97 protein-coding genes and 4 pseudogenes (2 of these 101 running past the window's edge) are annotated in these 115343 nt (G+C 50.1%); 73 read left to right on the top strand and 28 right to left on the bottom strand.

What is annotated here, in order from left to right; translation table 11 throughout:
• Window positions 1-442: the final stretch of a DUF6575 domain-containing protein gene (locus B1748_RS13625; protein WP_087568464.1), read on the top strand. The gene continues 749 nt to the left of window position 1, outside the view; the window shows 442 of its 1191 coding nt (coding positions 750-1191); its start codon lies off the left edge, out of view; it ends in the stop codon at window positions 440-442.
• Between the two features lie 411 nt (window positions 443-853).
• Window positions 854-1486: a DUF4145 domain-containing protein gene (locus B1748_RS13620; RefSeq protein ID WP_087568463.1), complete on the top strand. Its 633-nt coding sequence runs from the start codon at window positions 854-856 to the stop codon at window positions 1484-1486.
• Window positions 1487-1652: 166 nt separating this feature from the next.
• Here the strand turns inward: B1748_RS13620 and B1748_RS13615 are convergent, their stop codons facing one another.
• Window positions 1653-2708 (bottom strand): stalk domain-containing protein, encoded by a 1056-nt coding sequence (locus tag B1748_RS13615; RefSeq protein WP_087568462.1) that lies wholly within the window; start codon window positions 2706-2708, stop codon window positions 1653-1655.
• 499 nt (window positions 2709-3207) lie between these two features.
• On the opposite strand from B1748_RS13615, the gene B1748_RS13610 reads away from it, so the two are divergent.
• Window positions 3208-3468: a hypothetical protein gene (locus B1748_RS13610; RefSeq protein ID WP_087568461.1), complete on the top strand. Its 261-nt coding sequence runs from the start codon at window positions 3208-3210 to the stop codon at window positions 3466-3468.
• Between the two features lie 81 nt (window positions 3469-3549).
• On the opposite strand, the gene B1748_RS13605 is transcribed toward B1748_RS13610, so the two are convergent.
• Together B1748_RS13605 and B1748_RS13600 are read right to left on the bottom strand one after the other, a co-directional pair.
• Window positions 3550-4242, bottom strand: coding sequence for a VanZ family protein (locus B1748_RS13605; RefSeq protein WP_087568460.1), 693 nt, complete (start codon window positions 4240-4242; stop codon window positions 3550-3552).
• Window positions 4239-4568 carry a PadR family transcriptional regulator gene (locus tag B1748_RS13600; RefSeq protein ID WP_087568459.1) on the bottom strand — a complete coding sequence of 110 codons (330 nt, stop codon included), beginning with the start codon at window positions 4566-4568 and terminating at the stop codon, window positions 4239-4241. The genes B1748_RS13605 and B1748_RS13600 overlap by 4 nt, the downstream gene beginning before the upstream one ends.
• Before the next feature lie 363 nt (window positions 4569-4931).
• Between B1748_RS13600 and B1748_RS13595 the strand changes: the two genes are divergently transcribed.
• The 5 genes from B1748_RS13595 (at window position 4932) to B1748_RS13570 (ending at window position 9463) form a co-directional block, all read left to right on the top strand.
• Window positions 4932-5663, top strand: a complete 732-nt coding sequence (locus tag B1748_RS13595; protein ID WP_087568511.1) for an ABC transporter ATP-binding protein — start codon at window positions 4932-4934, stop codon at window positions 5661-5663.
• 12 nt (window positions 5664-5675) lie between these two features.
• Entirely contained in the window at window positions 5676-6953 is a 1278-nt protein-coding gene (locus B1748_RS13590) for an ABC transporter permease (protein ID WP_179215576.1), read from the top strand.
• A 283-nt stretch (window positions 6954-7236) separates the two neighbouring features.
• Complete coding sequence (locus B1748_RS13585; protein ID WP_087568457.1) at window positions 7237-7623, top strand: VOC family protein; 387 nt, start codon at window positions 7237-7239, stop codon at window positions 7621-7623.
• Between the two features lie 673 nt (window positions 7624-8296).
• Window positions 8297-8863: a hypothetical protein gene (locus B1748_RS13580; protein ID WP_087568456.1), complete on the top strand. Its 567-nt coding sequence runs from the start codon at window positions 8297-8299 to the stop codon at window positions 8861-8863.
• Between the two features lie 276 nt (window positions 8864-9139).
• On the top strand, window positions 9140-9463 hold the full coding sequence (locus tag B1748_RS13570) for a DUF2834 domain-containing protein (protein WP_087568454.1): 324 nt from the start codon (window positions 9140-9142) through the stop codon (window positions 9461-9463).
• A 214-nt stretch (window positions 9464-9677) separates the two neighbouring features.
• Here B1748_RS13570 and B1748_RS13565 read toward each other — a convergent pair whose 3' ends face one another.
• On the bottom strand, window positions 9678-10568 hold the full coding sequence (locus tag B1748_RS13565; RefSeq protein WP_087568453.1) for a hypothetical protein: 891 nt from the start codon (window positions 10566-10568) through the stop codon (window positions 9678-9680).
• Between the two features lie 243 nt (window positions 10569-10811).
• Here B1748_RS13565 and B1748_RS13560 point away from each other — a divergent pair, with 243 nt between their 5' ends.
• Entirely contained in the window at window positions 10812-11606 is a 795-nt protein-coding gene (locus tag B1748_RS13560) for a Cof-type HAD-IIB family hydrolase (RefSeq protein WP_179215575.1), read from the top strand.
• Between the two features lie 52 nt (window positions 11607-11658).
• Here the strand turns inward: B1748_RS13560 and B1748_RS38170 are convergent.
• The 6 genes and pseudogenes from B1748_RS38170 to B1748_RS37470 all read right to left on the bottom strand — a co-directional run.
• A pseudogene (locus tag B1748_RS38170) lies at window positions 11659-11914 on the bottom strand (DJ-1/PfpI family protein); the annotation flags it as partial.
• A gap of 289 nt (window positions 11915-12203) precedes the next feature.
• A complete protein-coding gene (locus B1748_RS13550) occupies window positions 12204-12500 on the bottom strand; it encodes a spore coat protein (protein WP_087568451.1) in 297 nt (98 codons plus the stop codon).
• 15 nt (window positions 12501-12515) lie between these two features.
• Entirely contained in the window at window positions 12516-12719 is a 204-nt protein-coding gene (locus tag B1748_RS13545; RefSeq protein ID WP_087568450.1) for a hypothetical protein, read from the bottom strand.
• Window positions 12720-12750: 31 nt separating this feature from the next.
• A complete protein-coding gene (locus B1748_RS13540) occupies window positions 12751-13887 on the bottom strand; it encodes a zinc-dependent alcohol dehydrogenase (protein ID WP_087568449.1) in 1137 nt (378 codons plus the stop codon).
• Entirely contained in the window at window positions 13884-14270 is a 387-nt protein-coding gene (locus B1748_RS13535) for a spore coat protein (protein WP_087568448.1), read from the bottom strand. Before B1748_RS13535 ends, B1748_RS13540 begins: the two co-directional genes overlap by 4 nt.
• 12 nt (window positions 14271-14282) lie before the next feature.
• On the bottom strand, window positions 14283-14525 hold the full coding sequence (locus B1748_RS37470; RefSeq protein ID WP_087568447.1) for a spore gernimation protein GerQ: 243 nt from the start codon (window positions 14523-14525) through the stop codon (window positions 14283-14285).
• A gap of 191 nt (window positions 14526-14716) precedes the next feature.
• Here B1748_RS37470 and B1748_RS13525 point away from each other — a divergent pair, with 191 nt between their 5' ends.
• The 9 genes from B1748_RS13525 to B1748_RS13480 all read left to right on the top strand — a co-directional run bounded on the left by B1748_RS13525 (window position 14717) and on the right by B1748_RS13480 (window position 26906).
• On the top strand, window positions 14717-14998 hold the full coding sequence (locus tag B1748_RS13525; RefSeq protein ID WP_087568446.1) for a hypothetical protein: 282 nt from the start codon (window positions 14717-14719) through the stop codon (window positions 14996-14998).
• Window positions 14999-15308: 310 nt separating this feature from the next.
• Window positions 15309-16406, top strand: coding sequence for an L-dopachrome tautomerase-related protein (locus B1748_RS13515; RefSeq protein ID WP_373271275.1), 1098 nt, complete (start codon window positions 15309-15311; stop codon window positions 16404-16406).
• Between the two features lie 302 nt (window positions 16407-16708).
• Window positions 16709-19432 (top strand): winged helix-turn-helix domain-containing protein, encoded by a 2724-nt coding sequence (locus tag B1748_RS13510; RefSeq protein ID WP_218781629.1) that lies wholly within the window; start codon window positions 16709-16711, stop codon window positions 19430-19432.
• Between the two features lie 214 nt (window positions 19433-19646).
• Entirely contained in the window at window positions 19647-19961 is a 315-nt protein-coding gene (locus tag B1748_RS13505) for a hypothetical protein (RefSeq protein WP_087568442.1), read from the top strand.
• On the top strand, window positions 19958-20695 hold the full coding sequence (locus tag B1748_RS13500) for a hypothetical protein (RefSeq protein ID WP_256975652.1): 738 nt from the start codon (window positions 19958-19960) through the stop codon (window positions 20693-20695). Before B1748_RS13505 ends, B1748_RS13500 begins: the two co-directional genes overlap by 4 nt.
• Before the next feature lie 2 nt (window positions 20696-20697).
• The gene (locus B1748_RS13495) at window positions 20698-21681 is read left to right on the top strand and encodes an NAD(P)-dependent alcohol dehydrogenase (protein ID WP_087568441.1); all 984 of its coding nucleotides are present in this window, start codon (window positions 20698-20700) and stop codon (window positions 21679-21681) included.
• A gap of 191 nt (window positions 21682-21872) precedes the next feature.
• Entirely contained in the window at window positions 21873-22484 is a 612-nt protein-coding gene (locus tag B1748_RS13490) for a DUF2239 family protein (protein WP_087568440.1), read from the top strand.
• Window positions 22485-22561: 77 nt separating this feature from the next.
• Entirely contained in the window at window positions 22562-23452 is an 891-nt protein-coding gene (locus tag B1748_RS13485) for an alpha/beta fold hydrolase (RefSeq protein WP_087568439.1), read from the top strand.
• Between the two features lie 403 nt (window positions 23453-23855).
• Entirely contained in the window at window positions 23856-26906 is a 3051-nt protein-coding gene (locus tag B1748_RS13480; RefSeq protein WP_179215573.1) for an S-layer homology domain-containing protein, read from the top strand.
• A gap of 138 nt (window positions 26907-27044) precedes the next feature.
• On the opposite strand, the gene B1748_RS13475 is transcribed toward B1748_RS13480, so the two are convergent.
• On the bottom strand, window positions 27045-27926 hold the full coding sequence (locus tag B1748_RS13475; RefSeq protein WP_087568437.1) for a LysR family transcriptional regulator: 882 nt from the start codon (window positions 27924-27926) through the stop codon (window positions 27045-27047).
• A gap of 233 nt (window positions 27927-28159) precedes the next feature.
• Here B1748_RS13475 and B1748_RS13470 point away from each other — a divergent pair, with 233 nt between their 5' ends.
• The 7 genes from B1748_RS13470 (at window position 28160) to B1748_RS13440 (ending at window position 34517) form a co-directional block, all read left to right on the top strand.
• On the top strand, window positions 28160-29074 hold the full coding sequence (locus tag B1748_RS13470) for an NADP-dependent oxidoreductase (RefSeq protein ID WP_087568436.1): 915 nt from the start codon (window positions 28160-28162) through the stop codon (window positions 29072-29074).
• A gap of 130 nt (window positions 29075-29204) precedes the next feature.
• Entirely contained in the window at window positions 29205-30173 is a 969-nt protein-coding gene (locus B1748_RS13465) for a hypothetical protein (RefSeq protein WP_087568435.1), read from the top strand.
• A gap of 30 nt (window positions 30174-30203) precedes the next feature.
• On the top strand, window positions 30204-30926 hold the full coding sequence (locus B1748_RS13460) for an ABC transporter ATP-binding protein (RefSeq protein WP_087568434.1): 723 nt from the start codon (window positions 30204-30206) through the stop codon (window positions 30924-30926).
• Window positions 30923-31645 carry an ABC transporter permease gene (locus B1748_RS13455; RefSeq protein ID WP_087568433.1) on the top strand — a complete coding sequence of 241 codons (723 nt, stop codon included), beginning with the start codon at window positions 30923-30925 and terminating at the stop codon, window positions 31643-31645. The genes B1748_RS13460 and B1748_RS13455 overlap by 4 nt, the downstream gene beginning before the upstream one ends.
• A 3-nt stretch (window positions 31646-31648) precedes the next feature.
• Complete coding sequence (locus B1748_RS13450) at window positions 31649-33130, top strand: sensor histidine kinase (RefSeq protein WP_087568432.1); 1482 nt, start codon at window positions 31649-31651, stop codon at window positions 33128-33130.
• Window position 33131: 1 nt separating this feature from the next.
• Window positions 33132-33848, top strand: a complete 717-nt coding sequence (locus B1748_RS13445) for a response regulator transcription factor (protein ID WP_087568431.1) — start codon at window positions 33132-33134, stop codon at window positions 33846-33848.
• 27 nt (window positions 33849-33875) lie between these two features.
• Window positions 33876-34517, top strand: coding sequence for a hypothetical protein (locus tag B1748_RS13440; RefSeq protein WP_087568430.1), 642 nt, complete (start codon window positions 33876-33878; stop codon window positions 34515-34517).
• Window positions 34518-34530: 13 nt separating this feature from the next.
• On the opposite strand, the gene B1748_RS13435 is transcribed toward B1748_RS13440, so the two are convergent.
• Together B1748_RS13435 and B1748_RS13430 are read right to left on the bottom strand one after the other, a co-directional pair.
• A complete protein-coding gene (locus tag B1748_RS13435; RefSeq protein WP_087568509.1) occupies window positions 34531-35163 on the bottom strand; it encodes a pentapeptide repeat-containing protein in 633 nt (210 codons plus the stop codon).
• A 172-nt stretch (window positions 35164-35335) separates the two neighbouring features.
• Complete coding sequence (locus B1748_RS13430) at window positions 35336-35575, bottom strand: hypothetical protein (RefSeq protein ID WP_087568429.1); 240 nt, start codon at window positions 35573-35575, stop codon at window positions 35336-35338.
• Window positions 35576-35873: 298 nt separating this feature from the next.
• Here B1748_RS13430 and B1748_RS13425 point away from each other — a divergent pair, with 298 nt between their 5' ends.
• From B1748_RS13425 to B1748_RS13390, 8 genes and pseudogenes are all read left to right on the top strand, one after another.
• Complete coding sequence (locus B1748_RS13425; RefSeq protein ID WP_087568428.1) at window positions 35874-37541, top strand: DUF6138 family protein; 1668 nt, start codon at window positions 35874-35876, stop codon at window positions 37539-37541.
• 213 nt (window positions 37542-37754) lie between these two features.
• Window positions 37755-39593: a sensor histidine kinase gene (locus B1748_RS13420; RefSeq protein ID WP_087568427.1), complete on the top strand. Its 1839-nt coding sequence runs from the start codon at window positions 37755-37757 to the stop codon at window positions 39591-39593.
• Entirely contained in the window at window positions 39586-41232 is a 1647-nt protein-coding gene (locus tag B1748_RS13415; protein ID WP_179215572.1) for a response regulator, read from the top strand. Before B1748_RS13420 ends, B1748_RS13415 begins: the two co-directional genes overlap by 8 nt.
• A gap of 218 nt (window positions 41233-41450) precedes the next feature.
• Window positions 41451-42842, top strand: coding sequence for an ABC transporter substrate-binding protein (locus tag B1748_RS13410; RefSeq protein ID WP_087568425.1), 1392 nt, complete (start codon window positions 41451-41453; stop codon window positions 42840-42842).
• 71 nt (window positions 42843-42913) lie between these two features.
• Window positions 42914-43837 (top strand): carbohydrate ABC transporter permease, encoded by a 924-nt coding sequence (locus tag B1748_RS13405; RefSeq protein WP_087568424.1) that lies wholly within the window; start codon window positions 42914-42916, stop codon window positions 43835-43837.
• An 11-nt stretch (window positions 43838-43848) separates the two neighbouring features.
• Window positions 43849-44661, top strand: coding sequence for a carbohydrate ABC transporter permease (locus B1748_RS13400; protein ID WP_087568423.1), 813 nt, complete (start codon window positions 43849-43851; stop codon window positions 44659-44661).
• Between the two features lie 52 nt (window positions 44662-44713).
• Window positions 44714-48211, top strand: a complete 3498-nt coding sequence (locus B1748_RS13395; RefSeq protein ID WP_179215570.1) for an S-layer homology domain-containing protein — start codon at window positions 44714-44716, stop codon at window positions 48209-48211.
• Between the two features lie 110 nt (window positions 48212-48321).
• Window positions 48322-48888: pseudogene (locus B1748_RS13390) on the top strand (DUF4832 domain-containing protein); the annotation flags it as partial.
• A gap of 176 nt (window positions 48889-49064) precedes the next feature.
• Here the strand turns inward: B1748_RS13390 and B1748_RS13385 are convergent.
• Window positions 49065-49631 (bottom strand): hypothetical protein, encoded by a 567-nt coding sequence (locus B1748_RS13385; RefSeq protein WP_087568420.1) that lies wholly within the window; start codon window positions 49629-49631, stop codon window positions 49065-49067.
• A gap of 112 nt (window positions 49632-49743) precedes the next feature.
• Between B1748_RS13385 and B1748_RS13380 the strand changes: the two genes are divergently transcribed.
• The 10 genes from B1748_RS13380 (at window position 49744) to B1748_RS13335 (ending at window position 56558) form a co-directional block, all read left to right on the top strand.
• Entirely contained in the window at window positions 49744-50961 is a 1218-nt protein-coding gene (locus B1748_RS13380) for a pectin acetylesterase-family hydrolase (RefSeq protein WP_087568419.1), read from the top strand.
• Window positions 50962-51187: 226 nt separating this feature from the next.
• Complete coding sequence (locus B1748_RS13375) at window positions 51188-51754, top strand: hypothetical protein (RefSeq protein ID WP_087568418.1); 567 nt, start codon at window positions 51188-51190, stop codon at window positions 51752-51754.
• A 58-nt stretch (window positions 51755-51812) separates the two neighbouring features.
• On the top strand, window positions 51813-52358 hold the full coding sequence (locus B1748_RS13370) for a hypothetical protein (RefSeq protein WP_256975650.1): 546 nt from the start codon (window positions 51813-51815) through the stop codon (window positions 52356-52358).
• 11 nt (window positions 52359-52369) lie between these two features.
• A complete protein-coding gene (locus tag B1748_RS13365) occupies window positions 52370-53386 on the top strand; it encodes a leucine-rich repeat domain-containing protein (RefSeq protein WP_087568416.1) in 1017 nt (338 codons plus the stop codon).
• A gap of 41 nt (window positions 53387-53427) precedes the next feature.
• Window positions 53428-53703 (top strand): hypothetical protein, encoded by a 276-nt coding sequence (locus B1748_RS13360; protein ID WP_087568415.1) that lies wholly within the window; start codon window positions 53428-53430, stop codon window positions 53701-53703.
• A 43-nt stretch (window positions 53704-53746) separates the two neighbouring features.
• Window positions 53747-54205: an SMI1/KNR4 family protein gene (locus B1748_RS13355; protein WP_087568414.1), complete on the top strand. Its 459-nt coding sequence runs from the start codon at window positions 53747-53749 to the stop codon at window positions 54203-54205.
• A 42-nt stretch (window positions 54206-54247) separates the two neighbouring features.
• Complete coding sequence (locus tag B1748_RS13350) at window positions 54248-55456, top strand: hypothetical protein (RefSeq protein ID WP_087568413.1); 1209 nt, start codon at window positions 54248-54250, stop codon at window positions 55454-55456.
• Window positions 55457-55473: 17 nt separating this feature from the next.
• On the top strand, window positions 55474-55860 hold the full coding sequence (locus tag B1748_RS13345) for a hypothetical protein (protein WP_087568412.1): 387 nt from the start codon (window positions 55474-55476) through the stop codon (window positions 55858-55860).
• A 115-nt stretch (window positions 55861-55975) separates the two neighbouring features.
• Entirely contained in the window at window positions 55976-56248 is a 273-nt protein-coding gene (locus tag B1748_RS13340; RefSeq protein ID WP_087568411.1) for a type II toxin-antitoxin system Phd/YefM family antitoxin, read from the top strand.
• Window positions 56232-56558, top strand: a complete 327-nt coding sequence (locus tag B1748_RS13335) for a type II toxin-antitoxin system RelE/ParE family toxin (RefSeq protein WP_087568410.1) — start codon at window positions 56232-56234, stop codon at window positions 56556-56558. Before B1748_RS13340 ends, B1748_RS13335 begins: the two co-directional genes overlap by 17 nt.
• An 83-nt stretch (window positions 56559-56641) precedes the next feature.
• Here the strand turns inward: B1748_RS13335 and B1748_RS13330 are convergent, their stop codons facing one another.
• Entirely contained in the window at window positions 56642-57277 is a 636-nt protein-coding gene (locus tag B1748_RS13330; protein ID WP_087568409.1) for an FMN-dependent NADH-azoreductase, read from the bottom strand.
• Window positions 57278-57427: 150 nt separating this feature from the next.
• Between B1748_RS13330 and B1748_RS13325 the strand changes: the two genes are divergently transcribed.
• From B1748_RS13325 to B1748_RS13300, 6 genes and pseudogenes are all read left to right on the top strand, one after another.
• The gene (locus B1748_RS13325; protein WP_087568408.1) at window positions 57428-58309 is read left to right on the top strand and encodes a helix-turn-helix transcriptional regulator; all 882 of its coding nucleotides are present in this window, start codon (window positions 57428-57430) and stop codon (window positions 58307-58309) included.
• Between the two features lie 144 nt (window positions 58310-58453).
• Complete coding sequence (locus B1748_RS13320; RefSeq protein WP_087568508.1) at window positions 58454-59557, top strand: serine hydrolase domain-containing protein; 1104 nt, start codon at window positions 58454-58456, stop codon at window positions 59555-59557.
• 228 nt (window positions 59558-59785) lie between these two features.
• Window positions 59786-60994 (top strand): FAD-dependent oxidoreductase, encoded by a 1209-nt coding sequence (locus B1748_RS13315; RefSeq protein WP_087568407.1) that lies wholly within the window; start codon window positions 59786-59788, stop codon window positions 60992-60994.
• Window positions 60995-61080: 86 nt separating this feature from the next.
• On the top strand, window positions 61081-61692 hold the full coding sequence (locus B1748_RS13310; RefSeq protein ID WP_179215569.1) for a PadR family transcriptional regulator: 612 nt from the start codon (window positions 61081-61083) through the stop codon (window positions 61690-61692).
• A gap of 68 nt (window positions 61693-61760) precedes the next feature.
• Window positions 61761-62234 (top strand): GNAT family N-acetyltransferase, encoded by a 474-nt coding sequence (locus B1748_RS13305; RefSeq protein WP_087568405.1) that lies wholly within the window; start codon window positions 61761-61763, stop codon window positions 62232-62234.
• Between the two features lie 136 nt (window positions 62235-62370).
• A pseudogene (locus tag B1748_RS13300) lies at window positions 62371-63063 on the top strand (formylglycine-generating enzyme family protein); the annotation flags it as partial.
• Window positions 63064-63138: 75 nt separating this feature from the next.
• On the opposite strand, the gene B1748_RS13295 reads toward B1748_RS13300, so the two are convergent.
• The 3 genes from B1748_RS13295 to B1748_RS13285 form a co-directional block, all read right to left on the bottom strand.
• Complete coding sequence (locus B1748_RS13295; protein WP_306299325.1) at window positions 63139-65325, bottom strand: YhgE/Pip domain-containing protein; 2187 nt, start codon at window positions 65323-65325, stop codon at window positions 63139-63141.
• Window positions 65326-65444: 119 nt separating this feature from the next.
• Window positions 65445-68450 carry a DEAD/DEAH box helicase gene (locus B1748_RS13290; RefSeq protein WP_087568404.1) on the bottom strand — a complete coding sequence of 1002 codons (3006 nt, stop codon included), beginning with the start codon at window positions 68448-68450 and terminating at the stop codon, window positions 65445-65447.
• Window positions 68447-69718: a cytochrome P450 family protein gene (locus tag B1748_RS13285; RefSeq protein WP_087568403.1), complete on the bottom strand. Its 1272-nt coding sequence runs from the start codon at window positions 69716-69718 to the stop codon at window positions 68447-68449. The genes B1748_RS13290 and B1748_RS13285 overlap by 4 nt, the downstream gene beginning before the upstream one ends.
• 151 nt (window positions 69719-69869) lie before the next feature.
• On the opposite strand from B1748_RS13285, the gene B1748_RS13280 reads away from it, so the two are divergent.
• The 10 genes from B1748_RS13280 to B1748_RS13235 all read left to right on the top strand — a co-directional run bounded on the left by B1748_RS13280 (window position 69870) and on the right by B1748_RS13235 (window position 87595).
• Complete coding sequence (locus B1748_RS13280) at window positions 69870-70946, top strand: ankyrin repeat domain-containing protein (RefSeq protein ID WP_087568402.1); 1077 nt, start codon at window positions 69870-69872, stop codon at window positions 70944-70946.
• Window positions 70947-71219: 273 nt separating this feature from the next.
• A complete protein-coding gene (ppsA, locus tag B1748_RS13275; protein WP_087568401.1) occupies window positions 71220-73832 on the top strand; it encodes a phosphoenolpyruvate synthase in 2613 nt (870 codons plus the stop codon).
• A gap of 40 nt (window positions 73833-73872) precedes the next feature.
• The gene (locus B1748_RS13270; protein WP_087568400.1) at window positions 73873-74442 is read left to right on the top strand and encodes a delta-aminolevulinic acid dehydratase; all 570 of its coding nucleotides are present in this window, start codon (window positions 73873-73875) and stop codon (window positions 74440-74442) included.
• 346 nt (window positions 74443-74788) lie between these two features.
• Complete coding sequence (locus tag B1748_RS13265) at window positions 74789-77128, top strand: AraC family transcriptional regulator (RefSeq protein ID WP_179215568.1); 2340 nt, start codon at window positions 74789-74791, stop codon at window positions 77126-77128.
• A gap of 436 nt (window positions 77129-77564) precedes the next feature.
• Window positions 77565-78539: an ABC transporter permease gene (locus B1748_RS13260; RefSeq protein ID WP_087568398.1), complete on the top strand. Its 975-nt coding sequence runs from the start codon at window positions 77565-77567 to the stop codon at window positions 78537-78539.
• 12 nt (window positions 78540-78551) lie between these two features.
• Window positions 78552-79445, top strand: coding sequence for a carbohydrate ABC transporter permease (locus tag B1748_RS13255; RefSeq protein WP_087568397.1), 894 nt, complete (start codon window positions 78552-78554; stop codon window positions 79443-79445).
• A 151-nt stretch (window positions 79446-79596) separates the two neighbouring features.
• The gene (locus B1748_RS13250; protein WP_087568396.1) at window positions 79597-81282 is read left to right on the top strand and encodes an extracellular solute-binding protein; all 1686 of its coding nucleotides are present in this window, start codon (window positions 79597-79599) and stop codon (window positions 81280-81282) included.
• An 18-nt stretch (window positions 81283-81300) separates the two neighbouring features.
• Window positions 81301-82653: an alpha-L-fucosidase gene (locus B1748_RS13245; protein ID WP_087568395.1), complete on the top strand. Its 1353-nt coding sequence runs from the start codon at window positions 81301-81303 to the stop codon at window positions 82651-82653.
• Window positions 82654-82822: 169 nt separating this feature from the next.
• Complete coding sequence (locus B1748_RS13240; RefSeq protein WP_179215567.1) at window positions 82823-85495, top strand: GxGYxYP domain-containing protein; 2673 nt, start codon at window positions 82823-82825, stop codon at window positions 85493-85495.
• 27 nt (window positions 85496-85522) lie between these two features.
• Window positions 85523-87595 carry an alpha-amylase family protein gene (locus B1748_RS13235; protein WP_087568393.1) on the top strand — a complete coding sequence of 691 codons (2073 nt, stop codon included), beginning with the start codon at window positions 85523-85525 and terminating at the stop codon, window positions 87593-87595.
• Window positions 87596-87924: 329 nt separating this feature from the next.
• On the opposite strand, the gene B1748_RS13230 is transcribed toward B1748_RS13235, so the two are convergent.
• Together B1748_RS13230 and B1748_RS13225 are read right to left on the bottom strand one after the other, a co-directional pair.
• Window positions 87925-88389 (bottom strand): phage tail protein, encoded by a 465-nt coding sequence (locus B1748_RS13230; RefSeq protein ID WP_087568392.1) that lies wholly within the window; start codon window positions 88387-88389, stop codon window positions 87925-87927.
• Window positions 88390-88412: 23 nt separating this feature from the next.
• Window positions 88413-88892: a GyrI-like domain-containing protein gene (locus tag B1748_RS13225; protein ID WP_087568391.1), complete on the bottom strand. Its 480-nt coding sequence runs from the start codon at window positions 88890-88892 to the stop codon at window positions 88413-88415.
• A 103-nt stretch (window positions 88893-88995) separates the two neighbouring features.
• Between B1748_RS13225 and B1748_RS13220 the strand changes: the two genes are divergently transcribed.
• Window positions 88996-89958 (top strand): helix-turn-helix transcriptional regulator, encoded by a 963-nt coding sequence (locus B1748_RS13220; protein ID WP_087568390.1) that lies wholly within the window; start codon window positions 88996-88998, stop codon window positions 89956-89958.
• A gap of 118 nt (window positions 89959-90076) precedes the next feature.
• Here the strand turns inward: B1748_RS13220 and B1748_RS13215 are convergent, their stop codons facing one another.
• The 8 genes from B1748_RS13215 to B1748_RS13180 form a co-directional block, all read right to left on the bottom strand.
• Window positions 90077-92161: an alpha-L-rhamnosidase-related protein gene (locus B1748_RS13215; protein ID WP_143810293.1), complete on the bottom strand. Its 2085-nt coding sequence runs from the start codon at window positions 92159-92161 to the stop codon at window positions 90077-90079.
• A gap of 78 nt (window positions 92162-92239) precedes the next feature.
• Window positions 92240-95755, bottom strand: coding sequence for a DUF4838 domain-containing protein (locus tag B1748_RS13210; protein WP_087568388.1), 3516 nt, complete (start codon window positions 95753-95755; stop codon window positions 92240-92242).
• Window positions 95756-95791: 36 nt separating this feature from the next.
• Complete coding sequence (locus B1748_RS13205) at window positions 95792-97090, bottom strand: Gfo/Idh/MocA family protein (RefSeq protein ID WP_087568387.1); 1299 nt, start codon at window positions 97088-97090, stop codon at window positions 95792-95794.
• Window positions 97091-97128: 38 nt separating this feature from the next.
• Window positions 97129-97965, bottom strand: a complete 837-nt coding sequence (locus B1748_RS13200; protein WP_087568386.1) for a carbohydrate ABC transporter permease — start codon at window positions 97963-97965, stop codon at window positions 97129-97131.
• Between the two features lie 21 nt (window positions 97966-97986).
• Window positions 97987-98925 carry a carbohydrate ABC transporter permease gene (locus B1748_RS13195; RefSeq protein WP_087568506.1) on the bottom strand — a complete coding sequence of 313 codons (939 nt, stop codon included), beginning with the start codon at window positions 98923-98925 and terminating at the stop codon, window positions 97987-97989.
• A gap of 86 nt (window positions 98926-99011) precedes the next feature.
• Entirely contained in the window at window positions 99012-100496 is a 1485-nt protein-coding gene (locus tag B1748_RS13190) for an ABC transporter substrate-binding protein (RefSeq protein ID WP_256975649.1), read from the bottom strand.
• A gap of 186 nt (window positions 100497-100682) precedes the next feature.
• Complete coding sequence (locus B1748_RS13185; RefSeq protein ID WP_179215566.1) at window positions 100683-102920, bottom strand: AraC family transcriptional regulator; 2238 nt, start codon at window positions 102918-102920, stop codon at window positions 100683-100685.
• Window positions 102921-102933: 13 nt separating this feature from the next.
• Window positions 102934-104514: a type 2 periplasmic-binding domain-containing protein gene (locus B1748_RS13180; RefSeq protein ID WP_087568384.1), complete on the bottom strand. Its 1581-nt coding sequence runs from the start codon at window positions 104512-104514 to the stop codon at window positions 102934-102936.
• A 491-nt stretch (window positions 104515-105005) separates the two neighbouring features.
• Here B1748_RS13180 and B1748_RS13175 point away from each other — a divergent pair, with 491 nt between their 5' ends.
• From B1748_RS13175 to B1748_RS13120, 13 genes and pseudogenes are all read left to right on the top strand, one after another.
• Complete coding sequence (locus B1748_RS13175; protein ID WP_179215565.1) at window positions 105006-106418, top strand: extracellular solute-binding protein; 1413 nt, start codon at window positions 105006-105008, stop codon at window positions 106416-106418.
• 353 nt (window positions 106419-106771) lie between these two features.
• Window positions 106772-106879, top strand: a pseudogene (locus tag B1748_RS36835) (phosphoribosylaminoimidazolesuccinocarboxamide synthase); the annotation flags it as partial.
• Window positions 106876-107022: a helix-turn-helix transcriptional regulator gene (locus B1748_RS38025; RefSeq protein ID WP_108991136.1), complete on the top strand. Its 147-nt coding sequence runs from the start codon at window positions 106876-106878 to the stop codon at window positions 107020-107022. The pseudogene B1748_RS36835 and the gene B1748_RS38025, both read left to right, overlap by 4 nt.
• Window positions 107023-107713: 691 nt before the next feature.
• On the top strand, window positions 107714-108157 hold the full coding sequence (locus B1748_RS13165; protein ID WP_087568504.1) for an SMI1/KNR4 family protein: 444 nt from the start codon (window positions 107714-107716) through the stop codon (window positions 108155-108157).
• Window positions 108151-108435, top strand: coding sequence for an ATP-binding protein (locus tag B1748_RS13160; protein WP_087568382.1), 285 nt, complete (start codon window positions 108151-108153; stop codon window positions 108433-108435). The genes B1748_RS13165 and B1748_RS13160 overlap by 7 nt, the downstream gene beginning before the upstream one ends.
• 100 nt (window positions 108436-108535) lie before the next feature.
• On the top strand, window positions 108536-108994 hold the full coding sequence (locus B1748_RS13155) for a VOC family protein (protein ID WP_087568381.1): 459 nt from the start codon (window positions 108536-108538) through the stop codon (window positions 108992-108994).
• A gap of 109 nt (window positions 108995-109103) precedes the next feature.
• The gene (locus tag B1748_RS13150; protein WP_087568380.1) at window positions 109104-109793 is read left to right on the top strand and encodes a phosphoribosylaminoimidazolesuccinocarboxamide synthase; all 690 of its coding nucleotides are present in this window, start codon (window positions 109104-109106) and stop codon (window positions 109791-109793) included.
• 232 nt (window positions 109794-110025) lie between these two features.
• Window positions 110026-110511 (top strand): nucleoside deaminase, encoded by a 486-nt coding sequence (locus tag B1748_RS13145; RefSeq protein WP_087568379.1) that lies wholly within the window; start codon window positions 110026-110028, stop codon window positions 110509-110511.
• Between the two features lie 74 nt (window positions 110512-110585).
• A complete protein-coding gene (locus tag B1748_RS13140) occupies window positions 110586-110993 on the top strand; it encodes a DUF6855 family protein (protein WP_087568378.1) in 408 nt (135 codons plus the stop codon).
• 31 nt (window positions 110994-111024) lie between these two features.
• A complete protein-coding gene (locus B1748_RS13135; protein WP_087568377.1) occupies window positions 111025-111483 on the top strand; it encodes an SRPBCC family protein in 459 nt (152 codons plus the stop codon).
• Window positions 111484-111721: 238 nt separating this feature from the next.
• The gene (locus B1748_RS13130; protein ID WP_087568376.1) at window positions 111722-113086 is read left to right on the top strand and encodes a TQXA domain-containing protein; all 1365 of its coding nucleotides are present in this window, start codon (window positions 111722-111724) and stop codon (window positions 113084-113086) included.
• An 89-nt stretch (window positions 113087-113175) separates the two neighbouring features.
• Window positions 113176-114174 (top strand): DUF1835 domain-containing protein, encoded by a 999-nt coding sequence (locus B1748_RS13125; RefSeq protein WP_087568375.1) that lies wholly within the window; start codon window positions 113176-113178, stop codon window positions 114172-114174.
• Between the two features lie 290 nt (window positions 114175-114464).
• Window positions 114465-115343, top strand: partial view of a GH116 family glycosyl-hydrolase gene (locus tag B1748_RS13120; protein WP_087568374.1) — the start only. The gene runs 1584 nt beyond the window's last position; the window shows 879 of its 2463 coding nt (coding positions 1-879); it begins with the start codon at window positions 114465-114467; its stop codon lies beyond the right edge, outside the window.

Below are 115343 nucleotides of genomic sequence, written 5' to 3'. Positions count from 1 at the left end.
TCGATCCATCGCACGATACCGTTTTTTTCTACAAGCGCTTGAACAAGCAAACATCTCTTTCAAAGCAGAGTGGGGTTCACCATTCAGGGAGAAAAGGGTAGCGAGCTTGTCAATACAGGATATTCGTTCTGCAATAGGGATTATGGATTTAGAGGGAGAGGACACTGTTCAAAAGTTAGAATTGATGGGCGATTTACGCTTAATAGGTGTTCAGATTAATAAAAATAAGAAGCGTTCCAGTTTTGAATTCGTATCAATTGAAGGAGAGACTTACAAAGGTACTTTATCTGATGATTTGTTAGGTCAAGTGGACAGTGGTGTCTTCTTTAAAGTTCCTACTTATAATGTTATTGCAGAAATTGAGGAAACTTTAGAGATAAATCCAACAACAAGTGAAGAAAAAGTTACTTATTCACTGCTAAATATTAAAGAAAATAAATAAGAAAACTAGATCACTCAAATGTGGTCTAGTTTGCGTTTTCTAGGTTCGAGAGAACGGGGAAGCAGATTCAGCGGATAACCTTACATATCCTAAGAACATCGCGACCGAGCGCTCCTTTCGGTCACATGACTTATTACATGTGCTCTGCTGGGGCACGTGTATCGGGCGCTTAGATTAATCTGGGAATAGTGCCTGTGAAGGCGAAAAACTGGGGGAGAAAAGATTATCTCGCCATATATTCGCCCTGTTCCTATCCATTGATATGGAAGATAATTCTCATATAGAGAAAAGGCTAAAAGGGAGGCTATATCATAGTAAACATGATGATAAGCGAAATTACCTAGAGTAATACAACGACTGTAATGTGATTTTAATATTTGTTTTTCATTTTTCATTTTAAGGAGCTTGTAGATGACCACACAGAAAAGTCCAATTATTGCATATTGTTCAAAGTGTCAAGACAAAAAACTGTTTTCTATACATGGCGAATACTTATATAAAGGGACAAAAAAGAATGAAAATGATAAGGAATATGCGTTAGTGTCTTGTACTAATTGTAATAATCCTTCACTTTATTATCGTGAAGATTTTTTTGGGCTGGGAACGGAAATTTGGGATTATGATATGTGTGTATTTCCTAAAGATGAGAGAATACTAACATATGACGTACCAATTATTGTGAAAGAATCGTATGAAGAGGCATTGAAATGTGAAAAAGCAAAAGCTGCAATTGCAACTGTTGTAATGGTTAGAAGGGCTCTGGAAGCAGTATGTAAAGACTTTGTTCCAGGAACGAAAACGGTATTTGATGGATTAAAACAAATGAAGGAAAATGGTTTTATTAGTGATGATTTGCTTGATTGGTCTGAAGAACTTAGATTTCTAGGAAATAAAGGCGCACATGCAACTGAAGAAAAGATAACTATTAATGAAGCCCACGACTCACTAGATTTTCTACAATCTATAATGGAAATTTTATACCATCTTAGACCAAGATTTAAAGACCTAAAAGCTCGACGAGAAAATATGGGGGTAACAAACTAACATAAAGCTTTCGATATGTATGTAGTTACATCAATGAAGAGGTAACTTCGCTAAACATCATATTCTCAGAGAGCCAATGCAGCTATAGACTTATTTTCTCCGTCTAGTAAAGCTTCATCATTTCCTTTTAAAAAGCCCCTTGACAGGGGGCAAAATTACGCGCCCCTCATCCTTTGATTTCAAGCGAAAACAAGGATCCGTACTGGAATTTTAGCTGGGAGCTCTCTTTTGTTTTCGTTTTTTCATTTGAATAGCTGATCTTCTCTGGAATTTCGACTCCGGCCAAATATTTTCCAGCTACAACAGGTTTGCCGTCATTCGTTGTTTGGTTCCACATCAGCGTTGCTTGGTAACCTTCGCCTTGCAGTAGCTTTCCTTGTAGATCAGTAATTTTTTCTTTGTAAACGAGCTTTCCTTTTCCTACACCTTCTTTTTCCTCATAGACAACAAAGTATAACGGGGCAGGATCGACTACAACAGTGTTGCCACTCGTATTATAGAAATCTAACGAATAGGCGATGATCTTGCCTTTTATAAAGGGACCACTATCATTTGCCGGTACCAATCTACCGAAGAACGGTTTAGTATTAAAATCGATTGGCAATGGATCAGAGCGGAACTTGTTCACGGCATCTTCAACGGATACCCGATAGGATTCAATCGGCGACCGGGCTACCTGGGTTTGGAACGTTCTCACTTCACCTGCTTTTGGTGGCTGTGCAGCCTGATTATCGATATACACAAAGGTTGAGTAGTTCCCCCACTGCCCATCGGCATCAATTGGGAAAATTCTAATGATCTTACCCTTCAGATCCTTGTTTATTTTAATAATTCCTTCCGTTATCGTCTCTCCTTCTTTACCTGCAAGGTTGCCAATGGTTACATAGCCACCCGGATCGCTCAAACGCAGTTTGTCCAAAAACAACTGATTAAAAACCTCAATCTGATGCACATTACCATTTGCACTTGAAGCAGCTTCATACTTTACTTGTGCCCCCATCGATTCCGCAAACAAGCGTAGCGGGACATAGGTTTTGTTGTTATAGTTAATGATGCCGTCCGCTCCTGTACCGTCAATGGTTACGATTGTACTACCATTGTGAATCGTTACTTTGCTTTTAAACAGCTTGGCTTGAATCGTGTTGGGCATGACTGCAGCGGTTAAAACCAGCAATAGCGCGCAGCTCAAGAAGCCAGCAAAATAATACCTCAAATTCCTCATTGTGCACATCCTTCCTTTTTAATATAAACGCCCCCTCGTCAAAAAAAGTTGTGTTTTTGCTGATTTTCCCTGGATCACCTCTCAAGGACATTGGATGGTATGCTTTTCTCTGCTTCTTTTGGGCGACCATCATACACATGATTTTGATCAAATACCAGTTAGGACAAGAGAAAATCCCTTAAGAAATCCCTTAGTTTATGTCCTTTTAGATGATTTATAAATGCTTTCTTTCCGAAATTCAGGATCAGTTAACACCATATTCACACTTTGGAGCAATGCTCCTCGGTCCGGACAGTTGAAGAGGTTTTCAATTGGAGATGATTCACATACAGGGGAGCAGAGTCAGTTGACGCTCGAAGGACGTCAATAAATAAAATCGGCCTAACGGGCCTTCATCAACCTAAGGGGAAATTTAACACAACCTCCAATAAAAGGATAAATATAACATTACATTGAGATTTATAAGGAGGTCTATTACGCTGTTTGGAGGGGATGGCTTTTGAACAGATTTGTATTTCATATAGCTGTATGTGTCGTATGTATTATATTGCCGGTAATCTTGGTGCTTTATAATTATTGGGATATTTATCAACCTAAAATCGGAGCTGTAGGCGACGGGAAACCAAATTACCCTTCGTTGCCACAGTTGATACCACCTATACTTTGTTTTCTTATGGGAATTGGGAACTTACCAGTGGCCATTGTGCGTTACAAACAAAACAAAATAACTCAACAGAATGAAAGTGAAAATGAAGACTGATTACATTAACAGAAAAGATAGCACAACGAATAGACCGCCAGTAAGATCGACTGTCTATTCGTTGTGCTTTGTCTTCTCCAATTATTCCAGTGAAGTACGCAACTTTCGCAATGCAAGCCGCCAAACCGCAGCGCATATTATCCATGCTCCATATCCAAACGCACCTCCGAGGGTGTTCAAGATGAGATCGTCTACGTCAAAGGAGCCGAGCCGCGTACCTAGCTGGGTCAGTTCGATGGTGAGGCTGGCCAGCATCGTCCAAAAGATGGTCGTAGAGAAACGCCGCGCTTTAGCGAACAGGATCGGCAGCATGAATCCGAGAGGAACGAATAGCAGCACGTTGCCGAAGAGATTAAAAAACCAAGTATCAAAATTATAATTCTGGTAACCGTTGGCGTATAGCAGAATGCTTTGGAACGGAGTCAAGTTGGGATGAGGTTGTCCCATGCTGCGTAGTATAAGTCGCGTTTGGGTCAAGAATAGTTGGTAAACAACGATTAGCGCATAAGACGTAAAGACGAACCACGACAAGGCTTGCAGCCATTTTCGATTCGGTGATATCGCCTTGTTAATCAAGCCTCCCACAAGCTCCGATTCGCCAAAATCGTCAATAGCCATCTTTATCGCGTGCTCATTTTTTGCTCCGTCTGCGACATAGCTCCTACGTAGTTGTTCCAGATGATCGAGGAACTCTGCGTACAAGTCATGCTTTGTCTCCAATGAGGCGTCAACGTTTTTGAGAATATTCGTTAAATATGTATCAAAATCTTTCAAGCAAAGCCCGCCTTTCTGCACGATTGGATCAGTGAATGCACTTGATCCCAAGCTGCCAGTTTATCGTTCAACTCCGCCCGTCCGGTTTCTGTGAGCGAGTAGAATTTCCTCCGTCCGCTTGAATCGTTGTCTACCCAATAGGAACGAAGTAGTTCTTTATTTTCAAGCCTTTTGAGCGCAGGATAAAGCGTTCCTTGGCTCATTTGATACGTATCGCGACTAAGCTCTTTCAACTGCTGGACAATTTCGTAACCGTAAGTATCCTTACGTGCGACTACGGAGAGAAGAAGTATATCAATGCTGCCTTTTAAGATCTCTTTGTCCATGTTATTCACCTCCATATACATTGTATAACGACATATGTCGCTATACAAGTAGCATGACTCAATTCGGGTCACTCCATATAGGATTTCCTAACAAAGAACGTTAGTTCAATCCAACATTACATCGACGGTTGAAATCCAACATATTTGCTTATTGGTCCTAGGAAAGTATATAAGTTCACCATACTTCCTCTATATTTCTCGGCAAAGTATCGCATCGCACCGCCAAGGATGCGTGGCTGTTTCGACTTGAGTTGCTTTGAACAAAATGCCGTTACCAGGTGGATGGCTGCTTCGTAATGCATAGACAGGAAAGGAATTAATAGTTGTAGTATGCCTGAGTTAGGAGCTGATGTCGTGGTTAAGATGAACGAAGAGAAAACAACAAATTCTGAAGAATATGTATTGCGTATAGCGATTGATGAGGCGGGCTATGAAGAGGATAAACCAATAATACGAGATATCCAACTGCGGGTTGCACCGGGCGAGCTTGTTGGGTTGATCGGTCCGAATGGAGCGGGCAAAAGCACGACAGTGAAGACAATTCTTGGCCTGCTGGCCCATGTGAAGGGGCAAGTTGAACTGGGAGGCAAGAACAAACGTTATGCCTATGTGCCAGAGCAGCCGATATATTATGAATATTTTACACTGTGGGAGCATCTGAGGCTTGCGGCAAGCGCATTCGGACTGAAGGAAGGCGAATTTGAGTGCAAAGCAGAAGCCCTGCTGGACCGGTTCAGACTGACAGAACAAAAACATCTGTATCCGGTGAACTTCTCTAAGGGCATGCAACAGAAATTGATGCTTATTATCGCGTTCCTGCTGGAACCGGATATCTATGTAGTGGACGAGCCATTCGTTGGACTTGACCCGCGCGCTACAAACGACTTCCTTGAGCTGCTGATGAGCGAGCTTTCACGAGGCGCAGGTGTGCTGATGTCTACGCATGTGCTGGATACCGCTGAAAAAATCTGCCAGAGCTTCGTGCTCATCAATGGAGGGTTCGTCGTGGCGCAAGGTACGCTTCAGCAGGTTAGAATAGATGCGGGATGCCCGGAGGATGCCGCGTTATCCGAATGCTTCCTTGCTTTGACGTAAGGAGGTAAGATGATGTTAAACAAGACATTGTTAACACCAGGACGCTTATTCCTTATCCGGTTGAAAAACAATGGAAAGGAGCAATTCCGGGTATGGAATAGTGTACTTGATTGGACGGTATGGATATATTTGGTTATTCCAGGTCTCGTCATATTCGGCGGGCTTTATCGGGAGCTTTGGCAACGATTGCCCGAATGGGCGATTGATATTCCCTGGACAGCGCTGTACCCGATCGTCATTTTTGTATTGATGGCGTTTGGACGTATTCGAACCTATGTGGAGGAAGCGGATCGGTTGTTCCTGTTGCAACGGCCAAGATGGCTACAGATGCTCAAGCGATACGGCATGTTCTATTCCTTCTTGAAGCAGGCGCTTGTGCTGCTGATTCCTTTTGCTATACTCTTACCTTTTCTGATTAAGGCTGGGGGAATGGAATGGGAGCATATCGGAGCAGCATATCTGTATGCTTGGCTTTACGGAATGTTCATATCCATGGTCTTCCATCAGTTGAAAAACATCGCGCGAGGTTGGCGGCAATGGCTGCTGCAAGTCGTGACGCTGATCGTATTAGCGGCAGCTTATCTGATACCGATGCTTATGCTCTCGCCTGGCTCATCCGGTTTCCTACCAGCCTGGATTGGCATGTCACTCGTATTCCTGCTGTCGTTGTTCGTGTGCTTGCGAACAGGCATTCATTATGAGGCCGAGGTCAGAAGCGAACGCAACGCGCGATTGAGCAGCACGGAATTCTTGATGAGCCGTATCATACCTTCGAAGCCCATCGTTAAAGTGAAGCGTCCGCTGTTATTCAGGCGTTCCCAACGCTTATTTGGAGGGACGGATGCGGGTACGCTGCTGGCCGAGATGAGATTGAAAGCTTTTTTGCGATCTATGATGCCTCTTCGGGTGTGGATCGGATTCCTGTTTGTAACGTCGTACGCATCAACACTGGTGTCTCCGCCCGCTGCTTTTGCCTTAATAATAGGATTCTTCATCATCGGTGTTTCATGGTTGCGCATGCAATGGGAGCAGTGGTACGCTGAGGAATTCGTGGCACAGTTTCCATGGAAAGGCGATTCGGTCAAACGAGCGATTCGGTTATCACGATTTTGGCTGTTGCTGCCTCATCTGTCCATCTGGTCGGGCTTGGCAAGGTACAGGTGGGCCGGGGTATGGGCAATTGTTCCTGCAGCGGTGGTATGCGGATTGATTTGGTGGGGGATAAGCAGAAGTGAGGTGGGAATGAAGTTGCGCGAGAAGGAGAAGGAGAAGGAGAAGGAGATCGCGTAGGACAGTTCTGGAGGCGCAGCTTCCATTTCGTATATTCTACATGTGGGCAAGACTCCTGAAGGAGCAGACCACATAAGAAGATTCAATTAACGGGAGTCAATAGTACCACGACATTACGGCAGCCGGCCAAGCGATCGGTTGCCGTTATTCGTTGAGGTAACATACATGTTTTATTGAAGTCAGTCCGTTTTTTACAATCAACAAGAGTGACATAGAAACTATAATGGTGATTGTAAGGTGTTGGGCATCTATTATAAAAATATGAGTCTGGAGGAACATTGAAATGGAACTAACTCACACTCGCTTATTAGTGGATTGCTTTAAAGAATGTTTTATATTTTATCGGGATGTAATGGGATTTGAACCTATATGGGGCACAGAAGAGGGCAGATATGCTGATTTCAATGCAGGAAACACCACGCTAGCTCTTTTTGATAGAAAGACCATGGCTGATGCAATCAACGAGGCTCATTCTGTAAACGATCAATTTAATGATCGTATGGTACTTGTGTTTCAGGTGAAGGATGTAGACAAGTCATTTCTGGAGCTGAAAGAAAAAATTAATTTTTTATCGGAGCCGATTTCTAGACAATATGGGATAAGGAGTGTGAACTTCAGAGATCCCGCAGGAAACTTAATCGAGTTATATCATGAAATCCCGATGGAGTAAGGGGTAAGGAGAGTATCAAGAAGAGAAAAAAAGATAGGTTTGAGAATGACGAGATTCCAAACCATCCTAGACTAGGTCTTAATCTTACGCTAAGCAAAGAAACGACGATGCATTTGGACCAACTAGTGAACATATTCAACAAGTTATTTTTTATATGTATGTTGAGGATGTTTATAGGCTCATCCAAAAGATGACAAATAGAGATGCCGAGGTCTAACCGATCGAACCCGAAGAGACTTTCTGGGGGGACATAAGAGCAAGATTAAAGGATCCATTCGGATACTTATGGGATGTTGCTCAAAAAGTGCATGTTTGAAAGAGTTCAACAGGTTTTTCGGTAATAGGAGACGCTAGTACAATACAAGATAAAGAATAAAACCTTTCATTAAGAAGCAAACTAGAATTAATAGCTTCTAAAGGGAGGTACTTATGTATCCCGATAGAAAAAATCTAAAAATGCCTCAAGAATCCATTCTAACGGAGAACGATAGTTGAATACCGATAATAAGGCCGCCAATTACTTCGGTGGCCTTCTGTGCATATTAAGAAAACAAGATCATCTGTGGAATAAGTAGCAGCCCTCTTAGATGTCATGTTTGATAAAACTTTGATAGTATATAATGAGTTCAAATTTGCCGGTGAGATTGATATTGTCTACAAGAAGGAGGCATGAATGAAACTAGCTTTTTATCTAGACACACATGGAACGTGTGTAGGTCAATTGAGTGATGAACTATTACCATTAGAAGAAGTAGCAGAAACATGGCAGTTTCCGTATGATATCATTGTTGTCTGGCGTGTGTTACCTGAAAGTTATGGCCGAAAAACATTTAGACGCTTTGATAGCAATGATAATACTTTAGCGTTAGACATGAGCATTACCTATGAACGGTATCAACTGATGTCTAAAAATGAACAACGTGAGGCATTAGGGATTTATCTCTATACTTATATGTCGGAGTCTGTTGCTAAATATAAGAAGTATGCAGATAAGGAAACGCAAAATCAATTTTTAGCTAAGATAAAAAGTTGGATGTTGGAAAACAATTGGCTAGATGGAAAGATAAATCAAGCACGGGAACTTCTTACGCAGAATATGGGACTTTATGAAGTCAGCCAACAATTACAAATGCCGTTAGAAGAAGTTGAGTATATCCTTCTCCGTATGAATGATTATGAGCAGGCAGAGGTTCATCCTGATAATATTGTAGCCGGAAAAGCTCCGCCCTATCAGTTGTAATAAGGCTGTGAGGGGATATGAGGCCCCTCTACTCTATAAGCAAATCAACGAAGGAGCTGGCCGCGGCAGCTCCTTTCGCCATTTTCGCCGATAGCCCCGTTAAGCTGAGCCGTACCACAAGTAGCGGCAAGTTTTTTAAAAATCGCGCTGAGGGCTTGGAACGGAGCTTTGAGGGACATGGGTTGAAGAGCGGTCACGCGCAGCAGCGAAGATGGAGCAAACGGACTTTTGCAAGCTTCTTGGAATTACAAATTTCAGAATAATGGAGGGTTATAAATGAAGTACTTTTACGGAGTATTATCTCTTTTGGGACTCGTCTTGCCCTATTCGCAATTCATCCCCTGGGTCGTGCGCAACGGCCTCGATCTATCTCTCCTATTTGAAGCCATAACCAGTACTCGTATCGGAGCTTTTGCATGGATGGATGTTTTAGTTACCGCGATCGTGCTTATGGGATTCATTCTGTTAGAAGGCACCAGAAAGAGAATGAAATATTTATGGCTGCCGATTGCAGGTACGCTACTGGTAGGTCCTTCACTGGGTCTTCCCTTGTTTTTGTTTCTTCGACAATTACACTTGGAGAAAAACATTCTAAAATAGCATCAAAAATGGGAACGGAAACATGGTTAAACGAATCAGTTTAAAATGTTCGGCATTTCTTGAACGTCATGATTCCATCGACGCAGCAAAGAATGTAAGCTCGGATACAGAGGCATGGATCGTGGGGAGACTTTCCACAAGTAACGGCAAACAAAAGCTTTAGCTCCGTATTGAATTGAACTCCTTATAACCGTGTTGCATCAGGGCCGCCAAATTAACCGTCTGACGGGGCGTACTTCCCCACGTCCGGCTCGAATGTCGCTCCGCTCTCTTGGTCCAGCTCCACGTGGGTGGTTCCGCGATCGTCGGTCAGCACGACCAGTATCGACCCGACGACAGGGACGCGGTCGGCGCTGGTGCGCATGTATGCTGAGACGACACGAGGAGCACCGTCAACGATATAATGTACCTCAACCTTGAAAATCGGGAGATTAAAGAGCCAACTATTAGTAAAATGCAAGGCGGTCAACGTTCCGATGCATGACAAACCCTCCTTGCGGAGCCGCTCGATGTCCACCTGACGCCGCCGGGCGTGGGCGATAGAGCCGGGCAACCGCAGGAGTGTAATGGCGGCCCATAGGGCGAAGCTAGCTCCGACGACGGCGCCGAGCTCTAGGGGGATCGTCTGCGATGTCGCTATGGCCTCGAGGTCAAAGGGGCGAGACAGGTCGCTTGTCAGTGTCCAGAACAGGAGGATTCCCGCGACTGCTGCGAGCCCTCCTGTTACCGATAGCGTCGCGAACAGGCCGGCCACCCTGGTCTGCCCGAACTGCTCAATCGATCGCGAGTACGCTGTAGCGGTCATACTGATTGCCACAAACAGCAGCAAAACGGCGACCCCAACTGTGACCGGATGACCGAGCACCATGCTAATCGCCGGTGTTGGCGCCATGCCGAGCAGTGCGCCGAACGGCACGGAGCCTGTCAGCGCCCACAGTACAGCGGCTGTAAGCAGCCACGGCATCAGCGGAGCCGCGCGTCCAGCGCGACGTCCCGGCGGGAGCATAGTCATCCGTCCGTTCTTATCCGTAGTGGAGAACAGCGGCAGCGTCTCGATATGTTCTTGCTGCCCGTGTTTCTGCTGACCCTCAGCAGTATCCCTCATTGGCATCGCCCTCCCGAGAAAACTACCCGCACCCTGAGCGGTGAAGGGGATTCCCCGCGGCCAGGATGATTAACTATAAAATTCTTATCTATATTTTACCACTATAAGGTTACCCGCTGTAAATACTCCCAAGCCGACATGCATTTCAATATGGCGTAACGGGAGATTAATTTAATAGTGAGTCTAGCATCTCTCTTGAAACTAGATTATTATTGGAAGAATTAATTGTGAGGGGAGATGCAGATGTCGGACATACAGGCAATTGTATTAGACTTGGACGGAACTTTGCTCGGCAGCGACAAATCCATATCACCTAGAAATTATCAGACTGTTAAAAGGTGTTATGATTCTGGAATTCATATTATCGTTGCCACGGCGCGACCGCCTAGAGCTGCTAATCGATTTGTGAAGAATTTTCCTTTTGTAGACTACTTGGTTTATTACAATGGTGCTCTAATAACATGCAAGTCTAAGCAAACTCAGCGGCACATTAGTATCCCAATGGAGATTAGCCAACAGATTAACAATTTCATCGAGTTACATGCACCTCAATCGATAATTTCATACGAGGTCAATGACTCATGGTATACGTGTACACCAATTCCCGACTCGCAACTCGGTCATTTCGGTATCCGTCCAAATGATCATAAACCCCCGGTTGTTGATAAGGATTTCATTAGTTCAATATCCCCAACCAAAATATTGGTTCATGGATACAGCAGATGGAGGGACGTTATCGAGCAATTCGGCGACCATGTGAATGTAATCGCAACCGATGGAGGAGTATTGGTTCAAATCATGCAAAAATCGGCCTCAAAGGAAGAAGCCGTGCAATGGGTACTTAATGATATCGGGGTGAAGTCAGAACATGTAATGGTATTCGGGGATGACTTTAACGATTTAGGACTATTCCATAAGTGCGGATATCCGATCGCTATGGAAAACGCGATAATTGAGCTAAAAAATTGTGCAAAACACATTACCGAATCAAATGATAACGATGGTGTTGCTGTTGCTCTTGAGAAATTTGTGGTGTAATCAATTGCTGATAATGATTCACCTAACGGGACACAGCACTACCTCGATGCGCTTATATCTGCGGACGGATGCAAAAAGTGATGAGCAAGGAAAGGACGCCGATGCAAAATCGGTATGTCATACGCTTCAAAAGAGAAGGGGCTTCCTTTCAGCACCAAGTGGTTAGTGGCGCGATATTCGAGCCGCTTGGCGGCGAATTTCGCCGTCTGGATATCCTCCTGTTCGGCCAAATCCTCGAAAGCGGGATCCATTGCAAACCGATCCGCCGCTTCGTGGTGCAAGAACAACTGTTTCGCGCTGTTGCCGCTGTTCTTCATTGGTTTATCGTAAACCGACATTCCGGCATTCATCGTATTGACAAACCCGACCGCGCCTATCCCCCCTATGACGACGACAAAAACGATCTTCTCTTCCTAGCGGAACCTCTAAAAATCAAAGAGGCATCCCCTCTTTGCAAATTCAAGCAGATGTCTTCGTTTTTTTATCCCTTGACGCGGGGCTGGAGAGCTCAGGGACGCGATAGTTAAATCATCGATAATAAGGCCGCCGATTACTTCGGTGACCTTATTGAATTAAGCTTTGTTTATTTAAGCAAAACTAAGACGGAATGTTCATAGCGGTCTGAATATTTTTTAGATCAAGCTGAATTTGCTCCGGAATATGGTAGGGATGGTATTGGCCCCGCTGCATCATATAGTTTGTTATCTTTTCATGGGAGTCTATAGCTTCGTCGAGCTGTTTCATCAAAATTTGCTTGATTTCGGGGGTGGCACATTCGGTTACGGCCATGGCGTAGTTTCTGACTCCGCTCTTGGCGTTCATCAAAAAATCCATTGCGATCACGTCGTCGGTCAGCGTATGAAGCCCTGTCATGTGTTCGAGTAGGGTATTCATGTTTCTATCCTCCTTTTAGGTTAGGGTCACTTTAGACAGAACTCCACCGAGCTCCTGAAGCTGCTGCTGTGATAATTGCACATCTTGCTGCAAAATTTGCTTGAGCTCCGGGTCGGTTACCAGAGCTTGCATGGTTTTGGATTTGGTCATGCAAACGGTCTTGAACGCAGCCATCTCATGAACCTCCAGCATCTCATGCAAAGCGTAATTGGAATTCATTCGGATTGTCCTCCCCTGTTTTTACCCATATTCAGGGCTTTAAGATGACTTTGATGCAATCGTCTGTTTTCGTATCGAACACTTCATAGCCGCGCTTGGCATCGCCGAGCGGAATGACATGCGTAACAATGTCTCCAGGGTCTACTTTGCCCGACGTAACCAGCTCGTACATATACGGCATGTAGTGAATGACCGGAGCTTGTCCGGAACGGATATTCACGTTGCGCTGCATGATGTCGCCGAGCGGGAATCCGTTATAGCGTCCGCCGTATACCCCAGTGACTTGGATGGTCCCGCCTTTGCGGACAGCCTGAGACGCAATGATAAATGCGCTCATGGTGCCGCCTTGCAGTTTCAAACCGCTGGCTAGAAATTCGAGATCGCTCATCTTGCCGTCCATTCCTACCGCATCAATCACGACATCGGCGCCGCCTTTGGTCATTTCCTTGAGATTGTTGCCAATATTTTTATCCTGTTCGAAGTTTACGATTTCCACATTGTTTGTTCGTTTCGCATGCTGTAAGCGATAATCGACATAGTCGACGGCGATGACCCTCTTTGCTCCCTTCAGCCAGCAGAATTTCTGGGCCAGAAGTCCGACCGGACCGCAGCCGAGCACGATGACTGTATCTCCATTCTTGACGCCGGCGTTATCTACGCTCCAGAATGCCGTCGTCATGGCATCGGCGATCAAGCTTAGCTTTTCGTCTGGTTGCTCGCAGTTTTCTGGAATCTTGAAGTGGGTGAAATTAGCAAACGGAACTCGTAAATACTCGGCTTGCCCGCCAGGGTAACCACCGGTTGTTCCGGAGTAGCCGAAATATGCACCCATATCCCCATGTTCGTTTGAATTGTCGCATTGGCTTTCCAGCTGATTCTTACAAAAAAAACATTCTCCGCAAGCGATGTTGAAAGGGATGATCACCCTGTCGCCTTTCTTTACCTTGGTCACTCCAGGGCCTACTTCTTCAACAATCCCCATCGGTTCATGCCCGATGACATAGTTTTCCTGAAGGTTAGGGATCATCCCGTGAATTAGGTGAAGGTCCGAACCGCAAATGGCGGAACTGGTGACTCTTACGATCATATCGTCCGGTTTCTCAATCTTCGGATCCGGTACCTCTTTGACCACGACATTTTTAATCCCCTGATACGTTACCGCCTTCATGCATTATGTCCTCCAATATGTTCATCTGGGGTCCGATCAAACATCCCTTTACGCGACGTATCATCCGGGAACAAATTCATCTGCCCGATCATCACCGTATTTTTCGCTGAAAGCTGATCGAGTTGGTACTGTTCGTTCAGCTCGTAAGGATGGAACCATTTTTTGCGAATCATAAGCTCCGTGATTTCTTGGTGCAGTGCAATCCCCTGCATAAGATGATTGCGCAGCAGCACTCTTACATCGGGAGAAGCCGTTTCCGTCAGGGCGATGGACAAATTTCGCACACCTTCCTTGGCCCGAATAAGGAAGTCCATTGCAAATGTCATATCTGCCATCTCGGGCATATTTAATGAATTAATCGGGTCTAAATAATCGGTGTTCATGGGCGTTCCCCTTTAATGAGTGATAGGTGTCGGGCTATTCGGAACAGGCGCTTGGAATGGAGCTCTTGCGTAGATGGCCTGGAGCTCGGCGATCTGTTGTGTGGATAATATGACGTCCTTCTGCATCAACGCTTTGAGCTCTTGGTCAAAAACCAAGCCTTGCATAAGTTTTGACTTAGCGAGGCAGAGCGTTTTGAAGTTTAGCGCTTCATGTAGTTCCATCGATTCGTGTGGCGCTAGAGTTGACATATTCATTGAGGAATTATCCCTTCCTTTCATTTATCAACGTTAGACTTTCCAACGCATTGGATCCCTATTCTGAAATGATTTCCGGAAATGTGGGGTCCGAATATTCCCATGCAGTCGCAAGAATATAAACAAAATCTCAACCGCATACTTATTTCTGTTTAAGGTATTGATCTTTGCTCAATGAAGGAGGAATCATCTTGCCCAATGAAAACAAAATTGATCTAGCGACCGAATATGCAAGAAAACCGGCAGAAGGCACACTTCACTCGAGCGGCAATACGCTGGAGCAGCATGCATCCAACGCGGTTTCTGAGGCGCAAACGGCTTTAAATCAGGCGATAAGCTCGATAAGTGAATCTAATGCGGCAACAAATTCACAAGCTTTGGAGACGGCCCGGCAGCAATTGACCCAAGCAGAGGAATTTTTAGATCAAGCGCAAACTTCGGCAAACGCGTTAGGTCTGCCGGACCAACAATAGAGGCAGTCCCAAGTCGTTTTTGGTTTTTTGCCCCCATTTAAATGGTCAAGGCTAACAAAAAGGAGCCTTCAATTCCACTTTAATAGTGGTTTTGAAGGCTTCTTCAATATAATTTTGCGACTGCTCGATGGTCGACTGCACTATACCCCTTCCGGCTAACGGTTCCATGTCCATGGCCATAGCTTGTACAAGGAAAGAGGCTCCTATGTATAGTGTACTTTCCTGTAAAATTATTTTATAATCCGGGCACTTGAACCACATTCAGTCATATAAATAGGTGATAGCAGTTCGAACCTGTTGAGGAGGATTTATACAAGTGATGTTACCGAGTGAAAAGTATTTCGGTAAGTTTGAGGCGGTTTTTTTATTTTACGGAGCTATGCCTACAGGTGTTACTGTTTCTGAAACGGGGCGCATTTTTATTTGCTTTCCGAAATGGGGAGACGACGTTAAATTTACGGTGGCTGAAATCGTTAGCGGCACATTGCAGCCTTATCCTAGTTTAGACGCCAATGTGGTAAGCCCAACGAATATCACAACGTCCTTCGTTAGTGTCCAAAGTGTCGTTGCGGATGGAAAGGGAACGCTTTGGGTACTGGATACGGGGGCTCCTAATTTCTCGGAACCCATCAAAGGGGGGGCGAAGTTAGTCGCTGTAGATTTAAATTCAAATACCATAAGAAGGGTATATACATTTACGGAGGATGTTGTCCTTCCAACCACTTATCTGAATGATGTCCGAGTTGACTTTCGTGTTGGTAAAGCAGGTTATGCGTATATAACGGATTCGTCTTCCCGAGGACCAGGAGCCATTATTGTCGTTGATTTAGAAACCGGTTATGCCTGGAGACGGTTAAACGGGGCAAATTCAACTTCACCCGATCGCTTTTTCTTACCGAAAGTCGAAGGTAAAATCCTGATGAATCGAAACAAAGATGGATCTGCTTCACCCTTTAGATTGGCATCCGATGGTATAGCGATTTCCCCGGATGGCAAGATGTTGTATTTTTGTCCTCTCTCCAGTCGTCATCTGTACTCGATTTCAACGGAAGCCCTAAGAGACCGAACGATACCGGATATGAATGTACAATCTCACGTGAAGTATTGGGGAGAAAAAGGTGCTTCAGATGGAATGATTACCGATGCAAAAGGAAACGTTTACGCTGGAGACTATGAAAACAATAGTATTCGAAAGATATTGCCGAATGGAATAATGGAAACCATCGCACATGATCCGAGAATTTTATGGCCGGATACTTTTTCTATTGGTCCAGATCAATACTTATATTTCATCGTGAACCAATTACATCGGCAGGCAAGATTTCATTATGGAGATGACCTGCGGCAGAAGCCTTATAGTTTACTCCGTATGAAAATAGACGAACCACCTGCTCCTACCTTTTGGTAAATATTTCGCTTTACAAAGTTGACTCTCGGCAGCCTGTTCAGCTTAACGGGAGGCGTAAGGTCAATGAATATTTAACAACTTTATTCCAAACTCGGACCTTTCTATAGGCCGGGTTTGTTTCGTTTATAACCCCATTTTAAACGACCTTGCTATCGGGCAATAACATAAGCGTAAATATGAAGTGGTGAAAAGCTAAAATCGACGATAAAATGAATCATATGAAGTAGTAGGATGGAGCGGGTGATCCTTATTTTAAAAAATACGGGCGGAACTCATTTGAATGTGAGTATAAATCGATGAACATGACCATTTTAGCAACAAAACTGTTTATCCCCGTGCCACGGACAAACGTTGTCCAAAGACCGCGCCTGATCGATCGGCTAAACGAGGGTCTGGACCGCAAGCTGACCCTCATCTCTGCCTCTGCCGGCTTTGGCAAAACTACGCTGGTCAGTGAATGGGTCGCTGGTTGCGACCGACCTGTCGCATGGTTGTCGCTGGACGAAGGGGATATCGACTCTGTGCGCTTCCTGTCTCACCTTGTCGCTGCTCTGCAGACGATTGAGGACAATATTGGAGGTGGCACGGTTACTGCACTCAAATCCCCGAATCCACTGTCAATCGAATCGATTCTAATGATCTTGTTGAATGAAATCTCAGCTCTCCCATACAAATTCGTCCTCGTCCTGGACGACTACCATGTTATTGATGCCGAATGGATCGACGGTGCTCTCAACTTCCTAATCGCGCATCTCCCTCCACAAATGCACCTTGTCATCGCCACACGCGAAAATCCGCAGCTTCCCCTGGGCCGATTACGCGCCCGGAGCCACTTGACTGAGCTGCGCGACACCGACCTGCGTTTTACTCCCGGCGAAGCGGCCGCGTTCCTCGATCAGGTCATGGGTCTGAATCTTACGGCCGACGAAATGATGGCGATAGAAACCCGTACCGAAGGCTGGATCGCGGGGCTTCAGCTGGCGGCGCTCTCGATGCAAGGGCGCGAGGATATCCCTACGTTCATTCAGGAATTTGCCGGAGACAATCGGTACATTATGGACTATTTGGTCGAAGAGGTCCTTCAGTGCCAGTCCGACCAGACCCGGAACTTTTTGCTTCAGACCTCCATTCTCGACCGGTTGCATGGACCGTTATGTGATGCCATCACCGGCCAGGTGGATGGCATAGCGCGGCTCCAATCCTTGGAGCGAGGCAACTTCTTTGTCGTTGCGCTGGATGACAGGCGCCAATGGTATCGTTATCATCACCTCTTCGCCGAGGTTCTCTCTGTCCATTTGAGGTCGGATCAGCCCGATCAGGTGGCTGCATTACATCAGCGCGCAAGCATATGGTTCGAGCGGCATGGCTTGCCGGACGATGCGATCCGACACGCGCTGGCCGGCAATGATTTCGGGCGGGCGGCAGACTTGATCGAGCTGGCGATACCAGCCTTGCGCAGGAGCAGACAAGAGGCCGTGATGTTGAAATGGCTGAAGGAGCTCCCCGACGAACTGATCCGTTGCAGACCTGTGCTCAGCGTCTGGTATGCCGGGGCGTTGCTGGCCGGAGGCAAATTAGATGCCGTTGAGGTCCGACTGCGAGACGCCGAACAATGGCTTGAGACAGTGGAAGATCAGGGTGAACGACAGCAGGGCAGCCCGGTCAAAATGGTCGTTGTGGACGAAGAGGAATTTCGCCGTCTCCCGGGTTTGATCACCGTGTACCGGGCCGGACTAGCCTTGGTTCTCGGTGATGTGCCCGCCGCCATGAACTACGCGCGGCGAACGCTCGAACTCGTGCCCGAGGATGACCATCTTCCGCGCGGAGCGGCGACTGCGCTTCTGGGACTCGCATTATGGAGGAACGGGGATCTCGAGGAGGCGCGCCGGATATTTGCCGGTGGCATAGCAAGCGTGCAGCAGGCTGGGGCTATCTCCGACGCGATCAATGGCTCCATCGCTTTGGCCGAAATACGGATCGCACAAGGCCGACTCCGCGAGGCGATGCACATCTATGAGCGGGGATTGCAGCTTGCGGCGGAACATGGCGAGCCTGCTCTGCGGGGGACGGCAGACATTTACGTAGGAATGAGCGAACTTTGCCGCGAGCATGACGATCTGGAAGCCGCCACACGGAACCTGTTAAGAAGCAAGGAGCAGGGTGAACACACTGGGTTCCCGCAATACCGGTATCGTTGGCGAGTCGCAATGGCACGAATACGGGAGGCCGAAGGGGATTTGAACGACGCGCACGATCTTCTCTGCGAGGCGGAGTCTCTGTATGTGGACGACTTCTTCCTAAATGTACGTCCTATAGCGGCGTTAAAGGCGCGGGTGCGGGTTAAGCAGGGGAGGTTAGGTGAAGCCCTCGATTGGGCACGGGAGCAAGGCCTGTCCGCCAAGGACGATCTTTGCTACCTGCGCGAATTCGAGCACATCATCCTGGCAAGGGTGATTCTGGCCCAATATAGAAGTGACCGTGCGGATCGAACCGTACTTGAGGCGATCAGTCTCCTGGAGCGTCTCCTTCAAGCAGCCGAAGAAGGAGGAAGGACGGGAAGCGCGATCGAAATCCTGGTGTTGCAGGCAATTGCTCGCCATATGCAAGGCGACATCCCTGCAGCGCTTTTGCTTCTGGAACGAGCCTTAACGCTTGCCGAGCGGGAAGACTACGTCCGAATCTTTGCAGACGAAGGCCGGCCAATGGAGGTCCTGCTGGAAGCGGCTGAGAAAGAGGGGATAGCCCCGAACTATGTCCGACGCCTCCTGACGGCATTTGGGAAAGAAGAGGGCAGAATTCTTGCCATACCGGTTATGCGCAAACCTCTGAGAGAACCGCTAAGCGAACGTGAGCGCGACGTGCTTCGACTGCTCGGAACCGACTTGAGCGGCCCGGATATGGCCCGCGAACTCAAGGTGTCCCTGAACACCTTACGGACCCATACCAAGAACATTTACGAGAAGCTTGAGGTAAATAACCGTCGGGCAGCCGTCCGCCGCGCTGAGGAACTCGATCTATTAAAGTGAGCTTGAATAGTTGAATAGTTCATCCCCCCACGCCCTGGCACAATTGCCGGGCGTTTTTCATTTTCAGCAAGTCCCTTGTTGAAAAAATCACCACGTCACTCACCACATGTGGTGATGCGGACTCACCCTATGTACGTGTATTTTTAATTATGCAAGGAACAATTCCACCTCATTGGTCTACGTGAAGAAGCAAGGAAGGCGGCGGCGGTAAAAAATGAGTGAAACACACGGTTCCACAGAGGAACATCACAACCCCGATCTGTATGAAATTCGACTCAAGGGCCACCTTGATGACCGGTGGATTTATAGGTTCGAGGGGTTAAGCCTCACCCACGAAAGCGACGGAACAACCATCCTCACTGTTCAAGTGGTCGATCAGCCCGCATTGCACGGCGTGCTCAGGAAAGTTCGCGATCTCGGCTTGCCTTTGGTCTCGGTCCTCCAGCTTGATCCCAATCAGGCGAATGGTCCGAATAGCAACGAGAACAAATATCCTAATCATTCGAAAAAAAAGGAGACAAACCTATGACAACGAATCAACCTACCGCAGTTCTAAAGGGTAGCGAGCATACGCAAACCAATCGGCGAGCCGCTATTACAGCCCCGAATCTTATCCGTTTCGCAGGTATAGCCGCTATGCTGGCAGGGATCCTGTTTATTGTCGTTCAGATGATCCATCCTGCCGATATTCTTTCGTCAGTCAACACCGGTCGATGGGCCATTGTTCACTACTTGGGCGTCTCCATGTGCTTTCTGGGCATGCTCGGCGTAACGGGGATCTACGCAAGGCAAGTGGAGAAGGCCGGTTGGCCCGGTTTGGCCGGTTATCTCCTGTTGAGCATCTTCTATGCACTCACAATGGCTTTTCAATTCATCGAAGCCTTTGTCTCGCCACCGCTCGCTGCCGAATCGCCAACCTTTGTCGAGGGCATGTTGGGAATTCCAAGCGGCAATGTCGGCGATAACAATGTCGGCTTCCTCGAAACGATCTATTCGGTAACAGGGGGCTTGTATTTGCTCGGCGGGCTGCTGTTCGGCATCGCTACGCTCCGAGCAGGCATTCTGTCGCGCTGGGCTGCCGGTCTGCTTACCGTCGGGACCCTTCTGCCCCTCCCGCTGTCTTCGCTGATCCACCACCCGTACGATCGGATACTGGCGGTGCCGGTAGGGTTGGGTCTGGCTTGGTTGGGGTACTCGGTCTGGTCCAAAAGGAAAAATGCATTACACCCGCGCGGAACTGGGACCGTAGAAATGGAGGGGTAGGGATGAAAGCAATCGTATACGAGCGGTATGGGCCACCGGATGTCTTGCAGCTGCGGGAGGTCGCCAAGCCGGTAATGCAAGACGACGAGATCCTGATTAAGGTTTATGCGGCAACAGCCGCAGCGGGGGATTGGCGATTACGTAAGGCAGATCCTTTCCTGGCACGGCTGTTCAACGGTTTATGGAGACCGAAACGAATCAAGATTCTTGGATTCGAATTAGCCGGCGTAGTCGAATCGACGGGCAGAAGCGTCACTCGATTCAAGCCAGGAGATGCCGTGTATGCCGCCTGTGGTGCCAGTTTCGGTGCGTATGCCGAATACAAATGCCTGCCGGAGACGGGAAGTGTCGCACCGATGCCGGCGAACATGACGTTCGAGGAGGCGGCCGCGGTTCCGGTCGGCGCCTGTACGGCCTTGCATTTCCTCCGGAAGGGCAACATCCGGCGCGGCAGCAGAGTGCTCGTCTATGGCGCTTCAGGCAGCGTCGGGACATATGCGGTGCAGCTGGCCAAGCATTTCGGCGCGGAAGTGACCGGAGTATGCAGCACATCGAATGTGGAGTTAGTAAGATCGCTCGGTGCCGATTGTATGATCGATTATACGAAAGAACGGCTCTCGGATGGCGGTCCGGCTTACGATATTATTTTCGATACGGTTGGGAAGAGTCCATTCAAGGTTTGCATCAAGCTTCTGACACCCGGAGGGTTCTACTTGCAAGCGGTCCAAGTAAGCCCATTGCTAATCGTTCGAGGTTTATGGATCAACTTGACGAGCGGCAAGAAGGTGATTGGCGAAACAATGAAGGAAAGCGCCGAAAACTTGATTTACTTGAAGGAACTGATCGAGGCCGGCACGTTGCGTTCGGTCGTTGACCGCCGTTATTCGCTGGAGCAAGCGGCGGAAGCTCACCGCTACGTGGAGCAGGGCCATAAAAAAGGCAACGTGGTTTTAAGCGTTCGGCAGAATAGTATAGATGATTTCTAAGCCGCCAAGCTTCCACGATATCAATAAGATCTACGAAGGGCACCCCGCTATCGGGTGCCTTATGGTGAACCACACCATAAGTGACGGCGAAAACCCTCCATAACGAACAAAAAATATATTTTACCCGGGTAATATTGAAATTTTATTTTTATCCGGGTATAATTGGTGAGACATTCATAGAGGAGGTCAGCATGATTAATGCTCTAACGCGTGTTTACTGCACGGCATTTTTGGGCGTGCGAGTCGTCGCCAGTGGTTCGTTACAGCACGTTGTTACTACAGTGAAGGATGCTTTGGATGACGGTGGCCTCACACAGCTGCTTTTATTTGACGATTCCACGGGAAAGCCAGTAGATGTTGATTTTCGCGGGAAGACAGATGATGTGCTCAAACGATTAGGAGAACAGTTTGGTGACTTACCCGGTGCGGAAATGAATGATCAGCCTGCGAGGCGGGTCGGTCGACCCAAGCTGGGGGTTGTTTCCGGTGAGGTTACGTTATTGCCACGGCATTGGGAATGGCTCAAGAGTCAACCTGGAGGGGCTTCGGTAACGTTGCGAAAACTCATTGATGAGGCTCGCCGAGCTGGAGACAAACAGAGCAATATCCGAGAGTCACAAGAAGCAACACATAACTTTATGACAGCCATGGCCGGGAACTTCCATCAATACGAAGAAGCTCTGCGGGCACTGTATGCTGGTGATTTGGATCGCTTTCACCACTTCATCGCTGACTGGGCGCCTGATATCAGAAACCATGTCAAAAGATTAGCCGCTAATGCGTTCTCTAAAGAACATTTGTGAATGAAGCGATCGAAGATTCGCGCCTTCTGCCTATGGCAGAACTTCCGACACCGAATGAATTGGAGGAAAACGAGATCATGAATATGGTGAAAGTCAACGGCGTTGATTTGGCTTATGACAGTTTCGGTAACGAAAATGACGAGGCTATCATCCTCATCGCCGGGCTTGGAACCCAGATGATTCGATGGACGGTTCCGTTTTGTGAGATATTGGCGGATCGGGGCTTTCGCGTAATCCGCTTTGACAATCGCGACGTAGGTTGCTCGACACACTTTAACCATTATAGGGCGCTGGATTTTGACGCACTGGCGACTGCGCTCATGTCAGGACAACGACCGGACATCCCTTACACTCTCGATGACATGGCAGGCGACGCTATTGGACTGCTCGACGCCCTTTCAATTGACCGGGCACATTTCGTTGGCAGGTCGATGGGCGGAATGATCGCCCAGATTGCAGCGAGTGCGTACCTTGAACGGGTTTTATCACTCACCTCCATTATGTCTAGTACCGGTAATCCCACCCTTCCGCATGCTTCCCCGGATGTCATGGCGATGATGACTAAACCGGCACCGAACCCCTTTGAGGACGAAGCAGGATTTTTGGCGCACAGCCTCTCTTTTGCCAAACGCATCGCAGGCACTGGCTATCCATTCGAAGAAGACGCGTATCGGGCACTTATTCTGGAGGAAGCCCAGCGAGCTTACGATCCAGGCAGTGTCGGACGACAAATTGCCGCGATCGCTGTTTCCGGTGACCGTCGTCCGCGGCTGGCGACCATAAAAGTACCAGCGCTTGTCATTCATGGGGTGGACGATCCCCTGTTCGTCCCGGCATGTGGCGAGGACACGGCTTCTGCAATCCCGGGCGCCGAGCTAATGTTGGTTGACGGCATGGGACACGACCTGCCGCACCAACTGTATAAAGTAATCGCCGATGGCATAGAACGAACGGCTCGTCGCCATTGACACGTTTGTTAAAGTAGCCCCATTTGAACGTATATGTGGAAACGATCGAATAAGCGCCGGTTTCATGATAACATCGTGAGCCGGTGCTTTTTTGTGGGATTTTTCCAAACAGACGATGGTCAGATTCAGAAACGAATTATTTCGAAACTATGCACCGCGTCAGCTCCTTTAATAATTTTCGCCGATAGACCCGTTACGCTGAACCTTATCATAAATAGGGCGAAATTTAATTTATTCAATGTATACATTAATTTCGTATTTTTGTAGCCCAGATCACAAAAACATGGATTATTTTATAGTAGAGTGTTACTCATAGGTAATAATCAAAGGGAAATGAAATATGATTGGAGGATGTATGTTGAATACAAGAAAGAGACGACTATTCACAAGATCAGTTTGCATAATGATGGTTATGGCCATGTTATTTTATCCGGGCTTTATGTTGTCTAGTACCCCGGTATCTGCGGCATCGACAACATCGATTATAAGCACAATCAAGAATGTAGGGACTCAAGGAATAACATCGGATTCATTAGGCAATGTTTATTACGTAAAAACATCGGAAGGGAGTAAGATATATAAACTTTCTACTGATGGAGTTGAAAGCGAATTTGCCTCTTTGGGATCGACAACTTATCAACTTGTCACAGATGCCAATGATAATATTTATGCGGCGGCTAATTCCGGATTGAAAAAAATAGATCCTCAGGGAACGATTACTTCAATCTCCGGTCCGACGAACGTGACGAGCATGGCACTTGCTATTGATAATGCCGGAAATGTCTATTATTCGGACGTTCTAACCATGCTTAAAAAGGTAGATACGAGTGGAAATGTTACGGTGCTTGCGTCCGGCTTTAATCAGAATATGGGTATGGCTGTGGATTCGAACGGCAACGTATACGTGGCCGATTATACGGCTCATGTAATCAAAAAAGTCGATACGAGCAATAACAATAATGTTACCGTTATAGCAGGCACACCTTCATCTAGCGGGTACACCGGCAACGGTGGCCAGGCTAGCGACGCCAAGTTGAAGGGTCCGCACAATATGATTATTTCTGACGGGCAATTGTATTTTGCGGAATATGACAACTATGTTGTACGCAAAATCGATCTTGCCACCGGAATCATCGATGTGGTAGCGGGAAATGGAACAAGCGGCAATACAGGGGATGGCGGAGCGGCGGATGCCGCCACATTGGGGAGAGTATTCTCCTTAAGCAAAGACGCTTTCGGCATTTTATACATAGCGGCCGAGAACGCTACAAAAATGGTATACACGCCTGGAACGCTGAGCGGCACTGTGCTGGATACAAACAACAATCCTGTCAATGGAGCCACCGTTGCCATAGCCGGGACAACATCATCAACCACAACAGACGCGTTCGGAAGTTTTACATTGAACAATGTTACGCCGGGCAGCAAAAAGCTAACGGTGACGGCTACGGGATATGGGAATGGCGAAGCGACAGCGGCGGTCCATGACGGTCAAAGCGTAAACGTTGGAAATATCGTAATTGGTGCTCAGGTCAGCGGAGTCACGTTGGATAAGCCTACGCTGTCTTTGGAGGCAGGAGGAGCGCCGGTTGCGCTTGCGGCAACGGTATCGCCCAGCAACGCCGACAACAAAAGCGTTACCTGGCATAGCAGTGATGTTAATATTGCAACGGTGGACAATAACGGGCTCGTTACGCCGGTTGCTCCGGGAACGGCGACGATTACGGTGACGACGGCGGATGGAGGCAAGACGGCTACCAGCGCAGTAACGGTGACGCCTTTTGTAGCAATGCCTGCTATTGTCTATACAGATGCAGCAGTGCAACAAATTACTTCTAATACAGCTACTGCTGGAGGAAATATAGCTTCAGACGGTGGTGCTATGGTCACGGAGCGAGGAATCGTATATTCCAAGAATGCCAATCCGACCATTGTGGATGGTAAAGCTGTAGCTGCAATCGGGGGAACAGGAGCCTTTTCAGTGAGTCTTGCCGGGCTTCAATCCGGAACCATCTATCATGCGCGTGCTTATGCAGTGAATGCAAGCGGAATAAGCTATGGACAAGAGGTTATTTTTGCAACATTAAGCTCTAGTTCTAGCTTGGATACATTACAATTAAGCGGTATTACATTAGATCAAACGGTGAGCGGAAGTGTATATAACTATACGGCGAACGTACCGAATTCCACATCTGGCTTCACAGTAACGGCGACTGTAAGTGATCCTATTTATGGTTCCGTATCAGCGAGTGTCTATAATAGTGCCAATACTCTTGTGGCTGGTCCTGTGAGCTTGGTAAGCGGGGAAACAAGTAAAGGGCTTCCCCTTGAAGCAGGCAGTAATCGAATGGAATTATTCGTCATTGCTCAGGATGGTACAAGTACCAAGTATACGGTGACGATAACGAGAGCTACACCAAACGATGGTCCTGGCGGTGGTGGACCGAGTGTCGTACTCCCGGTTGTCTCTATCAATGGGAAATTGACTCTCCCTGTAGGTCAAGCAGGCGAGGTTAGATTGGACAATGGGCTTGTTATTACCGTTCCGGCTAATGCCTCAAGCAAAGAGCTGGGATTAACAATTGAAAAAGTGTTAGATGCGAAGAACCTTCTCAGCAATAGAGAGATTCTTGCAAGCTCGATCTACGAGGTTCTGAAAAACTTCCCAGAGAACTTCAGTAAATCAGTGACTTTGACTTTTGTATTCGATCCAGCACAATTGAAGACTGGCCAAACGGCAGCGATCTTCTATTATGATGAAGTGAAGAAGGTCTGGGTAAAAGTTAATGGCAGTAAAATAAGTGGTGATCGCATTGCTGCAGATGTGGATCATTTTACGAAGTTTGCTGTACTCGCAGTTGATCGAGCGACGGGTTTGCCAGTAACGGATTCATCTACTGAACCAACTAAAGAGGCTCAATTTAGCGATATTTCCGGACATTGGGCGGAGGCCAATATTAAGCAAGCGGTGAGCGAAGGCATCGTCAAGGGTTATACCGATGGATCGTTCAAGCCGAATAGTACGGTGACACGCGCGGAATTTACTGTAATGCTGATGAATGCGTTGAAAGCGCAGGATGAAGGTGCGGAGCTGATCTTCACAGATGTAGCATCAATTGGAGTTTGGGCGAAGAAAGCAGTTGAGCAAGCCGCGAAGTCGGGCATAGTTAAAGGTTTTGATGACAATACATTCCGTCGGGATGCAAAAATTACACGCGCCGAGATGGCCGAGATGATTGCTCGTGCAATGGGCTTGTCCATCGAAGAGAATGCCGAAACGGGATTTGCAGACGATAAGGATATCCCCGCATGGGTAAAGGGCGCGGTAGCTGCCTTAAAGAAACTGAATCTAATTGAAGGCAAAGGCTCCAACCAATTCGATTCGACTGCTCCAGCAACAAGGGCGGAAGCTTTAACGATTATATTGAAGATGTTAGAACAAGGAAACAGTTAACCGTGTACTTCTGCAGTGAATGCCCTCCAATTCAGACAGATTCAAATATTTCGTATGTGATAAAACCGCGAGAGCTTAATGCTACGCGGTTTTTTTATGGTGTTTTTCTTTCATTTCCAAAAGAGATATTTAAATCATCTATGTCCGTTTTGCCGAATTGGCATAGTACTCGATGAGAAAATCGCGAAACCTGCGCGCGGCGAGGGATAGGTACCGCTTCTCATGCCATACGACTTGGAAATTACGCTGGCAAACGGGGAACTCAATATGCAGCAAGCTTAGCGTGGAGTCGGGACCGCCGCATTTTCCTACAAGTGCAACGCCAAGCCCGGTCTGGACAAGACTCGCAATGCCGGCAGGCTCGTCGACCCGGCAGACGAAGTTAGGCGATATCCCGGCTTCTTGAAAAAACAAATCGTTCATTTTCTGAAAAGGAAATTCCTCCTTGTATCCGATAAACGGATCTTCCGCCAGTTCACTTAACCGGATGCTCTTTCGTCCGGCAAAACGGTGTCTTTGGGGAACAGCCAAATAAACCTCTTCCTTCAAGACGGATACCGCGCTAATGTCGGGCCGATCGATTGGCAGCGCCGTAAGGCACAGGTCGACTCCGCCTGCCTCCACTAACTGCGTCATCTCTTCCATTGAAGCCTGTGTAATCTTAAAGTTGACTTCCGGATGAAGCGCGAGAAACTCGCCTAGCGCATCCGATAACCGGTCCAGCGTCGATGTCGCGAGGTGAATGCTCCCCTGCTCGAGTCCCGCCAGCTCGGATACTTCTTTCCTTCCTTCTTCCAGTAGGCCGAGTGCCTTCTCGACTTTGTCCAGAAACGTCTTGCCGAACGTATTCAGGCGAATTCGGCCTCCGTGCCGATCGAACAACGGAACCCCTACATCTTGCTCCAGCCTCGAAATCGTCTTGCTCAACGCAGGCTGCGCAATTAACAACTCCTGTGCCGCCTTAGTCATGTGTTCCATCCGCGCAACCGTTCGAAAATACTGCAACTGCAGCAATTCCATATGCGTCTCTCCTTTCCCATATACCCGAGTATATAACCTTTATGTTAAAAGATATATTTCTGTTTATCTATACGTAATTGTAAAATAAAACCTGCAGCGAGATCAATTACGATTTTCACTGCACGTTGATAAAATAAACACCATGTTAGATCAACTTATCGCATGGAGCGGGGCATTAAAACCGTTACGGTCATGACGCGACAAAAAGGGATAAACAGGAGGAGGATTGTACGATGAAAGCAGCAGCATTTCGTTTGGTCGGTGGACCCGAGGTTATGGAGGTCATGTCGTTTCCCGATCCGCAGGCCGGTCCAGGTCAAGTCAGGGTCCGGGTGAAAACGGCCGGGGTGCAGCATTACGATTGCGGCGTGCGGAGCGGGTGGACTCCGCAGGGCGTTGACATTCGGCTTCCGCAAATTCCGGGCAACGAGTTCGCGGGCATCGTCGATCAAGTGGGCGATGGGGTTACCGGCCTTGACATAGGCAGCGAGGTGCTCGGCTTCGGGCTATTGAATTGTTACGCCGAATACGTGGTCGTGGGCGCTGACCAAATCGTAAGCAAGCCCGGCAGTATGACCTGGGAAGAGGCAGGCGGACTGACCGGCAATGGCCAGGGTGCGTATATCGCCATGAAAGCCATCGGCGTTGGACCGGGCGATACGGTGTTGATCCATGGCGCAGCCGGATCGCTTGGAGCTTTTGCGGTACAGTTGGCGAAGGAGTGGGGGGCCACAACGATCATCGGCACAGCCAGCGAAAGCAACCACGATTATGTGCGCTCGCTCGGGGCTATCCCGATTACGTATGGGGAGGGGCTTGTCGAGCGAGTACGGGCGCTGGCGCCGAACGGCGTCGACGCCGCTTTCGATACGGCCGGGGCGGAAGCGGTGCGTGCCTCGGTTGATTTAGTGCAGGACAGAAACCGTATTTGTACGTTTGTCGCTTACGACCTTATCGAGGAGCTTGGTCTCCGTTTCATCCGCGGCGAGCGCTCCGCCGCCCGTCTGGCCGAGCTCGTCGATCTGCACAGCAAGGGCAGGCTGCGCATCCATATTCGGCAGACGTTCCCGCTTGAACAGGTCGCGGATGCACACAAACTGATCGAAACAAGGCACGGCCGCGGCAAGATTGTCCTCACTATCGGATAGGGGAAGCGGAATTATCCAATTCCCCGATTTTAGAAAATTTTTCGAATTGCTTTCGAGGGACTTTAGACTCCTCCTTTAGAATGAAGTTGTAGGCGAGAGAGGCCATACAACCTTAAAGGAGCGAACGAGAATGAAAAAGAAAAACAAATTCATCATGATAGGCGCGACATTGGGTGCCATAACACTATTTACGGCGACGGCTTTCGCGTATAGTCCGAACACGGAAGGTTATGATGCGTTTAAATCGGTGCTGAAAGCGAACCATGCGTCGGGGGCTGCCATCGAAAGCGCGACGTTCAATGGGAACTTTAGCGTTACGGTTGACGGCCAGTCGGTGCTGAAGGCGGACGGTTTGGCGAAGATGGGTGAAGCCGGCGGCGAGCACAACGTCAGCGGCGACTTCGACTTCACGCTCATGGGTGTCGAACGAAACGCCAGCTTGTACAACAGTGGCGACGACAAGGTCTTTCTCGTAGACCGGACGCATGATTTGCATTATCAGGTGATCAACATGAACGATGAACACGCCGGCGATTATCGCGAATGGTCGGATGAGGAGTTCCAGGATCGCCCGATGAACAAAGCGGAAGAAGCGCTCCTCGATTTCATGGTCGGCGATCTGAAGGACAACTTCAGCGTGGCTAACCTGGCAGACGGCTCAAAGACGATTACGGTCGACATCAGCAAGGAGGACATTCCGCTCCCGATACGTTTACTAATGGACGCGGCATCGGCTGAGGAACGGGTCGGGCGCGCGCATGCGCCGGAAGCGCATGCGGGGTGGGAGCAGCTCAGACAGCTTCCCTTCTTCCAAGGACTTGAGGGAATCGACCTGGAAGCGCAATTGCCGGAGTTGACGAAAGACGTTGCCATTGAACATGTGCGGCTGCAAATGACGGTCGATGCGAATAACGAGGTGCAAAGCGTGCAAGGCGAGCTTGAAGTGAGCGGCAAAGATAAGGCGGGCGTCACCCACCGCGTGGAGATGGAAGGCGCAGGTGACGTTAGCGGCATCAATGCCACGACGCCGGATGCGTATGACCCTGCCGGCAAGCCCGTGGAAATGATCGACGCGGCAACTTTCGACGATCGCAGCTAACACAATTGACCTCGGGAGGACCATGCGAATATGTTCAAAGTGAACGATCTGACGAAGGTCTACCCCGGCGGTCGCGGGATCCAAGGGCTGAACCTCACCGTGCATGCCGGTGAGGTTGTCGCCTTATTGGGACCCAATGGCGCCGGGAAGACGACGGCGATGCAGGCGATGGCCGGCTGGCTCGGAACAGACCGCGGGGAAGCGTGCTGGAACGGCGCCTCGGTCGCCGACCGGCCCGAGCTGACGAGACCGTACATGGGCCTGATGATCGGAGAGCCGTCTCCGTACCTCTATCTGACGGGATATGACTATCTGAAATGCTACCATAAGCTATACCCGGGTGTCGACGAAGCCCGCATCCGGCAGACGCTGGAGCTCGTGGACATGACGAAGCACCGGGACCTTAAGATCAAGAAGTATTCCACCGGCATGAAGCAGCGGCTCGAGCTGGCCAGCGTGCTGCTTCATCGGCCCAAGCTGCTGCTGCTCGATGAGCCGTTCTCGGGCATGGACATCGAGGGTAGGCGAGAGATTGCGTTGATGCTGCGCGGCCTCGTGGCTGACACGGGGATGAGCGTCATTGTGTCGTCGCATCAGGTGCACGACATCGAGGACTGGATGACTCATGCTTGCATTGTTTACGAAGGGCGGCATATCCATACGGCGGGTATCGTGCAGGTTCGGGAGTCGTTTGCGGGCGTGGAGGACTATTATTTGGATCATCTCGCACAGGAAAGGAGCGGGGCCGTATGATCGCGCAGATGAATTACCTTGCCGCAGAGGAGCTGCGCAAGCTGTTCCGCGGGGGCAAGCTGAAGGTTCTGCTGCTTCTCTCCTTCATCATTGGCGTTCTCTTCGTCTTTATCGGTGACCGCCTTGGACTGGGGGATAACCTCCCGCTGACGGCTATCGAGCTGCTGCTTGCGGTCGTACTCCCTTTTCTTATGGTGGCGCTGGGCAGCGACCTAATGGTCGGCGAATGCAAAGGAACGATCAAGCATGCGCTGAAGCTGCCGATCAGCCGGGAGTTTCTCTTCCTGGGGAAATTGTTCGCGGGATGGGCGGCCGCTGCTTTCATCGTATTGTGTATGTTCGTGCCGACATTCGTTGGAGGCTTCATTCTTCACGGCGTACCTGCGGCTTCCTCGCTTGGGGCGGGTTTAGCGGAGCTTGGCGGCGCGATCCTGTTCAGCGGCTTGTTGCTCGTATTGGCGAATAGCGTGTCTCTATGGGTGGGAAGCAGCGGTGTTGGGCTGGCGGTAAGCGTCGTGCTGTGGATGGCAATGAGCGTCGTCGGATTTCTCGAGCCGCAGCTGAATCGGTTTTTCGTCACGGACTATGCCGATTGGCTGCAGCCGCTCCTGTATGGGGGGAATGCCGGCATGACCATTTCAACGTTGCTATTTATGACTGCCTACTATATTATTGGCACTATATTAGGCTTGCTGGCCTTCCAGAGAAAAGGATTCTGACGTATGTCCATTCGATTGAAACTCATTTTAACGTATTTATTTGGCACGATACTGACGGCGATTATCATTGCGATGACCGGAGTCGGACTCGTCACGGCGATCCTCTCGTATCTCGCGAGCGGTATCGTGAAGGATCAATCCCCGCATGAAGCGTTCTCTCGCGGCATCGATCTGTTCGTGGACCTGCGCTATGCGGAGCGGTATACGCCGGAGGAACTGACGTCCCCCGCGTTCGCAGCCTCCATTGGCGATCGGCTGCAGCCCTTCGGAGGGTTCCTTGTCGTCCGGCAAGGGGAGCGCTGGGAAAGCTACGGCGCGCTCAGCGAAGGAGAGGCATTTCTTGGGCAGCTGCGGCAGGATGTGTCCACGGCTGGGTCGGACAAAGATGGCTTGTTCGTCGCGAGCGAGTGGGAGGAACGCGACTTGCTTTCGATTGCCTATGATTTCCCTGAAATCGACGATCCTTTAACGTATTACCTGGTGGCCGACATGACGATTGCAGAGTCCAATACGAGCCGATTCGAGCAATTCGTCCTGCTCGGCATCGCGATTCTAGTCGGTATTATTCTGGTCCCGCTGCTCTGGATCACTACGAAGGATATCGTAAGGCCGCTGCGACAGCTCGAACAAGGATCCCGACGAATTGCCGAAGGGGACTTGAACTTCCATCTGGAATCCAAGGCGCGCAACGAAGTGGGAAGCGTCATCCGCTCGTATGAAAAGATGCGCAGCGAGCTGCAGCGGTCGATCGACGTTCAGCTGGCGCTAGAGGAGAATCGCAAGGAGCTGATCTCGAATATTTCGCATGATCTGAAGACGCCGCTGACCTCGATCAAGGGCTATGTAGAGGGGATTCGGGTAGGTGTTGCGAACGATCCGGAGAAGCTGAAGAAGTATATCGACGTGATTTATGCCAAGACGCTCGATATGGACCGGATGATCGACGATCTGTTCCTATTGTCGAAGCTGGATCTCGAGCAAGAGCGTTTCCACCTGGAGACGGTGCCGCTGGAGCCGTTCTATCGGCAGACGATGAGCGAGCTTCAAATGGAATGCGAAAGCGCGGGCGTGCGGCTGACGGGCGAATACGAGGCGGGGCAAGATGATGTTGTGACGATGGATGTCCAGAAGATGAGGCGCGTCATGCAGAACATCGTCGGCAATTCGGTGAAATTCATGGACAAGAAAGAGCCCCATATTCACGTTTATTTCGGGCGGCAGTCGGACGATTGGGTATTCGCGGTTACGGATAACGGACCCGGGATGGGCCCGAACGAGCTGGAGCGGATCTTTGATCGTTCCTATCGCGCGGATACGTACCGGAATCAGAACGTGGCCGGCTCCGGATTAGGCCTTGCCATCGTGAAGCAGATTATTGTTAATCATGGCGGAACGATCCATGCGAAAAGCGAACCGGGACAGTCCATGACGGTGATGATCAGCATTCCGATGAAACGGGATAGCAACGAAGCGGGGAGAGCGTGAGATGTCGAAGCGGAAAGTGTTAATTGTTGAGGACGATCAAGCGATTGCCGAGCTGGAGCGGGATTTTCTCGAGGTAAATGGCTACGAGGTTACGCTTCGGGCAGACGGCCGGCAAGCGCTTGAAGAAGCGCTGGAACGAGAATACGATCTAATTATTCTGGATGTCATGCTGCCGGGCATGGACGGCTTTGATCTCTTGCGACGGATCCGGGAGACCAAGTTTATTCCGGTCCTCATGGTTTCAGCCCGCAAGGAGGATATCGACAAGATCCGGGGCCTCGGCTTGGGGGCTGACGATTATGTGACAAAACCGTTCAGCCCGACGGAGCTCGTGGCGCGGGTAAAGGCTCATCTCGAACGATATGACCGATTGACCGGCGTCGCGGCAGGCACCGGCCATTCGCATGCCCGGAAGTCGCGCGAGCTTAACATTCGCGAACTCGCGATCCAGGTCGATGCAAGACGGGTAACGTTGCGCGGGGCGGAGGTTACGATGACGGCAAAAGAATTCGACCTGCTGCTGTTCCTCGCGGAAAACCCGGATCGGGTCTATTCCAAGGAGGCGCTGCTGGACAGGGTCTGGGGGATCGAGAATTATGGCGATACCGCCACGGTCACGGTTCATGTAGGGAAGATCCGGGACAAGATCCAGAAGGACCCGGCGCAGCACCAGTTTATCGAGACCGTATGGGGCGCTGGATATCGCTTCAAGGTTTAAATTTACGCATGAACGGGGATTCGTAATATGCCTATGGAAAATCACATGAATATTTTAGTTGAGAGGACAGACAGTCTTCTTTATTATGCAGAATCAAGCCTTTCGAACGAACAGGGTAAAGGCTGGATCGGCGGGAATGCACCTGACTTCTTTGATGATCGAGATGACCTCATCCACGAAGGTAACCTAAAATATTACTTTTATTTGAGCCTCGTCCATCCCTTTAAACCTGAGAGCATGATTTCGCTCTTCATTCCTGAGGACTATGAGGAATATTTGGAAAACAATATGTATCCTAATTGCTCGATAAAGGTGATTGAGCATCCAATGTCAACTGAAAGCGTCAAGGATATGTTCACTAACCCAGGTCTTATAAAACATGCAATTTCGGACGGGGCACTAAGCAATGACGAGAAGGCAATGGATCAGTCTTTCTTGATCAAACTAGGCGGAAACCCGAGACTTATTCAAAATGAAGATTATTATTATACCAAGCTGAAGGATGAATCCTTTTCTTTTTTATTTCAGGTAGATGAAGATGGTTACCCCGAAACTTTGCTTCAAGATGATTACAGTTATCCTTTTGGTTTTGGCTCTCTCTATATTTTCGCCAAGATCGGGACGGATGAGATACAAAATCCAGTAGCAGGTTTTTGGCAATTTTCTTGAATTTCTTCTTGAATTAATCACATTCTTTGATTTTGACATTGTCCAGTATCGTATTTCCCCAAACAGGGAGCAAGCCAGTCTCTCCCGTAAAGCGGCTTCCGGCTAACGAACCGTTATGAAAAAAAGCTCCATCAAAACTACATTCCTCAAACCGGCAATACAACAATAATGCCCCGCGAAAATTGGCGTCGGAAAAACGGCAGCGTATGAACGATACATCGTTCGCTATCGCTTTACTTAAATTGCAGCCTGTAAAATCGCAATCGTTAAATTGTTTGCCGATCCTTGCATGATTTAGCTTTGCTCCTCGGAAAGAACAGTGGCTGAATGTATGATTTACATATCTGCTATCCAGCTTGACCCCGTCAAAGCAACAATTTGTAAATGTTGAGGTGTTCAAGCTTGCAGAATAATCGAAACGCGCATAAGACAGATCGGCGCCCTGTACCGTCAGGTATTGTATGGTCTCGGTCAGGGCAACTCCCCGATAATCCTCTAGTCCAGCATCCGTTTTTCCATAGGGGGACGATGGAAAAGAGCGGTCTTTTTTATGTAGGTTATGTTTGCCTGTAACAGCGGCAAGCAATCTATTCACTTCGGCGAGCTGGTCGTCGTCCCATCTTGCAATGAGCGATTTCTTGTTCAACATAAACCCTCCTTATATGTTACTGACATACCGTATGAAAGATGCGTTAATGGAGAGATTAGAGATTTTCCTTCATCGGAAAGATAATAGCACAGTAGTAGGCATTCCGGCGAGCCAAGAGGAAATTGCTGAGGCACAACAGCGGCTGTTAGCTCATATTCTGTTGTGCAGATTATCCTGCATCATCGCTTTCCAACAAGGAATAAAAATTATCGCGGTCTTCATCATCGAATTTGCCAATTGTCCGTACCCTGACAATTTCATGTCCGCCATTCATGTCTATTTCCTCGCCATACCTATCGTAGAGCGCAATCATATTGCCATCCCGATTCAATTCCATGTACCCGTAGCATTCTGCTTCGGGCGCTTTACCGTAAAGGAGCTTAAATCTGATTTTGTCCACTCTGTTCATGCAGACCCTCCTTTCCTGTCGATCCAATCCCCATCGACCTGATGAAAATTTTACGTGAAACCGGATGAATTGGAAAAAGCGAAATCGCTCTTCATTCTCGGAAATTCATTCACATTTCGAAACCATTAGGGGGAATCCCCCGCTATGTCGCTCATTCGCACATTATCTCTTGACAGGATGAGGTTTGGGGATTATGATATCGTGCCGGTTAACGAAAAAGATGACAAAGCCGTATAAGCTTGTTATAAATAACAAGTAGATGTTGCAATGCGGAATACGAGAGTGGGAGGAGAAGCCGTTGAATTACGCTGTAGAAGCTTTTCTGAATGAGGTATGGCAAGAAGTCACTACGATTTACGCAAAAGAAAGCAAGAGGATTAATGAACTTAAAAATAGAAGCAGGCTGCAAGCCGGAATCAATGATTATCTTCGAGTAGCATGGAGAAAAGGTAAGTTTACATGGGCAAATGGACGCATACATATCGATGTGCACGAGCCATTCTCTTGGTCTGACAGCTCCTACGAAGTCGAAGCGGGTTCCTATATAACAGAGTTGACCGATGAACTTTTAACTGAGGAATTCTTTCCTGCCTTGTGCGAACGTGTAGATCGACTGTTTCGCTCCGAGGAGCTGGGAACGAGTTTCTTTGATTACAAGTTTGAAGTTGTATTTGAGTTTGAATGGGAACAGTCGAAATTATCATTTAACCATCAGCTCATCAATGAGCCAAAGTTGAGTCAATTGAAACAGACACTGGAGCAATTTGTTCACTCAAAGGTTTTATCTGATCCGCCAGTGCTACCGGGAGAAAAAGAATTTTTCTTTTTTGCCAACCATTTGGTCAATCCTGATCTGATGAAGCAGGAAGTAAAAGAGGTTGAACCGTTGATCCAACGACTCTCCGATAAGCTGAAGACGAACCAAGAGCGCAAAAACGCTTGGATCAGCCAATATACTTCGGCCTTCAAACATTGGGCGGAGGATCGCTTTTTACCGCGGCATTTTAACCAAACCGGTTTTTATGGAAACGAATGGGTGTTGAAGGAGGATGCCATTCATTCTTCCGTAGATGCAGGAGAAATGGATTTCTTCCTTTATACTGCTGTACAGATTGGCTTTACCGAGCCGAACACTCGGCTGAAGTACCTGGAACTTGCGGTGCAAATGGGTTCTAAGCGGGCAGCAGATTATTTGAAAATAGGCAGCGGAAAATTTGCGAATACCTATCGGGGAGAGAGAGTAGAGGCCCGCAACAATGACGTATTGCAGATGATCGACATCCGGATTCTCTCTGAAGAGGAGCCTGCCTACGGAGAAGCGATCGATTATATCATCGATCTGTTGCGCCAGGGCTTCCCCAAAGGCTACAATCTAAAGCTGAAAAGCAGCCAAAAGCATGTGCTTCCGTTTAAAATGCTGGCAAAGTCCAAGCTGCATCAGTTTTTTGCCAATGCACTCAACTACCGGGCGTTGTTCCCTAAAATTGCAGAATATGCGGATACGGTGATGGAGGAATTCGCGTGGTACAGCGATGTGGAGCCGAGCGAGAAATCGGTTATGCCGGGCACTTATGCCGTATTGGGCCTTGGCTTGTACAGCGAGGATTATTTCCCATTGGTATGCCGCTATATGGACCTGGTGGATACGGAGCACCAAATGGTACAGGATGGGTATGCGCAGGCATTTATCGAGGCGCATGGCGTAAAGGCAGAGCATATGCCGGTGATCGTATCCATTTTGCTGGCAGGTAATGACGAGGGAAGACAGGTCAAAAATCTAACTATCGACCGTCCTGAGCTTGCCGTGGCACTAATCGAGACGTTGAAAGGCAAAGAGGTTCATGAACATGAAATGGTACTGTGCCGAGTCTTTGGAAGCGTGAAGAAGCTAGAAGGAGCTGCACGAAAAGCAGAGTCGCCGCTAAAAGAAGGATTGGAGCAGCTGTTGGCGATGAATGAAGGATGAACCGGAGAACAGTTGCCCCATACAGCCTCAACACTGGGGAGCCAAGGAATATCTGGTCTCTATTAATTTAAAAAGAAGAAGAGCCTGCGTCGAACGTGGGCTCTGACTATTTTACACTTCCCGGTTTCCAAGACTTTGTTCTATGGTATAATACGGGACAAACATTTATGAATGCGCTTGCAAGCGGCATGTTGAGAAGATCAGGAGGCTGGGATGAAAAGGGTGTCGTTGTTTTTAAGCAATCTCTTGCTGGGTTCCATTCATCGGAAGCTGGCGTTTACATTTTTGCTTTTGATCGTGCTGCCCATCGCGTTCTCCAGTGTTATTGCCGTAACGTTGCTCCAGGAGAAGGTCAAAAGCAAAGCGAATATCGGATATGAAATGGCGGTGGAGCAGGCGGCGATCAGCATCGAGCGGGTGTATCGGGACATGCTCGCCGCTTCCAATACGCTGCTGCTCGACGAGGAAATTGCGAAAATTCTCGCGCAAGGACCTCCTTCCGAGAAGAACAAGCTCTTCTATATTCAGAGCCTTATGAACAACAAATTTTTCAACATACAGGTTTCTACGTTGGACTACTATATGAACCATTTTATTGCCTTGATCGATCGTGAAGGCTTCGCGTATTCTACGATTCCGGCCGATACAGGCCTGGCTAACGAGGAATATAGTAGAATCTTGAAACATGAAAATATAACTGGAAGAGCCAATTACGTCAAGCTGGGGAAGAGCTCTTATCCCGTTTACTTTCCGATGACAGGCCATGACATCAATTATATTTTAATGCTGCGGTCTTTCATGGATGTCACTACGGGTACGAAGACGGGCGATCTTATCATAGGCATTCCCGAGCTAGAAGTGGCCAGTATTATCAACGGGCTCTCTCTGGTTCAGGGGATTAAAGGTTACGTGATCGGCCGCGACGGGGAGGTCATATCCTCAACGGAACGAGGTGAGATCGGCACGCCTTTTCGTTATTTCGAAGAGCTTGCCGACGGCAAAGTTTTGAAGGATGAAGGGCTGATCATCAACTCCAGAACGATGGAGCGTTTCGGATGGCGAGTCGTCCAGGTTATTCCAAGCGAGGTGCTGTTCTCGGATTTTACGAATGCAAGGAACTTGCTTGTTTACTTGAATGTCGGATTTTTGCTGATTTTTTTCGGAGTCTCTTCTTTCATCGCGCGCAGCATTTCCAGGCCGATTCGCGAGCTTGACGAGGCGACGGAACAGATTTCGTCCGGCCAGCTGGACGTTAGAGTGAAAGTGCTGCGGAGGGATGAACTAGGCAAGCTTTCCCTCAATTTTAATAAAATGGCTAATCAAATTCGCGAGCTGTTTCAGCGGGTCAACGAGGATCAGAAAACGAAGAGGGAGCTCGAGCTCAAAATGCTGTATGCGCAGATCAACCCTCATTTCTTATTTAATACGTTGGGTTCGATACGTTGGATGGCCGATGCGAGCCAGGTATTTAATATCAGCAAAGTAATCGTCGCCCTTGCCAATCTGTTAAAAAGCAGTATTATCCATATGGATGAATACGTTTCGATGCGAGAGGAAATCGATAATATTCGCAATTATATTACGATTCAGAAGTTTCGCTACGTTTCCAAGTTTACCGATGAATACGAGATTGACGAAAGCTTGCTGGACTGCAGAATTCCGAAACTGCTTTTGCAGCCGATTGTGGAAAATTCGATCATTCACGGTTTTGAAGGCATCGAATATACCGGCGTCATTCGCGTCCAGGCGTATCCCGACAAGGACAAGATGATCATTACGATCTCCGATAACGGAGTCGGCGCGACAATCGAAGAAATCAACGGCTTGCTGACGGACAGGAAAAAGAATAAGGATCGCTTCAGCGGCATCGGAGTCCATCATGTGAATGAGCGTCTAACCCTACATTATGGCCAGTCCTATGCTTTGAAAATGGGTAGCGCGCCAGGCGAAGGCATGGTGACGACGGTCATTGTTCCGATGATGACGTCGGAGGAGCGGACGGACGAACGCAACAACAATGAAACCGACAGAGGAGATTACCGCCATGTATAAGGTATTAATTGTAGACGACGAAATCTTCGTACGAATGGGGCTAAAGTTATCGATTGAATGGGAAAGTCACGGTTTCACCGTCGCCGGAGAAGCTTCGAACGGGATTGAGGCGCTGAAGAAAATTCCGTCCATCGCTCCGGATATTGTCATCTCCGACATCAAGATGCCCGGAATGGACGGAGTTCAGCTGATCAAGGCTATTTCCGAGCGGTACCCTTATATTAAGTGTATCGTGCTCAGCAACTATAACGAATTCGAATTGGTCAAGGAAGCGATGAAATTCGGAGCGGTCGACTATTTTTTGAAAGTAACGATCGAACCGGAAAAGCTAGTAGCGGCCATGCGTCAAATTTGTGCGGAAAAAGCTAACGAGAAGCGGATCATGGACGACTGGACGGAGTTGAAGCAAACGATTCATCGCCATCAGACGGTAATTGACAAGAAGTTTTTTCTGGATCTGATCAAGCCCGAATTGAATGCAGAAACCGTTCGCAGCCGAGTGGAAGCGCTCGGATTGAATCTTTACGATAACCGCGGCCATATTTTTCTGTTAATGCTGTGCGACTACGAGCGTCTAAGCGCGCTCAGGTTCCGCTCAGATCGGGATTTGCTGGAATTTACGATATTAAACGTCGCGGAAGAGCTAATCAACGATCAGTCCAGCGGCAAGATCATTGAGCTGACCCCCGGTGCCTATGCCGCAATCGTCAGCTTCAAGGAGCAGGCGGACGAGCGGATGGTTCATAGTCTCGCCTTGCGAGTATATACCGCGCTTCGCGATTACCTGAGCATAGAAACGATCATTATGCACGGGTTGGCGTTTGAAGGCGAACTGCAGTTGCGAGAAGGACTGCTTCAACTGGAGCAGATGAAGCAGTCGGCTTTTTACGCAGCGTCTGGCGTCGTCTCGACCGAACGTCGACATGACCCGTACGATGGAGCGATGCACCCGACCTACATGGGCATCAAGAAGCAAATTTCGCAATTCGTCCAGCTTGGTAGCGGAGAATTCATCCCGACCATTCTGTCCGATTTTCTGGACAACTGTTACAAGCAGCGGCTCGACCCGCCCATCGTCAAACGGTATGTCGTTTTGATCGCCCATCATATTCTGGATGAGCTTATCATGCAAGACGGCCTTCCTTTCGGTTCGCCTGACCTTGACATCGAGCAGGTAGAGAGACAGGTGGATAACTGTTTGACGATTCGAGAGCTTAAAGATGTGTGCGAGAGTTTTGCTGAGGAATATGCGATTTGGATAAGAAAGCTTGGCCGCCCGACGCTCAGGGAGGAAGTCGTCAAGGCGATCGATTACATCCATCGACATTACCGAGAACGCGTCACATTAGAAGATGTGGCGGAGTACGTATCGATGAATAAAAGTTATTTCAGCAGACTGTTCAAACAAGAAACGAGCGAGATGTTTCATGAGTTCCTCATTCGAACGAGATTGGAGCAAGCGCAGGAGCTGCTGCTAAGCACGGACGCCAGAATAGGCGATATTGCAACGGAAGTCGGGTACAACGACATTTTTTACTTCAATCGGGCGTTCAAAGCTTATACCGGAATGTCGCCTAGCGAGTATAGGAATAAAGAACAATCCAAGCTCGATGTCAATTCTATTACAACCAAAAAGTAAAACAATTGCATGGGCAATACATTTTACAAGAGAAAAAGGCGATCCTTGATGGGATTTCTTTTTTTTTGCTTACTTTGCCGGGTTTTCGCGCCAATTGGTAAACACAGTGCAAAGAAACGGTAACGGGAGTCCATACGTCCGAGTTGGCAAGATTTATTATAATCATCACATCGGGTCGCGAATTCGACCGAAAACTTCGAAGGGGGTAGTACGGAATCATGTTGCAGACGAAAAAAAGGTTCGGAACACTGGTCATTTCAACGCTCGTCTTATCCATGCTTGCGGCATGCGGAGGCAATGCCAACAATACGCAGCCGACGGCATCGAACCCACCAAGCGCAACGACATCGGAAGAAGCCGGCAAGGAGGCGGGCGAGGATGAAGTTATTGTCTTGAAATTCGCTACGACGCCGGAGACGGCAGTCGCTCAAAGCACTAAGGATTTGATGGCGCTCGTCGAAAAAAAACTGAAAAACATTAAACTCGAGCCGCTGATCATCCCGGGCGAAGGAACGGACTGGAATAAGAAAGTCACGATCAGCTTGATGGCCGGCGATGAGATGGATATCATCTACCAAAATGCGACGACGTATCAGAAATTCGCGAATGCGAATTTGATCGAGCCGCTGGATGACTTGATTGCAGAAGACAACTATGATGTGAAATCGATTTATGGCAGCAGCATGTCGACTTACAACGGTAAAACGTACATGCTTCCTGCTTTCAGGGACGTGCATGTTACCTTGTATAACAAAGATTTGTTCGATAAGGCCGGCATCCCTTATCCGGACAACAACACATGGACGTGGGATAAATACGTCGAATCCGCCAAAGCGATCACCAATCTTGGCGACGGCGTATTTGGCTCTTACATGCTGGATTGGGACGTTTACTTCATGTTCTCGGCAAGGCAGAAAAAAGTGCCGGAATACAAAGCGGACGGTACGTCCAACTATGACGATCCGGCGTTCGCGGAGTCGATGAAGTTCTTCGGCGATCTGGGCAATGAATGGAAGGTGCAGCCGGACTTTATCACGTATAGATCGAAGAAGATGCCGTGGGATTCCTTCTATAGCGAAGGAAAGTACGGAATGTTCATTGTCGGCAACTGGGCATTGGCCAGCGCCTTAGATGAGAAACAATATCCTCGCGATTGGAGAATGGGCGTCGCGGTCATGCCGCAGGTCAAAGAAGGCGACAAGACGACGCTTGGCATTATGGGCGGCTACTCCGTAGCCTCGACTTCGAAAAACAAGAAGGCGGCTTTCGAAGCCGTAAAAGCTCTTGCCGAAACGCAATGGACGCTGCCGGGCAACGTTCCCGCAAGAATAGACCTCGGAGAGGCTGACATCAACTCGGTTCTTGAGCCTATGGCGGAAAAAATGCAAAAGGACGGCATTACGATTAAAGACTTGCAAGCCGCCATTCTTGATCCTGATTTAGACATCGTGAACGAGAAGATCGTCGGTCGCGGCATGACGGCCATCACATCGCTGATCTCTTCCGAAGGCGAGCTGTTTGCTTCGAAGCAAAGGTCCCTGGAGGAAACGATGAAATCGCTAAAGGAAAAATCCGACCAGGCGATCAAGGACGATAACTCTTCATCGTGACGGGACGGAAGATAGGGGGAAAGCATAACTTCCCCCTTGATCCTCTTTATGCATGGAAAGGAATGGTTTAAGTGAAGGAAAAGAAGACGGGATCGTCTCGCCTGGCTTTGTCACTGCAAAGACAAGAGGAGTTGCTCGGCTACCTGTTCATCCTTCCGTTTGCGATTGGCTTCGTCTTATTCCAACTGGCTCCTTTGTTATCCTCGATATTGATTAGCTTGACCGATTTAAGCTTTATCAGCAATCTGTCGGCGGTCAAGTTTGTCGGGTTAGACAATTTCGTGACGATGTTCGGAGATGAACGCTTTTTGAGCGCACTGTGGAAGACGCTGTATTACGCCCTGCTGTTCGTTCCGGGTTCGGTCGGAGCGGGACTTGTCTTTGCGTTACTGATCAATGCAAAGTTTTTTTTCCGGGGTCCGATCCGGGTCGCGATCTTCCTGCCCTATGTATCGAACCTGGTTGCCATCGCCGTTGTCTGGGCCATGCTGCTGGATTACAAGGATGGCCCGATCAACTCGCTTCTGCGGTCGATGGGCGTCGAAGAACCTCCGTTATGGCTCTTGGGCGTCGATACGGTAATCCCGACGGTCGTCATGATTGTCGTATGGCAAAGCATCGGTTTTTTTATGGTCGTGTTTCTGGCCGCCTTGCAGAATGTACCGAGCGAGCTGTATGAAGCGGCTGTAATAGACGGCGCCGGAAGCTGGAAGAAGTTCTGGAGCATTACGATGCCGCTCATATCGCCGACGACTTTCCTTCTGTCGATTACGGCGATTATATCGGCGTTTCAGAACTTCGGACCGATTCAGGTGCTGACCAAGGGAGGACCCGGCAATGCTTCGACAACGTTGTCGATGAACATTTACCAGGAATCTTTCGTACAATACCGATTCGGTTATAGTACGGCGCAAGCCATTATCCTGTTTCTGATCATTCTGCTCATTACCGTGATTCAATGGCGCGGTCAGAAGAAATGGGTCACGTATTCTTAGTGGAGGTTCAAATGCGAAAAATTGGCTTAACCGTATTTCTTCTTGTACTTGGAATCGCTAATATCTTCCCGTTTATTTTCATGGTGTCTTCATCTTTCAAACCGCTAGGGAAAATTTTTGAGTTTCCGTTTCGGCTCATTCCGTATCCGTTCATTACGGAGCATTACAAAAATATTTTCGATCCCAGATACGACTTTTTCCTATGGTATCAAAATACGATCGTGATGGTTATTCTATCGCTGCTGGTCAAGTGCGTAATCGTGTCGCTTACCGCCTATGCGTTCGCGAGATTGCGCTTTCGCGGGAGAAGCGTTATCTTCCTCATTTTTCTGGCTGCGTTGATGCTGCCGGGCGATGCGACGATCATCCAACGCTATGTGATTTATAAAATGCTGAATTTGACGGATACCGTGTGGGCGCTGGTGCTCCCGGCCGCTTTCGATGTCTATTTTGTTTTTTTGCTCCGGCAATTTTTTATCAGCATTCCGAACGAGCTGTCCGAGGCGGCCATTATCGACGGCTGCGGCCACTTCAAGGTATTCTATCGAATCATTTTGCCGCTGGCCAAGCCTGCGCTTATTACGATGATGCTGTTTTCCTTCGTGTGGGCATGGAACGATTTCACCAACCCGTTCATTTTTATTACGGACATCAAGAAGCAGATGCTGACGGTCGGGATTGCCATGTTTCAGGAGACGAAGTCGCAAAATCACGGCATGCAGATGGCCGCTTCATCGCTGGCGCTTATTCCGGTTATCATCTTATTCCTGTTTTCCCAAAAGTTTTTTATCAAGGGAATTGCTACGACTGGTGTAAAAGGTTAACGAATGCAATGGAGTAAATCGATTGGCGACCATGAACGAGGAGGCAAGGAATATGCAAGCTTGGGGAAAAAGATTGGTGCTAGCTACCGCTGTTGCGGTTGCTGTTTCGGGCTTTGGTATACCTGTAGCGAATAAGTCGGCACATGCCGTCAGCGTGGTGAACGATTCATTTGACGGCTACGCGGCGGAATGGGCTTCGATCGATTATGACAGTGCTTCATTCGGAACGGGGCTTGCTCAGTTTAAAGCGATGAAAACGGACGAGCGGCTGTACCTGTATGTCGAAGGCAGCGGGCTGGACGCGGGAAACAACATCTTCTATATCGACAGCGACAATAACCCGGAAACCGGAGTTGCCGTTTCCGCATGGAGCAATGCGGGAGGCATTGACTACAAGATCGTGAACGATCAAGTCTTTCGGTATGAGAATGCCGACTGGGTTCAAGCAGGAACCGCCGAGCTAGCTGCTTCCGCGACGGGGATTGAAGTGTTTGCGGATCTCGCGGCATTGGGAGCGACCGCGGCAGCGAGGGTCAAGGTAGGGTATGCGCTGGCGGAAAATGATTTCCTGCCCAAGGTTGGAGGCAAGTTGTTAACCGTCGATGCCGCGAATCCCGGCGCAGGGGTTCAGAGCTTGTCCATAACGACAGACGGCTCCGTTGTCGACTGGGTAAATATTTCTCCTTCTTACGTGACAAAGGATGGGAAGTCGCAGATGTACACAGCCCGGGACAGCCAAAATCTGTATGTCATGCTTAAAGGCTTTCTTCCGGATGTGTGGACGGATCTGTTCCTCGACACGGACCACGATGCGCTTACGGGATGCACCGCTTTCATATGGCCGGATCTGGGCGCGGAATATCTCATAGAAGGGCCGGATTTGTTCAAGAGCAAGGGACGGGTCGTATACGAATGGGATGCTCTTGGCCAGAAAGTGGAGTATTCCATAACGAAAAACAACGGGCCTGACAATGAAACGATTATGGAGTACAGAATTCCGCTGAGCGAGATCGGAATTACGGCGGAAACGAAGATCAGATTGGGTTTTGCTTCTATGTACGGCGACGGCTTTATTAATAAATTGGCTCTCCCGGACGAAACGGACGCCCTTTTTACTTTGTACGACATGCCCGCTGCGCCGCTCGTTCTGGATGGAAATGGGGAGGACTGGAGCAACATCGGCTTTGTTACGGGAGATGGGGCTAGCCAAACACCCGTAGAGCTTCGTGCCGTACAGGATCATAAGAAGCTGTATATGATGATTGAGACTTCCGAACCCAGCCTGAACACCGTCTATTATATCGATAGCGACAATAACGGAGCGACCGGGTTGTCGAATGCGGGCTGGAGCAATTCGGGCATCGATTATAAAGTGGAGAGAGACAAGCTGTATAAATATACCGGCACGGGGGCGGATTCGACCTGGGAGCCGGTTGGAGATGTCTACGCCGGATTTAATGCGGATTCGATGGAGGTTTCCCTGAACTTGAGCCAAATCGGCAAAACCGAACCCGGCGCCATGAAGATCGGTTATATCGGCAACGGTTCTCTTTATTTGCCGGCTGCTTCGGAGGAAATGCTCACTTCGAGTAAAATCGTGCAACGTTCGACGATTCCGAACGCTTATTATCCGGATGAGCGATATGAAGCGCTGTATAACCCGCTGATCGGCTGGGCTCCGTTAGCGGTGGGCGGGCCATATCCACAGCCGCACAAGCTCGCTTATATCTATGTTACCTGGAAGGAGCTTGAGCCCCTGCGAGATCAATTCGCTTGGGAGGCTTTCGAGCAAAAGTACAAATTCCAATATTGGGCCGATCGCGGAGTTAAGCTGATTGTCAGGATAGTGATGGATTATCCGTTAGCATCGGCCCACAGAGATATCCCGGATTGGTTGTATACGGAGATAGACGGCGATGGAACGGAATACAACGACGGCTCGCAGGCGGGCTTCAGTCCCAACTACAGCAACCCTAAACTGATTGAGGAGCATGCAAGGCTGATCGGCGCATTGGCGGCTCGCTATGATGATGATTCGAGAGTTGCTTATATCGCTCTCGGAAGCGTTGGACAGTGGGGAGAATGGCATACCGGCGCGATTGCGGATCCATTTCCGCCTACGAGTATTACGGATCAGTATGTCCAACATTATATCGATAGTTTCAACCACAAGCTTATCGGCATCAGAAAGCCGTTTGAAATCGCGAAAAACAATCGGCTTGGCTTATTTAACGATATGATGGGAACGAAAGCGGGTACGGACGAATGGCTCGACTGGATTCAGAACGGGAACGGCAGCCCGGCGTCGGCGATGCCGGACTTCTGGAAAACCAATTATTCCGGAGGGGAATTCAGCTACGGCGCCCCGCAGACGCATCTGGCGGATAATGCTATCCTGGAAACGTTAAGGCAAATCAAGGCGAGCCATAACAGCTGGATTGGACCTGCAACGGCCGCATGGCTGGCCACGGGGACGCCTCAGCAGGGAAATATTGATCTCGCGATGAAGACAATGGGCTATCGCTTCGTGCTGGAATCTGCCTCCCACGAGCCTACCGCCAAGGCTGGAAATTCGATTTCCGTAGCCATGCAGTGGAAGAACAGAGGCATCGCTCCGATCTATTACGCCTACCCGCTGGAATTGTCGTTGCTTGACAGCAACGGAGAGGTTGCGGCTTCCACGCGGGCCAACGCCGATCTGCGCACCTGGCTGCCCGGCAAGACATCTTTGACAAGCCAGCTTGCCATTCCGACCACCTTGAAGGCGGGGACGTACCGGCTTGCCGTTGCGATCTTAGACCCGGATACCGGGTTGCCTGCTGTCGATCTTGCGATTTCAGGCAGAAACAGCGATGGCCGTTACGTGCTGGATACGATCGATATCGCCGCTGCGGAAGTCCCTTCGACAGGGTCGCCGGGGAACAATACCGGGACACCGTCGACTCCTCAGCCGTCTGAAAAGCCGGATTCTAACGAGTCCGAAGGCAATACCGGATCGCCAAGCACCGAACCGGACATTAAATTAAGCGATGTGCCTTCCACTCATTGGGCCGCTTCCCTAATTCGCCAAGCCACCAAGCTCGGTATTGTGGACGGTTTCCCGGACGGTACCTTTAAGCCGGGACGGAAAGTATCGCGCTCCGAGTTTACGGCGATGCTCGTTCGCGGGCTGAAACTGGAGGATGCATCCGTGTCGTTGTCCTTCAAAGATAAGGCGGACATCCCTGGGTGGTCGCTGCCTTACTTGGAGCAAGCTGTTCAGGCCGGGATTCTGGCAGGTTATCCGGACGGCACGATTCGGGCCCTGCGGGAAGTGACGCGAACCGATGCTGTCGTCATGTTGGTCAGAGCGCTCAAACTTGAGTTAAAACCGAATGCAACGCTTCCGTTCAAAGACGCGAAAGACATACCGAATTGGGCAAAACCTTATATGGCTGCCGCATTTGAAGCAGGTATTATCGAGGGTGATCCAGCCGGAAACTTTAACCCAATGGGCATTGCGACCCGCGCCGAAGCCGTCAAGATGATTCTGGCGGCGCTACAAAAATAACGATTTCGAAGGAGCCTTTCTCCCTGAGGATTTATCCGCGGGGAGAGGGCTTTTATCCAAATATCACGAGATGGAGATGAGGGAATTGACGAAAAGGAACTCAGGACACCGCTAAGGCCGCCATCGGCGGCGAATTCGGGTATGGGCTTGCCGGAACGCAGAGCTCCTTGACGAGCGGACCGGGCTTCGACGAAAGTATGCGGGAGCTGATCTTAAGCAAAACGAGCTGGTTAGGTCCCGCCAGCCCGGCCGCACTCCCCTTGAATAACCCGCTGCAAGCCAATATGGACAAGTTTCTGAATAAAATGGGGTATCACTATGTCGTGCGCGAGGTTTCCCATCCTGCGAAGATTCAGTCCGGCAACTTGGCCGTTGAAGTTAAAGTGGAGAACAAGGGCGTGCATGCGTTCCTGTTCAATTGGCCAGTGGAGCTGCAAGTAAGAAGCAGCAACGATACGATCGTTTCGAGGAAGACGGCGGCTATCGATTTAAGGAACTGGAATACCTGCTTGCACGATTTGAAGGAATCGATTCCGATTCCGCAGAATTTACCGTCCGGCACCTATCGTATCGTCGTTGCGATAGTGAATCCCGGGACCGGCGCGCCTGCCGTGGACTTCGCGAACACGGGCAGAACGGCGGATGGAAGGTTTCAAATCAGTACGATTGTCAAATAACAGCAGAAGCGGTCGCAACGCTCGACGAAGAGCGCCGTAGAGCGCCGCACGGGCCAGTCCTTCATGCAGGTTTCCTCCTGCAAGGGCTGGCCTATAATCGTTGGCCGCCAGTTAGTTGGGCGCAGATAAGGAATTGTAACAGGCAGGGCGGCGGGATAGGTTTTTTCTATTTCGCTTTAGTAGGCGGAACTTTCAATCATAAAATCCGAATGGATGTCAAATTCCGCTGGCCCCTTTTTATCTGTCTTTTGCAAAATAAACTCGAATGTGGGTTCATAATATGAATCTTGCAAAGTTTCTCCACCCAATATCTCTATGTTGTACCAGCCGTTTTCAATTTCAATCATTGGTCTATTGTGTTGTCGGTAATGATTAAGTAAAGCATTGACTCTTTCGTTAGTGAATTGTTCTAATATTCGCCAAGTAAACAGCATAAGCATGTTGTTTTCAACTTTTAGCGAATAGCCGTCACGTCTGAATTGTAAACGGCTATCTGTTTTTAACAATTCCGGTGTATCACCAGAAAGATTAAATATGATGGTATAGGGATAGTTTTCAATCCCTACCATTGGAAGTATAATACCATCAAGCACAACATTATCGCCGTTCTCGTTTGTTGTAAACTCCATTGCTAAGTTATCTGGAAGATTGTTGGACTGTTTCCAGCTTTCCAGTAGCAAAATATCTCCAAGAACGAAATAGTTTACAAGATCGTTCAGCACGTCGGTAAATTTGTATATCACGTTAAACTCCCCTTTTCCTCGATATGTTTTGCCGTTAGACCCGTTAAGCTGAACCATACCATAAATGACGCCGAAAATGGAGATCTATCATGGTCGGAAGGAGGGTCTTTGAGTGAAAAAAAAGGTAATAGTGAAGAGAATCAACAAGATTCTTCTGTCTGCAATAGGCGGAATTGTGCTTATTGCAGGTGTTTTAGCGGGTTATGTTTATTTTTTTGTACTTGAAAAACCTGCCGAACCGGATAAATGGGATGCTGCGGAGCGCTATGTCTGGAATAAAATCAAGTTTGACCAGGATGCACAAGTCATTTCAGCAGATGGTTCAGAATACTATTTGCTTGCTAATAAGGGAGCGGCTGCTGAAGATAAATTAATCGTTTATTTTTCCGGGGGCGGTGTGGCCTGGGATGCGGTGACTGCCGCGCAGCCGATCAGCCTGAGTAATGTAATGAAGAACGGTGAGATCAAATATTACTTTCCGAACATTCCATTCTTTAAAGTAAGTACACTGGGCGGCCTGTTGGAAAATGATAATCCTGACAATCCGTTCAAGGATTGGAACATTGTATATATCCCTTATTCGACTGGTGATCTGCATATCGGAAATGAATCCAAGGAATATACGGACGCCAAAGGCAAGCCGTTTACAATGCGTTACAACGGTCAAACCAATACGCGAGCAGCATTGGAATGGATTACAAACCATTTCGCTGAGCCGGAAAAGATCCTCATTGCGGGAGAAAGCGCCGGAGGATTCGGAGCCGCATTCTGGGCTCCTGAGATTGCAAAAAGCTACCCGAATGCCCGCATTTATCAATATTCAGACGGCTCCTACTTAAATGCCGACCGCTGGCCGGATATTATCGATAACGAATGGAAGGCTAACCTTGCAGAAACCTTCGGTTATGAAGTCCATGGCGATTTGATTTCGTCCGTATTCAAGGCGAACCGCAAGCTGCTCCCGGACAACGCGGTACTTTTGCAGTCCAATACGCTTTATGACGAGCTGTTGTTCGACTTTGAAAAGGATCTGAATGATGACGATTCGGATGATGGCGAATATGTCGATCTCTGGTCGGCTCGCATGTTGCAGTCTGCCGGAGAGCTATCTGATGCAGTGCCAGGCTACTATTATTACATCACTGATTATGGTCTTAACGAGAAGACGGGGAGGACACCGCATACACTATCCCCATTAAATCATTTCTACAAAGCCGAACAGGACGGGGTCAAGCTGATGAAGTGGCTGGACGATGCCGTGATTAAGGATGAGTATTACTCCGTGGGGCGGCATTTTGTAGAGAAAGAGGGAATCGCTCTAAAATTATAATTGTTAACGACAGGTGCTCAATTGAGGGTGTCTCAAGTCCTAAGCGACGATGAGACACCCTCTTTTTTTTGAGCGATAATGGACTAATTTTCCATAATTCAGGAAAAAAGTCGGTAGAATCAATATAACCAATCTTTATAATGGAGTTAAGCCCCATATTACCATAGGGCTAATAGATGGGGTATGAGCTTGTAACAACCTTACCTTAAATGCAGGAGGCCATCACATGGGAAGATCATTCGCAAATTTGCATATCAAGTCGAGTAACCTTGAGAAGACAATTGAAGCACTTAGAGAGCTAAGCGAAGGGCACGGCAAAGTGTTGGGCAGAAAAGAAGCTCAAGAGACCAAAGAGGTCATGCTTGTAAGCCAAAGCGACGAGAACTGGATCAGCGTGCTGCATGAATATTTTGTTTGGGGTACGGTGAAGAAGGTTGGCAAAGCGTTGTCCGGGCTTATCGAAGGCCCAGTGATGACCACCGCTTATATGAATGATGAGCTATTCGAGGTGTCGTTTTTCGAGAATGGGGACATTCAAGCCGAAAAAATCTTTTGCGAGCAATGGACGAGAGATGAATATGAGCAACTTCAAGAAGAGCGTATAAACGATGACTACTTGCGGAAGGCGTTGAGTATCGGCAATGAGGATTTTGACGATCTCATTAACACGACGAGTCCGGAACAAGCCGTAGATAAGCTGTCGGCAATCGTGAAAACGTCGCTATGGGGTGATTGGGAGTGGGTACCGCACGAAGAAACGCTCAAAGAACGTTTCGTGAAATATGAATTTTAAGAACAGCGGATTTTATAAGCTTAGATTCTTCATAAGTCCGGAAGAGTTTAAAAGCGTTTTGAAGCTGTTTGACGATAAGCAGGCTCAATTTCAGCTAACCAATTCCGCCCGGACGGAGCATGATCGGAGCCAGGTGTATGAGGCGTACCAGACCTTTTATCGGCACTTTGCGACAGCGGAAAAAGGGACTGGTTATTACCCGCACTTTGTATACTCCATTGCTGTAACGGTCGATAAGGAAAGCTCCGGATTTTTTGCGCGAAATGAGGGCCTCCCGTTTCCCTATTACGGACAATGGGCGGAGGATGAGCTGCCTTGCATTCTGCTTTCGTTTCCTAAGGGCTTTCAAGTGGATGTGGAGGATGAACAAGGGAAGCCTTATGTCTATGAGGATATCCGGGATCATAGGCCGCTCACCTATACGTTATTCGATGAAATAACGGACTTTATTAAAAAAAGGACAAAGCCGCTTCGCTTCTCGGCGCATGATGCGGATGCGATGAAGGAGCAAAAGCCCTCCGTGCGTATAAGCCCTGATGCGATGCAGGATTTGAAGGGGTCGTGGATGTTCGGCAAATACGGACTTGTCATCCATGGCCGATAGGAGGAGCACTCATGCGTAAGATATGGAAAAAAAAGATCCTGATTAACGATCCTGTTGCGCTGGACCGGGTCCAGATCGAGCAGGACTTGCGCGACGGCAACCAAGTTTTTGTCCAGTTTTCCCACCCGGACTTTTATGGGTCTATCTTGGAGGAAGTGGACGAGCTTTGCGCCCGTTACGATGAGAATTTCGGAGTGCGTTTCTACGCCCACTATTCCCTGTCCTTTGATTGTCATACGCTTTTGCGGGTCCCCCATGTCAAAATGCTGAATATCAATAGTCTCGCCAATGCGCATAACACGGAAGCATTGGCCAAGCTGGAGCACTTGCGCAACTTGCACGTGGGGATATACGAGTTGGAAAATTCGGATATTTTGGACATCGAAACGCTGCGATCTCTAACAGAGCTAACGATTATGTCGGATAAAAAAACGCTCAATCTACAACATTTTAAAGCTTATACGCAATTGGAGCACTTGCATGTCGGAGGCAAAGTAAAAAATCTCGATGCGGTAGGCGAGCTGGAGAAATTAAACTATCTCGCGCTGCATTCCATCGGCAAACTGCCGTTTCATTTTGTTAACCGGTTGAGGAAGCTGAAGCATCTTCGCATCTTGTTAGGGGGCCGGGAGCATATCCGGGAAATCGAGGAAAATGACATCGACGACCTGGAGATATGCAGAGTCCGCGGTTTCCATGACTTGTCCAACATTGCGAACTTCCGATCCATCACGAGACTTGTCGTCGAGGACCAGATTCAACTGAATGAAATCGCCTTTGACCGGGAGATGAAAGCGTTGGAGGAGCTCTCCATTTCCAATTGCAAAGGTTTGACCCATGTGACGGGACTGAAGCAATTGACGTCTCTTCGAAAGCTTCGCATCTCCAAAACGGCAGTCGATTTCGACGGCTTTATCCATCAGCCCCTGCCAAGTTCTTTATCAACAGTCGAATTCGCGACGTCCAAAAGCAAAGTAGACGAGGAAATACAACAATCTTTATTGAAATTGGGATTTCAGTTGACTTGAACTTATGTATGCAGGAAGGGAAATGGAGGAGGGCCGAAATCATGTTTGCATTAAAGTTCATCTGTACTTGGGTATTACTCGTTGCATCATGTTCGGCTGTATGGTGGAGCTTCAAAACAGAAAAGCTTATAACCGTCTCTTGGCTGGCGTTTCTTCTGCCCGCCGTCTTCCAGCTTGCGGCCGCTTTCCGTATCGGCCCCGGCAAAGCGACGTCGCTGATCGTGTTCGGCTGCATAAATCTTGCCTTAACTGCCCTTGTGGGTGCGGCTGTCTGGTATCTCGTCCAATTGGCTAATGCCTATAAAAGAGGCAAATGATCGAACCAATATCAAACAAGTATAGAGGGAGAGAATCGAACCCATGTATGAGCGTTTGGCAGAAAAACTGAAAACGACATCCGCGTTAAAATGGTTTCCCGGTCGTGGCGCGGAAGAGAGCTGGATAGTCGAAGTCGAAGAGGAATTGGGGTTCCGCCTGCCGCCATCTTATCGCTGGTGGTTGGCTCATTACGGTAATGCCCGGTTGAATGGCGGGGAGATTTTAACGATCGCTCCTCCGGAATACCGGGATGAATACGACGGCGACCTTCTATATATACACAGACTGAATAAAGCCGAGGAATGGTTGGTAAGCCGGTTTCCCCACAGATTGGACGTGTTCGTTCCGGATAGCGACGAGCTTTATTATTTTGATACATCGGCTAGAGATGCACAGGGTGAATTTCCGATCATGTGTTATGATCTCATGAATGATTTGATCGACACGTATGCTTCAACGTTTGCGGAGTTTCTAGAACGGCTGATTGACGAGCGCTCATAAATAAGAATGAATGAGGAGTAGATAGAAGAGAGGATGACAGCAATGCCAAATGATAACCAGGCCCGGCCTTCCGCTGGTTCTGTTAAGGAAGATGGTCGTTATTCTATCGACCTGATAGGCCCCCGCAGCCACACTCTCGTTAGGCGGCCCGGTGTAGGCAGTCTATCCATCGGACCGTCGCAATTGGGGAAAAAGGCGGAGCTTCACGTCGAACAAGGCGCGCGCATCGATTGGACCGTATTCGATGCTTTTGCCACTCCGGCGGGCTCGCCCTGGCCACGATTTCTGTACTATGCAGGCAGCGACGAAGGCTTCTTTGATTGGGCGCAGAAACGTCCCATTGAGGAGATGACGTGGGTTCCGATCCTATCTGCCGATAAGGCGGTGGACGCCAGCCCGTCCATTTTGCATAGCTTGCATATCGAGCTGGAGCAGTCCGAAGGTCGCCTGAGCCTGAAGCTTCCGAAAAATCCCTTCCGCCTGAACGTGTCCGGAGATCTGTCACGCTTATTGGCCACTGGCGAAATGCCGTTTTCCCTGACGCTAGCGCCGCAAACCGGCCGCCGCAGGAATGATCCTCCTTTCATGCTGCCCGACCTGGGTGAATTGCACCAAGTGGAGAGCCTGACCCTGCAAAGCACGCCTCTGGGACAGCCCATCTCGCTGGAATGCCTTGACCGTTTCCCGAACCTTAACTCACTGAGTTTATGGGGGAACTTTTGCGACATGCACTTGTTGGCCCGACATGCCGGGTTAACGAATCTGGAGCTGCGCTTTATGCCTGATTTGGAGGACTTGCCCTCCTTGGATACGTGGCCGTTGCTTGACAGATTTATCGCCTACAATGTGGAAGAGACCGCGGGCAAGCGCTTAAAACAGCAACTGAAAACACGCGCCAATACTCGTCCTTGGACCGGCTATACTTCAATAAGCAAATTACGAAAACCGGAGTGGTGGACGACCGAATATGGCCGCCCGTTCTCATCCTGGCCCAAACGTCCGGCCAAGCTGGCTAACGAAGCTTATGACGATGCAAAGGCAGCTTTGGCACAAGCCCGCAGCTTTGCCGAGGCCGAGGCGGCCATTACCGCCTTCACCGTTCGCTTTAACACCCTCAAAGGCATCGAAACCACCGAGAGAGAGGATCTTGGCGAAGCCGTATGGCAACTAAGCCAGTCCGATCATCAAATTGGGCAGCCCCTAACAGAGGAGATGGCCCAACGCTGGTTCGATGCGGCTCGCGATTACTGATTAAGGAGTGTTGACCGGTGATTACTGTTTACGAGGAACAGCGGAATGGGGCTGTGGCGAATACGATTGAGCATTTCCATGCATCGCTTGAAACGTGCCTGGACATCATCCGGCGGATGGATGGCTTTACACGAAGTCTCGTCACGATTAGCTACGAGGGGAACATGATTATGATCGGCGGCGGAGGTCACGAGTTCATTGTTACTGTGGAGACCGACTCTGCGATTCATAACCTTCTCGGTCCGTTGGAGGAAGAAGACGAGTTTGTTGAAATTACGGTAGGCGGTCAAGCCTGCGAATTTCCCCAGAAATACATGGTTAGCTTTGCGTTTATCGAGTCTGCGCTCCTTCAGTTATTTGGGGGAAAGATTGCCGAACAAAACTGGGAAATTATAAATAAGTAGGGCACGTTAAGTTAAACCGTATCGCAAATAGTGGCAAAGCGAAAGATAGCAGTAAGTGTCTTTTTAATGATATAATGTAGTCAGAATAATGTCATTCGGGAAGGGGTTGTTAATAATGAATATCAAACCCTCAACAACAATTCGACATGATTACAACGGATTTTCGAAATATTGCCATGAAATGGATGAGCCAGTGATTTTGACACGTAATGGAGAAGCGGATTTAGTTGTAATGAGTCATGAGACATATCGGCGAATGGAGGCTCGCATCAAGTTGCAGTCTAAGCTTTTAGTAGCGGAAAAGCAGATTGCCGAAGGTTCAGAATTACTTGATCATGATCAGGTAATGGAAAGAATGCGGAGGAAGATCGATGCCGCAAAAGAATAAGATCAAATATACTCCGGCAGCAGTTGATGATATGGACGAGATTTTTTCGTATATTTCACAAGATAATGTTGATATGGCGGGGGATATGCTGAATAAATTAAACTATAGTATTTCAAGCTTGGCGGATTTCCCCAATAAAGGTTCTGTATTATCGGACGACGAATATTCCCTTATTCAACGAGGATATCGATTTATTGTAGTAAATCCGTATCTGATATTTTACAGGATTATGAATGAAACAATAGTCATCCACCGTATTTTGCATGGGCGTAGAGATTACTTGCGTGAGCTGTTTGGCTCATTTGAATAATGATTAAAGCAGCCGCTCGATGGCGAGTGGCTGCTTTTTTTACTTGGAAGGTCGGTATTATTTCCAGCACGATATGATGATCTCTAGAATGTAGCCGCAAGTTCGCGTGCACGCTTTAAACCTTCCGCTTTTATTGCTCTAGCCCTGTCGCGATATTGGTCATGCCCCTCAATAAATAATGCATGCAAATCGGTTATGCCGATAAAACGCATGATTGATTTCAGATGACGATGGCTCATTTCTTCCTCGACGTCCGGGCCCTCCGAATAGACCCAACCGCTCGCTTGGATATGCAGCACTTTCTTATTTTGAAGTAATCCGATTGGACCGTTTTTTGTGTATGAGAACGTTTTGCCCGCCACCGTTATGGCGTCGATGTAGGCTTTCATAACTGGCGGATATGAGAAATTCCACATCGGGTTTACAAAAATGTATTTGTCCGCTTGAATAAATTGGCTGATTAACTTGTCCAAGCGGACGATTTTGCTTCGTTCGATCTCCGGCAACTGCTCTAGTTCCACCCCCTCGTTCAACCTGCTCCTCCCGTTTATAATATCCGCATCCAGCGACGGGACGTCGGCTTTATATAAATCCAAGTGAATGATCTCACACCCGGGATTGACTATCCGATATTCATCGATAAACGCTTCTCCAGCCGATATGGAGTACGATTCTGACCCGTTTTGCGGATGTGCGGTAATATAAAGAACAGTTGTCATTCCATGCTCAATCCTTCCAAATAGATTCGGTTTCGAACTCAGTATATGCCTTGGGGAGGGAATGAAAAAGACTAGCATTTATAGTAATATTATCTATAGTAATAGTCGGTAATCTAATATAATTTCTATCAGTTAGGGGAGGCGGTTAGAATGAACGACGAACAACGCCATAAAGAGTTGGCGAAATTTCTCAAGACCCACCGTCTCCGGATATCTCCGCAAGATGTGGGATTGAACTACGTGGGTCCAAAGCGTCGGACGTCAGGATTGCGCAGAGAGGAAGTTGCCGTCCTGTCCGGCATTTCCTTGCCGTGGTACACGGCGCTTGAACAAGGCCGCGATATCCGGGTATCCGAACAGATCCTCGAAAGTTTAGTACGAACTTTCAAACTCGATAGGGACGAACGAATTTATCTGTATACATTAGCGAATCAGCGCCCCCCACTTCTCCCAGTTCTTAATCCCGGTACCGCGGCTCCTCCGTCTTTTCAAATTATCGTGGATCAATTTGCCGATTTTCCCGCTTTTATCTCAGATCAAAGGTGGAACATACTCGCCTGGAACCGGGTGGCTCCCCTTGTCATCGGTAGTTTCAGTAGTGGAGAGAAGTACTGCAATAATATGATTTGGCGGATGTTTACAATGAAGGAGATTCGTCTTATGTACGTCCATTGGGAGCGTGTGGCTAAAAATCTGTTGGCGCAATTCCGCACCTATTACGCCCGAAATATGGGGGACCCGTGGTACGGCGAATTTATTGCCGCGCTGTCAGAACAAAGTGCGGAATTTAGGGAATGGTGGATCGATCACGACGTACGTTGCGAGCTTACAGGAGCGGTTGAGATCGTGCATCCTAAGGGGGGAAGACTGCAATTGGAAGCACATGAGTTCTACCGTTGTGAAGATCAGGGGACGGCTCTAACCGTCTACATCCCAACACAAAAAACAGATGGTAAATATCCCGGATCCGAAGGTGTTGTCATTGAAGGTCATGGACGGGTCTTTTTCGATTACAAATGCACAGGCCGATAGCCTGTGTGTTTTCTTTGGCATTCTTTTCAAGATATAGGGCTGGCTAGTCTGCAATTTGCGGCGGAGTATCCCGTTTTGTTTCGGGACTTGGTGATGAATAGTTTGATTTCATGGATCAATTAAACGCCTGAAAGGTTGATGATGATGGGAACTAAAGAAAGAGCCCAGAAACGAATTGATTCTACGTTCAGAGAAATGATGAATTCCGATTCCAACCTCCATAATGGGTATTTACTCCTACACTCAGACAAACTGAACATTCATTGGAATATGGCTTGTGGTCAAACGGGCGAGAGGAGCGCAGGCCCAGAACAGCCCTATCATGCGGCTAGCATTGGGAAAACGTTTACTGCTGTCATCATCGCCATGTTCGTCGAAGAAGGCAAGTTGAGTTATGCCGACCTTATCTCGAAGCATCTTCCCGAAAGTGTATTAACAAACTTACATCTCTATAAAGGCAGGAATTATTCCGGTGAGATTCGTATTGAACATCTTATCAGCAATACTTCGGGCTTGCCGGATTATTATGAGGATAAGACGAAACACGGCAGATTTATCGAGGTTTTGCTTCATGATCCTAATCGCATGTGGACACCATCGGACACCATCGAGTGGTCAAAACAATATCTCAAATCCCGGTTTGCGCCTGGAAAGGGCCTCCGTTATACGAACACGGGCTTTAACCTCTTAGGGCTGATTATCGAAAAAATAGCGTCGAAACCTTACCACGAAGTGCTTCATGAGTATATTTTTGATAGGCTTAGTATGAAAAACTCCTATTTATCCCAATTCTCGCAACCGGCAGAGAAATGCGATTTGCCTATAGCCCATGTTAATTGCTTGGGAAAAGAAATCAATATTGAGGATTACCGAAGCTTCTCCAGCAATTACGCAGCCGGCCAAATGGTTAGCACTTCCGAGGATTTATTAAGGTTTATGATGGCTCTCACAGCCAATCGTCTCATTTCCGAACAATCCCTCCAACAAATGATAAAGTGGAGAAAAATACGGGTGGGTATGGATTACGGGTATGGTCTGATGAGAGTTCGAATGGTCGCTTTTATGCCAAAGTATAATGTTTGGGGGCATTTAGGCTCAACGGGATCATTTATGCTGTATAATCCGGCACTGGATCTTCATGTAATCGGCAGTTTCAATAAAGTTGGTTATTCGGGTCCAAGCATTCGTTTTATATATAAAGTGTTAAAGGAACTTTCCGGAATCGAGCCAGCCCAGCGCGACGAATAGAAGGCCTAAAATTCAAGGTGACCGTATAGCGCCGACAGTGAATTAGGTTTAGAGCCGCATTTACCTGCAAGTTGAAGCCCGACCTCACACGGTCTGGGCTTTTCTTTGTATCCATAAACATACGCGAGAATGCAAACGTTGTTGAAATAATAGTTGACTAAGTTTAGTCGAAATAATATAGTCTAAATAAACTAATAGAAATTGAATAGACTGAAAGGATGTTGACGGATGGAAAATCAAAACCATAAGCGTCGTCAAGCGCTGATTATCGGTTGTGGAATTGCGGGACCCGCAACAGCTCTTTTTCTAAAGAGAGCGGGAATCGATCCGGTTATTTACGAAGCGGACAATCAAAAGGACGAGTATGCAGGCTTGTTCCTCAATCTGGCGCGCAACGGTCTTCGCGTGTTGAAGGAACTGGGAATCGACGATGAAATCCGGCAAGCAGGCATACCGATGCGTGCGATGAAGATGGTAAGCGGGAAGGGCAAGCCGCTAGGTAACATTGGCCGAACGTCTGGGGAACCGCAAGGTTACACGGTGAAGCGGGGAATTCTGCATGGCGTGCTTCGAGAAGAAGCGTTGCGTCAGGGTATCCCGATTGTATTCGGAAAGAAGCTGGAGAAAGTTGACACGGAGGAGAAAGGTATAGTGACCGCTTTCTTCGAGGACGGTACGTCCGCTTCGGGAGATTTCATGGTCGGCTGCGACGGCATTCATTCCCGTACACGAAGGCTGGTTATTCCGGATGCGCCCGAACCCTCTTATACCGGACTAATTAGCTTCGGCGGATTTCTGCGGGGCGCGAACATTCCTAACGAGCATGGGATCCAAACGATGGTATTCGGTAAACGCGCATTCTTCGGATATACCGTCAGAAACGACGGAGAGGTTTACTGGTTCGGCAATATAGATTACCCAGGAACGCCGACCCGCAGGGATCTGCAAAGCATCTCGCAAGCAGAGTGGCGCAAGCGCATCGACGGTCTGTATGCCAACGACATCCCGCCGCTCCCGGAAATCGTGCGTGCGACTAAGGAGGAAATCGGCGTCTACCCGATATACGATATGCCGCCGCTGCCGGTCTGGCACAATAGGTCCGTCGTGCTGCTGGGCGACGCCGTTCATGCAACATCTCCCAACGCCGGACAGGGCGCATCGCTTGCGCTTGAAGATGCAATCGTCCTGGCGCAATGCGTGCGCGATATTCCGAATATGGAACAGGCATTCACCAAGTTCAAGGACCTGCGCCGCGAAAGGGTGGAACGGATTGTGCATTATTCGAGAAGCATCGGACAGCGCAAGCATGCAACTAATCCGGTCCAGGTGTTCTTCCGGGATCTAATGCTGCCCATGTTTCTGAAATCAGCCAATAAAGATTCGCATAGCTGGATGTACGATTACAAGGTCGATTGGAGCGATAAGGTCACTCTCTGAGTTCGGAGATCATGTCGGCATCTTATGCGGGCATCAACAAGTGGGCTATAATAGTAAACAAACGGAATAAGAAAGGTGGGAGCCGCTTGCCTAAACCCAAACGAAGCAATTTGCTGGCGCTGGCTATCTTGTCTATACTGCACGAACGGCCGATGCATCCTTATGAAATCGGGGTTACGATGCGGCAGCGCGGGCTTTCGGACAGCATCAAATTGAACACGGGTTCGCTTTATGCAGTCATCGACGTCTTATTGAAAAACAGGCTGATCCAAGAGGTTGGCACGGAAAAGGAGGGGAGGCATCCCGAACGGACGATCTATGGCCCTACGGAGGCAGGAAAAGCGGAGTTTTTCGATTGGCTAAGCTCATTATTGCGGTTGCCTGCGAAAGAATATCCGCAATTTGCGGCGGGACTTTCTTTTCTGGCTCATTTGACGCCAAGAGAAGTGTTGAAACTTCTAACGGAAAGAACCGCAGCACTCAGTTATCAAATTCAGGATACTCGTTCTTCGATGGAGACGACCCGATCCATGGGAATCGATCGGCTGTTCGTTATTGAACAGGAATATTCGCTCGCTTTGCTTGAAGCTGAACGGAACTGGATTGGTGAATTAATGAATGACATTGAAAATGGGGTCATAACCGAAAAAAAAGATGGGGAATGGAACTGGATCCTCGCTTTTAGATCTGGCGACTAAGTCATGTTCTTTTCTGCCAACGCGAAGGGGCTCAAGAATTTGCGGGTTTTGAAAAAGGGGTTTCATTTATGAATATAAGACAAGTACTTGAATCCGATTATATACCTGTGATATCCGTTATCGATGATTGGTGGGGCGGTCGGCATATGGCTGACATGCTGCCCAAATTATTCTTCCAACATTTTCGGGATACAAGTTTTGTAGCTGAAAGCGACGGTCAAATGAGGGGCTTCCTTATCGGGTTTGTCTCGCAAACTTATCCGACTGAAGCATACGTACACTTCATTGGTGTGCATCCGGAATACAGGGAAAATGGCGTTGCCAAAAGCCTGTATCGGAATTTTTTCGCAACGGCTTATGAGAAGGGATGCAAAGTTGTTCGTTGCGTCACATCACCTGTAAACGAAACCTCAATCTCTTTTCACATACGTATGGGATTCAGGATTGAGAAAGGAAACAACGAGATTGGCGGTACGCAGTTTACGGCTGACTATGATGGAAAAGGGCAAGATCGTGTATTGTTCGCAAAAGAATTGGAATAGCTCACCCACAAATGAGAGCGTCGCGAATGAAGGATAAAGAGCACAGGCACTAAGCGACGAACCTTCGGACCCCTTCTAAATGAGCCATCGCTATGAGATAATTCTCCTCAGTGGCTAGACAAAGGGGTTGAATAACATGATCGAAAAGTACGGAAATGACAAAGAGCGTTTTCTAAGAGACATCATGAATATGATGGTGCCAATAGAGGGCGGATCCGTTGAACTACGCGATTATATAAATACGAATAAATGGCTTAGTTCGGATTACACTTTAGCAGACCCTGGCAACGGACGCGAAAGAAAGGTTGTTACATGGACGGAAACGATCGAACCTTTCTTTGTCATGAAGTATCCGGTAACACAACATATGTATCATTTTGTATTGCACGGAGTAGAAGTAGAACCGAACGTGCGCAACCTCCCCGTTACGGAAGTTTCGTGGATAGACTCGCTTGTCTTTTGCAACGAATTGTCCAGAAGGTTTGGCAGGAATGAATGCTACACAATCGCCGGAGAAAGCGAGAACACAATATATAACAACAAGGCGAACGGTTTTCGACTGCTATCAGACGCTGAATGGCAATATGCATGTAAAGCGGGGACCACCGGGTATCGATATGCATCAATTGATCAGATCGCATGGTATCAAGAAAACGCCAATGGATCAGCTCAACAAGTCGGAAAGCGGCTTCCCAACCCCTGGGGCCTTTACGATATGATCGGGAATGTTTGGGAATGGTGCTGGGATTTATATGATCCTAACCGATATGGGAACTACAGGGTCTTCCGAGGAGGCAGTTGGGCTGAGGTTGAGAACAATTGCGGTTCAACGGTTAGAAGGAAAAGCATGCCTGAGTTCAAGATAGATGACCTTGGCTTTCGAATAGCGCTTGTGGACGACGCGTTAATGAATGAGCTTGCTCTCCCGCGCCTTTCGTACGAAACGGGCGGACATACGATTGATGGAATTCTTCAAAGCAAGCCCGATGAACAGCGCAGTTGCGGCAAAAGCGGCCATTGCCAGCAAATCCCGGCGGACGATGTCCCACAGGATCCCGCCGACTGCTTCCCTCATCATGCTTATCCCATAGGTAAACGGCAGGAACGGATGTATGGCCTGAAAAAAGGCGGGAGTCACCTCGATCGGGAATGTCCCGCCGGAACCGGCCAATTGCAGGACTAACAGTACGATCGACATGGCCTTGCCGACATTCCCGAATACCGAGATGAGCGTATATACGATCAACATGAACACGGCGCTCAACAACAAACCGAATACGATAAACCATAGCTTATCCAAGACGTATGTTCGGAGCAGCCACATATCCCCAAGCGTGACCAGCAAAGACTGTAATAGAGCTATCGTAAGAAAGCTCAGAAAGCGGCCGAAGTAAACCTGATAGCTGCGATAAGGTACATCGGGATGATGGATTTCGACCGTGAGCAGAGAGACGAGCAACAACGCTCCAACCCATAAGGAAAGCGTAGTGAAGAAGGGCGACATAGCCGAGCCGTAATTGGGAATCGGAAACAGCGTCTTTTCCTCTAAAACGATAGGGTTGGCAAAAAAGTCGCTCAACAGCGAGTTGTTGTTTTTTAGAAGATCAATAAGCTCGTCCAAGCTCCCCATCTTTTCAAGCTCCCGGATCCGGTCCGCCAGCTTTCCTACCTTGTTCTCGGCTTCGGGCAGCTCTTGCTTCAGATCGGCAAACTTCTGTTCGCCGACGTCCAGAAGCTTGGCTGCATCGGCAACCATCCGCTCGACATCGGGAAGCGCTTCGTTCGCATCCGCCAGCAGGGTTCGAGTCTTGGCAACGTTTTGTTTCGCATGATCGATGGCCTGGCTTATGCTCGGCGTTGTTTCTTCATCATAACGGTCAAGGATGCTTCCGAGAGCGTCGGAAGTCTCACCCGCTATCCTGTTCAATTCGTCGATCAGTTTATCGGCAGGCTGCGCGCCTTGGTCGATGGCCTTCGCGATCCCATCGACTAATTTTCGTTGCTGATTGAAGCGATTCTCGATCTCCCGCAATTTATCCGTTACCGGCAAGGGCATGCTGCCATTACTGAATGGGGCGAGCCGTTCGAACAAGGATATTAGCTTGCCTACTCGATCGGAAGCGGCGGTCAGGCGTTGGGAAAGATCGGTTAATGTTTGATTCGCCTGCTCCAGGTCCGAATGGTCGTTCCGAAGGATATCCGTCAGCGATGCCGCGGCATTCGCCGTTTGTTGCAGCAAGGCAAGCTGCAGCTTGATAGCGGGCGCCGCTTCATCCATAACAGCCGAGCTGTGGTCAAGGAATTCGCCCAAGCGTTGGGCAAAGTCTGCTCCTTCCTTCGCGAGCTCCGTCACGATCGGCAGATTGCTTTGCAGCTTGCGTATCCGTTCATTGGCAATGGATGCATCCCGCGCGATGATGTCTACGGTTTGATTCAGCTCCGGAATGATCGATTCCAGGCTAAAGACGGCATCGCGAATCTTGACGATGTCCGGCAGGTTGCTCTCAAGCCCGATCCCGAGTTCGTTGAATATCCGGAATATGATATCGGAAGCGGTCTTGGTGAACTGATGATTGACTTCATTAATAATGCCTTTTGCACCTTGGGCGGTTATTTTCGGTGCAATCGCGTTGATCTTCTCGTTGACGGTGTAGACAAGTACGGCTTTCTCAGGGTTGTCCGACAGCACGGTGGAAATACGAGCGGAAAAGTTCTCCGGTATGGTAATGCTGGCGTAGTACCTTCCATGTTCCACCCCTTGAAGGGCTTGCCTCTCGTCCGTGAATACCCAGCCGATTGCGCGGTTTCGTTGCAGCGAAGCGATGATTTCTTCCCCGATGTTAATCGGCGTTCCGCGCAGCGTCGCGCTCTTGTCCTTGTTGACCACGGCTACTTTAAGTTCACCCGTGCGTCCGTATGGATCCCATGATGCCTCAATGTTAAACCAGGCATAAAGAGAAGGCAGGACGGCAAGCCCCAAGACGATGACAAGAGCGGCCCAATTCCGGACAATACCGCGAATATCATTGACATATATGAAACTGATCTTGTTCATTCCCATATTCTTCAAAGCTGTTTGAATCCGCGCCATACGTATCCCTCCAAGCTTCCAGATCATGATTCCAATAAAGTAGCATGCCCAATGGCACCCAATTTATCAATATCTATCCGCTTGAAGGTGAAGGCGACCGAAGATTGGGCGAATCCCGCTCAATCGCGCGGCCAGTCCCGCCGCAGCGAGAACAGCTCCCGCAGCGCATCCGTCGAAAGCTCGGTAATCCAGCCCTCCGAGCTGGAGATGACGTTGTCGCTTAGCTGTTGCTTGTTCTCCAGCATCTCGTCGATGCGCTCCTCGAGGGTGCCGAGCGAGATGAATTTATGCACCTGCACGTCGCGCGTCTGGCCCATCCGGTAGGCGCGGTCGGTCGCCTGGTTCTCGACGGCCGGATTCCACCAGCGATCGAAGTGGAAGACGTGGTTCGCCGCGGTCAAATTAAGCCCGACGCCGCCCGCTTTGAGGGAGAGGATGAACACGTTCGGCTGCTCGGACGGCGGAAGGTCGCGGGACTGAAACCGTTCGACCATCCGGTCGCGCTGCACCTTCGGCGTACTGCCGTTCAGGTACAGCACGGGCTCGCCCAGCTCGCGCTGCAGAACATCCTGGATCATCTTGCCCATGCCGATGTACTGCGTAAAGATAAGGCAGCGCTCGTCCGACTCGCGCAGCTCCTTGACCATCGCCAACAGCCTCTCGAGCTTGGAGGAGCGGGCGACGATCGCCTCCGTCTGTAGCGGGCCATCCTCCGGCTCCGGTCCCGTATCCTCATCCAATAGAGCCGGATGGTCACATGCCTGCTTGAGCCGCGTCAGCGCTCCGAGAATCGCGCCTTTGCGCTGAATGCCGTCGAGCTTCTTCAGCTTCTCGAGCAGCTCCTTGACGCAATTGTCGTACAGGGCAGCTTGCTCGGACGTCAGCGGAACATACGTCTTCATCTCGTTTTTGTCCGGCAGGTCGAGCTGGATGGCGGGATCCTTTTTCTTGCGTCGCAGCATAAAAGGTTTTACGAGCTTCTTCAGCTCCGCCGTGCGACGCCCGTCCTGTTCGCGCTCGATCGGGCCCGCGAACCGGTCCTGGAACGCCTTGGCGGTCCCGAGGTAGGTGGGCACGATAAAATCGTAGATCGACCATAGCTCCGCCAGCCGGTTCTCGATCGGCGTCCCGGTGAGCGCGATGCGATGGAGCGCGGGAAAGCTCTTGACCGCCATGGCCTGCCTGGTCCCGGCGTTTTTGATATTCTGGGCCTCGTCCAAACAGACGGCGCCCCATTGGAACCCGGACAGCGTCTCCTGGTCGAGCGAGGCGGTAGCAAAGGAGGTCAGCACGACGTCAACGCTGCGGGCCTCTTGCCGAAACGCGTCGCCGCTCTTTCGCCCGGAGCCGTAATGCATCGCTACCCGCAGGGACGGGGCGAAGCGTGAGATTTCCTTCTGCCAGTTGCCGAGCACCGACGTGGGACAGACGATCAGCGAAGGGAGCCGCATTCCCTCGTCCGCTTGCTCCTTGGCGTGGAGCAGGTAGGTGATCAGCTGGACCGTCTTGCCGAGGCCCATGTCGTCCGCGAGACAGGCCCCGAGCCCGAAGCGGCGGAGAAAAGCCAGCCAGGCGAACCCATCCTGCTGGTAGCTGCGAAGCTCGGCACGAAGACCGGCCGGCGGATCGAGTCGAGGCCATTCGCTCTGCTGGTTGATCTTGGCCATCAGCCCGGTCAAATGCGCGTTGAGCTCAACTTCGAGCTCAACGCGGGCCGCATCGGCCGTGGAAGTCTCTGCACCAGCGTCCGACGCCCCGCCATCCGCGTCGCCGTCCGCCTCGCCCTGCGAGAGCAGATGCAATTGCAGCACATCCTGGAAGCTCAGCCCCTGGCTCTTGTCCATGCCTTCCATCATGCGGCGGATTTGGGCGATCAACGCCGGGTCGAGCACGATCCAGCGGTCCCGGAACTTCACGAGACGCTCCCCTCGCGCGAGCAGCTCGTCGAACTCCTGCTCGTTCAGGTCGGCGTCGCCGATGGAGATGCGCCAGTCGAAGTTCAGAATCGCTTCCAGTCCGAATAGCGACTTGCCGCGGCCGCGCTTCTTGGATTCGTCCTCCGACTGCACCGCCGCGCGCAGCCGCGGCTTCTTGCGGCTGGCCGCTTCCCACCATGCGGGAAGCAGAACCTGCCAGCCGGCTTCGAGCAGTTGGCGGCTGTCTGTGTTGAGGAACCGCCAGGCCGCCTCGTCGTCAAGCGGCTTGCCGAGCACGTCCTCGCCGCGCGACAGCCGATCGTGCGGAAGGCTGGCCCGCAGCCGTTTCAGCCAACCGGCCGAGCGGCTGCGGATGGCTTCCGCCCACGCGTCGGGCCACTTGCCGGTCGCCTCGCCGCCGTCGCCGAGCCGCACTCTTCGAAGCGTAGCGGGATCGCTCTTGTCCTGCAGCACAAACCGCAGCCGCCAGCGGGGGTGCTCGTCGCCCTCCCACGGCTCGATTAGCTGCAGCAGGGGGCGGAAAGGCGCGACATCCGCTTTCCAGCCGATCTGCACGAGCCAGGACTCGGCATCGAGCCCCGCCGTCGCGGCACTCGCTTGCCCTCGCGCGAACAGAGCCGGAAACTCCCGGCGCAGCTCCGCCTCGTCCGCCTCCGTGCCGTAGTAACGGCACGTGACGGCCGCCGAGAAGGCTGCCTTCAGCCCGGCGCGCGCCTCATCATTCCAGCCAGCGCGCTCCAGATCCAGCTCGTCGCGGCGAGCCTGTCCGAAGGTTGCGAGGGCCGCCGCCGCATCCCAACTCCAGTGCAGCGAGCCGCTGCGGTAAGCCGCCAGGTCGGGGGCGTACAATCCCTTCTCCAGGCACTCGCCCAGCAATGGAGCCAATGATGCCAAGCGCGCGGCATCGTCCTCCCATTTCCACTCGATATGCGCCAAGAGCGGCCTCGAAGCGAAGAAGGAGATGACCTCTTCGGCGGGAAGCACGACGGCCTCGAGCTCCCCGACTTTGACGACCTCCAGCTCGGTGCCGTAGAAGGACGGCTCGTGCCAGGCGAACAGGCGATGCTTAAGCTCAAGTCCGGTCCACTCCCGAAGCGAATCCGGGTCAGCGAAGAACAACGCGTCGCCGTGCGACGTCAGCATCATCCGAACCGCGAGGGTATCCAGGTTTAAAGTAGCTGATGTCATGGAATCAGCCCTCCTTTCCGCAGCTCTTCCTGGAGGGCCCGCAGCCTGCTATGCCGGCCCGCGAATGTCTCGATGTACATCTCCCACCGCTGCTCGCGCTTTAGCTTCTTGTACAGCTTGGCCAGCCGTTTGAGCAGCTTGACCGCCCGCTTGTAGCCGTCGCGGTTTTTCTGCAGCACGTATCTCTCCACGCCTTGGTGGTAGAAAGGCAGCAGCGCTTCCGGCGCCTCCTTCTCGATGGGCTGCAGATCCTTCGCTCGAAAGCCGAACGGATCGCTGCCGTGGCTAAGCTGATAATCGATCCACTGCCGCCAACGGCCATAGCGCATCAATTTCGCCACGTACAGGCTGCTGCAGTAGGGAGGCAGGCTCGCGAGCGCGCTCCACATTCGTTCCTCGGCCTCCGGCAATGCCCGGGCGACGGCATCCCAGTAGCGTCCATATTCGCCAAGGCTGCGGGGGCTGCGCCCGACTTGCTCGTTCGCGCAATGGCTCAGCCAGGCTTCAAGCCGGGTCCAATTGCCGCTCTCCTCCAGCAGGCGCAGAAAGCGGAACACCTGCTCAAGCTCTAGCCCATGCCGCTCCGCCGCTCCGAGCAGCCGCCAAGCCTGTTGATCCTCTTCCAGCCAGAAGTGCATCCAGGCGCGGGCGACGAGCGGGAAGAGCCCATTACCTTTGCTCGATCCACTGCCAAACGTTGCGCCGACGTCTGCCGCCGACCTTGCATGGTTTCTCAATTCCCCGTTCTGCGCAGCGTTTACCGTCTCCACGGCTTCGGTCAGATGCACCAACTCCTCCTGGAGAAGACGATGGCCTTCCGCCTTTGATGAAATGAGGGAAATCCACAGCTCGGCGTAAATATCCAGATAAAAGGGCGGAGTCCATGCACGCCCGAGCGCCGTTTCGCGCATGTACGCGGTCGTCTCCAGCAGTCGCCCCTGTTGCTTGACCGCAACCTCCGGCAGCAAGCCGCTATGGAGGTGACTCTCGAGCGCATGAACCGTCTCGGATACAGCCATTTGGGTGGAGTAGCTTAATTGGCGGCCGTTCGCTTGCTTGCCAAGCAAGAATAGCAAGGCGTTTAGCTCGAATAGCCAGGCCTCCTCGGGCGTCATTTCCGACATGAAGGGGCGCACCTTGGAGCGCACCTCGATTCCATAGTTCCTTTCGTACGGGCTGCTCGCCGCTTCCCGGGCGCAGCTGGCGATCAGCTCCTGCCACTGGGCAACGCTTAGCTCGGTCATTCGATTGGTCTCCATTTTCGTCATGATGGCGGATATTCCTTTCTAGAGCTTGGCCGCTCGTAAATCCATTCCTCCATTATAACGATAAATGGTTAAGATGGCATACAGCCCAACGGATAAGCGATCCTTATAATGGAGATAAGCGGATTGGGAATTTAATGGAGGAGGGATACGGATGATCGCCCTGAAAGATATCGGGAAATTCGAGCAACTGCCGGAAATCGCGATGCACATTTACAAAGGAGAGATACCCGCTCTACAGGCTGCCATTACGGCTGGCTGGAATATCGAAGAGGGTATCGCCCTTAGCAAACACACGACGCTGAGCCCGCTCGATCTGGCGCTTGTATCGCAGAAATTTGAGGTCGTAAAGCTGCTGGTGGAACATGGCGTCAACTTGAATGTCCATCATAACCCGGCTTTCCTGCGAGCCGTTCGTTACGGCAAGGAGGACGTCGTTCGTTACCTTGCGGCGCACGGTGCCAGGATGGACAAGCCCAATCACACGGGGTCGGGCGCTTATTCGCAGGCTTACTATGGCAACAAAAGCCATATTCCGCTTATTCATGAGCTGGGATTGGATATTCGGGCGCATGGCGGTCCCGTCTTGCGTCAAGCCGTGTCGGACCATGATTATAAGACGCTAACGTACCTGCTCGACCAGGGCGTGGACATCAATTACAACAAAGCGGATATGGTCTATCCTTATCAAGCGACTCCGCTAACCGTGGCCGCGCGCATGGGAGCGATGGACATGGTCAAGTTTCTGGTGGAGCGAGGCGCGGACGTCACGATAGCGGAGAAAGACGGCGAGAGGCCGTATACGATCGCGGTCAGCAATAAGCAGGCAGCCATGGCCGACTATTTGAAATCGCTGGAGCCCGCTGATTTCCATAATGCCGCTAACAAGAAGCTGGCGCTTAAAACGTATAAACTAACAGGCGAGCTGGTCGACTTTCTTACAGGGGACAAGCTACGCCTGGAGCTGGCGTCAAACGACTATGACATTCGGTATATCGACTTTTTTGCATGGATCGATACGATCGAGATGAAGGTCGGCAGGCAAAAGCTGCTGCGACTATCGGCCGACATCGACAATTACTCCGACCTGCAGCTGGTATGGAACCCGAAGAACAAGGTTCTGGGCTGTTATGACGTGGAGCACAAGACTTACGCGGATCTGTGCAGCTTCTCCGACTTCCTCGCCAAGCCCGAGGATTACCTCATCAGGTTTATGGAGGGATCTATATAGACCCGGCTGGTCGGACTTAACAAACCTTCTACCCTATTCGTAGGCCTCCAAGCCGGTGAGCACCTTTAACGGAGGGGAAATCAATAAAAAGAAAAGAACCTGATCGTTTGATCAGGTTCTTTTTATTGTACATAAACAAGGCACGATGATATAATCAAATTACAATCACTTTAGAAATGTGCAAAGGAATGGCATCGTATACTCTAAATATACCATGCCGGCAAACTCTTGTCAAATGTTTTTTCTAAATTTAATGGTTAGGAGAGATGTTGATTGAGTTCTTTGGTTCTCGGTTTTCAGGAAATGGAGAAAACGCAGCTTTCGCACGTTGGAGGAAAAGGGTTAAATTTAAGGGAATTATCTAAAATTCAAGGAATACAAGTGCCTGAAGGGTTTTGTGTTACGACAGAAGCTTATCAAAAAGCCATCAAACAAAATGAAACGTTGCAATCCTTGTTGGATCAACTATCACGGCTAAATGCAGGAGATCGAGATCTAATTGCTGAGATCAGCAGGAAGATTAGACAAATCATTATGGAAGCAGAAATTCCTTCCGATGTTGTGAAAGCTGTTGCTCACTATCACACCCAGTATGGCGATAAACATGCTTATGCCGTGCGTTCTAGCGCGACGGCCGAAGATTTACCGCATGCCTCGTTTGCTGGTCAACACGACACGTATTTAAATATTGTCGGAGTAGAAGCCATATTGGAACATTTACGCAAATGTTGGGCTTCCCTATTTACGGATCGTGCGGTAATTTACCGGATGCAAAACGGATTTGACCACAGTCAAGTTTATTTATCCGTTATCGTACAAAGGATGGTTCTGCCACAGGCTTCAGGTATTTTATTTACAGCTGATCCGATTACTTCTAACCGTAAGTTGCTATCGATCGATGCCGGTTTTGGTCTTGGAGAAGCACTGGTCTCCGGCTTGGTATCTGCCGATTGTTATAAAGTAAAGGAAGAAGTAATCGTCGATAAGATGATAGCAACCAAGAAATTGGCTATCTATGGACTAAAAGACGGAGGAACAGAAACCCGGCAGATCAATCCCAATCAGCAAAAGATACAAACACTTACTGATCGGCAGATTTTGCAACTGGCACGTATAGGAAGACAGATCGAAGCTTACTTTGGCGGCCCGCAAGATATCGAATGGTGTTTGGTTGATGATACATTTTATATTGTCCAGAGTCGTCCAATCACTACTTTGTACCCGATCCCTGAAGCGAATGATCAAGAAAATCACGTTTATGTATCTGTCGGACATCAACAAATGATGACCGAGCCCATGAAACCATTGGGGCTGTCTTTTTTCCTCCTGACGACTCCTGCCCCTATGCGTAAAGCTGGAGGAAGATTGTTTGTTGATGTAACAAATCAATTGTCTTCATCTGAAAGCGAAATTTATTTAAACACCTTGGGGAAATCCGATCCACTCATAAAAGATGCACTGATGACCATTGTAGAGCGTGGAGACTTTATAAAGGCATTATCAAACGATAAAAAAGAAATAAGTTCCAAGAAAAGCAATAATGGTATGGCGTCTTCAGGTAATCAAGCAAAAATCGAACACGATCCGACAATCGTTTCTGATTTGATTAAGAGTAGTCAATCATCAATAGAAGAGTTAAAACATAACATCCAAACGAAATCAGGATCAGATTTATTTGATTTTATTCTAGAAGATATCCAGCAATTAACGAAGATTTTATTTGACCCCAAAGGTTTGGGCGTGATTATAGCCGCTATGGATGCTTCAACATGGATCAATGAAAAAATGAACAAGTGGTTAGGTGAAAAAAACGTAGCAGACACGCTGTCTCAATCTGTACCCAACAATATTACTTCGGAAATGGGTCTGGAGTTGTTGGATGTTGCAGATGTGATTCGTCCTTTTCCAGAAGTCATTCATTATTTACAGCATGTAAAAGATGATAGCTTTTTGGATGAATTGGTTAAGTTTGAGGGTGGACGGGAAACCCAAGAGACCATAATGGCTTATCTCAACAAATATGGCATGAGATGTGCTGGTGAAATCGATATCACTAAAACTCGTTGGTGTGAAAAACCAACTACTCTTATTCCCATGATTCTCAATCACATAAAAGAATCTGAGTCCGGTTCAGGCAATCGGAAATTTGAACAAGGGCGACTGGAAGCTCTGAAAAAAGAACAAGAGATATTAGATCGATTGAAACAACTCCAAGATGGTGAACAAAAAGCCAAAGAAACAAAACAAATGATCGACCTCATTCGGAATTTCATTGGTTATCGTGAATATCCAAAATACGGCATGGTGAATCGCTACTTCGTTTATAAGCAGGCTTTATTGAAAGCAGCCGATCAACTCGTACAAGCGGGAGTTCTTCATGATAAAGAAGACATATACTATCTCGCTTTTGAAGAACTTCGCGAAGTTGTACGCACAAATAAATTGGATTACCAGATCATCAGCAAACGTAAAGACGAGTATAAATTATATGAAAAACTAACTCCCCCGCGTGTTATCACCTCTGACGGTGAAATCATTATGGGTAAGTACAACCGAGAAAATCTCCCGGACGAAGCGATTGTAGGCTTGCCCGTTTCATCCGGAGTGATAGAGGGACGAGCGCGTGTTATCTTAAATATGGAAGAAGCGGATCTGGAAGATGGAGATATATTAGTTACCTCCTTTACAGACCCTGGCTGGACACCATTATTTGTATCCATAAAAGGACTTGTCACCGAAGTTGGTGGACTGATGACCCATGGAGCAGTGATCGCACGTGAATATGGCTTACCAGCTGTTGTCGGAGTGGATCATGCCACCAAATTGATACAGGATGGACAACGAATTCGCGTGCATGGAACAGAAGGATATATAGAAATATTGTAGTGCGACGGCGAAAAATGTGAGTGGCAAAGGGAATAAGAAGATGAGTAAACCTGTAATGAACGTAGCATTGGTATGCGGACCTGATTGCGATATGGAAGTCCAAGCAATCCGAAGCACCTTGGAATATTTCGGGGCAAGAGTATTTGCTTATTGGATTGGCAGACCGAATGATCTGATTGATATCTTATCCGGTAAGGACCTATATCCGAATACGGATATGATCGTTCTTTGCTTCCATGGCGATGAAGGCCGATTAATCATGCCGGAACTGGACGAAAGTGTCTATGAAACCGGAGAACCCAAGGGTGACTTTGGACCGGAGGAGATCAGACGTTTTGCCAATCTGGCGGAGAAAACAGTAATCGGCAACGGATGCTCATTGGGCGAACGAGAGACTGCACAAGCATTTCTCGACAGTGGTTGCGAAGTCTATATCGGACCAGATGATTATCCAGACGGAAATGACGCGCTCATGTTTGTTCTGAGGTTTTTCTACGACCTCATTCAGAACAAACGAAGCGTCAAGGAAGCTTTCCAAAACGCCAAGTCTCTGGACACGGGTATGGATATGTATCAGTTATATGAAAAAGAGCAGCAGTCTATCGGTTGAAGCAAGAATACAAGTCATTTCATGAATTCAGGGCATTCCATATCGGGGTGCCCTGATTTATTGCCTGCAATAAGAACTGGAACGAAAATGACGGTTAGCTTCTGGTAGCTCCCTTTTTTATCTATCTAGCAGGCGCTGAGTTCCCACAGGCGGGTCATCGCCCTTTATCTGGCTTGCGTCATGTTCAACCGTCCAAAATCCACTAGGGAAACGCCCGATTCCATGATAAAGTAAGGGTCTATAAAGAGCGCTAATGCGAAGCAGCTTATGCTCGAGAGAAATGTAAATGCTTACAATAGGAAGCACGAACAATCTTCATCAAGAGCTCGAAGGGGGACACGGGGCTATGAACGGCAAGGCAATGCCCGGCATGCGCGGCGTATTTCTGCAATTTATTATCCATTACCTTATCCTGCTGGCGGTGACCTCCTGCATCGGCGGCTATGTGTACAGCCGTTCCTTCGACAAGGAGAAGCGCGACGTCATCGAATCGGGCATTGATCGGCTGGAGCAGAGCATGGCGCTGCTGGACGTGCGGCTGAACGAGGTGCGAAGCGTCAGTACACAGATCGCGCTCGATGCCAAGCTGAGCCGGTTGATCGGCTCCAAGCTGCCGTATAGCGGCGAAGACTACTACGCGATGAAGGAGATCTCGGAGCGTCTGGCGACGTACAAGCTCAGCAATCGACTGATCCGCGAGGTCATCGTCTATCTGGATGAGGGGACATTCATCTCCTCGGTGCATACGACGGCCAGCGCGGAGGATTTCTACGGCAAGGTGATCTCAATCGGCGGCCTGTCCTATGACGACTGGCGAGAGCAACTGCTGCGGGATTATCAGTATGCCGCCTACTTCCCTGAGTCCGGTCTCGTCCTCGGCGGGCGGGAGTATCGCGTCGTCTCCTATGTTCAAACCGTGCCGATTGGTGCCTTGAACACCTACAAGGGGGCGGTATTGGTGCTGCTCGATGCGCGCGAGCTGTCGGCCCTGCTAGCGGGAGCGGTCGACCCGGGCAAAGGGGCGGTGCAGGTCGTAGCGGCGGACGGCACGGTCGTAACCGGCTTCGGCCAAGAGAACTTGCGCAGCGAGCCGGCGGCGCTGCCGGCATCGGACCGAGGCTATGCCGAGCGCGTCGAGGGCGGCGCACGTCTGCTGGATCTGCATGCTCGCTCAAGTGCCAACGGGTGGACCTACATGGCGACAATGCCACGATCGGTCATCTCCGATCAGTTGGCCCCTGTGCGTAATCTGTATCTGTCGACGATGCTCGTCACCCTGCTCGTCGGGCTTGCGATCGCGATCCTCCTCTCGTATCGCAGCAGCCGCCCTGTGCACCGCATCATGCGCAAGCTGGTCGCAGGCTTCGGCGAGCAAGCCACGGTCCCGGACCGATCCGTCTCTGCCTGGCGTTATCTGGACGGTACGATCGGCGACCTGCTCGCGAACCGAGAGGCGCTGCGGCGCGACCTCGACCGGCAGGCGGAGATCGCCCGGGCAACCTTCCTGGAGAGATTGCTGCGCGGCGGCTTCTCCAAGGAGAGCGAGGTCGAGACGGTCCGCGCCCATATGGGCCTTGACTTGGCGGGCGAGGCTTTCCATGTGGTGGCTGCCGAGGTGCGCAGCTTCGAGCCTGAGCAGCCGCTGACGGCGGACATGATCCGGCAGCTCGAGCTGGCGCGGGTGCTGTTGCAGGAGATCAGCGAGTCGGAGCTGCCTTACAGCATGGGGATTTATCCACTCGATGAGCGGCGGACAGTGCTGCTGATCGGACTGACGACAGGACAGCCGGCCACCTTTCGTGACCGGCTCGAGGCAGCAGGCGCGGTCATCTCCGCCCGACTGGAGGAGGCGCTCGGTCTGGAGCTGGCGCTCGGCGTCGGCAATGCGTGCGACCGGCTCATCCGCATTCGCAACTCGTTTGACGAGGCGCTGGAGGCGCTGGAGCAGGCGGCGGACGGAGAGAGCATCTATTATGCCGACTTGCGCCAGAAGCGGCAGGACTTCTACTATCCTACCGACATGGAGATGCGCTTAATCCATCTAGTGAAGGCCGGCGATGCCGCCGAGGTGCAGGCGATCCTGGAGGAGCTGCGTCAACGCAACACGGACATAGTCCGAGTATCGCGGAAGATGACGACGCAGCTCGCCTATCTGTTGAAGGGGACGGGCGCGAAGCTGCGCAAGTCGATCGAGATGGACAAAGAGACGGCTGCTAGGCTTGAGTGTCAGCTGGAGACGCTGGTCGAGCACCGGTCGGCAGCGGCCTTGCTGGATCAGGGGACGGCATTGTTTCTGGAGCTGACCGAGCTGGCCCGCTCGCGCCGGAGCGGGCAGAAGGATCACTGGCAGGAGAAGATTATCACGCTCATGGCGGCCCGCTACCAGGAGGACGATCTGTCGCTGACCCGCGTCGCCGAGGAGCTAGGCATCAAGGAGAAGTACGTCTCGCAGCTGTTCAAGGAGCAGCTAGGCGAGAGCTTCACCCAGCATCTGGAGCGGCTGCGCATGGACGAAGCAAGGGCGCTGCTGGGCGATCCCGAGGTGCCGGTGCAGGACATCTCCAGGCTGTGCGGATACGCCACGCCCAATACATTTTACAAGGCGTTCAAGCGATATTATGGCGTTAGCCCCACGGTCTATCGCCAGCAGTCGACGACGGGCGGCAGCGCCGACCAACGGCAATGAGTTACTACCCAAGTTTAGAGGGACGAATATGGAACAAGCTGCTGTCATGCCATGAACTAAACGGGATACGATTCGTTAAGAACCGCCTTTTTGCCAAGGCGGTTTTCTTGTAATTAAATATCTAATATTGAGGGCGGCCGTTTTGAATAACCTGCCCGGCTTAAGGAGGCCCTCCAACTGGGGGCGAAACAAGCAGAGATTCTCCGCGCCCGTCCATCGGTCGCATCGGAAAATGCGGCCCGCCCGTCCCTTCCGCAAATTCAACCTGTCGACGCAGATTCCACCTCGCCGAACCGCCTTCGGTCACGCCCATCCGGCAATCTTCCACTATCCCGCAGCGCCGCTGCCATGGTAACGTTCAGTCAGTCCCATCGATTGTAATCAGTTCCACATGACAAAGTTGCAATCGGTTACACATAGCAAAGGAGTTTTGCCCATGCACACAAAACGCGAACAAGCACTGGCGCCGTGGAAAACGCCGCGACAGCGCTGGATGGGCGGCTGGCGCAAGGAAGCCCGCATCAACTACCAACTGTATCTGATGATCCTGCCGCCGCTGATCTGGCTAATTCTCTTTATGTACGTGCCGATGTACGGCGTGCAGATCGCCTTCAAGGATTTCCGCGCCGTCGACGGCATCACCGGCAGCGCTTGGGCGGGACTGAAGTATTTCGAGAAGTTCTTCACCAGCTATGATGCGATGCAGATCATCCTTAATACCTTTGAGGTGTGCTTCTACACGCTGCTCGCCGGCTTCCCGCTGTTCGTGCTGCTGGCGCTGCTGCTCAACAATACGAGACGCACACGTTTCCGTCGCTGGGTGCAGATGTCGACCTTCGCTCCCTACTTTATCTCGGTGACGGTCGTCGTCGGCATGCTCATACAGTTCCTGTCGGTGCAGGACTACGGCGTAATCAACAACGTCATCCGGATGCTCGGCGGCGATCCGGTCATGTTCATAACCAAGCCCGAATGGTTCAGTACGATCTACGCCTGGTCGAACATCTGGCAGGGCGCAGGCTTTAATGCGATCATCTACATCGCCGCGCTCGCCGGCATCGACCAGGAGCTGTACGAGGCCGCCGTCGTCGACGGGGCGTCGCGGTTCCGCCGGATGCTGCACATCGACCTGCCGGGCATCATGCCGACGGTCGTCATTACCTTCATCCTGGCGGTCGGCCAGGTGATGAATCTGGGCTTCTTCGACAAGATCTTCCTCATGCAGAATCCGCTCAATCTCGAGCGCTCCGAGGTGATCTCAACCTATGTGTACAAGATGGGGATGGCGTCGTCGCTGCCCAACTACTCGTACGCCGCCGCGATCGGCCTCTTCAATACGCTGATCAATCTGGCGCTGCTGCTGATCGCCAACCGTCTGGCACGCAAGTTCAGTCAATCCAGTCTCTGGTAGGAGGTACCTCATATGAAATCACTAGACACAAGGGGCGACCGGCTGTTCATGACGGCAGTCGACGCGCTCCTGCTGGTGGCGCTCGCAGTTACGCTGTTCCCGATCCTGTATATCGTCAGCGCCTCGTTCAGTACGCCTTCGGCGGTCACCTCGGGCAAGGTGTGGCTGTGGCCGGTCGATGTCAGCGTCTCGGGCTACAAGGCGGTGTTCGGCTATGGCGGCATCTGGCTCGGCTTCGCCAATACGCTCTACTATACTGTGGTCGGCACGCTGATCAGTCTGACGCTCACCGTCCTGGCAGCGTATCCGCTATCGCGCCCGGACTTCCGGGCCGGGACGCCGCTTATGATGCTGTTCACCTTTACGATGTTCTTCAGCGGCGGCCTAATCCCGACCTACCTGCTCGTGAATCAGCTCGGCCTGTACGACAGCCGGATGGCCGTCATCCTGCCGTCGGCGCTCGCCGTCTACAATCTGATCATCACCCGCACCTTCTTCCAGAGTGGCATCCCGCGCGAGCTGCTGGAGGCGGCCAAGCTGGACGGCTGCAGCGACTTTGCCTTCCTGCTGCGGATTGCGCTGCCACTGTCGGGGGCGATCCTCGCCGTGAACGGTCTGTTCTACGCGATCGGCTACTGGAACAACATCCAGAGCGCGCTCATCTATCTGAAGTCCAACGACATGATGCCGTTGCAGATGATCCTGCGCGCCATCCTCATCCAGAACCAGGTCGATCCGAGCCTGATGGCCAACGTCGATACGAAGGCGATGGCCGAGCGCGCCAATCTGCGCGAACAGCTAAAGTACGCGCTCATCGTCGTCTCTAGCTTGCCGGTCATCTTGCTCTATCCCTTCGTGCAGCGGTACTTCGTCCGCGGCATCATGATCGGATCGATCAAGGGATAGCGAGCTGGCTGGAGGTGAAGGCTTGAAGGAGGTGAGTCGGGGCGTTTAATGCGCAAAGGTACGTATCCAGGAGAGTGGAACGATTTTGGCAAGACATGATCGATTAGAGAGCAACACCGCAAGCACTAACAACTTTTGGAGGGGTATACACATGAGAAAACGTTACCGCATCGCAATCGCGCTGCTGATCGCCGGCATCCTGCTGCTGTCCGCTTGCAGCAACAACACGAACGGTGACACGCCTGCCGGGGAAGGCGTCGCGTCGGGCGGCGAGACCTCGGCGGTCGGCACCGCTGCCAATCTGACCGAGCCAGGCACCTTCCCGATCGTCAAGGAGACAGAGACGCTGCGCGTCTGGGCGAGCCCGCCGAGTTGGGTCGGCAATCTGGAGGACAACTGGTTCACCAAGTACTTCGAGGAGAAAACCAACATCAAGATCGAGTGGGTCCGCGCCAACATGGAGGACTATCGCGACAAGCTCAACCTGATGCTGGCCAGCCAGACGGATATGCCGGATGTCATCCTATCCTGGGGCATCGGCAACGCCCAGCAGATCGCCTATGGCTCGCAGGGACTGTTCCTGCCGCTCAATGAGCTGATCGAGAAGTACGGCTCCGCCACCCAGCAGGTGCTGGCTTACAATCCGATCATCGAGAGCGCGATCACCGCGCCGGACGGCAACATCTACGGTTTGCCGGCGATCAACGAGTGCTACCACTGCACGTACAGCCACAAGATGTGGATCAACCAGCAATGGCTCGACGAGCTGGGATTGGAGCTGCCCAAGACAACCGAGGAATTCTATCAGGTGCTGAAGGCGTTCAAGGAAAAGGATCCGAACGGCAACGGCAAGGCTGACGAGATCCCGCTGACACGCGGCTCGTGGCAGGGCGGCATCGATTTCTTCCTGATGAATGCATTCATCTACAATGAGGCGGGCAACCGTCTGATGCTCCAGGACGACCAGGTAGTCCAGGCGGCGATCCAGCCAGAGTGGCGCGAGGGGCTGCGTTATCTGAACCGTCTCTATGCGGAAGGGCTGATCGATCCCGAGTTCATGCTGCAGGATGACAACAAGGTGAAGGTGCTGACCGGACTGTCGCCGCAGGAGAATCGGGTCGGAGCCGTAGCCTCCGGGGCAATGGCCTTCGTCGACTGGAGTGAGGACAACAAGGTCAAGGAGCAATTCGTGGCGCTGCCGCCGCTGACAGGGAAAGAAGGCGTCGCGTATGCCAAGCAGTATGCGTTCGGCTTGGGCTCAGGCAACTTCGTCGTCACCAAGGAAGCCAAAAATCCGGCCTTGGCGCTCCGGTTCGCCGATGCGATCTATCAGCTCTTCATCGATGGCGACTACAATCTGTACGGCGAGGAAGGCGACGTCTGGGTGAAGGCCAGGGAGGGCGAGGTTGGACTGGACGGCCAACCGGCCAAGTACAATGTGCTCAAAAGCGGCGAGCAGCCGAACAACTTCACCTGGGGTAATGGCCTGAACACGTTCATGACAGCCGACTGGCGCAATACCCAGGTCGTGACACCCGGCACCTGGAACCATGAGAAGATCCTCTATGACGAGACGAAGGACAAATATGTCGGCAAAGGGCCGCAGCAGCAAATGCCGGGCAGCTTCATGATGCCGGAGGCGGAAGCAACCGAGTGGGAAGAGCTGAATAATGCGGTCATCAAATACCTCGACGAGAGCGTCGACAAGTTCGTCACCGGCAATCTCGATCTCGACAAGGACTGGGACACCTACTTGTCCAACCTGGAGAAGATCGGCTACAATCGGCTGGCTGAGCTGACGCAATCGGCGTATGACCGGCAATACAAAGGCAAATAGAAAGCGGGGACGATCAGCATGACTACGACGAATGAGCGGGAAGCGTGGCGCAGCATCGACGAGAGGCCGCTGCCCGCCTGGTACGATGACGCGAAGTTCGGCATCTTCATCCACTGGGGTCTCTACTCGGTCCCGGCCTGGGGACCGAAGCGCGACACAGTGAACACCTCCGGCGAGGCATATGCCGAGTGGTACGGCAGCGCGGTGCGCCAGCCGGGAAGCCAATATAAGGAGTTCCACAAGCGGGTGTTCGGCGACCGCACGCGTTATGAGGACTTCGTTGCCGGCTTTGGAGCGGAGTTGTACGATCCGGAGGCGTGGGCGGCGCTGTTCCGCGATGCGGGCGCGCGATATGTCGTCCTCACCGCCAAGCATCACGACGCCTACTGTCTGTGGCCGAGTCCGCATCGGTGGAACTGGAACAGCGTCGACGTCGGTCCCGGACGCGACCTCTACGGCGAGCTGGACCGGGCGGTGCGGGCGCAGGGGCTGCGGATGGGGGCGTACTATTCGCTGCTGGAATGGTTCAATCCGCTCTATCTCGCCGACCCGGCCGCCTATGCCCGGACGCAGATGGTGCCGCAGATGCGGCAGCTGGTCGAGGCTTATGCCCCGTCGGTGCTGTTCACCGACGGGGAGTGGGAGCATCACAGCGAGGTATGGGACAGCCGGACGTTCCTCGACTGGCTATATAACGCCTCGCCGGTAGGAGAGGAGATCGTCGTCAACGACCGGTGGGGCAAAGAGACGCGTGGCCGCCATGGCGGCTACTACACGACCGAATACGGCGAGGTCGGATACGGGCCGGACGGAGTGGCGCTGCCCATCAAGCTGGAACGCAAGTGGGAGGAGAACCGTGGCATCGGTACCTCCTTCGGCTACAATCGCAACGAGACGCTGCGCGACTACCTGGGCGAGCGGGAGCTGATCCATCTGCTCGTCGACACCGTCAGCCGGGGCGGCAATCTGCTCTTGAACGTCGGACCGACAGCGGACGGCCGCATTCCGGTCATCATGGAGGAGCGTCTGCGGCAGCTGGGAGACTGGCTGCGCGTCAACGGTGAGGCGATCTACGGCACGCGCAGATGGCGGACGCACGGCGAGGGCGAGATGGTCCGCTACACATCGTCCGACGATATGCTCTACGTCCATTGTCTCCGCTGGCCGGGTTGCGAGCTGACGCTCAGCGCGGAGGGGCTGCCGGGGGCAGCCGAGGCGCGGCTGCTCGGCTGGGACGGTCCGCCGCTCGACTATCGCGCAGACGGCGCCCGCCGCATCATCGCGCTGCCGGAGCTGGACGGCTCCGGCGACGATCTGCCATGCCGGCATGTGCCGGTCATCGCGCTGAGGTATGACCGCGAGAGCCCATAGTCCATCCCCGCGCGCGCAGGGAGCAGCGCGCGGGATGCTTGATCGGGAAGACAAGCAAGCTTCTGATGACCGATTCGCCACGATGACGAGGGAGGAACAGAGGATGAGCTGCAGAGGGAGAGGCAAGATTGGCATGAACGCAGGCTCGGCCTGGGGGAGCGAGAATGTAATGGAGGGAACAGTGTTGCAGATAGATGGAGACGTGCTTCCGAGTCAGGCGGGCTCATTCGCCAGTCGCTGGACGTCGCTGCGGACAGGCTCGGTGATGGGGCATGATCCGTATCGCACGGTGTGGCCTCGGGCACAAGTGCTGACGAAGCCAGGGGCTTGGCTGCAGGGCGGCCTGCTGGCGTTGCTTTGTGCATGGCTGCTGCTGGCGGCAGCATCCAGCGCCGAGGCGGCGGTGCTACCGCGGGCGGCGGAGGAGCCGTCCCAGACGATCCATTATATCGATATGGAGAGCAGCGCCTACGAGCTGAGCGATCTGATGATGATCGAGTCTCTGCAAGGGCTGGTGAACCGGGAGGAGCCGCGCATCTGGGTGCTCAAGAACCCGCTTCATCTCTTCGATGCCCAGCCGGGCTTCTCGGCCAACTCGGTCATGGTCCAGCGCGACTTCTGGTTCGATCAGCTGGGCGGGTATACCAAGCAGCCGTATACCGACCCGTATGCGCTGGTGGCGGCATTCGCCGATGAGCTGGCCGGGGCGGTGCTCTATGACGAGGATGTGCTGGACCCGGCAGGCGCCGGCAACAGCGGCACTTATTATTATTACACGGGCGACAACTCGGCGTATGCGGAGCCCAACAAGAGCTTCCAGCCGTCCGACACTCGCGTCGCCAACCTCAACGTGACGGCGATGCTGAGCGCCCGTCATCACGCGGTTGCACTGACCGTAGCGCAGCTGCAGAAGCTGGAGGACGACTACAATGTCACGCTGCCGGTACTCGCCGACAGCAGCGCGCTCGGGCTGGATTCGTGGGAGGAGGCGTACGACTATGCGCTGACCGAACTGGCGCCCTACATGCGGACCGATATCCTGGCGGCCAATCCGAACTACAGCCTCGCCATGTTCGACTACCTCATCGCCAATCGCATCTTCACCTTCCATCTGAAGGGCGACCCGCAGGCCGGCAACGGCTTGACCGCGAGCGAGAAGGGCTTGCTCGATGATCTCGTCGAGCTGGCTCCCGGCGTCGCGCCGATCATCGGCACCTGGGGCGGCAGCACCGACGAGGATGCTTTCGGCCGTTATCTGAATGGCAAGGGCAAGTACGTGCTGGTCGCCAGCGAGAGCTTCAATATGAGCTGGACGAGCGGCCTGCCGATGGTGCGGCCCGCCGCATCGGAGACAGTGCGCAGCCTTGTATTCGATCCGACCAAGGTGTATATCAGCTTCACGGAGACGGACGGCGACACGCTGCTGTTTCCGCATCTGAAGTTCCCGACCTGGCTCGCGCTGGCTGATCGCGAGGACTATCCGATCGCCTGGGAACTGACGCCGCTCTTGGCGGAGATCGATCCGCTGGCGACCGCTTATTACGACGCGCAGCGGGGGGCCAACAGCTACGTGACGCCGGTTACCGGCGTCGGCTACATCAAGTATCCGATGCCCGATCAGTACAAGGACGACTACTTTGCGCTGACGGACGACTATATGGATTATATGCGCCAGCGGACGCTACGTACGATGCTTTATGACCGCTTCGACGCCTCGGTGTATACGGCGATTCCGAGCGTAGAGGGCGTCTTCGCCGGGTACGGCGGACTTGATCCGGAGCGGCCTGCGGTCGCGGACAATCGCGAGACGCATTTCCGCTACATGGGCAAGCCGGTGTTTATCAACTACTCGTTTTTCGACGGCGTCGATATCGCCGCTTACAGCGGCACGGGACCGGCCTTCTTCAACGTCGGGGCCCAATACATCAACACCGAGCTGCTCACCGACTATATCGACAGCCTGCCTGCACGCTTCGTCGTCGTCACGCCGGGTGAGATGGTCGATCTGTACCAGCAGTATGCCGAGTCGGTGTTCGAGGATATCACCGAGGCGGGCTTCCGGGCGAGCTTCACACATAATGAGAGCGGCTTTCTCCATGCCGATGGCGGCAGCTACATCGCCGGCGGCGATCATCGGGTAGCGGACGGAGCTCAGAGCTGGGTGTACCGGTTCAACCTGGACGATGCCGAGACGACGCTGGAGCTCGCGCTCGACATCGCCAACAACTACGTCGTCGAAGCCTCCGTCGACGAGAGCACATGGACCATCGTGGCGCAAGCCCCCGCCGACGTCCATGACGCCAGCAACCGGGAGACGCTCGCCCTGGACCTCAGCAGCTATTTGACGGGCAACCCGACCAACACCGTCTATGTGCGCTTCCGCGATGGCTCGCCGACCGACGGCTGGGGCCCAAGCCTGTATAGCGTCAGCGTCAACGGCGGCATCGTCGAGGGAGTGCCGCCGCACGACGTGCTGACGTCGGGGCGGATGCTGCGGGATGGCGATTTTCTCGTCTCCCCGTCGGGCACGTATTGCCTGACGCTGCAGACTGACGGCAATCTCGTGTTGTACAGCGGGCCGAACCCGGCGGCCAACACCGGCGTCGTCTGGCAATCCGGCGTCACCGGCACGAGCGGCGATTACTTCGCGATGATGCAGACCGATGGCAATCTCGTCGTCTATCGGGGCACCGGCCCTTCGGATAACCAGGGCTATCTCTGGTCGAGCGGCACCAACGGCTCGTCATCGGCGCATCTGGTCATCAAGGACGACGGCAAGATTTACATTTATGAGGGCGACGCTCCGGCTAGCGTGGGCAGTCTGCTCTGGTCGCGGCCGTAGCCGCCATCGAATATGAGGTGAAAAAAGATGTTTGACCGCAAGAATGCGTTTTTTGGCCTGCATTTCGACCTGCATCCCGAGGCGGAGGATCACGCGTTGGGTGCCGATATCGAGCCGTACGCCGTAGCCGAGCTGCTGCGGCGCATCCGGCCCGACTTCGTCCACTACGACTGTAAGGGCCACCCCGGCTATGCCGGGTACGAGACGGCTGTCGGCACGCCATCGCCCGGCATCGTCCGCGATGCGCTGGCGATCTGGCGGGAGGAGACGCGCAAGCAAGGGATCGGACTCGGGGTGCACTACTCCGGCATCGTCGATCACCTCGCTGTTCGGCAGCGGCCGGAGTGGGCGGTGACGCATCCCGACGGTCGGCGTGATGGAGAGGCGACGAGCCTGTTCGGCGGCTACGCCGACGGGCTGCTCGTCCCGCAGCTCGTCGAGATCGCCGAGAGCTATGACGTCGACAGCGTCTGGCTGGACGGAGAATGCTGGGGGGCCAAGCTCGACTATGGCCCGCAAGCGATGGCGGCGTGGACGGCCGAAACCGGATGGGCGGATGCTCCTGTCGATCGCAGCGACAGCCGCTGGGGCGCTTGGAAGAGCTTCCACCGCGCCCGCTTCGAGACGTATCTGCGTCACTGGACGACGAGGCTCGGCGAGCTGAAGCCCGGCGTCCAGCGGGCGAGCAACTGGGCGTTCTCGACGATGAGTCCGGTACCGGTGTCGGCTCCGGTCGACTACCTCTCAGGCGACTTCGACCCGATGCTCTCCGCCGATCGCGCCCGTACCGAGGCGCGTTATCTGTCCCAGATCGGCATGCCGTGGGAGCTGCAGTCATGGGGCTTCGACAACGCGGACGGCCAGGAGGAGCTGCTGAAGTCAGCGGCGCAGCTGCAGCAGGAGGCGGGCGTCGTGCTGATGCATGGCGGCGGGTACATGCTCTACTATCTGCCGACCCGCTCCGGCTACATCGCCGAGGAGATCGTCGATACCGCCGCCGAGATCGCCGCCTACTGCCGGGAGCGCCAGCAGCTCTCGCATCGCAGCGTGTCCGTGCCGCAGATCGCGCTGCTGCACTCCGCCGAGAGCCAGTTCGACATCTCCGATCGAGTGTACACCTGGTGGGACACGCCGCTCGTCGAGCTTGAGGGGGCGCTGCATGCGCTGCTGGAGTCGCACTACTCGGTCGATGTGCTGACGGAGTATATGCTGATGGAGCGGCTGGACGAATATCCGCTGCTCGTCATCCCGGATGCGCCGGTGCTGAGCAAGCCGTTCCGCCTGCGCGTGTTGTGCTATGTCGAGGGCGGTGGCCAGCTGCTGCTGCTCGGAGAGCGCTGCGCCCGGCTGTTCGGCGAAGCGCTCGGCGTCCGGCTCGTCGGCGAGCCGCAGCAGCTGCGGGCCCAACTCGTCTCGGGTGCGGGCAAGATCGGCTGCCCCGGTGTCTGGCAGCCGATTGAGCCGAGCGGCGCAGAGGTGCTGTCGATCCGCTATCACGGCGAGGGCGTGCAGGCGCGCAGCGCCTACCTCGACGTGCGGGCGGACGGCGTATCCGAGGGACATCGACAACTGCGCCAGGAGGGCGCGGCGGCGACGTTGCACCGGTATGGCAAGGGACAGATCGCCGCCGTCTACGGGCCGATCGCCTCGCGCTACTATTACAGCCATCATCCCTTCATGCGACGCTACATCCGCGATCTGGTCGAGCGGCTGTTCCCGGACCCGGCGGTGACGACCGATGCGCCGGCCCATGTCGACCTCGCGCTGCGCCACGCCGCCGACGGGACCCTGTGCGTGCACCTGTTGAACCTGGCGCAGATGCCGGTGTCGAACCGTCGCGGCTTCCCTGAGACGGTGCCGCCGACCGGTCCGATCAGGCTGTCCGTCGCGGTCGCCGAGCGGCCGCAGGCGGTCACATGGGAGCCGGCGGGCGCGGCGCTGGCCTGGCGTTGGCAGGATGGCCGGCTCGAGACGACGGTACCGTCGCTCGATATCCACGGCATCCTCGTCATCCGCGAGGCGATCACGGGAGAGACCACCCCTTCCGCGTTACAGCCGGATGTAGCAGCCTCGGCCGAGGCAGCGACAAAGGAGCGCTGAGACGGGACTCTGCTAATACACATGCAACATGAAGACGCCTTTGCAGCCGCTATGGAGCGGGCCGCAAAGGCGTCTTTCGACGCCGTGTATAAATAATCGACGCCCAACTCCCTATTGGAGGCGAGCGTCGATATTGTGTGAGCAAAGGATGCATAAGGTTGCATTATTATAATATGTTCCATGTGACTATTCTGCAGATGCATTACGTATCCGACTTGACATGGGGCCCGAAAAATCACAAATTGGCTTTTGAGACAGCCCCTTCTTTTGATCAAGCTAACTTATAACGGTAATAAAACCGCCGCTTTACCTGCGTGCCCAGCTATTCCTCAATACTCCCCTTTGATCACGAAAAACGATCCGCGAATCGTGCCGGCCAGCTTCGACTTCTGCCGGGCGAACTTAAACTTACCTTCTAACTCCTGAGGCACGTCCATTCCCTCGGAAAGCTTAAATCCAACCGCCCGTTTCTTGGGATCATCGATCGTATACAAGACGTTGACGCCCAGACCGTCCTCGTAGAAGACGAAGGACCACCGAATGTTCTCCACTTGGAAGCTCGATGTTTCTAGCGGCTTGGCCGCGAATTCGATGCCGCGTTCTTCCTTAAGAATCCGGTTCACGTATGCCAGCGTCTCCGGGCTTTCGGCAGCCGGCGTAACGGTGAATTCATGTTTGTATTTGTTCATGAAGTAGCGGGCTTCGTTCGCGCGTAGACCGGCAAGCGCTTCTTGCACGGGCGAAGATTCCAGGCCAACCGTAGACACTTCTTTGAAATCCACAACGTAGGACATGTCCATTCCTCCAGTATTCGGGTTTATTTCCTGACGACGGGAATCCACACTTCGCCGTATACCAAGCCGTCCCGCTGTCCCATCTCGACGGTTGCGTTCGGCCCGCCCACATAGGCGAAGTCCTTGGCTTCCGGCAGCACTTGACCGAAGGCGATTCCGGTAAGCTGGTTGCTCAGAGCGTCGGCCGTCTCGGCTTCTCCCTGGACAACGAGATATTCGCCTTTAGGGAATTGAATGACCCGAGTGGCATCCGGCAATGTAGTATCCGTCATTACGCCTGCGTAATACATCATTTTTTGGTTGACGGCTTCGTTGACGGCGAAGATGAAGTCGTTGGCTGCCACTGCTTTTAGCGCGTCAAGCCGTCCGTCTTGTTTGACCGCTTGCCAGAAGTCCAGCTTTTCCTTGTTGATGCCGACATAGTCGGTATAATCGCTCTTCAGATCCGTTCCCATACCCAATACGGTAAAGCCTTCTTTTTCCTCAAGCGTGTAGTTTGCCATGTTTTCATCCATCCTTTTTTTATGAAATGGTTTTGCTTTTCCCCTGCTGAGTTTATAATAACTTTTAATCATGTCAAAAAGTGACACTGTTTAGGAGGCCGCGATGAAAAAAGTGGAGCGGATCAATATCATCATGCGGTATATCAACAACCGCGCTTCCTTTACCATTTCCGAAATCATGCGGGAATTTAACATCTCGCGCTCGACGGCCATTCGGGACATCAGGGAAATCGAGGCCATGGGGATGCCGCTTGTCGCCGAAGTGGGTAGGGACGGGGGTTATTTCGTCATGAACAATTCGGTCCTGCCGACCGTTCGTTTTACCGATAACGAGATCAAAGCGTTGTTTATCGCCTTTATGGCGACAAGGAATCAGCAGCTCCCTTACCTCAAGAGTCGTCAGTCCTTGGCGGAGAAGTTATTGGGACTCATTTCGCAGAATCAGCAGGATGATCTTGTGCTGTTAAATCAGATCCTGCTGTTCGAAGGGACCAACCCGAATAATCCGGATCTGCTTGAGATGTCGGACCTGCCCCATCCCATTCTGGAGAAGTTGATCGGCATCCTTCTTGCGGACAACTACTTGTGGATCACGATCCGGGAAGGCAACGACACGAAGTCGTATCCCGTCTATCTCTTGCACTTATATCGCGAAAAAAGCCTCTGGCTGATCGAAGGCTTCGACTTGGCGGAAGAAAAGAGAGTCGTCTTTTCCGTCGATCATCTCATCGATGTAGAACCCTATCCCGTGAGTAAGCGGCTGAGCCGGAAAAAGATACGGGAGAAGCTAAGCCAGCGGGAGGAAGCCATTAACCTTGTTTTGGAGCTCGGTCCCAAGGCGATTGCCCAGTTCAAAAAATACCATCCGCTAACGGTGTCCCTGTCCTATACCGATCCCTTCCAAACGAGAGCCATGTTGAAAACTTCCGTTAACGTTAACGATTCGGAGGCGTTGGCCGACGTCGCCAACTGGCTGCTTTTTCTGGGCAAGGATATCAAGATCAGGGAGCTGCCCAAGGAAATGGCGGAAGCGCTGCGAGAACGATTGGACCTATACGGTTTATAAGGGACTAGGGATAAGGGATAATATTCCCTGCAGAAACGAAATAAACGCAGCCTGCCGGCTGCGTTTATTTGTTGTACAGAAAATGATGAAACTCTAAGACTTGTGGATGGCCAAAAACCTAAAATATCGAAGTGCGATATGCAATAACATACTCCGATTGCAAACTGTCCAACGATAGCTCATAGCGATGATCGCCGATCGCGCAAAATGTACCTGCTTCGCAGGTCGGTTCAATTACACTTGTCAGTCGCAGCACCGCCGGACGGTTTCCAGTACGAATTCGCAGCGATGTTTCATCCATGTATATCGAAACCTCGTCATCTTCGGCAGTCGGAACGGTTCCTTTAAACCATGACAACCCTCCAAGCGTTGGTTCGATGAGCACCTTAGCATATCCGGCATCAAGCGGACGCACGCCCATAAAATATTTGCCCAGCAAATAAATCGGACCGGCTCCCCAGGCATGACACAAGCTTTTGGCAAATGGACGGCCGGATGACTCGTATTGCGCCGCGCCTTCCAACTCTGGATCGTACTTTTCCCAGAATGTAGTAGCACCGAGATCGAGCATGCCTCCCCAATAACTTTTCATCTCAGACAGCACATATGCTTGTTCTCCCACCTCGCATAAAGCAGCAAGCTCAAAGAAACGCATATATGGAGTTACAATACTTGGCACCGCATCATTTTTCAGTACATGTCTCGCCACCAATTCCCTCTGCTGCTCATCCAGCATATCCAGCAATATGGCGAACATATTGGAATACCGGGTCATGCCGCCTTGCAGCACGCCATTGACCCGGTTGTGGAGCAGCCCGCCGTGCTCTTCATCCCAGAACGTCTCAAACAACTGCTTTTTCAGCGATGCCGCTTCCCTGGATAACTCTTGTGCTCGTGTATCGTCTTTAAGCAGCGCCGCCAATTGTGCAGATACTTCCAAGCTACGGCAGTACAGAACCTGCTGAAAACTCAATTCGCCTTGTTTATCGATATTCGCCCAGTCGACAAAGACCCAATCCCCCGGCTGGCCTTCAACCATTCCGTTGGCATTTGCCCTTCCCCGGCAAAAATCGAGTAATCCCAGCAACTTTTTGTACATCCTGCGGACAAATTCCAAATCGCCCGTGTACCAGTAATGATCATAAAGCGCGATAATCCAGAAAAAAGAATAGTCCAAAATCGTATTCAAATGCGTATCGAGCGGATCCTTGCCGCGCAGAGCTATTGTAGTCCGCCGATTGACTGCTTCGTCGAAAAAGGAATAATAGTTGATCAAATAGCTCTGATACGCATCGCCCGACCATACCCAGCGATCCCGCTTAATGCCATCAAGAAAAAATTCCCTTGTCGTCAAATGCATTGTATAAGTGGAAATACTCCATATTTCATTGATGCGCTCATTCGAACAGCGGAATTGCCCACGGTATTGTACGGGCAAATATTCATATAGAAGCGAGACATCTCGCACCTGGATCCCCACGTCAGCCACTATGCGCACATAGCGCAATGCCCGGGATGCATGATGGGTGTACTCCAGCGGAGCATCAGACGCAACTTCGATGCAATCCAGCGTCTCGCAATGCGCCTCGGACAACGCTTCCTCTCGCGACTCGCCATAATACAGCATCACTTTGCCGACACCTGAAAGGCCATGCAGTTGAATATAGCCAAAGGTTTCCTTTCCAAAATCAATAAGCTGCGAACCATCCGGCAACTGCTCCTCGCCAATATAGCTCTGCTTGAACGTAGCAAGGCGATAAGCAGACGGCGGTTCGGTCGCCTTATTGAAATGCCACGAGCCGGGTGAAACCCACTGCCAATTCGTATGCGAGACGTTCCAGCGGGGATCGCTCGCTACCGATCTGCCCTGAACAAATAAAGCCGGCAAGCCCCCTTCATTGACGACCGATATAATCAGGTTGTGCTCGCCTGCCGGCAGTACGATGCGTCCGCTTGTCGGCGGCACCATTAGGCCGTCGATCATGACATTGTAGCGCCCTTCTGCCGCAATGCTTATTTCTTCCGACTCTGCAATCGTGTAAATATGCTGGAACTTCAAAGAAACATAAGGCGAATCAAGTCGGTAAAATGGCGGATAAATACTGCCCCGCTCTTCCCGGCGCAAGCATACTTCGCGATGCAGCCAAATTTCGAAATCGCCGGGATACCAAATCCAGGTTGCAGTCTGTTTCTCCGTCGTCAACAATTGCAATGCTCCTTTGCTAATGGCCCGCACCGGGGGGCGCAAGCCGCCGCTGTGCGGGCCATATATTATTGGTTGTTATTGATAAACATTAGCGTCATCTACATAAAGCTGGATTCCGCTCCCCAAATTGCTCACGTTAATCGTGAATTGAATCCTTCCAACAACAAGATCATTATATTCGGCAGGAATATAGGCGGCGAGACTAATCGACGACCACCCATCTTGCGAGTTGATAATCGGTCTGATCTCGGAACGCATAACTGTGATGCCTTTTCCATCGGCCGTATTCAAATTGAAACCTATCTGGATCGTACCTCCTGTTGTCGAGCCCTCAGGCAGCTTATAAAATACTTTGGCGGCAGCCGGTCCGGCTTGCGGAATAAAGTATTGATAAGGAACTACAGATGGCCCGGCACCGGTAACTACAATACTGGAATTGCTCTGATGCCCATAGTCCGTAACCCGCGTAACTGTGCCCTGATTCTGAACATAGAAAGCCCACGGCGGCGCCGAAGTTGCCGTCCCTTGCTCAAAGGACGCGTTGCTCGTAACCGGAGCAGCGCCTTGCAGAACGTTCAGCAAAAGCGCAGCGAACTCTCGCTCCTGCCCGGAAGCGGAGTTACTGCTGAGTGCTTCGATCCGATCCGTCAAAACACCGCCGCTCGGCTCATGCACCTGAATATAATCGGCGAATTTCCAGAATGTCTGTCCGTTCAACCATTCCTTGCTTCCCTGATAGATGACGAAATCGTCCAAATATAGCTTCGTTTCCGGCTCTACCTGATTTAGAAGAACGACCATCTGGACACTCTTGACGCCTTCCGGAATGTCTGTCAGGAAATCGACGGATGACCATGTTCCCGTTGTCGCCCCTACCTTCTTGGTTTCCGAAACAAGCGTGCCGATCTGCTGATTGCTGGCATCCCGCAAATTAAAGGTGATTTGGATCGTTGCATTCGTCTTCGTTCCCTCAGGGGTAAAATAGTGAATACGCGTCGCCATCATCCCCGGATTTACATTGACGATCTGATGCGGACCGCCACGGCGCAGCGTGCTGATCATTATACTGGAATCGCCCGAGTGGCTGTAGTCTGTCGAACGCTTATACACGGTATTGCTTTCAAACCATGGGGACCACGACTGCGGAACGTCCCCGCCAAGCTCGAATGAAAAATTGTTATTGAGCGCAAACAGCTCCAAATTTACGTTTTGCAGCAGATTGGCGTATTCGCGCAGCTTTTCATTTTCTGCACGCTGGGTCAAATCATAAACCTGCTGACTTACCGTTCCACCATTCGGTTCGGACACTTTCATATAGTCCGCCAGCGCCCAAAACGCTTCGGAGTCGAGACCGTTCCAATGCAGAAGCGGGTAATAAATGCCTGTCGGCGATGGCTTGATGAAGTGCATCAACACAGGATCCTGCGCGAATTCATCCAGCAGTTCGTAGCGTTCACGTGCTTTGTCCATCTTCCGCTCCATGGCGGCGGGATCCAGCAGGGCAAGTGCGTCTTGCTCGTTCAAAGACGCGAACTTCGGCGTATAGCTTAGCGCCGATGCTTCGTAGTATTCGAACGCGCGCAACAGCATAACTGCTCTCGATTTTTGCTGCTCCGTGCCTGCCTTCTCGACTACAGATTCCAGCAAGCTCCGGCTATCCGCTATTTCTTGTTCCGTGACCAGGGCTAAATAACCAGGGTCGCCAAATTCCAGATAAGTCGTCCGTTTCCGAGCTTCAAACCAGGTCGAGCCTTGAATGCGCTCTGTCCAGAACTGTTCCCAGTGATCATAATAGGTGCGGAGGTCGGCTGCGGCTTCTTCCCCTACCGCCCGCACATACCATTCGTCGAGAAGCGCATCTACGTCCTGATCGGGATTCCATTGCAGCTTGGCGGCGATCCACGGCTTTGGCCCCTCCCCCCAGTTCGGGTACAACTCTGCATAATGCGCCAGCACGCCATGTTCCCCGGCATAGGCGTAATTGTCTGCCATCTGCCTGATGTACATGCGAGGCAGCAAGTAAGGATTGCCGTAGATGTAATCGTACCAGGCGATATGGTCCGCAGCCTGCTTCCATTTCTCCAGCACTTGCTTGGATCCACTCTCTACTTCGGCATCTATCCACGCCATCCGGTCCTGCGTAATAAACGGAACTACGCGAGAATTCAGCCTGAAGGAAGGCGGGTCCATGACGCTATCGTAAGCGAGCAATCCGAACCATTTGTCCGGGTATACGGCCAAAACTCCTTCCGCAACTTGATTCACCCAATTATAGTAAATATCCGACATATCCAGAACGCCTACGGAATTGATTTTCCCTGTGTACAGCGGATGATCCGGCTCCGTCTCGCAATACCCTTTGCCGTCGTTTACACCAAGCGAAAAAGAATCGGCTTCTGGATTATTCGCGAAGAATTCAATTATTTTGCCTACCGCCACGTCCACCGTCCCCGGCTCCGAAAAACAAGGCTGCCAGGAATTCGTCAAGGTTGCCGCCGGAATGTACGGCACGCCATTGCGCACCGGGTAAAATTCCGGATGGCTCTGACCGAACTCCTCGGGCGGAAAGAGTGAATAAATGTTATGGTGGAACGAAAGTCGGCTATGCATACGATTTTTGCGTGCCCATGCTGCTTGCGCCGGATACGCGGTTCCATTAAGCGGACTGAACACGCGGGAGATAAAAACCGGCTCTTCTTTTATCATTTCGCGGGAGATAGACAATGTCGCATGCTGCGGGACATCCTCGCCGTCCGGTCCCGGCATCAGCCATCTGACACCCACATGCTTTTCCAGAAAAGCATATACACCATATTCGGTCCCCCAAGAGGTCGGACCGCTTACTGTAATCCTCCCGTCTTCAGGAAGAATGACATAACCGTCTCCATCCATGCCCTGCAGCAATTCGCCAAGCCGCGGCTCCGCTTGGGCATCGCCGACATAAATACGAACCCAGCTTGCCGGGTCCCCATCGCTGCTCCCCGCTTGCTCCTCTGCCAGCACCGGCAAAAGCACGCCCGTCGACTTCTTCACGTACTCCGCCAATGTGGCTGCGGCCGCTTGCGTGCGCTCATCCGCGCCTTCCGCGATAATAATCGTCGAATTCGCTTGCCCGTCGCGCACGATGACCAAAGGCGGTAAGACGGGAATCACAAACGCCGGAGCCGATACGGATGCAGCGCCTTTAAAGGAAACGCTGTACACAACCTCAAGTTCCATAACTTCGGGAGCAAGCGGGGGTACAGTAAATGTCGCGATCTTGTTTGAAGTCTCCCAGGCATACGAAGTCGGAGCTATCACCTCGGCCGCCCCGCTTTTTACCTCACGTTGAATCGTAAAATCACTTGCTTTCGGTTTTCCCCCAGGCGGTTGCTTGTTGAATCTGACGTTAATTGTACCGTTGTCTGAATTTACCGACACAACGATCCCTTGACTGTTCCCTCTCTCTTTCCCTTCAGTCCCTTGCCCGCCTTCTCTTATAGCAGCGCCGTTATCATAGACCGCCTGCGCGTTGCCAAACGAAATACCTGGAAATGTAAACAGCAGGCATATAACAAGTAAAGCAGATCGTAAAAACTGCATTTTCCTCATATTTACCACATCTCCCCTTGGCTATTTCAGTGGTTATTATAGCAAGATTGTCTTCCGTTCTTCTCTCGACCTGTCCGCAGCAAATCCTATAAGGTGGCCGTATATCGATTGTTCCAGCGACGTGGAAGACAGCGATGGCGTTCCGCCGCGCAGGACGTTGATAAAATCGGCTACAAGCCGTAAATCGCCGCCTCCGTGCATCTCCATCGATACTTCCAGTTCTACCCTGCGTTCAGAATATTCATGACCTTGTTGCGGGTTGGGATGTCTGACAGTGAACCAGCCATCTTCCATCACGCCTTGGATTTCGCCCTTTTCGCCAATGATATGAATGCTGCGGCATGGTTTGGCAGTCGCCCCATTCAAATTGTGCGTCGCCGTGCTTCCATCCTCAAATTCCACGATCACCGACTGGTGATCGACGACATCGTTGTCGCAACGCCATACACAACGTCCATAAGGATTATCTGTCCGCAGCGATTCCAACAACTGTTCGGGTGTCTTGGTTACCCCGAGGTGCTCATTATATGAAACGTAAGGGACCCACAATCCCTGCTCGACATAGTGCTTCCTCGCCGAATACATGCATGTGGATTCGATCTGACAATCTGCGAGACAACGCGTTCCTGATCCTTCCGGCGCCCGTTCCGGCCGGAATTGCAGCAGACTGCCTACGCTCGCAACAGTCGCCGGTCTGACTCCGCTCTTCATCCAGGTAATCAAATCAAGATCATGGCAGCATTTGGCCATCAGCATAGAGGAACCGCCTGTCTCCTTGCTGTTCCACTTTCCGCGGACATATGCCATAGCCATATGATGATAACTGACATTTTCTTCGGTATGGATGTGAATAATGTTGCCGATTTCGTCTTCTGCAATTAGCTTGCGAATCGCGGCATAATAAGGCGCATAGCGCAGCACATGACATACCATCACTTGACGGTTGAAACGCTTGGCTGCTTCCTTCAGTTCCAACACTTCCTCCTCGGATACGCCAATCGGCTTTTCAAGCAAAATATGATAGCCTGCCGCCAGCAACGGCAACGAAGTCGCCACATGCGTATTGTCCATCGTTCCATTAATCGCCGCATCCGCTATTTGAGGCCCAGCGACCAGTTCATCTACCGTTTTAAAACACCTGTCAGCAGGAAGTTGATATTTATCCGCTACTAATTGTCTGCGTTCCGCATCCGGATCTACAACAGCAACAATTTGCAGTTCCTCCGGGTGCTCCTCCGAATAGGAAGCATATACGAGACTGCGATGCCCCGCTCCGACAATGACGGCAGTCATCGGCCGATCTGCCGGAATGAATTTTCTTTCTATCTGTTCCATACTCTAGTTAAACTTCCTCTCCATAATTTTTTGAGCAACTATCCTTTAATTCCACCCAAAGTAGCTCCTTCCATAATCCAGCGTTGGAAAAAAACAAACATGAAGACGGACGGAATCATCGCAATTAATACGCCTGCAAACAGTGTCACCCAATCCGAAGTGTACTGCATCAGTTGATTGGCTTGATACATAGCAACGCCAATCGTATATTTTTTTTGATCGCTCAGATAAATGAATGGTGCCAGAAAATTGTTATACAGACCAAGAAACTTAAAAATCGCAACCGTTACAATCCCCGGTGTAGCTAGCGGCGTAATAATCCGTAAAAAAACTTGAAAGATCGAGGCTCCATCCATATAAGCGCTTTCTTCTAACTCTTTCGGCAATGACTGCATAAAGCCGCCTAGCAGCAGCAGAAAGAATACACTTTCACCGAAGCTATCCAGAATGATCAATCCGGTAAGACTATTCGTCAGCTGCAAATCCCGCATCAGCACAAATTGCGGAATAAGGGCGTTAATCCCCGGCAAGAACAACGAGAGCATAATGATGCCCCAAATCAGTTTCCTGCCCTTAAACTCAATACGTGTTAATGCATAGGCATTCAGCGTGGTCAAAAAAGTACCGATAATCAAACTTAAGCCCACGTAGTACAAAGTGTTCAACAGCGATTTTCCGATGCCGTATTTCACCCAGGCCATCTTATAGTTGCTCCATTGGAGCGTCTCGGGCAGTGACCATATATTTTGAAAAAACTGTTGGTTTGTTTTCAGAGATTGGTAGAACACCCAGACTAACGGGTATAATACCGATAATGCACCTGCAATGAGCATAACAATCCAAAGCACATCGGCTAAAGAACGCTTTTCTGTCACAACCGTTCATCCTTTCAACAATCAATACTCCACAGTTTGGCTCGTTATATATTTATCCGTAATCAGTTTTGCAATAACGAGGACGACAAACAAAAACATTCCGACTGCGGAAGCATATCCGTAATTATGGTATTCCGCCCCAAAAGCCAGATTGAACATGTATAGCCCGATAACATCAGTTGAACCAGCCGGACCGCCATTTGTCAAAATCAGCACATGCTCAAATCCTTTCAAGGAACCGAGTACCAGGAACAAAGCGCCTACACGAACAATCGGCATGATCAGCGGTATGGTGATCTTCACCAACCGGGTCATCGGCGTTGCTCCCTCGAGAATAGCGGACTCGTAAAGTGACTTTGGAATAGTAACCATTGCATTCATAAAAATAATGACGTAGAAGCCTACCCCTGCCCAAACATAAGGCGGAATAATTGCCCAAAGCGCCGTCTTGATTTCTCCCAGCCAATAGTATTCTCCAATATTAATGCCAACAAGGCGAAGCATGGAATTAAGCAGCCCAAAGCTGCCATCGTAAATGAATGCCCATAGTAAAGCTACAACAACACTGGAGAGCACATTCGGAAAGAAAAATATGACTTTGTAAAAAGGAGTTCCCTTATAATTTTTGTTCGTCAGTATATAAGCAAGCAACAATGAAATCAGAATAACGAAAGCGGGTACGAAAAACATGTAGATCAGATTATGAAATAATGCGCGCCACACATATTTATCTTGAAAAAGAGTGACATAATTTTGAAATCCGACAAAGACAGGATCAGATATGCCGTTCCAGTTCAATAACGAATAATAAGCGGACATCAAGTTGGGATACAGGGTAAAGAGCAGATAACCGCCAAACGCAGGGGTGATCGCAAACAATAAAAATATCCACTTTTGAGTCTGCTTTCTGCGCAGCCAGCCTTCACGTTCAGGAATGGCACTACGGGTCAACTGTTTCATATTGTTCAAAACGTGAGACTCCTTTCATGTGCAAATAGTGAGGAGGAAGAAAACTTCCTCCGCTATTTACGCTGCGAACATGATGTTTACTTCTGCTCTGCAGCAATGGCTTTGTCTATTAATTTTTGCGCTTCTTCCAGGATTGGAAGCGGGTCCTGCTTGCCAGAGGCAATCTGGCTCGTCGATTCGTTAATCATTTTCAGCGCTTGCGCATAGGAAGGATCAGCAAGGGTCGTATTTCTGAAACCGCTCTCCATTTTCACATTATTGTTTTTGATGTACTCGGCAACTGCCTTTGAAGCTTCCTGGATTTTGTCCGCACGAGCCGGATCATCTGCAAAATCTTTACGGACGGACAATTGCCCGCCTTTATCGGCAATGACAGTCTGAACATCCAGGTTCCACAGCCAAACACTGAATTCTTTGGCCCACTGCTTGTTCAATTCCGGCTTGGCTGACCAGATGAAAAAGCCATTGCTGATTGAGCCGCGAATATACTTCGTACTCTCAGGATCATCTCCCAACGGCACCGCCATAAAGCCCCATGTAAAATCTGCCGGCGTCGAATCCTTCATCTCATTTTGCACCCATGCGCCAGTGGATACCATCGCTGCTTTTCCTTGCAGCACCTGCATTTGCGATTGCGTGTGGTTCAATGCGGCTAATCCTTCAGGGAAGAAGCCTTTCTGTCCCAATTCATAGACTCGTTTCCACACTTCTACTGTCTCGGGTGAGCTGTATTCATTGCGAAATTCGCGAAAGTCAGCCTCGAAGGCATCCGTTCTGCCGTTTATTTCCGCGAGCTCAAACCGCTTCCAGACTCCGAATGCATGGTTAATATAATCAGGCACCTGCCCTGGTAGAGAAATTGGAATAATCCCTGAGGCTTTAATCGTTTCACCAAGCTCTACAAATTCAGCCCATGTTTTCGGATTTTGATTCCAGCCATTCTCCTCAAACAGTTTTTTGTTGAAGAAAAGCCCCGCTGTCGTTCCGGAGTTTGGCAGCGCATAGGTTTTGCCGAGTATTCTTGGCGCTCCTTCAAATTCGCCGTCAATCGCCAGCTCTTTAATTGTTTTGCCGTTACTATCATAAGCTTTACGATCCCATAGATCCTCCTGCGACTCGATCTTACCGCTTTCTGCAAGCGGAATTTGCGCGGCATTCCCGCCCGGCAGTACCGCTGAGAACATATCGAACATATCGTCATCGTTATTAGCGGCAATTTTCGTAGCGGTCAGATCGCCGATTTTCGGTGAATACGTCACCTCAAAACTAACATTCGGGAATTTCTCTTTAAAGGTATCCATTGCATAATCGAACCATTCCCGCCCCATGCCAGCTTCAAAAAATCCGACCTTCAGCACGACCTTCTCGTCTTTTGGCAAACCATTTTCTTCGTAAACAGCGCTTTCCGCAGGAGCGTTAGTGCTGCTCGGGGTATTGGTTTGATTCCCTTGGCCGCTGGTCGGCTCCCCGCCATTATTGCTGTTGCTGCTGCAGCCGATCAGCGCCATCGAAAAAGTCAGGCAGACGGCAAGTACAAATAATACTTTCTTTTTTGTGAACAATGTGAACCCTCCTTCAATAGGATTAATCAGATTTGCGATACGATACCCGCCAAACAAAAGGGGGAGTCGATCTCGTTGCCTAAAAGTAACACAGCCCGTCGCTCCCCGTATAGATTCATTATTATCACTGCATATACAATATTTGAAGGGGCTGCAAACCCGCTATTTGCCTGTGTTTTTGAAGCTTTATATCATGTCCTTTCGATAATTTCCCGGTGTGCTGCCCATCACTTTTTTGAATACGCGAATAAAGCTCAATGCATGCGTGTATCCCACTTTAACGGCCACTTCATGGATTGGCGCATCCGTTTCTTTTAACAATTGTTTGGCTTTGCCGATTCGTATTTCTGCAACATAATCATTAAACTTTTCTCCAAATTCCTCCTTAAATAATCGACTAATATAACTTGCCGTTACATTGAATTCGCCGCTCAGTTGCGCAAGCGACAGATCCGGATTGTCATAGTGTTCATTAATATACTTTTTAATCTGGTGGATTAATGGATGGTGATTGCGATTCTCTCGGACTTCTCTCATCTGCTCGAATGCATCCTTCAATACATGTTCAACATCACGGTAGATTTCATCGATTGTCTCTTTGTCAGCAAGCACAAGCTTCAGTTCACCCTGCACCTCTTCGTTCCAAAAATCATGGAACTCCTTCGGAAGCTCCATGACTTCCTTGTGCAAATTATTAATGAAATAGCTGGTTAGACTAATGAGATCATCCCGCGAAAAGAGCTCCATGCTCAGGGCATTGTAAAGCTCCTGAAATTGCTGCTCCCAAGAGTTATTGCCGGTCCGAAACAACTGGCAAATTTCGCGGATATGCTGCATGGGCCGAAATACTTCCCCTTGCGGCAAAGCAGCTATATCATCCGGACCGATAATCCGATTAGCGCCGAGCGAAAGCTTGTACGTAAGGGCCTCTACCGCATCCCAGTAGGAAGAGGAAATTTGCGCAAGCGATACTTTGCTGCTCCCAAGACCGATCGTCACGGTAAATACTAAATTTCGAGCCACCCATTCCTGCAGCTTATGGCATAAAGAAATCAGGTCATTAGCCGCTTCTTTTTGGTCCTTGGATGACATGCCTATTACGGCCATACGCTGTTGATCGATCCACTCGGCCCATGTATTCATCGACTCATTGTCCGATATTTCCTGACAGACCATACTTAGCGCATATTTCAACAAGTGTTGGTCCCGCCGGCTGTAGCTTTTTTCGAACACCGAATAATGGTCGATCTCAATCAACATCATCGTAACGGACTGAAAGCTCGACTCCATCCCCAGTTTCTTAAGCTCACCCAACAAGTGCTCCTCAGGCAAAGCGGCGCCCTCTTCCAACATGGCCCGAAAAATATGGCGTTTGCGATAAATCAAATTTTCTTTATTTTCTTCATAGAGCTGGCTTGATTCGTCCAACAAGGATTCGATCGTCCGTTCAATAAGTTTCATCTCATCCTCTTTATCAGCCATTTGCAAGGTTTTGCTTTTATACTTGGAATATTCCGTAATCCGATTAATAACCGTCAGGATAGGCTTGTAATTGCGACGGGTAACGTAAATCAGCCACACGCAACCGAGAACAATAACAACGCAGCCAAATGTAATCCAGAGATAAAATAGCGAGGACACCCAATCCATCATGCTGGCCCGATAAATGCCGCTGCGCACCGTCCAGCCTGTGTAATCCGATTGGATACTGGACAGAAGCTTGCCTTTTTCAGAATGAGAAGACGTTATTTGGTCCTGCTGCTTGGAAACAATCAATTTGTTTTCGCCATCTACCAGCTCGGCAAAATAAAAAGGAGAATCGGAAGTTTGTTCGATTAACTCGGCTAAACGATCCGTGCTTACATTAACGACAAACAGACTTCTATCCGCTAAATTGGCAATCTTAACAAGGCTGATGACCTCAACCGGTTCCCCTTCTATTTCTTCCGTGTACCGACGTTTATCCACCCAATAATGAGGTTTTAAGCTTGTTACATTCCGGCCTACAAATTCCTTGTCGCCAAACTGCTCAATTCCTGTCAACACCGTCGGCGTAACGACCGTTTGTCCAGTAACACGATACAAATATAGCGACTCGATGAAACGATTATTATTCATTATTTCTTGCAGCGCCGCAGCCGATTGATAATCAATAAAACGATTGCTGCCAGCTTCGGCTTCATTAAAAAAAGCTTTTATCCGGCTATTGCTTGAAATTTCGTGCATCATCATACGATCAATGTTAAGCAGCGCATCATCAATTGTTTTTAACGTATGCTGCGTGATCATATCGTTGGCACGAACAGCCGATTTTTGCGACATCTCGCTTAAAACAAGATAAGTTATAAAAAGCAAGCTCAAGCTAACTACGAACAGTACCGGGAAGTAAGATAACAACAATCGATTGAACCAATTTTTCCGCATATGTTTCCCCCCGTTATCGCCGTTCCCCTGCAAGCCGCTTCCGAGCCAAACGAATTTTCTCTTCAAATTGCTGAAAAATTTCATTCCCCTTGTAGTTCTTCATTACATCCTGCCGATATTCCGGCCAGCGAGCCCCCGATTTGTCCGAAAACAGCATCTTTACTTGCCATTCATTCTGTTTGGCACGCATCGCTTCAACACTTACTCCAAGAGGCGGCGTCAACGTCGTGCCTAACTTTTCGTAAACCGGCATAGTTGTAATTGCTTTTAAAACGCGTTCATCTCGTTCAGTCATCCGTGGATCACTCACCTGAATCCCCAGTACCTCTGGCGCGTAAGGCGTAAAGAAGCTCCACTTCTTCAGCATTTCTTTCTCTCCGTCCTCCAAAGCCTCAGGGTGTAAAATGACCGTATTGCCATCAAGCGTATAGTGCTTTCCTTCCAATCCGTAATGGGTCAACAGAAAACCTTCCTTACCTGCCAACCAATCCAATATGCTTGCGGATAACATGAGCTTTTCTGGCGCCGCTCCCGCTGTAACATTGGAAAATACGAAAGGATATTCCGGCGATGGCTCAATACGCAGCGGCTGCTGCCCAAAAGGATTAAATGGAATCCAATCTGCTTCATTATTTAATTTGCGGCTTCTCGCCTGCAAACTGTCCGGATTGGAATCGAGCGCAAAATCCGCCGTATCTCCCAATATAACGCCCACCTTGCCCCGTACGGCTTTGTCCACATGTTGATTCCCTTTATTAAGAAACCAGTTCGGGTCGACAATTCCCTCGTCCATTACACGCAAAATATCATCCACCACTTGACCAACCCGCAAATCCATCTGCATATCAACCAACTGATCTTCAGCGAAATATGCGGGGTACAGCAAGCCGCGCTTTATATATTCGGGCCAATCCAACGAAAGGCTGGACCCATTGCCCGATGTTGTAAAGCCATAGGTGTCATTTTTCCCATTGTTATCCGGATCGTCATTTGTAAACGCCCGAAGCACTTCCAAATATTCATCATAGTTTTGGGGGACATCCATCCCAAGATGAGCCAGCCAATCCCTACGAATATAATAAGAACGATAAGACTTGCGATCAAAAGGGATTGGCGCGCGAGCAAACTGATTGTTCGTCTGATACTCCCGCAGTTCTTGCTCGTCGATCCAATATTGAAAATAATTAGGCATTGTCTCCGGCGTAACGTAATACGTCATGTCAGCAAGTACATTATCCATCGTGTATTTCACGCCTCCGTCAGCATTAATATTGAGCCACATATCCGGAGGGTCATTCGCTGCCAGAAGCGATGCAATCGTTTCATCGTATGCTTGACCCGGCTGTTTGGCCGTCAAACGCAAACGAACATTAAATTTCTTCTCAATGGCGGTCATTATAAAATCTTGCCGATCCGGCTCCTCTGCCCCTGCCGTACCATTAATCATAAAATGCAATGTTACTTGATCGTCTGCTAATTGAGCATCGGCATCCTGTCGTGTCCCGGCAGGCCAGCCCCGAATAAGTCCAAAGGCAGTCATTCCCGCAAGCAGCAAGCCAATAGCCGCAAACGCCCCCGCGCGCCATCCGTTCATCCTAGTTCCCCCTTGAGCACAAGTCGTAATCGTTCCTTTATCCGTTCGCGGGCCAGTTCACTCCAATCAAGAATACGCTTTCATGACTACATTCTAAATGAAGATTAGAATATCTATTCCGGCTTTCTTAAAAAATACGCGCCCCCCCGACATATCCCGATACAAAGGAAAAGAAGAGAGCGCGTAATTTGCGACAACTATTAAATTGGTTGTAGTATAGCGAAATTCGATATCTCTGTAAACGACGAACACAACCCTGGACGTACCAGTAAATCTTCGCTCGCACTCTAGAGTTTTACCACCATAGGCTCCTTCTGCTTTATAACTACATTACAATTGTATGATAAAATCTTATCATCTAGTTTATTTTATTGTCAATTGCTTCATATCTGCTTCAAATGTGTTTGAAAGCATCGCTGGCATTTGTTTTTTTACTGTGATATGTTATATAAAAAAGTAGATATGCAGTAATGTTTGAAAGAGGAGACGGTATGGAAGACAGACCAAGCCGCAAAGAATTTAAAACTCGTTTAGAGCTAATGGTGCGCGAGCTTCGTAAAGATATTCTGAGCGGCAAATACTTGCCGGGAACGGCACTTCCCTCGGAGGTTGTTCTGGTTGAACAATATGCGCTAAGCAACAACTCAGTTCGCAAAGGACTGGACATGCTCGTTCAAGAAGGGCTTATTATTAAGAAACATCGGGTCGGCAGCATCGTTGCCAATCCTCATCAATCTAAAATCGTCATCACGCTAGGCTGCAGTCCGTCCATCGAGCGCGATATCTCGTTATCCCGCATACTAGAGATGTTCCACAAGGCGCATCCATCCATTCAAGTCAATGCCGTCACGATTACGGGCCCGGATTCTTTCGACTATTTGAAAACTGCTCAAACCTATCTCGAGCACGGCATAATCGATGTGATGACCATTAACAATATCAACTTCCAGGAAATCATGGAACATGAATGCACGCACTTGTTTGAACCTTTAGTTCCGCAAACCAATATGTATCCTTTTCTTAACGAAACCTTCAGTTACGACGGGCAACTTCTTGTTCAACCACTTGCCTTCTCGCCTACAGTGCTGGCATTCAATAAATCGCATTTCCGAGAAGCCGGCCTATTGGAGCCGGATAGTAGCTGGACATGGGATTACTTGATCAGAATGACGAAGAAACTCACTTCAGAAGATCGCCACGCCCTATTTTTCCATGTTCTCTCAGAAAACCGATGGCCGGTCTTCTTGCTGCAAAGCGGGATTTCAATGGCGGATAGCGCAATAGGTAAAACAGCGTTCATCAACCCGAAGCTGCTTGACAGCATTCAGCTTATGCGACAACTTATTAATGATCGCGACGTGTTTGCGCACTACTTGTCCAATCATAGCAACGATGCCGAAAATTTGATGAGACAGGGAAAAATATCGATGACCGTTCAAAACTATTTCAGCATGAATGAGTTCAAAAATACCGATATAGAATATGACATCTCGCCTCTACCTTTTATACATACGCCAACTACATTAACGCACATTATCGGAATGGGCGTTAACCGTAAATCTGCTGTGAAGGACGCTGCGAAAATATTAGTTCGCTATTTCGCATCCGAACAAGCCCAACAAGCGATTCGTGATCATACGCTCAGCATACCCGGGATAAAGCCGATTGCTGAGACAGCTCCCTCTTTCAACAGCGGACTGAATCGCCCGGCAAGCTATTCCCTATACAAAGAAATCATTCCGACATTCCGCACGCATCGCGATCTCGGGTTAACCGTCCGGGGTTTTAAAAAGATGGGAGAAATTTTAAAACTGTTTTTGTCAGGGATGATGGATACGCCTGCGCTCTGCCGCATGATGGAAGAAGAATTGCAAAGTGACTTAATAAGCAGAAGGATAGAATAAGAGGAACAGCGAAAGATGAAAATATGGGGAGCGGAGGGGATTTTCTTATGAATGATGCGTTAATGAAGATATTGATGGCTTCCTTCATCGGGAAGATAAACGTACGCTAGTAGGCATTCCGGTGAGCCAAGAGGAGATTGTCAAAGCCAGCAGCGGCTGAAAGTAAACTTTCACGAGGACTACGTACACTTTATAAAATGTTTGGAGAAGTTTTACAAACCAGTTATGTTATTTCCATGGATGGGTCCGGCGATCCGATCATCATCGATCAGGCTGGAAAGGTTTCCATTTGTTATCATGATACCGGGGAAATCAAGTTATTAGCGGATTCCCTTGAGGAGCTGATCGAGGAGCAAGTTGTTCTTATTGATGAAATATCTGGCGGAAACATGGGAGCATTCAAGGACGGAGTGTACGTTGAACCGCTTGAGCTGGAGAAGCTCATGCTGGCGGGCGAATAAACCGATCGCATATTAACAGGGAGATTGCCGGTCGGTTCGGTATCGCGGAAACGACGGTCAAGACGCATACGTTCAGAAATATCGGAAAGCTGTGCGTCAAACGTCGAGGTCAAGCCGTTGCCCGCGCCAGAGACTGGAATTGAACGAATAGGGCGGAGTATGTTGGGACACAAATAGCGCAGCCTGCAGGCTGCGCTATTTGAGTTACCAATCGACCGTATTTTCCCCACGTCGCGAAGCGGTTTGTCTACGGAAGTCGCGATGATGTACTCGCTTTCATTCATGATCTCCGGTTTAAACTGGTTTTAAACTCTCCCCTGTATACTGTTGGGAAACGCCTTACTGCATCGGAAGTGGAATTCGAAGAGACTTCGGTTAAGGAAATGGAAAGGAAGGGCCTAATGAATAAGGCAAACAACTTTAGAAAGCGAGCAATTATAGGCTTGTTGGCACTGATAACTTTAACCCTTCTGTTGATTAGCTCTGTGACGAACGGAAGGCTGTGACTACTTACGGTACCCTGCAGGACGTTCCCCCTTGGAGGAAAACGATAAGATATATACTCGGAATGGCGATGTCTTGACCGAGTAAGCCTCCCTGTATGCCACCTGTTCATGTTATACGATAACAACGAGGAAGCGCTGGAAGGCTTCAAGCAACTTAAGCATACTTAAGATCGTATCATCTTCGCCAAACGGCAAGGTGACGCGATCTTTTTTTGATGCTTGAACTTGAGGCATTGAGCAGTCAACAATTGCTGGAGCATTTCGCCGAAATGTGGTAACAATGATTAGAGGAGCAACTAATAGTATGGGGAGCGGAGGGGATTTTCTCATGAATGATGTGTTAATGAAGAGATTAATGGCTTTTCTTCATCGGGAAAATAATCGCACGCTAGTAGGCATTCCGGCGAGCCAAGAGGAGATTGTTAAGGCCCAGCAGCGGTTGGAAGTCAACTTTCACGAGGACTACGTACACTTTATCAGAACGTTTGGGGGAGCATATGCAGGTCTAGCGGTACATGCCTTCTCTAATGGCTCTAGTCTCGGAAATGAAACGGTTGTCGATTTGACGCTGGATTTCCGAGAGCAATTTAAGGAGCTTCCCATTGCCGAAGTTTTACGAACCAGTTATGTCATTTCCATGGATGGGTCCGGCGATCCGATCATCATCGATCAGGCAGGAAAGGTTTTCATCTGTTATCACGATACCGGGGAGATCAAGTTATTAGTGGATTCATTTGAGGAGCTGATCGAGGAAAATTTTTATGAATGGTGAATGTGCTCCGGCATGCGACAGGCAAGGTAGCGATTAGCTTAACGGAGGACGAGGGGAATATTGTGCTCATCTTCAAGAATGAAGCAGACAACTTGTGCGAGCAAGACATAGACAGGCTTTTTGATCGCTTTTATACAGCGGATCAGACAAGAACTAGTCGAAGAACCGGCTTGGGCATATCCATTGCCTATAATCTCATGCTAAAGAAGAACGGACGATTGACTGCGGAGCTCCATGACGGCTACTTGGAGATGAGATGCGAGTGGAAGCGAAGTTAAAAGAAGCGATATGAAAATCGGGTAACCGCATATACAGATTGATATTTCTGAAGTAAACTAATTATGTGGATTAAATTTCCAATAGGTGGTGTGATGGATTATGGGTGACCAAGTAATCAATAAACATGAGAAGTTGCTGCCAAGCGTGAAAGAAGAAGCAACAGTAAAATCAGTTGCTTGTATCGAAGTGCCAGTTACAAATATGCAACGTGCAGTCGACTTCTATGTGTTTCAATTGGGTTTCTATCTTAACACCACTAAAAATCGTCTTCCTATTGAAACAGACAACACAGAGGTATTTATCTATCCTGCATCAGGCGTTGAAATCATGCTTGTACAAACTGATGGAGAAGAACGATTAGCTTTTAATCATAAAGGAAGACCTAATCATGTTCTCATACTGGAAATTAGCGAGGACATTGAAAAATGCCATAGCAGATTAGTTGAAGCGGGTATAAGGACGAGCCCGATTAAAGATAGTGGCGGATGCGGAAAATCCTTTGATGTTTCCGACCCGGATGGGAATTTTATCAAGTTGTGGTTTGGTTATCCGAATTAATTAGCCGAATGACCGGGTTTGGAGCCAAAATGAAATTAACCTATCAGCGGTTATGCTATAATATAAAATATTTACTGGATCTAACTGTTGCAGAAGGGGGATACATATTGTGAATCGGTTGTACACAGGGAAAACAAAAGATGTATATGAGCTGGAAAACGGGGATTATCTGTTGAAGTTTAAGGATGATGTAACAGGGGAGAACGGTGTATTCGATCCTGGCGCCAATACAGTAGGGTTAGTCATGGAAGGTGCCGGGCGGGCAGGACTCCGCTTAACGAAGTTCTTTTTCGAGAAATTAAATGCAGCGAACATTCCGACGCATTACATCGATGCGGATATCGAGAGAGCAACGATGACCGTAGCTCCCGCCTCCGTGTTCGGCCAAGGACTTGAGGTCATATGTCGCTATCGCGCGGTAGGCAGTTTTCTACGTCGTTACGGCCTGTATGCGCAAGAAGGGCAAACACTGGATGCATTTGTGGAAGTGACGTTAAAGGATGATGCGCGTCAGGATCCTCCGATCAGCAAGTCTGCTCTTGAAATGCTGCGTATTTTGTCAGCCGAAGAGTACGAGGCGCTGGAAAAACTGACGAAGCAAATCAGTCAAGTCGTAAAGGACGAGCTAAGCTTGAAGGGCATCGAGCTGTATGATATCAAGTTGGAATTCGGCCGATTGAAAAAGGACGGGCAAGTTGTTCTTATTGATGAAATATCCGGCGGAAACATGAGAGCATTCAAGGACGGAGTGTACGTTGAACCGCTTGAGCTGGAGAAGCTCATGCTGGCGGGCGAATAAACCGATCGCATAAAAATAATTCATCGTAAGCGACCTACTTAGAAGTCGTTCTTCTTCCAGAATGTTTCTGGAACGAACGGTTTTTTGAGTAGGTTTTGTTGTTGAGGGATTCGGCATGCGGACCGCATTCTCGTACGGGAGCGCTCAACATCAGGGTAGTTAAAAATGTTATAGTTGTTATATAAATGCGACATTAAAAGATTAATCTTCGAAGGACGAGGAGGATTCAGTTATGATAAGCGATTTGGATTTAAAGCACCTGCGACGTTCCATTGAATTGGCAGCAATTTCGCTGGAGAAAGGCGATGAGCCATTTGGTTCAGTCCTTGTTTCAGCTGAGGGAGAAGTGCTTGCAGAAGATCATAACCACGTTGCAAGCGGCGACCATACCCAACACCCGGAATTTGCTTTGGCGCGATGGGCAGCCGCTAACCTGACACCTGAAGAAAGAAGCAAGGCGACCGTATATACCTCTGGCGAACATTGCCCTATGTGTGCGGCGGCTCACGGTTGGGTTGGTTTAGGTCGTATCGTTTATGTATGTTCGTCCGAACAACTGGTACAATGGTTGAGTGAAATGGGGGTAGCTCCATCGCGCGTTCGAAATCTTCCCATTCAGGATGTCATTCGAGATACTCCAATAGATGGACCTGTTCCTGAATTAGCGGAGCAAGTTCGTCAACTCCATAGTCAGTTTTACGCAAGGAACCGCCGTTAAACCTATCACGAAAGCCTTTATTCCAGAGTTAATAGTGTAAATTCGAGTGATTGGAAAATCGGAGGTTACTAACTATGTCTGACGTAAATGGGACAAAAGAATATCCTTGGAAGCTGAAAACACCGCCACAGACATCGGAATATGAAATGTATAAGGATGAAAAGAACGGCAAGGAGATTTTGGTCTGTACGGTAGGGAAGACGGTCTTGCATTATGATTACCGCTGTATCGCTGATCTACATGCAATGTTAAAGCAGCATGGTGATTGGGTGGAGCTTGGCAGTGCAGATGAGCAGAAGCCTGCAAAGGATGGCACTGTTGAAGCATGGGGGCGCTCGCCGGAAAACCCAGTAGGCGGATGGTATGGATTAAAGAAGGGGTTTCGAGGGCGTTTCGGGATGTATATCCCGCCATTAATGGAGGAGCTAGGTCTTGCAGAAGTCGAACATCATCCACGGAATAACCGTATGAGAGCTAAGTAATTCAAATTGAATCCTAACAGGGGGTGTATAGATGAAACAATGGACTAGTGAAATTGAGATCGATGCACCGATAGAACAAGTATGGTCATACTTTGACGGTTCATTAGAACAAATGCAGAAGATTATGCCGCAAGTGGTTGAAAATAAACCGGTCAAGATTACAGAAGAGTTTGTCGGGAGCATTTACCGTCAAAAGTACAAAGAAGGCAAACGAACGGAAGAGTATGATGTCCACACGTTGGAATATTTGAATACTCCGAATGAAAAGAAAGTGAAAATCGGTTTTACGTTAGCAAACTATTTTGAGATTACAGCTTACTACGAGCTATTTAGATTAGATCATCAAAAAACAAGGTTTAGATATACGGCAACGAATAAAGCTTTGAAGTGGTTCATTAAGTTATTTATGATTTTTGCAAACGAAAAGGTCGTTGTTAAATTTCTGGAGAAAGTAAAGACGGTCGCCGAATCGGAAGCCCGGGAATTGTAAGCCGGCAGTTTGGAAGTCTTAACTAGATAATGCAAAGAAACCACTCTTTTTCAGGAGTGGTTTCTTTGAGTTTCATTGATTGTTAATCGTATTCGATAAAAATATTCAATAAATGACAGTAAAGACCGATATCGGTAGGAAAGGGAACATCTCCGAGAGGTGTTTCTAGAATATCAGCGATGATTAGGAGGATAGATGTTAGATATTAAAAGTCAAAAGTGAGAAGGGGAGATGTGCAATGAATAAGCTAAAAGTGAAACTAACCATATTTCTAATTATTCTGCTAGGTTCAACTTCATTTCAATTTATCCAAGCAGCTCCTGCAGTTGTCGAGAAGTTTGAAGTCGTAGAGCAATGGTTTCCTGATGTGCGTATGTACCCTATCATTGTTTTAGCTGAATATAATAACGGAGTTTATGAACGAAGGCCGAACGGAGCAGGTCTTCCTGCTGGTATTTTAGCTTATTGCTTTGATAGGTCGAGAGCGTATCCACTTACGAATGATCTTCACGGTTATCGTGCCGGTGAAGAATTTTTCTCACCGCTTAAAGATATTAACAACTACTCCATTAATGGAAGGGCGATTGATGGGGATGCGCTAAGAGCGATTCTGCTCAATGGTTTTCCGACGAAAAGCGTTGCAGATTTGCAAGCGGCCACTGGTATTACAGGTTTGGACGAAGACATGGCGCTTTGGGCTACGCAATTTGCCATTTGGCATTACACGAATGGAGCGGATTTGGATAACTGGCGTGGACAGCATTATCCGCCAACACCAGCGGGAGAGGATTTGTTTAATTACTACATCAGCTTAGATCCTATAGGGCCAACCTATACAGAAGCGGATGTAGATGTATTTGATCGGCAATTATCTTTTGATGAAAATGATAATCTTGTTGTATCGGCATCCTATAAAGCAACGGAAAAGAACGATGATGGAACGGTCATATTACCATCAGTCCAGCTTGATAGCGCTACGGAGGCTAGATATCCAAATGCGACTGTAGTTGAATCAACATACAACAATTCAAGTCTTGACAGTAGGACGATCACGATTACAATCGCTAAAGGCGATTATGATGATACGGCTTTGGATGTAGATATTGGTCTCCAATTTATGATGGGGCAATCTGTCAACGATGTGTTCATCACTTCGTCAGTGGGATATGTCGATGATATTCAAGATTTAGGCGCGGTCGCAGCCACTGTATTGGATGTGCAAAGAAATGTGCTATTGAAATTTAATATTCCCGTGCCACCAACGCCAGCACCAACATCAACACCAACGCCAACACCAACATCAACGTCAACGTCAACGCCAACGCCAACACCAACAGAAAAACCAGAACTGGCAGAAGAGCCAACGCCAACGCCAACAGAAGAACCGGAACCGGCAGAAGAGCCAACACCAACGCCAACAGAAGAACCGGAACCGGTAGAAGAGCCAGCGCCAACGCCAACGCCATTTGAACCGACAATCAAAACTGTAGAAATAAACGTCCTTCCAAAAACAGGTGAGGCAAGTAAAGTTGTATTTTATGTTGTAGGAGCGGTATTTATTGTCGTCGCTTTGTGGTTATTAAGAAGAAGAGAGCGTGGGTAGAGGTTGAATAAATGATCCGATGGGTAGCTCCGATTTAATGTATACTATTTTCAAAAGGTGTACTGAGTCTTTACGAAGGAGGTTTGTCGATGCTCCATATCGTAAACGGAGATATTGTCGGCGATAAGTTAAGGGCGGGAAATATCCGCGGAGATATCCTGGTCTGGAGAGAAGTGTATCCGGTAGGTCCGGTCTTCGTTGAAATGGACGAACCCCATCAGAAGTCGCCAAGAGTGGAATATCTGGAGAGAACGTTGGGTATTTCGGCAGATGACTACGTGACCCATTATAAGTCGCAAGAACAGATTTTGCAGAACTTCCACAAATACAACGAGATCGTATTATGGTTCGAACATGATTTGTTTGATCAGCTCATGTTAAGCTATTTGTTGCATTGGTTTTCAAAGCAGACGCTAGGACATACAAAACTAAATCTATTGTGTATTGGCGACTATCCGGGTATTGATTTGTTTCGAGGATTGGGCCAGCTTTCAGCAAAGCAGTTGGAAACATTAGCTGGTACGTGGCAGAGGATCGGACAGAAGGAGCTTGAGACGGGCAGCAGGATCTGGGAGGCATACACTTCTCCGGATGTAGAACGGCATGTTGAAATTTTGCATCAAGATACATCGGCACTGCCTTTCGCCCACGCGGCACTTGAACTGCACGTATCCCGCCTGCCTTCCGCCAAGAATGGACTGGGAATCGTAGAGCAAACAACTTTGGAGTTGATCCGGCATGGGGTGAATACCCCTCACGAGCTATTTAAAGAAATCGGGAACCGTTTAAGCGTGCTAGGTATGGGTGATTTGGAATTTTGGTATCGACTGCGTTGTATGTCGGAACGGCCGCATGCGCTTTTGGAGATACGGGGCCCTCATACATTTCCTGATTATCGCAAAAAAACAACCGCATCCTTTGAAAAATGCGAAGTAGCATTAACCGGGGCAGGGATGGCAGTAGCCGCGGGGGTAAAGGACTGGGTAGAGATGAAGGGAATAAATGAGTGGTATGGCGGTCTACGGCTACATGACGATTTAACATGGCGCTGGGACTCTGACAGAAAGCAGTTAGTTTATACGGAATAAGGGAATAACTTGCGTTACCGACAGTATGGTAGTCAGAATGTAACGGAATAGGAAAATATAAGTTGTAAAAATAGCTCTCCAGCAGCCATCGAAATGAGAAGGCTGTTAGGAGGGCTATTTATTTCGGGAACTGCTGCACCTTACATTCAAAAACGAGAACCTCAAATTAAGAACCTCAATAAGCCGCCATAAAGCACCCCAGTTGCAGGATGAGAACTACTTATCTTGCGGCTGAGGTGCTATTCTTTGTGCATCAACCGCAAGAACAAGGGCACAAGGAGGCTAAATGGATGTATCCATACTCAGAGCAGGAGCTGCTGGCGCAAGCCTCGCAGCGCACCTTTTCCGGAGGAGCGACCGAAGCTAAATTTTTACTTGGCGGCATAGGCACGGGCAATCTATCAGTCGGTTCTCGCGGCCAATTATGCGATTGGGAAATATTTAATAAGCAAGGGAAAGGCAATAAACTGCCCTACACCTTTTTTGCAATCCGAACACAACAAGATGGACAACCACCCATTGCCAAAGTATTAGAATCGCAGCTGGAAGGTGCTTTTTCCTATGCTTGCGGCTTTCATACAAGCGAGCTGGCCGGACTGCCGCGCTTTGCAGCATCGGAGATGAAAGGAGAATATCCCTTTGTTACAGTGGATCTCCTGGATGATGCGTTGCCGGTACAAGTGCAAATGGAGGCATTTACCCCTTTTATTCCGTTAAATGCAGATGACTCCGGCATACCGGCCGCTATGATCCGTTACAAGCTAACCAATCGCGCAAATAACCCTGTCGATGTCACGATTGCAGGTTCGTTAGCAAATGTCGTTGGATTGGAGCAAATGGACAAACATGCAAACGTAAAGCTTGCGGAGCAAGTAAGAAATCAATTTCGGCAGGGGGAAAACGTAAGCGGACTGTACTATGACGCGCCTGGGCTAAACGAAGATCATAGAACTTATGGCTCGATGGCGATTATGACATCGACTCCTATGGAGCAAGTGACTGTAAAAGAAGCATGGCTGGATGGATTTTGGTCTGATGGTATTCATGATTTTTGGGATGATTTTTGCGAGGATGGTTTATTGCAGTTCCGTTCGGAAGCGCATGGGCAAAGAGGCCGTCTGATGAATAAATCAAAGCTGCGCATCGGCTCGCTTGGTATAAAGCGAACA

The sequence above is a fragment of the Paenibacillus sp. MY03 genome (assembly GCF_002165585.1).
GTDB classification, from domain to species: Bacteria; Bacillota; Bacilli; order Paenibacillales; family Paenibacillaceae; genus Pristimantibacillus; species Pristimantibacillus agaridevorans.
This window is presented reverse-complemented; position numbering and strand designations above follow the sequence as displayed.

Bases quoted from the DNA above. Each gene is read 5' to 3' on its own strand.
- B1748_RS13620 (WP_087568463.1), top strand. From the start codon at position 854: ATGACCACACAGAAAAGTCCAATTATTGCATATTGTTCAAAGTGTCAA.
- B1748_RS13615 (WP_087568462.1), bottom strand. From the start codon at position 2,708: ATGAGGAATTTGAGGTATTATTTTGCTGGCTTCTTGAGCTGCGCGCTA.
- B1748_RS13600 (WP_087568459.1), bottom strand. From the start codon at position 4,568: ATGGACAAAGAGATCTTAAAAGGCAGCATTGATATACTTCTTCTCTCC.
- B1748_RS13595 (WP_087568511.1), top strand. From the start codon at position 4,932: ATGAACGAAGAGAAAACAACAAATTCTGAAGAATATGTATTGCGTATA.
- B1748_RS13590 (WP_179215576.1), top strand. From the start codon at position 5,676: ATGTTAAACAAGACATTGTTAACACCAGGACGCTTATTCCTTATCCGG.
- B1748_RS13585 (WP_087568457.1), top strand. From the start codon at position 7,237: ATGGAACTAACTCACACTCGCTTATTAGTGGATTGCTTTAAAGAATGT.
- B1748_RS13580 (WP_087568456.1), top strand. From the start codon at position 8,297: ATGAAACTAGCTTTTTATCTAGACACACATGGAACGTGTGTAGGTCAA.
- B1748_RS13570 (WP_087568454.1), top strand. From the start codon at position 9,140: ATGAAGTACTTTTACGGAGTATTATCTCTTTTGGGACTCGTCTTGCCC.
- B1748_RS13565 (WP_087568453.1), bottom strand. From the start codon at position 10,568: ATGAGGGATACTGCTGAGGGTCAGCAGAAACACGGGCAGCAAGAACAT.
- B1748_RS13560 (WP_179215575.1), top strand. From the start codon at position 10,812: ATGTCGGACATACAGGCAATTGTATTAGACTTGGACGGAACTTTGCTC.
- B1748_RS13550 (WP_087568451.1), bottom strand. From the start codon at position 12,500: ATGAATACCCTACTCGAACACATGACAGGGCTTCATACGCTGACCGAC.
- B1748_RS13545 (WP_087568450.1), bottom strand. From the start codon at position 12,719: ATGAATTCCAATTACGCTTTGCATGAGATGCTGGAGGTTCATGAGATG.
- B1748_RS13540 (WP_087568449.1), bottom strand. From the start codon at position 13,887: ATGAAGGCGGTAACGTATCAGGGGATTAAAAATGTCGTGGTCAAAGAG.
- B1748_RS13535 (WP_087568448.1), bottom strand. From the start codon at position 14,270: ATGAACACCGATTATTTAGACCCGATTAATTCATTAAATATGCCCGAG.
- B1748_RS37470 (WP_087568447.1), bottom strand. From the start codon at position 14,525: ATGAATATGTCAACTCTAGCGCCACACGAATCGATGGAACTACATGAA.
- B1748_RS13510 (WP_218781629.1), top strand. From the start codon at position 16,709: ATGACCATTTTAGCAACAAAACTGTTTATCCCCGTGCCACGGACAAAC.
- B1748_RS13505 (WP_087568442.1), top strand. From the start codon at position 19,647: ATGAGTGAAACACACGGTTCCACAGAGGAACATCACAACCCCGATCTG.
- B1748_RS13500 (WP_256975652.1), top strand. From the start codon at position 19,958: ATGACAACGAATCAACCTACCGCAGTTCTAAAGGGTAGCGAGCATACG.
- B1748_RS13495 (WP_087568441.1), top strand. From the start codon at position 20,698: ATGAAAGCAATCGTATACGAGCGGTATGGGCCACCGGATGTCTTGCAG.
- B1748_RS13490 (WP_087568440.1), top strand. From the start codon at position 21,873: ATGATTAATGCTCTAACGCGTGTTTACTGCACGGCATTTTTGGGCGTG.
- B1748_RS13485 (WP_087568439.1), top strand. From the start codon at position 22,562: ATGAATATGGTGAAAGTCAACGGCGTTGATTTGGCTTATGACAGTTTC.
- B1748_RS13480 (WP_179215573.1), top strand. From the start codon at position 23,856: ATGATGGTTATGGCCATGTTATTTTATCCGGGCTTTATGTTGTCTAGT.
- B1748_RS13475 (WP_087568437.1), bottom strand. From the start codon at position 27,926: ATGGAATTGCTGCAGTTGCAGTATTTTCGAACGGTTGCGCGGATGGAA.
- B1748_RS13470 (WP_087568436.1), top strand. From the start codon at position 28,160: ATGAAAGCAGCAGCATTTCGTTTGGTCGGTGGACCCGAGGTTATGGAG.
- B1748_RS13465 (WP_087568435.1), top strand. From the start codon at position 29,205: ATGAAAAAGAAAAACAAATTCATCATGATAGGCGCGACATTGGGTGCC.
- B1748_RS13460 (WP_087568434.1), top strand. From the start codon at position 30,204: ATGTTCAAAGTGAACGATCTGACGAAGGTCTACCCCGGCGGTCGCGGG.
- B1748_RS13455 (WP_087568433.1), top strand. From the start codon at position 30,923: ATGATCGCGCAGATGAATTACCTTGCCGCAGAGGAGCTGCGCAAGCTG.
- B1748_RS13450 (WP_087568432.1), top strand. From the start codon at position 31,649: ATGTCCATTCGATTGAAACTCATTTTAACGTATTTATTTGGCACGATA.
- B1748_RS13445 (WP_087568431.1), top strand. From the start codon at position 33,132: ATGTCGAAGCGGAAAGTGTTAATTGTTGAGGACGATCAAGCGATTGCC.
- B1748_RS13440 (WP_087568430.1), top strand. From the start codon at position 33,876: ATGCCTATGGAAAATCACATGAATATTTTAGTTGAGAGGACAGACAGT.
- B1748_RS13430 (WP_087568429.1), bottom strand. From the start codon at position 35,575: ATGAACAGAGTGGACAAAATCAGATTTAAGCTCCTTTACGGTAAAGCG.
- B1748_RS13420 (WP_087568427.1), top strand. From the start codon at position 37,755: ATGAAAAGGGTGTCGTTGTTTTTAAGCAATCTCTTGCTGGGTTCCATT.
- B1748_RS13415 (WP_179215572.1), top strand. From the start codon at position 39,586: ATGTATAAGGTATTAATTGTAGACGACGAAATCTTCGTACGAATGGGG.
- B1748_RS13410 (WP_087568425.1), top strand. From the start codon at position 41,451: ATGTTGCAGACGAAAAAAAGGTTCGGAACACTGGTCATTTCAACGCTC.
- B1748_RS13400 (WP_087568423.1), top strand. From the start codon at position 43,849: ATGCGAAAAATTGGCTTAACCGTATTTCTTCTTGTACTTGGAATCGCT.
- B1748_RS13395 (WP_179215570.1), top strand. From the start codon at position 44,714: ATGCAAGCTTGGGGAAAAAGATTGGTGCTAGCTACCGCTGTTGCGGTT.
- B1748_RS13375 (WP_087568418.1), top strand. From the start codon at position 51,188: ATGGGAAGATCATTCGCAAATTTGCATATCAAGTCGAGTAACCTTGAG.
- B1748_RS13365 (WP_087568416.1), top strand. From the start codon at position 52,370: ATGCGTAAGATATGGAAAAAAAAGATCCTGATTAACGATCCTGTTGCG.
- B1748_RS13360 (WP_087568415.1), top strand. From the start codon at position 53,428: ATGTTTGCATTAAAGTTCATCTGTACTTGGGTATTACTCGTTGCATCA.
- B1748_RS13355 (WP_087568414.1), top strand. From the start codon at position 53,747: ATGTATGAGCGTTTGGCAGAAAAACTGAAAACGACATCCGCGTTAAAA.
- B1748_RS13350 (WP_087568413.1), top strand. From the start codon at position 54,248: ATGCCAAATGATAACCAGGCCCGGCCTTCCGCTGGTTCTGTTAAGGAA.
- B1748_RS13340 (WP_087568411.1), top strand. From the start codon at position 55,976: ATGAATATCAAACCCTCAACAACAATTCGACATGATTACAACGGATTT.
- B1748_RS13335 (WP_087568410.1), top strand. From the start codon at position 56,232: ATGCCGCAAAAGAATAAGATCAAATATACTCCGGCAGCAGTTGATGAT.
- B1748_RS13330 (WP_087568409.1), bottom strand. From the start codon at position 57,277: ATGACAACTGTTCTTTATATTACCGCACATCCGCAAAACGGGTCAGAA.
- B1748_RS13325 (WP_087568408.1), top strand. From the start codon at position 57,428: ATGAACGACGAACAACGCCATAAAGAGTTGGCGAAATTTCTCAAGACC.
- B1748_RS13320 (WP_087568508.1), top strand. From the start codon at position 58,454: ATGGGAACTAAAGAAAGAGCCCAGAAACGAATTGATTCTACGTTCAGA.
- B1748_RS13315 (WP_087568407.1), top strand. From the start codon at position 59,786: ATGGAAAATCAAAACCATAAGCGTCGTCAAGCGCTGATTATCGGTTGT.
- B1748_RS13305 (WP_087568405.1), top strand. From the start codon at position 61,761: ATGAATATAAGACAAGTACTTGAATCCGATTATATACCTGTGATATCC.
- B1748_RS13295 (WP_306299325.1), bottom strand. From the start codon at position 65,325: ATGGCGCGGATTCAAACAGCTTTGAAGAATATGGGAATGAACAAGATC.
- B1748_RS13290 (WP_087568404.1), bottom strand. From the start codon at position 68,450: ATGACATCAGCTACTTTAAACCTGGATACCCTCGCGGTTCGGATGATG.
- B1748_RS13285 (WP_087568403.1), bottom strand. From the start codon at position 69,718: ATGACGAAAATGGAGACCAATCGAATGACCGAGCTAAGCGTTGCCCAG.
- B1748_RS13280 (WP_087568402.1), top strand. From the start codon at position 69,870: ATGATCGCCCTGAAAGATATCGGGAAATTCGAGCAACTGCCGGAAATC.
- B1748_RS13270 (WP_087568400.1), top strand. From the start codon at position 73,873: ATGAGTAAACCTGTAATGAACGTAGCATTGGTATGCGGACCTGATTGC.
- B1748_RS13265 (WP_179215568.1), top strand. From the start codon at position 74,789: ATGAACGGCAAGGCAATGCCCGGCATGCGCGGCGTATTTCTGCAATTT.
- B1748_RS13260 (WP_087568398.1), top strand. From the start codon at position 77,565: ATGCACACAAAACGCGAACAAGCACTGGCGCCGTGGAAAACGCCGCGA.
- B1748_RS13255 (WP_087568397.1), top strand. From the start codon at position 78,552: ATGAAATCACTAGACACAAGGGGCGACCGGCTGTTCATGACGGCAGTC.
- B1748_RS13250 (WP_087568396.1), top strand. From the start codon at position 79,597: ATGAGAAAACGTTACCGCATCGCAATCGCGCTGCTGATCGCCGGCATC.
- B1748_RS13245 (WP_087568395.1), top strand. From the start codon at position 81,301: ATGACTACGACGAATGAGCGGGAAGCGTGGCGCAGCATCGACGAGAGG.
- B1748_RS13240 (WP_179215567.1), top strand. From the start codon at position 82,823: ATGGAGGGAACAGTGTTGCAGATAGATGGAGACGTGCTTCCGAGTCAG.
- B1748_RS13235 (WP_087568393.1), top strand. From the start codon at position 85,523: ATGTTTGACCGCAAGAATGCGTTTTTTGGCCTGCATTTCGACCTGCAT.
- B1748_RS13230 (WP_087568392.1), bottom strand. From the start codon at position 88,389: ATGTCCTACGTTGTGGATTTCAAAGAAGTGTCTACGGTTGGCCTGGAA.
- B1748_RS13225 (WP_087568391.1), bottom strand. From the start codon at position 88,892: ATGGCAAACTACACGCTTGAGGAAAAAGAAGGCTTTACCGTATTGGGT.
- B1748_RS13220 (WP_087568390.1), top strand. From the start codon at position 88,996: ATGAAAAAAGTGGAGCGGATCAATATCATCATGCGGTATATCAACAAC.
- B1748_RS13210 (WP_087568388.1), bottom strand. From the start codon at position 95,755: ATGAGGAAAATGCAGTTTTTACGATCTGCTTTACTTGTTATATGCCTG.
- B1748_RS13205 (WP_087568387.1), bottom strand. From the start codon at position 97,090: ATGGAACAGATAGAAAGAAAATTCATTCCGGCAGATCGGCCGATGACT.
- B1748_RS13195 (WP_087568506.1), bottom strand. From the start codon at position 98,925: ATGAAACAGTTGACCCGTAGTGCCATTCCTGAACGTGAAGGCTGGCTG.
- B1748_RS13185 (WP_179215566.1), bottom strand. From the start codon at position 102,920: ATGCGGAAAAATTGGTTCAATCGATTGTTGTTATCTTACTTCCCGGTA.
- B1748_RS13180 (WP_087568384.1), bottom strand. From the start codon at position 104,514: ATGAACGGATGGCGCGCGGGGGCGTTTGCGGCTATTGGCTTGCTGCTT.
- B1748_RS13175 (WP_179215565.1), top strand. From the start codon at position 105,006: ATGGAAGACAGACCAAGCCGCAAAGAATTTAAAACTCGTTTAGAGCTA.
- B1748_RS13165 (WP_087568504.1), top strand. From the start codon at position 107,714: ATGAATGATGTGTTAATGAAGAGATTAATGGCTTTTCTTCATCGGGAA.
- B1748_RS13160 (WP_087568382.1), top strand. From the start codon at position 108,151: ATGGTGAATGTGCTCCGGCATGCGACAGGCAAGGTAGCGATTAGCTTA.
- B1748_RS13155 (WP_087568381.1), top strand. From the start codon at position 108,536: ATGGGTGACCAAGTAATCAATAAACATGAGAAGTTGCTGCCAAGCGTG.
- B1748_RS13145 (WP_087568379.1), top strand. From the start codon at position 110,026: ATGATAAGCGATTTGGATTTAAAGCACCTGCGACGTTCCATTGAATTG.
- B1748_RS13140 (WP_087568378.1), top strand. From the start codon at position 110,586: ATGTCTGACGTAAATGGGACAAAAGAATATCCTTGGAAGCTGAAAACA.
- B1748_RS13135 (WP_087568377.1), top strand. From the start codon at position 111,025: ATGAAACAATGGACTAGTGAAATTGAGATCGATGCACCGATAGAACAA.
- B1748_RS13130 (WP_087568376.1), top strand. From the start codon at position 111,722: ATGAATAAGCTAAAAGTGAAACTAACCATATTTCTAATTATTCTGCTA.
- B1748_RS13125 (WP_087568375.1), top strand. From the start codon at position 113,176: ATGCTCCATATCGTAAACGGAGATATTGTCGGCGATAAGTTAAGGGCG.